Annotated in this window: 105 protein-coding genes, 1 tRNA gene and 6 pseudogenes (2 of these 112 only partly in view); 56 read left to right on the top strand and 56 right to left on the bottom strand. The window is 63.7% G+C overall.

Features of this window, described 5'->3' with window-relative positions; all coding sequences use genetic code 11:
• Positions 1-27 carry the 5' end (the start) of an urease accessory protein UreD gene (locus HB777_28215; GenBank protein ID QND67433.1) on the bottom strand. Its footprint begins 819 nt before the window's first position, so only the first 27 of its 846 coding nucleotides appear in the window; its start codon is at positions 25-27; the stop codon falls past the left edge of the window.
• A 216-nt stretch (positions 28-243) separates the two neighbouring features.
• Between HB777_28215 and HB777_28210 the strand changes: the two genes are divergently transcribed.
• The 3 genes from HB777_28210 to HB777_28200 all read left to right on the top strand — a co-directional run bounded on the left by HB777_28210 (position 244) and on the right by HB777_28200 (position 2,626).
• Positions 244-498, top strand: a complete 255-nt coding sequence (locus HB777_28210) for an acyl carrier protein (GenBank protein QND67432.1) — start codon at positions 244-246, stop codon at positions 496-498.
• 5 nt (positions 499-503) lie between these two features.
• Entirely contained in the window at positions 504-1,712 is a 1,209-nt protein-coding gene (locus HB777_28205; protein ID QND67431.1) for a beta-ketoacyl-[acyl-carrier-protein] synthase family protein, read from the top strand.
• A 209-nt stretch (positions 1,713-1,921) separates the two neighbouring features.
• The gene (locus tag HB777_28200; GenBank protein QND67430.1) at positions 1,922-2,626 is read left to right on the top strand and encodes a glutathione S-transferase; all 705 of its coding nucleotides are present in this window, start codon (positions 1,922-1,924) and stop codon (positions 2,624-2,626) included.
• A gap of 28 nt (positions 2,627-2,654) precedes the next feature.
• Here HB777_28200 and HB777_28195 read toward each other — a convergent pair whose 3' ends face one another.
• The 4 genes and pseudogenes from HB777_28195 to HB777_28180 form a co-directional block, all read right to left on the bottom strand.
• Entirely contained in the window at positions 2,655-3,002 is a 348-nt protein-coding gene (locus HB777_28195; GenBank protein ID QND67429.1) for a hypothetical protein, read from the bottom strand.
• A gap of 85 nt (positions 3,003-3,087) precedes the next feature.
• A complete protein-coding gene (locus tag HB777_28190) occupies positions 3,088-3,708 on the bottom strand; it encodes a nucleoside triphosphate hydrolase (GenBank protein QND67428.1) in 621 nt (206 codons plus the stop codon).
• A 320-nt stretch (positions 3,709-4,028) separates the two neighbouring features.
• Positions 4,029-5,129 carry a hypothetical protein gene (locus HB777_28185; protein QND67427.1) on the bottom strand — a complete coding sequence of 367 codons (1,101 nt, stop codon included), beginning with the start codon at positions 5,127-5,129 and terminating at the stop codon, positions 4,029-4,031.
• Positions 5,130-5,566: 437 nt separating this feature from the next.
• A pseudogene (locus HB777_28180) lies at positions 5,567-7,382 on the bottom strand (methyl-accepting chemotaxis protein).
• 357 nt (positions 7,383-7,739) lie between these two features.
• Between HB777_28180 and HB777_28175 the strand changes: the two are divergent.
• Positions 7,740-8,627, top strand: coding sequence for a D-alanyl-D-alanine carboxypeptidase (locus HB777_28175; protein ID QND67426.1), 888 nt, complete (start codon positions 7,740-7,742; stop codon positions 8,625-8,627).
• Positions 8,628-8,767: 140 nt separating this feature from the next.
• Here HB777_28175 and HB777_28170 read toward each other — a convergent pair.
• A pseudogene (locus HB777_28170) lies at positions 8,768-9,337 on the bottom strand (restriction endonuclease).
• A gap of 270 nt (positions 9,338-9,607) precedes the next feature.
• Here HB777_28170 and HB777_28165 point away from each other — a divergent pair.
• Positions 9,608-9,684 (top strand) — tRNA-Arg (locus HB777_28165).
• Positions 9,685-9,687: 3 nt separating this feature from the next.
• Here HB777_28165 and HB777_28160 read toward each other — a convergent pair.
• Positions 9,688-10,791 (bottom strand): substrate-binding domain-containing protein, encoded by a 1,104-nt coding sequence (locus tag HB777_28160; protein QND67425.1) that lies wholly within the window; start codon positions 10,789-10,791, stop codon positions 9,688-9,690.
• Between the two features lie 601 nt (positions 10,792-11,392).
• Here HB777_28160 and HB777_28155 point away from each other — a divergent pair.
• The 6 genes from HB777_28155 (at position 11,393) to HB777_28130 (ending at position 17,402) form a co-directional block, all read left to right on the top strand.
• Complete coding sequence (locus HB777_28155) at positions 11,393-12,355, top strand: substrate-binding domain-containing protein (protein ID QND67424.1); 963 nt, start codon at positions 11,393-11,395, stop codon at positions 12,353-12,355.
• Positions 12,356-12,470: 115 nt separating this feature from the next.
• On the top strand, positions 12,471-14,009 hold the full coding sequence (locus HB777_28150; GenBank protein QND68931.1) for a sugar ABC transporter ATP-binding protein: 1,539 nt from the start codon (positions 12,471-12,473) through the stop codon (positions 14,007-14,009).
• 60 nt (positions 14,010-14,069) lie between these two features.
• Positions 14,070-15,065, top strand: coding sequence for an ABC transporter permease (locus HB777_28145; protein ID QND67423.1), 996 nt, complete (start codon positions 14,070-14,072; stop codon positions 15,063-15,065).
• Positions 15,066-15,149: 84 nt separating this feature from the next.
• Positions 15,150-15,929 (top strand): SDR family oxidoreductase, encoded by a 780-nt coding sequence (locus HB777_28140; GenBank protein QND67422.1) that lies wholly within the window; start codon positions 15,150-15,152, stop codon positions 15,927-15,929.
• Between the two features lie 8 nt (positions 15,930-15,937).
• Positions 15,938-16,522 carry an SDR family oxidoreductase gene (locus HB777_28135; protein QND67421.1) on the top strand — a complete coding sequence of 195 codons (585 nt, stop codon included), beginning with the start codon at positions 15,938-15,940 and terminating at the stop codon, positions 16,520-16,522.
• Entirely contained in the window at positions 16,506-17,402 is an 897-nt protein-coding gene (locus tag HB777_28130) for an aldose 1-epimerase (protein QND67420.1), read from the top strand. The genes HB777_28135 and HB777_28130 overlap by 17 nt, the downstream gene beginning before the upstream one ends.
• Here the strand turns inward: HB777_28130 and HB777_28125 are convergent.
• The 4 genes from HB777_28125 to HB777_28110 form a co-directional block, all read right to left on the bottom strand.
• Entirely contained in the window at positions 17,394-18,155 is a 762-nt protein-coding gene (locus tag HB777_28125) for an SDR family oxidoreductase (protein ID QND67419.1), read from the bottom strand. The genes HB777_28130 and HB777_28125 overlap by 9 nt on opposite strands.
• Complete coding sequence (locus HB777_28120) at positions 18,152-19,714, bottom strand: sugar ABC transporter ATP-binding protein (protein ID QND67418.1); 1,563 nt, start codon at positions 19,712-19,714, stop codon at positions 18,152-18,154. Before HB777_28120 ends, HB777_28125 begins: the two co-directional genes overlap by 4 nt.
• A 53-nt stretch (positions 19,715-19,767) precedes the next feature.
• Positions 19,768-20,742, bottom strand: a complete 975-nt coding sequence (locus HB777_28115; protein ID QND67417.1) for a sugar ABC transporter substrate-binding protein — start codon at positions 20,740-20,742, stop codon at positions 19,768-19,770.
• Positions 20,743-20,803: 61 nt separating this feature from the next.
• Entirely contained in the window at positions 20,804-21,814 is a 1,011-nt protein-coding gene (locus tag HB777_28110) for an ABC transporter permease (GenBank protein ID QND67416.1), read from the bottom strand.
• A gap of 239 nt (positions 21,815-22,053) precedes the next feature.
• On the opposite strand from HB777_28110, the gene HB777_28105 reads away from it, so the two are divergent.
• Positions 22,054-23,085 (top strand): substrate-binding domain-containing protein, encoded by a 1,032-nt coding sequence (locus tag HB777_28105; protein ID QND67415.1) that lies wholly within the window; start codon positions 22,054-22,056, stop codon positions 23,083-23,085.
• Positions 23,086-23,302: 217 nt separating this feature from the next.
• Here HB777_28105 and HB777_28100 read toward each other — a convergent pair whose 3' ends face one another.
• The 4 genes from HB777_28100 to HB777_28085 are packed head-to-tail and all read right to left on the bottom strand — an operon-like array spanning position 23,303 to position 27,127.
• Positions 23,303-24,484: a mandelate racemase/muconate lactonizing enzyme family protein gene (locus tag HB777_28100; protein ID QND67414.1), complete on the bottom strand. Its 1,182-nt coding sequence runs from the start codon at positions 24,482-24,484 to the stop codon at positions 23,303-23,305.
• Between the two features lie 9 nt (positions 24,485-24,493).
• Entirely contained in the window at positions 24,494-25,483 is a 990-nt protein-coding gene (locus HB777_28095) for a transketolase family protein (GenBank protein ID QND67413.1), read from the bottom strand.
• The gene (locus HB777_28090; GenBank protein QND67412.1) at positions 25,480-26,328 is read right to left on the bottom strand and encodes a transketolase; all 849 of its coding nucleotides are present in this window, start codon (positions 26,326-26,328) and stop codon (positions 25,480-25,482) included. The genes HB777_28095 and HB777_28090 overlap by 4 nt, the downstream gene beginning before the upstream one ends.
• Positions 26,329-26,332: 4 nt before the next feature.
• Entirely contained in the window at positions 26,333-27,127 is a 795-nt protein-coding gene (locus tag HB777_28085; GenBank protein QND67411.1) for an SDR family oxidoreductase, read from the bottom strand.
• Positions 27,128-27,245: 118 nt separating this feature from the next.
• Here HB777_28085 and HB777_28080 point away from each other — a divergent pair, with 118 nt between their 5' ends.
• From HB777_28080 to HB777_28030, 11 genes are all read left to right on the top strand, one after another.
• Positions 27,246-28,466: a mandelate racemase/muconate lactonizing enzyme family protein gene (locus HB777_28080; GenBank protein ID QND67410.1), complete on the top strand. Its 1,221-nt coding sequence runs from the start codon at positions 27,246-27,248 to the stop codon at positions 28,464-28,466.
• 130 nt (positions 28,467-28,596) lie between these two features.
• Positions 28,597-30,996 (top strand): dehydrogenase, encoded by a 2,400-nt coding sequence (locus tag HB777_28075; protein ID QND67409.1) that lies wholly within the window; start codon positions 28,597-28,599, stop codon positions 30,994-30,996.
• Positions 30,997-31,029: 33 nt separating this feature from the next.
• Positions 31,030-32,040 (top strand): C-terminal binding protein, encoded by a 1,011-nt coding sequence (locus HB777_28070; protein ID QND67408.1) that lies wholly within the window; start codon positions 31,030-31,032, stop codon positions 32,038-32,040.
• A complete protein-coding gene (locus tag HB777_28065; GenBank protein QND67407.1) occupies positions 32,037-32,753 on the top strand; it encodes a hypothetical protein in 717 nt (238 codons plus the stop codon). The genes HB777_28070 and HB777_28065 overlap by 4 nt, the downstream gene beginning before the upstream one ends.
• A gap of 82 nt (positions 32,754-32,835) precedes the next feature.
• Positions 32,836-33,606, top strand: coding sequence for a GntR family transcriptional regulator (locus tag HB777_28060; protein ID QND67406.1), 771 nt, complete (start codon positions 32,836-32,838; stop codon positions 33,604-33,606).
• Positions 33,607-33,938: 332 nt separating this feature from the next.
• Positions 33,939-35,003, top strand: coding sequence for a substrate-binding domain-containing protein (locus tag HB777_28055; GenBank protein QND67405.1), 1,065 nt, complete (start codon positions 33,939-33,941; stop codon positions 35,001-35,003).
• Positions 35,004-35,169: 166 nt separating this feature from the next.
• Complete coding sequence (locus HB777_28050; protein QND67404.1) at positions 35,170-36,237, top strand: substrate-binding domain-containing protein; 1,068 nt, start codon at positions 35,170-35,172, stop codon at positions 36,235-36,237.
• 295 nt (positions 36,238-36,532) lie between these two features.
• Complete coding sequence (locus HB777_28045) at positions 36,533-38,035, top strand: sugar ABC transporter ATP-binding protein (GenBank protein QND67403.1); 1,503 nt, start codon at positions 36,533-36,535, stop codon at positions 38,033-38,035.
• A gap of 3 nt (positions 38,036-38,038) precedes the next feature.
• A complete protein-coding gene (locus tag HB777_28040; protein ID QND67402.1) occupies positions 38,039-39,070 on the top strand; it encodes an ABC transporter permease in 1,032 nt (343 codons plus the stop codon).
• The gene (locus HB777_28035) at positions 39,067-40,035 is read left to right on the top strand and encodes an ABC transporter permease (GenBank protein QND67401.1); all 969 of its coding nucleotides are present in this window, start codon (positions 39,067-39,069) and stop codon (positions 40,033-40,035) included. The genes HB777_28040 and HB777_28035 overlap by 4 nt, the downstream gene beginning before the upstream one ends.
• Positions 40,036-40,037: 2 nt before the next feature.
• The gene (locus HB777_28030; protein QND67400.1) at positions 40,038-40,919 is read left to right on the top strand and encodes an SMP-30/gluconolactonase/LRE family protein; all 882 of its coding nucleotides are present in this window, start codon (positions 40,038-40,040) and stop codon (positions 40,917-40,919) included.
• A gap of 14 nt (positions 40,920-40,933) precedes the next feature.
• On the opposite strand, the gene HB777_28025 is transcribed toward HB777_28030, so the two are convergent.
• The 13 genes and pseudogenes from HB777_28025 to HB777_27965 all read right to left on the bottom strand — a co-directional run bounded on the left by HB777_28025 (position 40,934) and on the right by HB777_27965 (position 54,218).
• Positions 40,934-41,626, bottom strand: a complete 693-nt coding sequence (locus HB777_28025; protein ID QND67399.1) for an amino acid ABC transporter permease — start codon at positions 41,624-41,626, stop codon at positions 40,934-40,936.
• Complete coding sequence (locus HB777_28020; GenBank protein QND67398.1) at positions 41,623-42,288, bottom strand: amino acid ABC transporter permease; 666 nt, start codon at positions 42,286-42,288, stop codon at positions 41,623-41,625. The genes HB777_28025 and HB777_28020 overlap by 4 nt, the downstream gene beginning before the upstream one ends.
• A gap of 68 nt (positions 42,289-42,356) precedes the next feature.
• A complete protein-coding gene (locus HB777_28015) occupies positions 42,357-43,166 on the bottom strand; it encodes a transporter substrate-binding domain-containing protein (GenBank protein QND67397.1) in 810 nt (269 codons plus the stop codon).
• Between the two features lie 246 nt (positions 43,167-43,412).
• The gene (locus HB777_28010) at positions 43,413-44,222 is read right to left on the bottom strand and encodes a transporter substrate-binding domain-containing protein (GenBank protein ID QND67396.1); all 810 of its coding nucleotides are present in this window, start codon (positions 44,220-44,222) and stop codon (positions 43,413-43,415) included.
• A gap of 433 nt (positions 44,223-44,655) precedes the next feature.
• Entirely contained in the window at positions 44,656-45,285 is a 630-nt protein-coding gene (gene phnN, locus HB777_28005; protein QND67395.1) for a phosphonate metabolism protein/1,5-bisphosphokinase (PRPP-forming) PhnN, read from the bottom strand.
• Positions 45,282-46,421, bottom strand: a complete 1,140-nt coding sequence (locus tag HB777_28000; protein ID QND67394.1) for an alpha-D-ribose 1-methylphosphonate 5-triphosphate diphosphatase — start codon at positions 46,419-46,421, stop codon at positions 45,282-45,284. Before HB777_28000 ends, phnN begins: the two co-directional genes overlap by 4 nt.
• 47 nt (positions 46,422-46,468) lie before the next feature.
• The gene (locus HB777_27995; GenBank protein ID QND67393.1) at positions 46,469-47,176 is read right to left on the bottom strand and encodes a DUF1045 domain-containing protein; all 708 of its coding nucleotides are present in this window, start codon (positions 47,174-47,176) and stop codon (positions 46,469-46,471) included.
• Between the two features lie 152 nt (positions 47,177-47,328).
• The gene (gene iolB / locus HB777_27990) at positions 47,329-48,141 is read right to left on the bottom strand and encodes a 5-deoxy-glucuronate isomerase (GenBank protein ID QND67392.1); all 813 of its coding nucleotides are present in this window, start codon (positions 48,139-48,141) and stop codon (positions 47,329-47,331) included.
• Positions 48,142-48,477: 336 nt separating this feature from the next.
• A complete protein-coding gene (locus HB777_27985) occupies positions 48,478-48,696 on the bottom strand; it encodes a DUF3329 domain-containing protein (protein QND67391.1) in 219 nt (72 codons plus the stop codon).
• Between the two features lie 55 nt (positions 48,697-48,751).
• On the bottom strand, positions 48,752-49,669 hold the full coding sequence (gene iolE, locus HB777_27980; GenBank protein ID QND67390.1) for a myo-inosose-2 dehydratase: 918 nt from the start codon (positions 49,667-49,669) through the stop codon (positions 48,752-48,754).
• A gap of 143 nt (positions 49,670-49,812) precedes the next feature.
• The gene (gene iolD / locus HB777_27975; protein ID QND67389.1) at positions 49,813-51,663 is read right to left on the bottom strand and encodes a 3D-(3,5/4)-trihydroxycyclohexane-1,2-dione acylhydrolase (decyclizing); all 1,851 of its coding nucleotides are present in this window, start codon (positions 51,661-51,663) and stop codon (positions 49,813-49,815) included.
• A gap of 33 nt (positions 51,664-51,696) precedes the next feature.
• Positions 51,697-53,631: a 5-dehydro-2-deoxygluconokinase gene (iolC, locus tag HB777_27970; GenBank protein QND67388.1), complete on the bottom strand. Its 1,935-nt coding sequence runs from the start codon at positions 53,629-53,631 to the stop codon at positions 51,697-51,699.
• Between the two features lie 257 nt (positions 53,632-53,888).
• Positions 53,889-54,218: pseudogene (locus HB777_27965) on the bottom strand (IS5 family transposase).
• A gap of 322 nt (positions 54,219-54,540) precedes the next feature.
• Between HB777_27965 and HB777_27960 the strand changes: the two are divergent.
• Together HB777_27960 and HB777_27955 are read left to right on the top strand one after the other, a co-directional pair.
• Positions 54,541-55,005 carry a DUF1348 family protein gene (locus HB777_27960; GenBank protein QND67387.1) on the top strand — a complete coding sequence of 155 codons (465 nt, stop codon included), beginning with the start codon at positions 54,541-54,543 and terminating at the stop codon, positions 55,003-55,005.
• A gap of 2 nt (positions 55,006-55,007) precedes the next feature.
• Positions 55,008-55,631, top strand: coding sequence for a TetR/AcrR family transcriptional regulator (locus HB777_27955; GenBank protein ID QND67386.1), 624 nt, complete (start codon positions 55,008-55,010; stop codon positions 55,629-55,631).
• Positions 55,632-55,770: 139 nt separating this feature from the next.
• On the opposite strand, the gene HB777_27950 is transcribed toward HB777_27955, so the two are convergent.
• Entirely contained in the window at positions 55,771-56,616 is an 846-nt protein-coding gene (locus HB777_27950) for a MurR/RpiR family transcriptional regulator (GenBank protein ID QND68930.1), read from the bottom strand.
• A gap of 156 nt (positions 56,617-56,772) precedes the next feature.
• Here HB777_27950 and HB777_27945 point away from each other — a divergent pair, with 156 nt between their 5' ends.
• Positions 56,773-57,882: a Gfo/Idh/MocA family oxidoreductase gene (locus HB777_27945; GenBank protein QND67385.1), complete on the top strand. Its 1,110-nt coding sequence runs from the start codon at positions 56,773-56,775 to the stop codon at positions 57,880-57,882.
• A 26-nt stretch (positions 57,883-57,908) separates the two neighbouring features.
• Here the strand turns inward: HB777_27945 and HB777_27940 are convergent, their stop codons facing one another.
• Positions 57,909-59,408, bottom strand: a complete 1,500-nt coding sequence (locus HB777_27940) for a PLP-dependent aminotransferase family protein (GenBank protein QND67384.1) — start codon at positions 59,406-59,408, stop codon at positions 57,909-57,911.
• Positions 59,409-59,539: 131 nt separating this feature from the next.
• On the opposite strand from HB777_27940, the gene HB777_27935 reads away from it, so the two are divergent.
• A complete protein-coding gene (locus HB777_27935) occupies positions 59,540-60,721 on the top strand; it encodes an MFS transporter (protein ID QND67383.1) in 1,182 nt (393 codons plus the stop codon).
• 42 nt (positions 60,722-60,763) lie between these two features.
• Here HB777_27935 and HB777_27930 read toward each other — a convergent pair whose 3' ends face one another.
• On the bottom strand, positions 60,764-61,462 hold the full coding sequence (locus HB777_27930; protein QND67382.1) for a YafY family transcriptional regulator: 699 nt from the start codon (positions 61,460-61,462) through the stop codon (positions 60,764-60,766).
• A gap of 129 nt (positions 61,463-61,591) precedes the next feature.
• Here HB777_27930 and HB777_27925 point away from each other — a divergent pair, with 129 nt between their 5' ends.
• Positions 61,592-62,227 (top strand): LysE family translocator, encoded by a 636-nt coding sequence (locus HB777_27925; protein QND67381.1) that lies wholly within the window; start codon positions 61,592-61,594, stop codon positions 62,225-62,227.
• 197 nt (positions 62,228-62,424) lie between these two features.
• Here HB777_27925 and HB777_27920 read toward each other — a convergent pair whose 3' ends face one another.
• The 9 genes from HB777_27920 to HB777_27880 all read right to left on the bottom strand — a co-directional run bounded on the left by HB777_27920 (position 62,425) and on the right by HB777_27880 (position 71,067).
• The gene (locus HB777_27920) at positions 62,425-63,516 is read right to left on the bottom strand and encodes a 3-deoxy-7-phosphoheptulonate synthase (GenBank protein ID QND67380.1); all 1,092 of its coding nucleotides are present in this window, start codon (positions 63,514-63,516) and stop codon (positions 62,425-62,427) included.
• 218 nt (positions 63,517-63,734) lie between these two features.
• The gene (locus tag HB777_27915) at positions 63,735-64,157 is read right to left on the bottom strand and encodes a type II toxin-antitoxin system VapC family toxin (GenBank protein ID QND67379.1); all 423 of its coding nucleotides are present in this window, start codon (positions 64,155-64,157) and stop codon (positions 63,735-63,737) included.
• Entirely contained in the window at positions 64,154-64,411 is a 258-nt protein-coding gene (locus HB777_27910) for a type II toxin-antitoxin system Phd/YefM family antitoxin (protein QND67378.1), read from the bottom strand. The genes HB777_27915 and HB777_27910 overlap by 4 nt, the downstream gene beginning before the upstream one ends.
• Before the next feature lie 199 nt (positions 64,412-64,610).
• On the bottom strand, positions 64,611-65,405 hold the full coding sequence (locus HB777_27905) for an SDR family oxidoreductase (GenBank protein ID QND67377.1): 795 nt from the start codon (positions 65,403-65,405) through the stop codon (positions 64,611-64,613).
• Positions 65,406-65,436: 31 nt separating this feature from the next.
• Positions 65,437-66,432 carry an inositol 2-dehydrogenase gene (gene iolG / locus HB777_27900; protein ID QND67376.1) on the bottom strand — a complete coding sequence of 332 codons (996 nt, stop codon included), beginning with the start codon at positions 66,430-66,432 and terminating at the stop codon, positions 65,437-65,439.
• Positions 66,433-66,554: 122 nt separating this feature from the next.
• Entirely contained in the window at positions 66,555-67,322 is a 768-nt protein-coding gene (locus HB777_27895; protein ID QND67375.1) for a sugar ABC transporter ATP-binding protein, read from the bottom strand.
• Between the two features lie 2 nt (positions 67,323-67,324).
• Complete coding sequence (locus HB777_27890; protein ID QND67374.1) at positions 67,325-68,401, bottom strand: ABC transporter permease; 1,077 nt, start codon at positions 68,399-68,401, stop codon at positions 67,325-67,327.
• 112 nt (positions 68,402-68,513) lie between these two features.
• Complete coding sequence (locus tag HB777_27885; GenBank protein ID QND67373.1) at positions 68,514-69,455, bottom strand: sugar ABC transporter substrate-binding protein; 942 nt, start codon at positions 69,453-69,455, stop codon at positions 68,514-68,516.
• Between the two features lie 580 nt (positions 69,456-70,035).
• Positions 70,036-71,067, bottom strand: a complete 1,032-nt coding sequence (locus HB777_27880) for a LacI family DNA-binding transcriptional regulator (GenBank protein QND67372.1) — start codon at positions 71,065-71,067, stop codon at positions 70,036-70,038.
• A gap of 169 nt (positions 71,068-71,236) precedes the next feature.
• On the opposite strand from HB777_27880, the gene HB777_27875 reads away from it, so the two are divergent.
• From HB777_27875 to HB777_27865, 3 genes are read left to right on the top strand one after another with little or no spacing between them, the layout of a single operon-like run.
• Positions 71,237-72,328, top strand: a complete 1,092-nt coding sequence (locus HB777_27875) for a fatty acid desaturase family protein (GenBank protein QND67371.1) — start codon at positions 71,237-71,239, stop codon at positions 72,326-72,328.
• A gap of 35 nt (positions 72,329-72,363) precedes the next feature.
• On the top strand, positions 72,364-72,678 hold the full coding sequence (locus HB777_27870) for a Rieske 2Fe-2S domain-containing protein (protein ID QND67370.1): 315 nt from the start codon (positions 72,364-72,366) through the stop codon (positions 72,676-72,678).
• A complete protein-coding gene (locus HB777_27865) occupies positions 72,675-73,913 on the top strand; it encodes an FAD-dependent oxidoreductase (protein ID QND67369.1) in 1,239 nt (412 codons plus the stop codon). Before HB777_27870 ends, HB777_27865 begins: the two co-directional genes overlap by 4 nt.
• 137 nt (positions 73,914-74,050) lie before the next feature.
• On the opposite strand, the gene HB777_27860 is transcribed toward HB777_27865, so the two are convergent.
• Positions 74,051-75,010 carry a DUF1402 family protein gene (locus HB777_27860; GenBank protein QND67368.1) on the bottom strand — a complete coding sequence of 320 codons (960 nt, stop codon included), beginning with the start codon at positions 75,008-75,010 and terminating at the stop codon, positions 74,051-74,053.
• Between the two features lie 192 nt (positions 75,011-75,202).
• Positions 75,203-76,480 carry an oxidoreductase gene (locus HB777_27855; GenBank protein QND67367.1) on the bottom strand — a complete coding sequence of 426 codons (1,278 nt, stop codon included), beginning with the start codon at positions 76,478-76,480 and terminating at the stop codon, positions 75,203-75,205.
• A gap of 66 nt (positions 76,481-76,546) precedes the next feature.
• On the opposite strand from HB777_27855, the gene HB777_27850 reads away from it, so the two are divergent.
• Complete coding sequence (locus tag HB777_27850; GenBank protein QND67366.1) at positions 76,547-77,131, top strand: TetR family transcriptional regulator; 585 nt, start codon at positions 76,547-76,549, stop codon at positions 77,129-77,131.
• Between the two features lie 61 nt (positions 77,132-77,192).
• Here the strand turns inward: HB777_27850 and hslU are convergent, their stop codons facing one another.
• The 6 genes and pseudogenes from hslU to hslV all read right to left on the bottom strand — a co-directional run bounded on the left by hslU (position 77,193) and on the right by hslV (position 81,230).
• The gene (hslU, locus tag HB777_27845) at positions 77,193-78,506 is read right to left on the bottom strand and encodes an ATP-dependent protease ATPase subunit HslU (GenBank protein QND67365.1); all 1,314 of its coding nucleotides are present in this window, start codon (positions 78,504-78,506) and stop codon (positions 77,193-77,195) included.
• A gap of 4 nt (positions 78,507-78,510) precedes the next feature.
• Positions 78,511-79,110: a DUF2585 domain-containing protein gene (locus tag HB777_27840; GenBank protein QND67364.1), complete on the bottom strand. Its 600-nt coding sequence runs from the start codon at positions 79,108-79,110 to the stop codon at positions 78,511-78,513.
• Between the two features lie 49 nt (positions 79,111-79,159).
• On the bottom strand, positions 79,160-79,645 hold the full coding sequence (locus HB777_27835; protein ID QND67363.1) for a hypothetical protein: 486 nt from the start codon (positions 79,643-79,645) through the stop codon (positions 79,160-79,162).
• Positions 79,624-80,178 (bottom strand): hypothetical protein, encoded by a 555-nt coding sequence (locus HB777_27830; protein ID QND67362.1) that lies wholly within the window; start codon positions 80,176-80,178, stop codon positions 79,624-79,626. Before HB777_27830 ends, HB777_27835 begins: the two co-directional genes overlap by 22 nt.
• Positions 80,175-80,690: an acetyltransferase gene (locus HB777_27825; protein QND67361.1), complete on the bottom strand. Its 516-nt coding sequence runs from the start codon at positions 80,688-80,690 to the stop codon at positions 80,175-80,177. Before HB777_27825 ends, HB777_27830 begins: the two co-directional genes overlap by 4 nt.
• Positions 80,680-81,230, bottom strand: a pseudogene (gene hslV, locus HB777_27820) (ATP-dependent protease subunit HslV). The gene HB777_27825 and the pseudogene hslV overlap by 11 nt, the downstream one beginning before the upstream one ends.
• A gap of 243 nt (positions 81,231-81,473) precedes the next feature.
• Between hslV and hisB the strand changes: the two are divergent.
• From hisB to HB777_27775, 9 genes are all read left to right on the top strand, one after another.
• Positions 81,474-82,073, top strand: coding sequence for an imidazoleglycerol-phosphate dehydratase HisB (gene hisB / locus HB777_27815; protein ID QND67360.1), 600 nt, complete (start codon positions 81,474-81,476; stop codon positions 82,071-82,073).
• A 4-nt stretch (positions 82,074-82,077) separates the two neighbouring features.
• A complete protein-coding gene (locus HB777_27810; protein ID QND67359.1) occupies positions 82,078-82,554 on the top strand; it encodes a DUF2628 domain-containing protein in 477 nt (158 codons plus the stop codon).
• Position 82,555: 1 nt separating this feature from the next.
• Positions 82,556-83,206 (top strand): imidazole glycerol phosphate synthase subunit HisH, encoded by a 651-nt coding sequence (gene hisH, locus HB777_27805; GenBank protein ID QND67358.1) that lies wholly within the window; start codon positions 82,556-82,558, stop codon positions 83,204-83,206.
• A 65-nt stretch (positions 83,207-83,271) separates the two neighbouring features.
• On the top strand, positions 83,272-83,562 hold the full coding sequence (locus HB777_27800; GenBank protein QND67357.1) for a DUF1330 domain-containing protein: 291 nt from the start codon (positions 83,272-83,274) through the stop codon (positions 83,560-83,562).
• Between the two features lie 4 nt (positions 83,563-83,566).
• Positions 83,567-84,316 (top strand): 1-(5-phosphoribosyl)-5-[(5-phosphoribosylamino)methylideneamino]imidazole-4-carboxamide isomerase, encoded by a 750-nt coding sequence (gene hisA, locus HB777_27795; protein ID QND67356.1) that lies wholly within the window; start codon positions 83,567-83,569, stop codon positions 84,314-84,316.
• Positions 84,313-85,149: an arginase family protein gene (locus HB777_27790; GenBank protein ID QND67355.1), complete on the top strand. Its 837-nt coding sequence runs from the start codon at positions 84,313-84,315 to the stop codon at positions 85,147-85,149. The genes hisA and HB777_27790 overlap by 4 nt, the downstream gene beginning before the upstream one ends.
• The gene (gene hisF, locus HB777_27785; protein ID QND67354.1) at positions 85,146-85,940 is read left to right on the top strand and encodes an imidazole glycerol phosphate synthase subunit HisF; all 795 of its coding nucleotides are present in this window, start codon (positions 85,146-85,148) and stop codon (positions 85,938-85,940) included. Before HB777_27790 ends, hisF begins: the two co-directional genes overlap by 4 nt.
• Before the next feature lie 33 nt (positions 85,941-85,973).
• Positions 85,974-86,297 (top strand): phosphoribosyl-ATP diphosphatase, encoded by a 324-nt coding sequence (locus HB777_27780; protein ID QND67353.1) that lies wholly within the window; start codon positions 85,974-85,976, stop codon positions 86,295-86,297.
• A 23-nt stretch (positions 86,298-86,320) separates the two neighbouring features.
• Positions 86,321-87,280, top strand: coding sequence for a type I pantothenate kinase (locus HB777_27775; protein QND67352.1), 960 nt, complete (start codon positions 86,321-86,323; stop codon positions 87,278-87,280).
• Here HB777_27775 and HB777_27770 read toward each other — a convergent pair.
• The 4 genes from HB777_27770 to HB777_27755 all read right to left on the bottom strand — a co-directional run bounded on the left by HB777_27770 (position 87,267) and on the right by HB777_27755 (position 90,783).
• The gene (locus HB777_27770) at positions 87,267-87,896 is read right to left on the bottom strand and encodes an alpha-ketoglutarate-dependent dioxygenase AlkB (GenBank protein QND67351.1); all 630 of its coding nucleotides are present in this window, start codon (positions 87,894-87,896) and stop codon (positions 87,267-87,269) included. The genes HB777_27775 and HB777_27770 overlap by 14 nt on opposite strands.
• 191 nt (positions 87,897-88,087) lie before the next feature.
• Positions 88,088-88,561 (bottom strand): peptidoglycan-binding protein LysM, encoded by a 474-nt coding sequence (gene lysM, locus HB777_27765; protein QND67350.1) that lies wholly within the window; start codon positions 88,559-88,561, stop codon positions 88,088-88,090.
• Between the two features lie 88 nt (positions 88,562-88,649).
• The gene (gene arfB, locus HB777_27760) at positions 88,650-89,087 is read right to left on the bottom strand and encodes an aminoacyl-tRNA hydrolase (GenBank protein QND67349.1); all 438 of its coding nucleotides are present in this window, start codon (positions 89,085-89,087) and stop codon (positions 88,650-88,652) included.
• An 85-nt stretch (positions 89,088-89,172) separates the two neighbouring features.
• Complete coding sequence (locus HB777_27755; protein ID QND67348.1) at positions 89,173-90,783, bottom strand: phosphoenolpyruvate carboxykinase; 1,611 nt, start codon at positions 90,781-90,783, stop codon at positions 89,173-89,175.
• A 343-nt stretch (positions 90,784-91,126) separates the two neighbouring features.
• Between HB777_27755 and HB777_27750 the strand changes: the two genes are divergently transcribed.
• The 15 genes and pseudogenes from HB777_27750 to HB777_27680 all read left to right on the top strand — a co-directional run bounded on the left by HB777_27750 (position 91,127) and on the right by HB777_27680 (position 109,826).
• Entirely contained in the window at positions 91,127-91,828 is a 702-nt protein-coding gene (locus tag HB777_27750) for a response regulator transcription factor (GenBank protein QND67347.1), read from the top strand.
• Positions 91,829-91,849: 21 nt separating this feature from the next.
• Positions 91,850-93,634 (top strand): HAMP domain-containing protein, encoded by a 1,785-nt coding sequence (locus HB777_27745; GenBank protein QND67346.1) that lies wholly within the window; start codon positions 91,850-91,852, stop codon positions 93,632-93,634.
• Positions 93,635-93,723: 89 nt separating this feature from the next.
• On the top strand, positions 93,724-94,185 hold the full coding sequence (locus HB777_27740) for an HPr kinase/phosphorylase (protein ID QND67345.1): 462 nt from the start codon (positions 93,724-93,726) through the stop codon (positions 94,183-94,185).
• Between the two features lie 164 nt (positions 94,186-94,349).
• Entirely contained in the window at positions 94,350-94,751 is a 402-nt protein-coding gene (locus tag HB777_27735) for a PTS sugar transporter subunit IIA (protein QND67344.1), read from the top strand.
• On the top strand, positions 94,748-95,059 hold the full coding sequence (locus tag HB777_27730; GenBank protein ID QND67343.1) for an HPr family phosphocarrier protein: 312 nt from the start codon (positions 94,748-94,750) through the stop codon (positions 95,057-95,059). The genes HB777_27735 and HB777_27730 overlap by 4 nt, the downstream gene beginning before the upstream one ends.
• 180 nt (positions 95,060-95,239) lie before the next feature.
• On the top strand, positions 95,240-96,640 hold the full coding sequence (locus HB777_27725) for an adenosylhomocysteinase (GenBank protein ID QND67342.1): 1,401 nt from the start codon (positions 95,240-95,242) through the stop codon (positions 96,638-96,640).
• A 199-nt stretch (positions 96,641-96,839) separates the two neighbouring features.
• A complete protein-coding gene (locus tag HB777_27720) occupies positions 96,840-99,395 on the top strand; it encodes a PAS domain-containing protein (protein QND67341.1) in 2,556 nt (851 codons plus the stop codon).
• 8 nt (positions 99,396-99,403) lie between these two features.
• Positions 99,404-100,914, top strand: a pseudogene (gene tsaE / locus HB777_27715) (tRNA (adenosine(37)-N6)-threonylcarbamoyltransferase complex ATPase subunit type 1 TsaE).
• Positions 100,911-101,640 (top strand): annotated as a pseudogene (locus tag HB777_27710) (nucleotidyltransferase family protein). Before tsaE ends, HB777_27710 begins: the two co-directional pseudogenes overlap by 4 nt.
• Positions 101,637-104,771 carry a double-strand break repair protein AddB gene (addB, locus tag HB777_27705; protein QND67340.1) on the top strand — a complete coding sequence of 1,045 codons (3,135 nt, stop codon included), beginning with the start codon at positions 101,637-101,639 and terminating at the stop codon, positions 104,769-104,771. The pseudogene HB777_27710 and the gene addB overlap by 4 nt, the downstream one beginning before the upstream one ends.
• Positions 104,768-108,286 carry a double-strand break repair helicase AddA gene (addA, locus tag HB777_27700; GenBank protein ID QND67339.1) on the top strand — a complete coding sequence of 1,173 codons (3,519 nt, stop codon included), beginning with the start codon at positions 104,768-104,770 and terminating at the stop codon, positions 108,284-108,286. Before addB ends, addA begins: the two co-directional genes overlap by 4 nt.
• Before the next feature lie 76 nt (positions 108,287-108,362).
• A complete protein-coding gene (gene trxA / locus HB777_27695; GenBank protein QND67338.1) occupies positions 108,363-108,686 on the top strand; it encodes a thioredoxin in 324 nt (107 codons plus the stop codon).
• 128 nt (positions 108,687-108,814) lie between these two features.
• Positions 108,815-109,096 (top strand): cupin, encoded by a 282-nt coding sequence (locus tag HB777_27690; protein ID QND67337.1) that lies wholly within the window; start codon positions 108,815-108,817, stop codon positions 109,094-109,096.
• 71 nt (positions 109,097-109,167) lie between these two features.
• Positions 109,168-109,416 (top strand): plasmid stabilization protein, encoded by a 249-nt coding sequence (locus tag HB777_27685; protein QND67336.1) that lies wholly within the window; start codon positions 109,168-109,170, stop codon positions 109,414-109,416.
• Positions 109,413-109,826, top strand: coding sequence for a type II toxin-antitoxin system VapC family toxin (locus tag HB777_27680; protein QND67335.1), 414 nt, complete (start codon positions 109,413-109,415; stop codon positions 109,824-109,826). The genes HB777_27685 and HB777_27680 overlap by 4 nt, the downstream gene beginning before the upstream one ends.
• Before the next feature lie 95 nt (positions 109,827-109,921).
• Here the strand turns inward: HB777_27680 and HB777_27675 are convergent, their stop codons facing one another.
• The 4 genes from HB777_27675 to HB777_27660 all read right to left on the bottom strand — a co-directional run.
• Positions 109,922-110,341 carry a VOC family protein gene (locus HB777_27675; protein QND67334.1) on the bottom strand — a complete coding sequence of 140 codons (420 nt, stop codon included), beginning with the start codon at positions 110,339-110,341 and terminating at the stop codon, positions 109,922-109,924.
• Between the two features lie 28 nt (positions 110,342-110,369).
• Positions 110,370-111,695, bottom strand: coding sequence for a bifunctional folylpolyglutamate synthase/dihydrofolate synthase (locus HB777_27670; protein ID QND67333.1), 1,326 nt, complete (start codon positions 111,693-111,695; stop codon positions 110,370-110,372).
• A 124-nt stretch (positions 111,696-111,819) separates the two neighbouring features.
• Positions 111,820-112,746 carry an acetyl-CoA carboxylase carboxyltransferase subunit beta gene (locus HB777_27665; protein ID QND67332.1) on the bottom strand — a complete coding sequence of 309 codons (927 nt, stop codon included), beginning with the start codon at positions 112,744-112,746 and terminating at the stop codon, positions 111,820-111,822.
• Between the two features lie 48 nt (positions 112,747-112,794).
• Positions 112,795-113,311 carry the 3' portion of a tryptophan synthase subunit alpha gene (locus tag HB777_27660; GenBank protein QND67331.1) on the bottom strand. It continues 323 nt past the right edge of the window, so 517 of the gene's 840 nt are visible here — the last part of the coding sequence; its start codon lies off the right edge, out of view — the gene reads right to left on this strand; the stop codon is at positions 112,795-112,797.

Raw genomic sequence — 113,311 nt, 5'->3', positions numbered from 1 at the left:
TTCGCCTCTATGTTCGCTTGTATCCATGCCTGCACGTTAAGCACTCCGGCGGCTTTGTCGACATGGAGTTGGATATAGCTTGTTGCTTGACAACGTTTCGGTTTCTATAGAGGGAACCACCTTGGTACGGTCATGCAGCGCTTGGCGGGGGTATAAAACGACGACGGCGGCTTGATACCAGGAGAAAAAAGGGGCGCTGCTCAGTTGGCGTCGGGAAACGTGACATAGTGGGGAAGAAACCGAATGGCCGACCAGCTGGCAACGGATATCATCGCGAAGATCAAGGCTCATGCCGAGCCGGGCGGCGAAGAAATCACCACCACCACCGAATTGACCTCGCTTGGTATCCATTCGCTCGAGCTGACGGAGATCATCTTCGACCTTGAGGAAGAGTATGGCATCGAGATCGAGATGAACACGGTCGACGCCTGGAGCAATCTGAAGAATGTCGGCGATATGGTCGAAGCTGTCCGCGCGCTGATCGCGAAAAAAGCCTGACCTGAATGCGGCAGCGCGTCGTCATCACCGGCATGGGCGGTATTTGCGGGCTCGGCACCAGCGCGCCTGCGATCTGGAACGAGATGCGCGCCGGCCGCTCGGCCATCGGCCAGATCACAAGTCCGCAGCTGCATGACCTGAAGGTCAAGGTCGGCTGCGAAATCAAGACGCTTCCCGATCACGGCATCGACCGCAAGCAGACCGTGTCGATGGACCGCTTCAGCCTGCTGGCGACGATCGCGGCCCGGGAAGCCATGCAGCAGTCCGGCCTGGTTTCGAACGAGGCCACCACCTATCGGATGGGCACCATCGTCGGTGTCGGCGTCTGCGGCTGGGAGGCGATCGAGGAAAGCTATCGGGCCATCCTGATCGAAGGCAAGAATCGCGCCGGCATCTTCACCGTGCCGAAGGTGATGCCAAGTGCGGCCTCCGGCCATGTCAGCATGAATCTCGGCCTGCGCGGGCCGGTCTTCGGCGTCACCTCGGCCTGTTCGTCGTCCAACCACGCCATCGCCTCGGCTGTCGACCAGATCAGGCTCGGCCGCGCCGACGTGATGGTCGCCGGCGGCACCGATGCGCCGCTGGTCTGGGGCATCCTGAAGGGCTGGGAAGCATTGCGCGTGCTGGCGCCCGACACCTGCCGGCCATTTTCGGCCGATCGCCAGGGCCTGTCGCTCGGCGAGGGCGCCGGCATGGCGGTGCTGGAAACCTACGAGCATGCCATGGCGCGTGGCGCCACCATCCTTGCCGAGATTGCCGGCGCCGGCCTCTCCGCCGATGCGTCCGACATCGTCGCGCCGACCATCGACGGACCAACGGCCGCCATGCGTGCCTGCCTGGCCGACGCCGGGTTCAATCCCGAGGACGTCGACTATCTCAATGCCCACGGCACCGGCACCAAGGCCAATGACCAGATCGAGACGGCGGCGATCAAGCGCGTCTTCGGCGACCACGCCTACAAGCTGTCGGTGTCGTCGACCAAGTCGATGCATGCCCATTGCCTCGGCGCATCGGGTGCGCTGGAGATGATCGCCTGCGTGAATGCGATCCGCGAAGGCATCGTGCCGCCGACGGCCAATTTTCGCGAGGCCGACCCGGATTGCGACCTCGACGTCACACCGAACGTGGCACGCGAGCGCAAGGTGCGCACCGCCATCAGCAACGGCTTCGCGTTCGGCGGCACCAATGCGGTTCTGGCCTTCAAGGCCGTCTGATTCCTGATCTGCCCGGGCGGTTACACCTGCCCGGGGCGGTTACACCTGCCCAGGGCGATGTCGAGCGTCCCGCACGACCCGTTCTATTGACTGTCCGTGCATGGCGAAACTGTCGCCGCCATATTGATCAGGATCGGCCGCGCGCCTAGTTCTTGATGGACCCGCCAAAACCGCGCCGCTCGGCGCGAATCCCCATTCAGGAGTTTTCCATGGCTGACCTGTCCGCCTTTCCGATTGCAACACGCTGGCCAGCCAGGCATCCGGACCAGATCCAGCTTTATTCGGCGACAACGCCGAACGGCGTGAAGATATCGATTGCCCTGGAAGAGCTTGGCCTGCCTTACGAGCCGCATCTGGTCAACATCGGCAAGAACGAAAGCTGGACGCCGGAATTCCTGTCGCTCAATCCCAACGGCAAGATACCGGCAATCATCGATCCGAACGGTCCCGATGGCAAACCGATCGGCCTGTTCGAATCCGGCGCCATCCTGCTCTACCTCGCTGAAAAGACCGGCCTGCTCATGCCCGTGGACGCCGCGCGCCGCTACGAGACCATCCAGTGGGTGTTCTTCCAGATGGCGTCGGTCGGACCGATGTTCGGCCAGGTCGGCTTCTTCCACAAATTCGCCGGCCGCGAGATAGCCGACAAGCGCCCGCTGGAGCGCTATCGCGATGAGTCGCGGCGGCTGATCGGCGTGCTGGACGGCCGGCTGAAGGGCCGCAAATGGATCATGGGCAATGACTACACCATCGCCGATATCTCGCTGCTCGGCTGGGTGCGCAACCTGATCGGCTTCTACGAAGCACGCGAACTCGTCGGCTTCGACGATTTCGCCAATGTGGGAACATGGCTGGAACGCGGTCTGGCGCGGCCGGCGGTGCAGAAGGGCCTGACCATACCCGCCAAGCCCTGACACAAACCAGCGAAATCCTTTGAGAAGGCTACTTTGCCTTCGCCTTGGCTTTCGAACCGCCCTTGCCAGCCATGGAGGCTGCAAACGATGCAGTGCCCCTGGCGGCGAGGACGACCGCGCCCGCAGCCACATTGGCCGCAGCCTTGACCGTGCGCATGGCGCTGCCCGAGATCGAGGCGTCAGCGCTCGCCGGCTTTTTGGGCTTTGCGGCTTTCGGCGCAGCTTTTGCCGCTGTCGGCACCACTTTCTTCGGCGCCGCCTTGCCGAAGGCCGGCTTGGCGTCCTTCGAACGTGCAGCGATTGCCGGGCCGGCGCCTGCCTTGGATTGGGTTGCCTTGCCCTTGGCGGGCGCGGGCTTTCTTGCCTTGGTTGCCATCGGACGGAATCCCTGTTTGGCAGAATTGCCTTGTCGGCGATAACGGCCTGAATGTCTTAAGGTTCCCCTTGCGCAATCCGTAGAATCAAGCGGAATCGCCGATCACCAGATCGGCAGCCCGGCGGCGAGCAATAACGCGGTCAATGTTGGGCATGTCGTTGGAGGCGATCCAGGCGCGCGCATCCGCATCGGAGCGGCCGTGCCCGTGCCAGCGCTCCAGCAAGCGGCGCTCGAGCTCGTTGCGCGGCACGTCGACGAAGATCGAGAAATCGAACAGCGGCGCCAGCCGCGACCATGGCTCCTCGTCGAGCAGCAGGTAATTGCCCTCGACCAGGATGAATTTGGTCTCCGTGGCGACGATCGAGGCGGCGGCGCGCGACAGTTCCATGCTGCGGTCGAAGACCGGGATGGCGATGTCGGGTTCGCCGGCTCGGATACGCTTCAGCAGGGTTTCAAAGCCGGCAAAGTCGAAGGTTTCCGGCGCTCCCTTGCGCGCGCGCAGGCCGCGCCGCTCGAGCACGACGTCGTCATAGTGAAAGCCATCCATAGGCACGACTTCCGAGGCGCCTTCGGGCAGCAGGTCATGCAGGGCCGCCGACAGCGTCGACTTGCCCGCCCCCGGCGGCCCGGCAATGGCGACGATGAAGCGACTTGCCTTGCCGGCGCGCTTGAAGATGGTGGCGGCGAGATGGGCGATTTCGGACATGAGAGCCTCTCTGGCCTGGATGATAGGCACGATAATTTCCACCGCATCTTGTCGGCAGTTGGTGGAAATTTCAAACCGGGATTTGCACGATTGGAAGGGTCAATTGCCGAAGTCGGCGCCGCCCCTCATCGCCCTGCCGGGCACTTCTCCCCGTATAGTGACGGGGAGAAGGGGCTGGCCGCAACGACGGCGTCCTTCTTGCGCTGGTGATTGGCGAAATCATCGATGAGAGCGCCCCTCTCCCCGTCACTATACGGGGAGAGGATGCCGGAAGGCAGGTGAGGGGCAGCGCCAACTTTGATGGAAACCTTGAAGCTCGTTCAGCCAGCCGCAGGCCGACCGATGCGCAGGAAATCGCTGTCGAAGGGAACTTCCCAGGACAAGCCGCCTGCTGCCATCCGCATGCGGCCATCCGCCGTCGTGACCGCCTGTGGTGGCTCGCCGCCGGACAGCGGCATGGCGCCGATGACATGGCGAAAGGAAACGCTTTGGCCTTCGCCAAGCGCAAAGGCGGTTGCCACCCCTTCGCGCTTCAGCCAGTTGTCGCCGATCGAGGCGGCATGGCCGACGGCAGCGCGGCCGTCCTCGATGCCGAGCACGCCCAGGTGGCGGCCGCTCCACGGGGCGTAGTCGCGCCCGCCATTGCTGAGCCACAGCATGGTGATCGGCAGCTCGGCCGGGTTCTTCAGCACCAGCACCAGATCCTCTTCGGCCTGACGCGCAAGCGCGGTCCAACCCGGCCCACCATGATCGGCCTCGACCAGGGTGATGAAATCCTCGCGGCGGTCGTCCATGCGGTATTCCGTGAGATCGAGCGTACCGCCCCCAGTGGCGGGAAAATGGCCGAGATCGGCGGACCGCGCCGGATAGGCCAGCATGAAGCGGCCGCGGGCGGGATCGGGCTCCAGCGGATCGTCCAGCGTCGCGGCAAACCGCTTGGGCGAAAAGGCCAGCCTGCCGCCGCCCGTCATCGCCGTCATCGGATGATGCGCGACCGAGATCGCGCCATGGCCGCCTGAAAACACATGCTCCTGGTAGAGGAAGGGATGGTCGTCGCGCAGCGTCAGGATCTTGTCGACGCTCGCGCCCATCACCTTGTGCCGCAAGCGGTAGACCGCGCGCCAGCCATCCTCTGTCGCGGCACTCTCGACCACGTCCCAGCCGCTGTTGGCCGGCCAGCCATGCAGCGGCGCCTCCTCCACATCGCTGCGCGAAAACGGCGCGCAGAGAAAATCGCCGGACAGGCGAACCGTGCCTTCCGGCAAATTGTCCGGCAGCGTCTCGTTCGCATCGACCCAGGGCGCACGATGCAGCGGCTTCAGCTGGCGCCCACCGCCCTCGACGACCATGTCGGCGATGTGGCCGACCGTGAGGTCGAGCGAAACCGAAATGCTTCTGGCCTTGATCGTATGGATGGTCATCGCGCACCTGTTGATTCTGGTGGTGCGAACAAACCTGCTCCGTGAAGGTTGCGCAAGCATCGCGATCGGCATTTTGCATCAGGGTGAGGGGAATACAGCGTGGAGAGGCCAACTGTTGATTGTCAGCGCCGCCCCTCATCCGCCTGCCGGCACCTTCTCCCCGTATAGAGACGGGGAGAAGGGAACTGGTCGCGACGCCGGCCCTTTTCTGCAACGCTGGTGATTGGCGAAACCATTGACGACAGCGCCCCTCTCCCCGTCACTATACGGGGAGAGGATGCCGGCAGGCAGGTGAGGGGCAGCGCCAACGCTGGGCGAGGCAAATCTCGACCCGAAGCCAATCGCCATGGCTGGTGTCGGCCCCCACCCCGTCGAACGGTCTCCGCTTCGCTGCGACCGCTCGCCGACCCTCCCCACAAGGGGGAGGGTAAGCGCCTCTACTGCCGCTTGTATTCCCGCACCGGCGATTTTGTCCCGTCGGTGTAGGTGACCTGCACCGACATCGATTTCACGCTGTCGGCGATCTTGAAATAGCCCTTGGCGTCGTAGGGGATGGCGTAGGGGTCTTTCTTGTCGCAGGGCGGTATCTCCAGCGACTTGTCGAGCGCCGCACCGTTCAGGCTGTAATGCGCCTCCTTGATGGCGCAGCGGTAGGACAGCATCTGGGTGAAATAGACCAGGCCGTGATTGCCGCCGGAATCGAAGGCGATCCACGAGGTCCAGAACTGGTCGAGGATCTGCTTGTCGCCTTGCTGGAGCGCCGTATCGGGATCGAAGCGGATGTCGAACGGGCCGGTCTCGCGGCCCCTGATGTCGAGATATTTGATCGCGATGGTCCCGGCCTGCGTGCTGTCGGGCAATTCGAAGCTCGGATTGGCCATCGGCTTGCCGGTGGTCTGGTCGTTCATGGCCAGGAAACCGGTGTCGGTGAACGGGCCGCTGTCGCCCATGCGCCAGGAGATGGCGGTCGCCGGCTCCGGCAGCGAGATGGTCATCGACCAGCCCTGGTTCGAGCGCATCGGCGTCAGCGAAGGCACGAAGCGGGCGGGGTCGAGCACGTCGCCAAGGGCTGCCAGCCGGCTGCGGCTGCGGTCCAGCCAGTCTGCGAGCTGCGTCTGGTCGACGAAATATTTGAGCAGCCCGCCATCCTTTTCATAGGATACGAATTTGGTCAGCGCCTTGGCCTCGTTGCGCTTGTCGGCCAGCGTCTGGGCGCCGAGCCGGTCCTCCGAAAATTCCTGCGCCAATAGGAAATAGGCCGGCGCGAAGTCCGCATTGGCGGTGATGAAGGCGTTGAGCTTGTCGAGCCGCTGGGCGTCGTCGAACTGCAGGATATGCACCAGCTTGATCGACAGCGCCTTGCCCTTGTCGGCAAGCGCGCCGAACACTTCGCGGGCGCCGGCCTTGCCGTCCTGCACCCGAAGCAGCGTGGCAAAGCGCGTATAGGGGTCGATGGCGTCGACATCGAAACCGGCAAAGGCGAGATAGGAGCGCCGCGCATTGAGCATGTCGCCGGACAGCTCGTAGACGCGGGCATTGTGGTAGAACTCGTCCGGCCGCTTCGGCTCGGCGATCGCCCCGCCCTGTGCCGCCAAGGCGGCAAAGCCCTTGGCGATGGTGTCGATCGAGGCGGCGATCTGTTCGGTTGTCGCCTGCAGCTTTTCGGTCTGGGCCTGCTGCTGCGCCCTGGCCGGCGGCCAGCGTCTCGGTCTGTTTCTTCACCTCTTCGGTGGTCTTTTGCACTTCCGCCGTCTGCTGCGTCTGCTGCTGCTGGGCGTTAGCGATCTCATCGGTCTTCTTCGCCACCGTGTCGGTCGTCTGCTTGACCGCCTCGACCGTCTTCTGCGTCTCGGTAACGGTCTGCTCGATCTTGGCCACCTTGGCCGAGACGATGCCCATCGACTGCTGCAGCCCGGCGATGGCCGGCACCAGGCTGGCGATCACCCCGTTCTGCGCGTTGGTCTGCTGCTGCAGGCCATAGACGCCGCCGGCGACCGCGGCAGCACTTGTGGCGAAGATCAAGGCAGGCAGCGCCTTGGCCGCCAGCACCAGCCTGAGCACGATGGCAATGGCGATGATGGCCGCAGCCACCGCGGCGACCAGCGCGATATAGGCGGCGAACGGCGCCAGCGGATTGAGCACGTCGCCAACGGCGCCGCTGATGAAAGCGACGCTGCCGGCCCATTTGCCGGTGCGGCTGAGCGATGCCTTGATAAGCGAGGGCGCTGCGCCCCCGGCCCCGATATTTGTCATGCCAAGCCCCCAAGCCCTCAGATACCACGCCCCTTCCCACGGGAAACGCGGCCTTGGCAAGGAAAGACAGGGAAAACGGGCGTTTTCGGGGCGGCCGGCAAGCTTGGGTTCCTCGCCCCCACGCAGTGGGGGAGAGGTGGCAGCGAAGCGGCCGGAGAGGGGGCCTTCGTAGGGCGCAGCCCCTCTCCGTCTCGGCTTCGCCGAGCCACCTCTCCCCACTTCGTGGGGCGAGGAACCAAGTCCTGCAAGGGTCTCGACAATCCTGGGACTGTCAGCCATTAACCAAATGGACGCATCAATCGCGTTACGTTAGCTTCGCCTCATCTCAGCAACAGCTTGACCCGAACAGACTTGCCCTTGTCCAACCTGCGTCCCCTTCCGCTCATCCAGAGAGTTTTTGCGGCACTCGGCCTGCTGGTGCTGCTGGCCGGCTGCGCCACGACGCCGCCCGACAGCGTGCTGGCCGTGCCGGCGCCGGCGCAGAAATATGCCGCTATCGTCGTCGACGCCAAGACTGGCAAGCAGCTGTTCGAAGTCAGCTCGACGGCGCAGCGCTACCCGGCCTCGCTGACCAAGATGATGACGCTCTATCTGCTGTTCGAGGCGCTGGAGTCCGGCCGCGTCACCAAGGAGACGCAGATCCCGGTGTCGGACCACGCCGCCTCGCAGCCGCCGACCAAGATGCGCTTCCGGCGCGGCGAGAGCATCGACGTCGATTCGGCGATCCGCGCCATCGTCGTCAAATCGGCCAACGACGTGGCGGTGGCGGTCGGCGAGTATCTCGGCGGCTCGGAGGAGCAGTTCGCCGCCATGATGACATCCAAGGCGCGCCAGCTCGGCATGACCAGCACCACCTTCCGCAACGCGTCCGGCCTGCCCGACGACGACCAGCACACCACGGCGCGCGACATGGCGGTGCTCGGCATGGCGCTGCATCAGCGCTTTCCCCAGCAGTTCCACTATTTCTCCGAAAGCGACTTCATGTTCCGCGGCAGGCTGGTGCGCGGCCACAACGACATGCTCGGCCGCGTGCGCGGCGTCGACGGCATCAAGACCGGCTACATCAGGGCGTCGGGCTTCAACATCGTCACCTCCTACAACGCCGATGGCCGCAACCTGATCGTCGTGGTGATGGGCGCCGACAGCGCCCGCCAGCGCAACGACCACGTCGAAGCGCTGATCCAGCGGAGTTTGTCGCCGACGACGGATGGCGCCAAGACAAGGTTGATGTTCGCCGAGCAGTAGTGGCCGCCGCGCGATTTGCGCCGGGGCACCCGGCTGCCAGGGCAATTGCTTCAGGTTTCGAACTCGCACCATCTCCCTTTTCGGGCGTTGATGCCGCCCCTCACCTGCCTGCCGGCATCCTCTCCCCGTATAGTGACGGGGAGCAGCACGCGGTCGCTGCCCTTGGCGATCGCCTCAATCGCTGCGTTGACGGCGTTTACCTGATAATAACGCGGGGCTTTGCCGCTGCCGTCGTCGAAATAATCTTGAAGCACGATCTGTTCCGCTTCCGGATCGAGGCTCTTCCAGGTGCGATAGCGCGCCCAAAGGTCAACTGGTGACGGGAAGTCATCGAGGCCGAGGCTTGCTTCCTTGGTGTCGCTCTGGCCGGTGCGGTCGTGAAAGACGAAACCGTCGCCATTCGAGGAGAATACGAAGGGGATGTCCAGCGTCGCGGCATAGTCGAGGCCCTGCTGGATACCATCGCCGACGCTGTGTTTGTTGTCCTTCGCTTCGATCAACGCGATCGGTATATTCGGCTTGTAGTAGAGAACGAAGTCGGCCTTTTTTGCTTGACCGCGAGTCACCATCTTCCCGCGCACGATAATCCGGCCTTTGGTAAAATAGACTTCCTCCCGAACCTGTAACATCTCATCCCATCCGGCACGCTTGACGGCAGGTAAGATGAATTTGGTGCAGATGTCGCGTTCGGTGAGGCTTCGTTTGTCCATCAATTGATGTCCCCCACCTTTGGCTCTATGAGGTAAGCTCACTCCAATCAAGAGTGAGGTTGGACACAAGGGCCGATTAGTTCCTTGACTACCGTTCTGGGTGAATGCCCACGCCGGCTGATTCGACGAGCCCGACAGGATTCCAAGGCTTCGACCTCTACCTGAGGAGGCAAGCGCTATTCCATTTGCCCGTTGAAGCCCGCGCCGGCTTCCGCTAAGAAGCCGTGACTTGCCGGTTCACCGGCTGGTTCGTTTCCCGGATTCCGGGAAGCACCCGTAGCTCAGCTGGATAGAGCGCTGCCCTCCGAAGGCAGAGGTCACAGGTTCGAATCCTGTCGGGTGCGCCAGTTCTAAACTGCCACCACCCTCACACTCTCCCGCTCCACCAGCGGGCACTCCAGCTTCGTGATCGGATACCGCCCCCGTCCAGGCGGCGCCGGCGCCTCCAGCTGTTCGATCGCCCATTGGCCCATCGCCATGTGCGGCAGGATCGAGGTCGTCAGCGGCGGGAACAGATGCCGGGCGATTTCCTCGTCGTCGTAGCCGACGACGGAAATGTCTTGCGGGATGTGCAGGCCGGCTTCCTTCAGCGCTTCGTAGCAGCCGATCGCGGTGCGGTCGTTCTGGCAGAAGATGGCGGTCGGGCGGTCTTTCAGCGCCAAGAGCTTGACCGTTGCGGCATAGCCGGCGCTGGCCGACCAGTCGCCCTCGACCACCAGTTCGGGATCGAACGGGATGTCGGCGGTGGCGAGCGCGCGGCGGTAGCCTTTCAGCCGGTCTTGTGCGGCCTGCATCCACGGCTCACCGGTGATGGTGGCGATGCGGCGGTGGCCGTGGCTGATCAGATGGCGGGTCGAGCTCTGGCCGCCGGCGATCTCGCTCGGCACCACGGCCGGGAAGGCGTAATCCGCCGTGTAGCAGTTGAGCAGGATCACCGGGATGTCGAGGCCGTAAAGGTAATCGGGCGCTGATATCTCGCGGGTGAAGATGGTCATGTAGATCAGCGCCGAAATGCCCCGCTTGGTGAGCGCGGCGATGGCGCGTGGCTCCATGACGGAATCGCCCAGCGTCTGCGCCACCAGAAGCACGTTGCCGGCATTCCACGAGGCCTGGCGCGCGCCCTCGATGGCGACCACGGCTTCGGGGCTGGTGGCGAGTTGGTCGACGGCAAAGCCGATCACCCCATCCAGGCCTTCGAAGGCGGGCAGCGGCGGGTGAAGTGCCGAGAAGGCGGGCGGCGCATAGCCAAGGGTCCGCGCGGCCTCGATCACCCGGTCGCGGGTCTGCTGCGACAGCCTTATGCCGGGCGAATTGTTGAGCACGAAGGAAACGGTCGCCTGCGAGCAGCCGGCGGCCCTGGCGATATCGGTCATGGTGACGCGACCCCTGGCGCTCTTCGCCGGCGCCTTGCGGCGCTTCACCGTGTCGATGGCCGGATCCGTCGTCTCGCTCATGTCACTCCCCAATCCCCGACCTGTCTAGCGGCGACCTGTCAGGCCGGCAAGGTGGCGTGACGCCGTCTGGTTATCGTGATCGTCACGGACATTTATATCTATTAGCATCTTCAACGTCCATTCGCCATGCGACTCTATATAGCCCGGAACTCAAACACCATAAGGCACAGGCTTTGGTGCAGGCGAGGCGGCGGCTTGCCGGGCAGTCACGCCGCGAAACCGCAATCATGGCTAGGGATATCAGTTCGAAACTAATACTGTTTACTAATACAAAAATGCGCTGTACCGTCAATCCGTCGCGTCCGGCCAGTGGGTCCGGGAGCGGCGGGAGTGTACGCAAATGGCCCGATAGCGAGCGGATACTACCTCCGCGAGCTTTGTCTCGGATATGTGATATGTCAGACAAATCGGACTATTTACGAATGAAGGATGAGTCTCTAAGGTCCATGATCGTGGCTGGACCGGCGCCATTCTTTCGGTGCCGGAAACCCCTTTGAGGAGGAGGGCGTCCAAGCTGCAAACGGCAAAATCAGGTCAGTGCCAAAATCAGGTCAGTGCAAGATCGGTCAGTCTGACGACTGAACCAAATGGGAGGTTGAACATGAAATCCTTGATACGAAATGCATCCGTAGCCGCGACCGCGCTGCTGCTTGGCCTGTCGGCCACGGCAATCGCGCGCGCCGACGACAAGCCGACGCTGGCCTTCGTCGTCAACGGCGCTTCCGATTTCTGGAAGGCCGCCGAAGCCGGCGTCAAGAAGGCGCAGGGCGAACTGCCGGACTACAATCTCGAGCTCAAATACCCCGAGCAGTCCTCGGTCGCCATCCAGCAGCGGCTGATGGACGATCTGGTGACGGCCGGCGTGAAGGGCATCATGGTCTCGGCGGTCGATCCGAAGACCTCGACCGATGGCCTCAACAAGATCGCTTCGGAAACGGCGCTGTTCACCACCGATAGCGACGCGCCGCAGACCAAGCGCGTCGCCTATATCGGCTCGTCCAACGTCGATGCCGGCAAGCAGGCGGCCGAGATCGCCAAGAAGGCGATGCCCAATGGCGGCAAATGCCTCGGCTTCGTCGGCCTGCTCGGCGCCGACAATGCCAAGGAGCGCATCCAGGGCATGAAGGACGGCCTGGCCGGTACCAAGATCGAGCTGATCGACGTGCGCGGCGACGACATCGACCAGGCGCGCGCCAAGAAGAATGTCGAGGACGCGCTGGTCGCCAGCCCCGACGTCACCTGCATGGTCGGCTTCTATTCCTACAACACGCCGCGCATCTATGAAGCACTGCGCGATGCCGGCAAGCTCGGCTCGATCACCGTCGTCGGCTTCGATGACGATCCGATCACGCTGGGCGGCGTCAAGGAAGGCACCGTTGCCGCCACCGTCGTGCAGCAGCCCTTCGAATGGGCCTATCAGGGCATGAAGCTGATGGCTGCCTATCTCAAGGGCGACAAGTCGGGCATCCCGGAAGGCGGCTTGATCATCATCCCGACCAAGATCATCGGCAAGGATGATGTCGACGCCTATGCCGCCAATTTGAAGGCGATGTCTGGAAACTAAGACTTGAAGCAGTTCAGCCGGCTCAACGTCGCTTGGGCCGGCTGCTCGCATTGACGAACCGCGTGCGGACCGTCAGTCTGCCAAAAGGTCGGCCCGCCAATCGCTGTCAGGCATGATGAACTATTCCGACACATCCATCGCAGCAACCACCCCGTTTCTCAACCTCGAGAACGTGCGCAAGACCTATCCGGGCGTCGTCGCGCTCGACGGCTTCTCCATGGAGGTCAGGCCGGGCGAGGTCATCGGTCTCGTCGGCGAAAACGGCGCCGGCAAATCGACCTTGATGAAGATCCTCGGCGGCGTCACCACGCCCGACAGCGGCACGATCACCGTCGACGGCGCCGCCCACAAGGGGCTGACCGTTGAAGGCAGCCTGGGGTCGGGCATCGCCTTCGTCCACCAGGAACTCAATCTGTTCGACAATCTCGATGTCGCCGCCAACATCTTCTTTGGCCGCGAGCCGTTGCGCGCCGGGCCGCTCAAGCTCGTCGACCGCGCCAAACTGCGCACCATGGTGGCGCCGCTGCTGAAGCGCGTCGGCGCCAATTTTTCAGCCGACACGCAGGTCGCGACCCTGTCGCTGGCGCAACAGCAGATGGTCGAGATCGCCAAGGCGCTGTCGATCGAGGCGCGGCTGGTCATCCTCGACGAGCCGACATCGAGCCTGCCGCTTGCCGAAACCGACAAATTGCTCGACGTCATCAAGGCGCTGAAGGCCGACGGCATCAGCGTCATCTTCATTTCGCACCGCCTGCATGAGGTCGAGCGCGTCGCCGACCGCGTCGTCGTGCTGCGCGACGGCATGCTGGCCGGCACGCTGCAAAAGCGCGACATCGGCCACGACCAGATGGTCAAGCTGATGATCGGCCGCATGCTGAAGGAGCGCGAAAAGGCCTCCGAGGCGGCGCGGGCACCGGGCGCCGTCGCCCTTTCGGCCAAAGCCATCCGCACCCCGGCCTATCCCGGCCGGCCGGTCGATCTCGACGTCAGGCGCGGCGAAATCCTCGGCCTCGCCGGCCTCGTCGGCTCCGGCCGCACCGAGCTGGCGCGGGTGTTCTTCGGCATCGATTCAAGCCTTGGCGGCGGGCTCGAACTCGACGGCAAGCCGCTTGCGCTGGGCTCGGCGGCCGACGCCGTCGCGCATGGCATCTTCCTGGTGCCGGAAGACCGCAAGCTGACCGGCATCCTGCTCGACCTGTCGATCGCCCAGAATATTTCGCTGCCCAATCTGCCGGCGCATGCGCGCCGCTCCCTGGTGTCGGCCAGTGCCGAGACCGCCACCGCCGAGAAGCAGAAGAGCAATCTCGGCATCAAGGCGCCGTCGGTGCAGACGCGCACCGGCACGCTGTCGGGCGGCAACCAGCAGAAGGTCGTGCTCGGCAAATGGCTGGCCATGAATCCGAAAGTGATGATCCTCGACGAGCCGACGCGCGGCATCGACATCGGCGCCAAGGCGGAAATCTATGGCCTGATGCGCGCATTGGCCGATGCCGGCGTCGCCGTGCTGATGATCTCCAGCGACATGGAAGAGGTGATCGGCGTGTCAGACCGCATCGCCGTCATGCATGAGGGCCAGATCTCGGGCATTCTCGACAAGGACGGGTTCAGCCAGGAAAACGTGCTGCTGCTGGCGGTGGGCAAGCAGCCGAAATAGTTTTTTGTTTTTGCCGCAGGTCTCGCGGAACCTGCCCGGGCAGGCATTGGGGAGAAGACGATGAGCAAGAAAGATCTCGGCCTGCTGATCCTGATCCTGGTGGTCGGCGCCATCGTGGCGATCATCAATCCGCGCTTCCTGTTGCCGATCAACCTCGCCAACACCTCGAACCTGATCGGCCTGTTCGGCATCCTGTCGATCGGCCAGGCCTTCGTCATCATCACCGGCGGTATCGAACTGTCGGTCGGCTCGGTGGTCGCGCTGCTGGGAACGCTGTTCATCGACTTCATCGCCGTGCGCGAGGTGGCGTGGCCGCTGGCCTTCGTGCTGATCCTCGTGCTCGGCGCCATCATCGGCCTTGTGCATGGCTGGTTGATAACTAGGCTCAAGCTGCAGCCTTTCGTCGTCACTTTGTGCGGCCTGTTGATCTATCGCGGCGTCGCCCGCTTCTACACCGCCGACGGCACCGCAGGCTTCGCCTTCGGCCAGAATTTTCCCGACCTCGAATTCCTCACCGCCGGGCGCTCCTATGGCGTGCCCAACAGCTTCATCGCGCTGATCGTCATTTCCATCGTCATGTGGGTGGTGCTGCACCGCTCGGTGTTCGGCCGCTATCTCTACGCCATCGGCAAGAACGAGGAGGCGGCGAAATATTCGGGCATCCGCACCGGCCGCGTCGTCATGGCCGCCTATGTCATCTGCGGCGTGCTGACGGCGCTGTCGGCGATCTATTTCGCCATGTACACGCGCTCGATCTCACCGGCCAGCCACGGCCAGTTCTACGAACTCTACGCCATTGCCGCCGCCGTGCTCGGCGGCTTCTCGCTGCGCGGCGGCGAGGGCTCGCTGATCGGCGTCATCCTCGGCACGGTGCTGCTGCAGGAGCTGCAGAACCTCGTCAATCTGCTCGGCATCCCGTCCTCGCTCAACTTCGCGGTGATGGGCGGCGTCATCCTCATCGGCGTGCTGGTCGACCAGCAATGGGGCGTGTTCCGGGCACGGCGGCTGATGGTCGACGCCACCCGCAAAAGCGCCGCCGGCGCGGCCGCGGAATAACCGCCGGCCGCGACACGACTGCTTGTCCGCGCAATGAGATTATTATAATAGCATAACCCGAACTTGGTCGGGGGCGGACGAGACATGCGCTGCGATTTGCGAGGCAAGGTAGCGCTGGTCACCGGAGCCGCGGGCGCGATCGGCAGTTCCATTGCCAAACGCCTGTCCGACAATGGCGCCGCGGTCGTTGTCGCCGATATCAACAGCGAAGGTGCGAGCCAGGTCGCGGCCGGTTTGAGCGATGCGATCGCTTGCACCGTCGACATCCGCGATGCCGCCTCGGTCGACAGCGCGATCGCCACCATCATGGATCGCTTTGGCCGGCTCGACATCCTCATCAACAATGCCGGCGTCAACACACTGGCGCATCGCGTCACATTAGACGAATTCCCGGCCGAGGAATGGGACCGCATCACCGGCATCGATCTCGACGGTCTCTACATCATGAGCCGCGCGGCGTTGGCGCCGATGCTCGCCGCGGGCAAGGGCGGGCGCATCGTCAACATCGCCTCGGTCGTCGGGCTTGCCGCCATGCGGCTGCAAAGCCCGTTCGTCGCCGCCAAGGCCGGCATCATCCATCTGACGCGGTCGATGGCGATCGAACTGGGCGCCAAGGGCATCCTGACCAACGCGATCGCACCGGGCTCGGTGATGACGGCGCTGACGGCAAAGCTGTTTTACGGCGATGACGGCAAGTTTGCCGGCCGCACGCAGGAATTCCTCGCCCATGTCCCGCTCGGCCGTCCGGCCCAGCCCGAGGAAATCGCGGAAACCGTGCTGTTCCTGGCCTCGCCGGCCGCCAGCTACATCAACGGCCAGGTGCTGGCCGTCGATGGCGGCTGGACGGCGGGGTACATGATGTGAGTGAAGCCATGGAAATCGATCTCGATGGCGCAGCGATTGCCCTTGATGGTGACAGCAACCTGATCGCCGAGGCAGCTTTTGCCGCGTTGCAGGCCAATGGCGGCCGGCTGGTCGAAGGCTCGCATGCGCGGGAAGCCGATATCCTGCTGATGTCCTGTCCGCTTCGGCCGGGAACGGCAGCGGGAGATCCGCGATCGCTCTACGCCGATGCGCGCAAGGCCGCCGTGACCATGACCGAGCGCGGTAGCGGCCGCATCGTCTTCCTGCTGTCGGCCACAGCCGGCATGCCGATGCGCCGCCACCCGCGCTTTTCCATGGAGAACGCCTCGATCCTCGCCGGCATGCGCACGCTGGCCATGGAGTTCGGCCCGAAGGTGCTGGTCAATGCCGTTGGCGTCGGCGCGGTCGAGGATGAAACCATGGTGTCCGGCGACAAGGCGATGCTCAGCCACACCCCTGTCGGCCGCGCCGGCGGCATCGAGGAAGCGGTTGCAGCCGTGCTGTTCTTCTGCGATCCCCTGAACACCTACACGACGGGCCAGATGCTTTGTGTCGACGGTGGATGGATGGCAGGCTATGGGCGCAATTTCTGAGCCGTTGACGCTCAAGGCCGGAGCGCTCGAGGTCGGGGTGGTGCCGCAAATTGGCGGCAGTGTGAGCGCGCTGCGCTGGCGCGGCATCGATCTCATGCGCCGGCTTTCAGACCGGGATCGCGCCGCCGGCAATGTGCTTGGCGTCGCCATGTTCCCGATGACGCCCTATGCCAATCGCATCACTCGGAACGCTTTCGACTTCGCATCGAAACGCTGGCAGGTCCTGCCCAACAATCCACCGGAAAAATTCAACGTGCATGGCAGCGGCTGGCAGCACGGCTGGGCTGTCATGGACGCAGGAGCCGCCAGCGCGACGCTGTCGCTGGACATCGCCGCCGGTGCGGAGCCTTATTCCTACCGCGCGAGGCAGGCTTTCACGGTTACCGGCGAGGGTCTGAGCGTGACCATGACGCTGACCAACACCGGGCCGGTTTCCCTGCCGTTCGGTTTTGGCCTGCATCCCTGGTTCGATCGCGATCCTGATGTGACGCTGCAGTTCAAGGCCCGGCGCTTCTATCTCGAAGAACCCGACGGCATTTCCGGCGATCCGGTCACGCTGCCATCCGAGCTCGACTTCGCCGAGGACCGGCCTTTGCCGAACGGCTGGCGCAACAATGACTATGGCGGCTGGAGCGGCGAAGCGACGATCCGCTTTCCGTCGCGCGGCGCTGGGTTGCGGATCAAGGCCGATCCCGTCTTCAAGCATCTGATGCTTTATGCCGATCCCGCAAAACCGTATTTCTGCGTCGAGCCGCAGACCAATGCCTCGGGCGCTTTCAACCGGGGGAGATGGGATGATCCGGACGAGGGCGTGATCGTGCTCGCCTCCGACGAAAGCGCCGCCGGCACCGTCTCGTTCATGCCTTTTGAATTAGAGTAGCCGCGCCAAAAGTCCGCCATCCACTTGCATGGCGCTGCCGGTGACGAAGGACGCGGCGTCGGAGATCAGGAAGCCTATTGCCGTGGCGATCTCGGAGGGGTTGGCGATGCGGGCGATCCGGTTGGGCTCGAAGGACAGGCCCAGCGCTTCCGCGCCACCCGCCGCCTCCAGCCCGTCCAGCGTCATTCTTGTGGCGACGGAGCCGACCAGCACGGCATTGACGCGGATGCGGTCGACGGCATAGTCCAGCGCCATCTGCCGCGACAGGCCGACCACCGCCGCCTTGGTCGCGGCATAGGCCGGCACGCCGGGCACCGTGGCGTCGGCATGCACCGAGGCGATGTTGACGATCGAGCCGCCGCCGGCCGCGCGCAGCAGCGGCAGGGTCGCGCGGCAGACCCGGAAGATGGCCGTCAAATTGACGGCGATGGTCCTGTCCCAGTCCTCGTCGGAAAGTTCTTCGAGCCGCTTGCCGGTCGGATAGATGCCGGCGCAGTTGACGACCGCGTCGAGCCCGCCGAAGACCTCGGTCGCCGCCGTCACGGCCGCTTGCACCTCGACTTCGCGGGTGAGATCGCACTCGCGGAAGATCAGATCGCTCTCGCCATGGCGGCGGGCAAGCGCCTCTCCCTCCTCACCGTCCAGCCCGGCGCCGAACACCCTCGCACCCTGCGCGACAAGGTACTCTGCTGTAGCCCGACCGATGCCGGTCGCCGTCCCCGTGACGAAAACGCGTTTGCCGGCAAAGCTCATGACGAAACCTGTGAAGCCATCGCGTGGCGTTGCGCCTGTGCTGCCGTCACCGAACGCAGCACGCGATCCTCGCCGCCCTCGCCACGGCTGAATTCGTCGACGATGCGGCCATCGGCGACGACGAGGCACCGATCGCAAAGGCCGATCAGCTCCTCAAGCTCGGAGGCGACGATCAACAAGCCCACGCCCTTCTCGGCCAGCTCGACGACAAGCCGGTAGATCTCGTGCCGGGTCGCCGCGTCGACGCCCTTGGTCGGTTCGTCGAGCAGCAGCACTTTCGGCGCTCGCATCAGCACGCGGGCAAACAGCAGTTTCTGCTGGTTGCCGCCCGACAGATGGGTGACCGCGGCCTGCGGCGACGATGCCTTGACGTTGAGCGCGCGCATGGCGCCCAGGATCGAACTGCGCTCCAGCCCGCCGCGCACCATGCCGTGCCGCGACAGGGGCGCGAGGTTGCCGATGGTGATGTTGGCGCCGACAGGGAGATTGAACAGCAAGCCGTCGCGCTTGCGGTCCTCGGTCAGCAGCGCGATGCCGGCGGCACGGGCGTCGCCCGGCGATCTGATCGAGGCGGATTCACCGGCCACACGGATTTCACCTTCGGCCGGAACGCGGCCATAGATGCCGTGCAGGATCTCGCTGCGGCCGGAGCCGAGCAGGCCTGCCAGCCCGACGATCTCGCCGGCGGCCACGGAGAGGTTGATGTCCCTGGCGCCATGAATGGCGCCGCTGTGGCCCGCGACCGTGAGCCGACGAACCTCCAGCGCGGTCGGCGCGCCGGCGGGCGCCGCATGCTCCGGAAACAGCCGCTGCAGCCTTTGGCCCGACATCGAGAAGATGAAGGTCTCGGCGTCAAAGTCCTCTCGCGCGATCCGCACCGCCACTTGCCCATCACGCAAAACGGTGGCGCGGTCGCAGATGGCCAGCACTTCAGGCAGGCGATGGGTGATGTAGATCATCGCCACGCCTTGCGCTTTGAGGCGCCGCAGCACGCTGAACAGCGCGTCGACTTCAGTGCCGGAGAGCGAGGCGGTCGGCTCGTCCAGCATTAGCACGCGTGGTTTCAGCACGATGGCACGCGCAATCATCACCAGATGCCGCTGCGCCGAAGTCAGCGACGCGACATAGGCCCTCGGATTGATGTCGATGCCAAGCTCGGCAAAGATTTCGTCGGCCCTCTGTTGGAGCTTGCGCTGATGCACCAGCATGCCGCGGCCCAGGCCGGTGCGGCCGGCAAAGACGTTCTCGGCGACCGAGAGCTGTTCGAGCACTTCGATTTCCTGCGGCACATAGCCGACGCCGTTCGACCGCGCATCGGCGGGCGAGGCGAAACTGACGGCCCGGCCGTCGAGCTCGATGGTGCCGGTGTAGGAGCCGGCCGGATGCACGCCGTTGAGGATCTTGACCAGGGTGGACTTGCCGGCGCCGTTCTGGCCAAGCAGAGCGTGAATTTCGCCTGGAATGACATCGAAATCGACGCCGCGCAGCGCCTGCACGCCGCCGAAATTCTTGGCGATGCCGGCGGCCGAAAACAGTGGCTCTTGCGTGGTGTTCGACACGGCGATCCTCTCGGGATGCCGGGTCCGCACGGCGCGGACCCGGCGTCAGGCGTTTACTGGCCGGCGCTGTCCAGCATCTTGTAGTAGGGGTCGAGGTCGGCTGATGTGATCACCTTGGCCGGCAACGGATTGCTGTAGGGCACGGTCTTGCCCTGGGCGAGATCGCCGAGCAGCTCGGCAACCTTGGCGCTCTCTTCGTAGAGCGGCTGCGCGACGATGCCGTAGGCGGCGCCCGACTTCACCAGGTCGAGGTTCTGCCGGATGTAATCCATGCCGATGATGACGACGTCGCGTCCGGCCTTGCGCGCCGCACCCGACCAGGTCTGGATGCTGTTGCCGGTGGTGCCGAAGGCGGCGGTGACGTCCGGATTGCCTTGCAGGATCGCCACGGCCTTGGCCTCGGCCGCTGACGGCTCAAAACCTTCCATCTGCGTGTCGAGCACCTTGATATCAGGATACTTCGCCGCGATTGTCTTGCGGAAGGCATCCGACATGGCGTTTTCGGTGTCGTTGGAGGCGCCCTGCGTCAACGCCACGGTGCCCTTGCCGCCCAGCTTGTCGCCGATGGCGATTGCCGCGTTGGCGCCGACATCGGCGATGTCTTCGCCGGTCGCTGCCTTGAGGCCAGTGACCGTGCCTTCCGGCGGCAGGACATGCCAGGTGACAATCGGGAAGCCTTCCTTGGCAAGCTTGGTGATGTAGGAATAGATCGCCGGATCCACGCCGTAGACTCCAATGGCGTCGTATTTGGTGCGGGCAAGGGCCGCCTCGGCCAATGGCAATGTCGCCGGAATATCCCAGTTGGTGGCGCTCGGATCGCCGACGACCTCGCAGGTGTAACCGAGCTCCTTGCACTTGTTGAGGAAGCCCGCCTGCATCAGCCGGTGCACCGGGTGATCCTTCATCGCCTGCACCCACAGCAGATGGATGTCGGCCGCCTGTGCAAGGCTCGCCGAGCCCAGCGACGTCGCAACCACCGCCGCCGCCAGCGCGGTGCGGATCAGGCCGTTCTTCAGTTTGCTTCTCATGTCATAACCTCCCTTGGTTTGCCGGAATTTTGCCGGCGCAATATCCACGCTCGCGGTTTGCTCAGGCACCGGCGATGAAGTAGCGGCGGCGCAATATGTCGAGGCCGACGGCCATGACCATGATCACGCCGACCGCGATCTGCTGCCAGTTGGAGTTGACGCCGATGACGACGAGGCCGCTCTGCACCACTTTCAGCATCAGGATGCCGACGACGCCGCCGGCAACCGTGCCGGCACCGCCGAACAGGCTGACGCCGCCGACCACGACGCCGGCAATGACGGTCAGCTCCCAGCCGCTGCCGATCGAGGTGCCGCCGCTGCCGAGATCGGCCATAACGAACATGCCGGCGATCGCCGAAAGCGCACCAACCACGATGAAGGCGCCGATCTTGTAGGCGTTGGTGTCGATGCCGACGAGATGCGCCACTTCCTTGTTGCCGCCGGTCGCGTACATGTTGCGCCCGAGCACGGTGCGCCGCAGGACGAAGTCGGCGACGACGGCGGCTATGATGAAGAAGGCAAAGCTCCAGCCGAGCCCGAAGGCGAGATCGGTGCCGCCGATCGTATTGATCGTCTGTGGCAGCGGGTAGACCGGATAGCCGCCGGTCACCACCTGGATCAGGCCCTGGCCGATGAACAGCATGCCGAGCGTCTGGATGAAGGCGGGGATGCCGAGCCTGACGACAATCAGCCCGTTGACGAGGCCGATCAGCGCACCGACGCCGATGCCTCCGAGTATGGCGATCGAGACCGGCAAGGCGGCCGCGGTCATCAGCTTGGCGGCGACCACGGCGGACAGTCCGGCCACCGAGCCGACGGACAGGTCGAACTCGCCGGCGACCAGCAGGATGGTCTGGCCGATGGCGATGATGCCGACAAACGACACGACGTTGAGAATGGCGCGGATGTTTCGTTCGGACAGGAAAGCCGGCTCGAGCAGCCAGAAGAAGACGATCAGCAGGGCCATGGCGGCCAGCACGCCGACTTCGCCCACGGCAATGAAGCCGATCAGCCGCCGCCGGAACGATTGCGCATCCTGGGGCGGCGAGCCCACCTCAGCCGCACTGTTCATCCTGACCTCCCTGGCGGCGCCGGTTGCCAGCTCTTGCGGCCGGCTCCAAGCGCCCACGCCAATCCTGGCGCACTCCTCGGTCCCATTAAGATTATAATATTATAACTTGTCAACGATGAAAATTCGCATCTCGGGGACAGCTTGGCGCATCGCTGGAAAGCGCCCCTCGCAACCGCTATGAATGGCTGATGTCGCGTGATCCGCAGGAAGTGCCGGATCGCGCCTCTTGGAGCACGGTGATGACCGATAGACCGCCGGCGGGCGAGAAGAAGCCGCAGCGCCTTGGCGTCCGCGAGATCGCCAAGCGCGTCGGCGTCGCGCCGATGACGGTGTCGCGCGCGCTCTCCAATCCCGACATGGTCTCGCCGGAGACGCGCGCCAAGGTGCTCGAGGCCATCGAGCAGGCCGGCTTCGTGCCGAACCGGCTGGCGTCGAGCATGCGCGGCAATGGCCGCATGATCGGCACCGTGGTGCCGCCGCTGATCAATTCGGGCATCGCCGAACAGGTGCAAGGCATGTCCGACGAGTGCCATGAGAGCGGCTATTCGATGCTCCTGGTGCAGGGCGAATTCACACAGGAAGCCGAAGAGAAATCGATCCGCAATCTGCTCGGCTGGCGCCCGGTCGGCATGATCCTGCAAAGCTTCGTGCAAAGCGAGGTCGCCCGCGCGCTTCTCAAGAGCAGCGGCGCGCCGGTGGTCGAGATATCCGAGATCAAGGGCCGCAAGCCGATCGACATGGTGGTCGGCGTCTCCAATTTCGAGACCGCCTATGCCATGACCATGCATCTGGCGGCCAAGGGCTACAAGCGCATCGGCTTCGTCTCGACGCCGATCCATGGCAATGACCGCCTGCAGCAGCGCCGCACCGGCTATCACGCCGCACTCACCGAACTCGGCATCAGGAACCATGACGACATGGAGGTCGAGGTGCCGATCACCGCCCAAGGCGGCGCCGAAGCGCTGGTGACGTTGACCTCCCGCCACAAGGACATCGACGCCATCTTCTTTTCCAGCGATACGCTGGCCGTCGGCGCCGTGCAGGAATGCCACCGGCGCCGCTGGGCGGTGCCGGGCAGGATCGCCATTGCCGGCTATGGCGACATGGATCTGGCGGCACAGCTTTATCCGCCGCTGACCACGGTGAAGGTCAACCGCTACGAGATGGGCCGGCGCGCGGTGCGGCAATTGCTGGCAAGGCTCGGCGGCAACACCAAGGTGCCGACCATCACCAGCCTCGGCTTCGAGATCGTCGACCGCGAGAGCGCGTGACTGTCTCCGCTGAAGCTCCCCTAGCGTCGTCATCCTAGGGCGGAGCAGCCGCGAAGCGGCGTCGCGGAGACCCTAGGATCCATGCCGCGACCGATACCGAATAGCGCAGCGGAACAGAATTCTGCACCGTTGCGGCGCTCGGATGTCACGGCATGGATCCTCGGGTCTGCGCCGCGTCGCTACGCTCCTTGCTTCGCCCGTGGATGACGAAGCAAGTTTAGGAGCCCCGCTTCCCCGTCTCTTCACGCCGCCCGAGCCGCTTCTCCCAGCCTTCGGCATGGACGTTGAGATAGGCGTGCGGATCGTAGGGGTGCTCCTTGATCGCATCGATGTTGAGATCGATGCCGAGCCCCGGCGCGTCCGGCAGCGACAGATGGCCATTGTCCGGATTGACGGTCGGGTGCCAGGTGACGAGGTCGCGCGTCCACGGGTCGTTGAAGGCGTCGAAATGCTCCTGGATGAGGAAATTCGGCACCGCCGCCGCCAGCTGCAGGCAGACCGCCGTCGCCACCGGCCCGCCGCTCTGGTGCGGCGCGATGTGGCTGCCGTGGGCGAGTGCGAGGTTGGCCACCTGCATCGACGGCGTGATGCCGCCGAGCGACATCGGCTCGGGCTGGAAGATGTTGACGCCGCCGCCGGCGGCCAACGTGTAGAACTGACCGACCGTGTCGTACATCTCGCCGGTCGCCACCGGGATCGGCGAGCGATGCGCGACTTCGTGCACCGTCTCCTGGCGGTCGCGTGAGGTCGGCTCCTCCCACCAGTAGATGTCGAGATCGGCGAATTTCTGCGCCGCCTGAAGTGCGGCGATCTCGGTGAAGCGCGCATGCACGTCGATCAGGATCAGCGTGTCCTTCGGCAGCCTGTCGCGCAAGGTCCGGCAGATGGCGTAGGACAGCTCCAGCTCCCCGCGCGCGATAAAACCTTGCGCGGTGCCGAACGGATCGAGCTTGAACGCCTTGAACCCTTTGGCCAGCACTGCCTTGGCGGCCTCGAGGAAGGCTTCCGGCGTACGCTCGGTGCGGTACCAGCCATTGGCATAGCTGAGCACGCTGTCGCGCACCTGGCCGCCCAGCAATTGGTGGATCGGCACGCCGAGGCTCTTGCCCAGTATGTCCCAGCAGGCGACCTCGACCGCCGCGATCACCGTGCGGTGGATATGGCCGCCGTCGAGCGAGACGCTGTCCAGCATGCGTTTGGCCAGCGCGTTGATGCGCCGCGGATCCTGGCCGATGGCCAGATGCTTGAGTTCATGCACGCCGGCTTCGGTGGTCTTGATGAAGCCGTTCAGCGTGCCCTCGCCGATGCCGTGAATGCCGCTGTCGGTATGCACTTTGACGAACAGCCAGTTCTTCCAGCCGGCGCCGACGGCAAAGGTCTCGATCTCGGTGATCTTCATGCGAAAATCCTAGCCCAGCGCGGCAATCGTTGCGATGACAGCCTCGGTGGTCAGGCCGTATTTCGCTTGCAAGGTCGGCACCGCGCCGCATTCGATGTAGCGGTCCGGCAGGCCGATGCGCGTCACTGTCTTCAAAAGGCCGGCATCGAACAAGCTCTCGACGACCAGGCTGGCCAGCCCACCGACCACGACATGGTTTTCCGCGGTGACGATATGGCTGACGCTGGCCGCGAACTCAGCCACCGCCTCTGCGTCGAACGGCTTTATGGTCGGCACATGCAGCACACCAGCGGAGATGCCTTGCTTGTGCAAAGCCTCCGCCGCGTCCAACGCCCGCTCGGTCATGAAGCCGGTCGAGATGATGCCGACATCCGATCCTTCGCGAAGCCGTCGCGCCTTGCCGATTTCGAAGCGATAGCCGGGCTCGAACACGACAGGCACGCTGCCGCGCAGCAGCCTGATATAGACCGGCCCGCGATGCTCGGCGATGGCTGTCGTCGCAGCCTCGATCTCGGTCGCGTCGCAGGGATCGATGATGGTGAGACCGGGGATCATGCGCATCAGCGCCAGATCCTCGATTGCCTGATGCGTGCCGCCATAGCCGGTCGTCAGGCCGGGCAGGCCAGCGACGATCTTGACGTTGAGGTTGGAGTGGGCAAGCGCGATGGCAACGAAATCATAGGCGCGCCGTGTCGCGAACACGCCGTAGGTGGTGGCGAACGGCACCTTGCCGGTGCGCGCCAGCCCGGCGGCGACGGCAACGAGGTTTTGCTCGGCCATGCCGACATTGAAGAAGCGGTCCGGGAAGGCGTCGCGGAACGGCAATATGTCGGTGTACTTGCCGAGGTCGGCGGTCAGCCCGACAATGTCTGGATGGCTGTGGCCAAGCCTTGCCAGCGCCCGGCCGAACGGCGCCTCCACGCTCCGACGGCCGCCGCCAAGCGCTTCGTCCTGGCCCATGGCCAGCGTGCGTCCGGCCTCCATTGCCGCGCCGCTCATGGCTGTGCCCCCGCGCTTTTCTCAAACTCGGCGATGATGCCGTCCCATTGCGCCACGTCGATGCGGAAGAAGTGCGATTTCTCAGAGGTTTCGATGCGCGGTACGCCCTTGCCCGGCAGTGTGCGCAGCACGATCGCCTTCGGCTTGCCGTTGCGCTGACGTGCGCCAGCCAGCGCGCCGACCACCGCTGTCATGTCGTTGCCGTCGATCTCGAATGTTTCCCAGCCGAAGGCGCGCCATTTGTCGGCCACCGGCTCCATGTCGAGCACGACAGGTCCGTCGGCCTGGATGCCGTTGCAGTCGATCAGCGCCACCAGCCCGTCGAGCTTGAAATGGCTGGCCGACATCGCCGCTTCCCAAGTCGAGCCCTCTTGCATCTCGCCATCGGAAAGCTCGACGAAGACGCGCGCGTCGGAGCGGTCGATACGCAAGCCCAGCGCCTGGCCGACGCCTTGCCCCATGCCATGGCCGAGCGAGCCGCCGATCATCTCGACGCCGGGCGTGGTGTCGAGCGTCGACATCTCAAGCCGGCTGCTGTCGGCGCCGTAGGTGACAAGTTCCTCGACCGGAATGATGCCGGCCTCGGCAAGTGCGGCCCAAAGCGCGATGGAATAGTGCCCGGTCGACAGCAGGAAGCGGTCGCGATCGGGCCACGCTGGATTGTGAGGGTCATAGCGCAGTTCGTGGAAATACAGCGCGGCCAGCGCATCGGCGATACCGAGACCCTGGCCGATATAGCCCTGGCCCTGGCCGCGCGCCATGGTCAGCATGTGGCGGCGCAGCCGCCTTGCCTTGCGTTCGAGCGCGCCGATATCGGCGCTGCCGGGAGGGGAGTTTCGCAACATTGGATCAGTCCTTGTCGAGCCCGCCCGACATATTGAGCCGCTCGGCGGTCATGTATTTTGGCGCGTCGAGGCATAGCCAGACGACCGCCTCGGCCACTTCGGAAATCTCGGCGCGGCGGCCGAGCGGAATGCGGCGGGTGCGCTCGTCGAGAAAGGCCTGCAGATCGTTGCGGCCGTTGGCGCGGGCGAGATCGGCCTCCGTCGAGCGCTGCATCTCGGTGTCCATCATGCCCGGCGCCAGGCTGTTGACCAGCACGCCATAGGGCGCCAGCGCCACCGCGGCGGCCCGGGTGATGGAATCGACGCCGGCCTTGCTGGCGGTGTAGGCGGTGTAGTCCGGCAGCGCCATGCGCGAGCCCGGCGAGGTGATGTTGACGATGCGCCCCGAACGCTGCTCGCGCATCACCCGGCCCGCCGCCTTGCAGGCCATGGCAAGCGCGGTGACATTGAGCGCCAGCGTGCGCGTCCACGCTTTGAAGGTGGCATCGAGGAACGGCTCGATCACGCCATAGCCGGCATTGTTGACCAGGATGTCGATGCCACCCCAGCGCGCGACCACTTTTTCCACCGCCGCTTCCGGCGCGCCCTCCAGCGTGAAATCGCCTGCTATGATTTCGGTTTCCGCACCGGTTACCTTGATCTGTCGGGCAGTGTCGGCCAGTCCTTCGCCATTGATGTCGGTAACCGCGACGACACAGCCGCGCCGGGCTAACTGGATCGCCACCTCGCGGCCGAGCCCGCCGGCGGCACCGGTGACCAATGCTCGTTTTGGCGTAGTGTTTTGATTTTCGGCAGGCAAGCGAACACCCTCCCGGTGGCCATCTTGACGAAATTGATACCGGTACCATAAATGGCTGTCAACGGCGATGTGCTATTGTCCCATCGACCGTGCGGTCGGTTGGAATGGAGAGAAAAAGATGAAAGTCGTTGCGCTCGAAACGCTGCAGCTGGCCGAGTTCCCGTTCCTGTTCTGGCTGCGCGTCCACACCGATGCCGGCTTCATCGGCACGGGCGAGACTTTTTGGGCCCCGGGGCCGGTCGCCTCCTACATCCACGACAATGTCGCGGCCTATCTCCTCGGCAAGGATCCGCGCGACATCGAGCTGCACGACCGCACGCTGGGCAGTGTCTATGTCGGCGCGCGCGATTCCGGCGCCGAGGTGCGCGGCAATTCCGCCGTCAACATCGCGCTGTGGGACATCTATGGCCAGGCGCTCGGCGAGCCTGTCTGGCGGCTGCTTGGCGGGCGCACGCACAAGACCGTGCCCATCTACAACACTTGCGCCGGCTACAAACATGTCCGTGCCACCAAAAAGAATGCCCTGTTCGAGCGTGGCGAGGACTGGTCGCTCAAGGCAGGCGATTCCAACGAAGGCCCGTATGAAGACCTGCTCGCCTGGCGCTACAATGCCGGCGACCTCGCCAGGAGTCTGAAATCCGAAGGCATTGGCGCCATGAAGATATGGCCGTTCGACATCGCCGCCGAGGCGTCGAACGGCACCCGCATTTCGTTGGCAGACCTCGACAAGGCGCTGGAGCCGTTCCAGAAGATTCGCGATGCCGTCGGCCGCGACATGGAGATCATGGTCGAGTTGCACGGCCTATGGACCTTGCCGCCGGTGCTGCGCATCGCCGAGGCGTTGAAGCCCTATGACGTGGCCTGGCTGGAAGAGCCGATCCGCTACAACGAGCTCGACGCCATGGCCGAACTTGCCCGCCACACCTCCATACCCGTCGCCGCCAGCGAGCGGCTGGCCTCGCGGCAGATGTTCAAGCAGTTGATCGACAAGCGTGCGGCTAGCGTGATCATGATCGACCTCGCCTGGTGCGGCGGCCTCTCGGAAGCGCGCAAGATCGCCAACATGGCCGAAGCCAGCGAACTGCCGGTGACCCTGCACGACTGCACCGGGCCGATTGTCTATGCCGCCAGTTGCGCGCTGTCGGCAACCTTGCCGAACGTCAATTACCAGGAAGCAGTGCGCGCCTATTTCACCGGCTGGTACACCGAGATCGTCGCCGACATTCCGCCGGTCAGCGATGGCCATGTCGCGCCGCTCGAAGGGCCGGGGCTTGGCCTGAGCCTGCGGCCGGAGCTGTTCCAGCGGCCCGACGCGACGGTGCGCATCACGAAAATCTAGCCGTTATCAGGCTCTTTTCGGAGCCAGTAGACATTATGCTATTATAATCTATGATGAGCCGAAGCGGGCGATCCACAAGCTCGCCGCCGGCGCTGTGCCGACCGGCGCAGACGGGTTCAGGGAGGCTTTGGTGGCAATTTCCGCGGCGCGCGCACGCGAGCATTCCAGGGGTGCGCCAAACCTCCCCGACCGGAAGGTCCTGCTCGATCTGTTCGAACGCATGGTACTGTTGCGCCGCTTCGAAAGCATCGCCCAGATCGCCTGCCGCAAGGGCGAGACGCCCGGCTTCCTGCATCTCTATATCGGCGAGGAGGCGACCGGCGTCGGCGTCTGCGCGCATCTGCGCCCGACCGACTGGGTCACCTCGACCCATCGCGGCCATGGCCACGCGCTGGCCAAGGGGGCCAACCCCGGCCGGGTGATGGCCGAGCTGTTCGGCAAGGCCGACGGCATTTGCGGCGGCCGCGGTGGCACCATGCATCTCTACGACCGCTCGGTCGGCCTGTTCGGCACCAATGGCATCGTCGCCGCAGGCATCGGCCATGCCGTCGGCATCGGCATGAGCGCCCGCCAGCAAGGACGCGACGACATCGGCGTCGCCTTCTTCGGCGACGGCGCCGCCAACCATGGCGGCTTCCACGAGGCGCTCAACTTCGCCGCCGTGCAGCGGGCGCCAGCGGTCTTCGTCTGCGAGAACAATCTCTACGCCACGGCGACGCCGCTCAACTCCGTAACCCTCAATCCCGAGATCGCCACCAAGGCCGCCTCCTACGGCATGCCTGGCGTGGCGGTCGACGGCAACGATGTCTTCGCCGTCTGGCTGGCGATGAAGGAAGCCACCGAACGTGCCCGTGCCGGCAAGGGCCCGACGCTGATCGAGGCCAAGACCTATCGCACCGTCGGCCACCATGAGGGTGATCCGGTCATCGGCACCTACCGGACGCAGGAAGAACTCGACTCCTGGATCAAGCGCGATCCGATCGACATGTTCCGCAAGAAGCTGGTCGAGGAGTATGGCGTCGCCGATGCGGAAGCGCTGGCGGCCATCGAAAACCGTATCGAGAAGGTCGTCGAGGAAGCGCTGGCCTTCGCCCGCAACTCGCCCGAGCCCGATCCGGCGACCGTGCGCCTGCATGTCTTTGCCGATCCGATCAACCCGCCCGCCGCCTTGGCTTGGCGCGCCGTCGGCGAGACGCGCACGCAAGGCTGGCTGGAGGCGGTGCGCGACGGCATCGCCGAGGAGATGCGCGCCGATCCGGCGATCCTCTATTTCGGCGAGGGCACCGGCGAACGCGGCGGCAGCTTCGCCCACACAAAGAACCTGTGGCAGGAGTTCGGCGCCGAGCGGATGGTCGACACGCCGATTTCCGAGCAGGGCTTTACCGCGGCCGCCGTCGGCGCCTCGGCCACCGGCGCCCGCACCGTCTCGGACCTGATGTTCGCCGACTTCGCCTTCGAGACCGCCGGGCAGATCTTTTTACAGGCGGCGAAGCTGCGCTACATGACCAGCGGCCTGATGAGCGCGCCGATGGTGGTGCGCGTCGGCGCCGGCGCGCTGCGCAGTTCCGGCCCGCATCACAGCGGCATCTATCATCCGGTCTTCGCCCATATGCCGGGCCTCATCGTTTGCGTGCCCTCGACCCCGGCCGACGCGAAAGGCCTGATGAAGACGGCGCTGAGGGCCGGCGACCCGGTCATCATGCTCGAACCCAAGGCGCTGTTCGCCTCCAAGGGCGAGGTGCCGGTCGGTGAACACTATGTGCCCTTCGGCGTCGCGCGCATCGCGCGGGCCGGCACCGACATCACCATCGTCGCCGCCGGGCAAATGGTGCAGCGCGCGCTGGAGGCTGCGCAGGCACTTGCCACTGAGGGCATCGAGGCCGAAATCATCGACCCGCGCACCATCATGCCACTCGACATCGACACCATCGTCGCCAGCGTGCGCAAAACCCATCGCCTGCTCATCGTCGATGAAGCCTGGGCGATGTGCGGGCTTGGCGGGGAGATCGCGCAGGCCATCAACGAACTCGCCTTCGACGAACTCGACGCACCGCCGGGAAGGCTGCACACCGCGCCGACCTCGCATCCCTTCGCGCCGGTGCTGGAGCGCGCCATGCTGGTCGATACGGCGCGCATCGTCCAGGGCGTGCGCGACGTCATCGCGGGCAAGCCGCCGGTGCCGGATCACTGGTACACGGTCGGCCTGAAAAGTGCTGCGCCGGCTAAGCCTGCGCTCGTTCCGGCCAAGGTGGCGCAGGCCGCACCGCCGACCCAGGCGTCTGCCGCCGCCAGCGACGACGAGCCGATAACGATGCCGTTCGGCGACCTCACCGTTAGCGAGGGCACCGTCGTCAAATGGCTGAAGGCGGTCGGCGATGCGGTCAAGGAGGGCGAACTGATCGCCGAGATCGAAACCGACAAGGCCGTGGTCGAGATCGAGGCGCCAATCAGCGGCACGCTTGCCGCGATCGACCAGCCGATCGGCGCCGTCGTGCCGATGGGCGGCCGCATCGGCGGTATCAAGAAATAATCATTTGTTCCCGATGAAATCCGAAGGGCAAGCATGAAGATCCTGTGCGCCAACTGGCAAGCCGCCGACGAAGCCGAACTCGAGCGCGAGCACTATCCCGACATCGAACTCATCCTCGCCCGGTCGACCAACGACAAGGCAGCCGTGCTCGATCCAGCTGTCTGCGAGACGGTCGATGCCGTCATCAACTATTCGCCCACCCACAATGTCGCGGCTGCCCCGACTGCCTTTCCGAAGGCGCGGATCGCGGTGCGTTCCGGCGTCGGCTTCGACAACATCGACACGGCGGGCTGGGGCGCGCGCAAGATTCCGGCCTGCAACGTGCCGGACTACGGCACAACGGAAGTCGCCGATCACGCCATTGGCCTGATGCTGGCGCTGACGCGCGGCACCTCCGCCTACGGCGCGGAGCTTTCCGGCAACGGCGCCGATGGCTGGCATTTCTCCAAGGCGCCGCTGGTGCGCCGGCACAAGGGCGCCATTTTCGGCATCGTCGGGCTTGGCCGCATCGGGCTGGCCACGGCGCGTCGCGCCGCCGCCTTCGACATGAAGGTGGTGTTCTACGATCCGCATCTTCTGTCCGGCGTCGACCTGTCGACCGGCTACGAGCGGGTCCATTCGCTGGCCGAACTGATGGCACGGGCGGATGTGGTCAGCGTCCACGCCCCGTTGAGCGAGGAAACCCGCAAGCTGCTTGGCGCGGCCGCCTTCGCCGCCGCCAAGCCCGGGCTTGTGCTGATCAACACGGCGCGCGGCTCGATCGTCGATCTCGACGCACTGGAAGCCGCCATGCGCAAGGGCACGGTCATCGGAGCTGGACTGGACGTACTGCCGAACGAACCTGGCGATCTCGACCATCCGCTTCTGGCCGCCTGGCGTGCCCGCGAGCCGTGGATTGCCAACCGGCTGATCGTCACCCCGCACGCGGCCTTCTACAGCCCGGCCTCGATGCGTGATCTCAGGCTGAAATCGATCGAGGTGGTGCATGCCTATCTCGCCGAAGGCCGGCTCACCAACTGCGTCAATTCAGAGTATCTCAAATGAACATCGCGGTGGCGCAGACACCGCGGCTGGCTGCTTCGCCCTATGCACGCCGCCTGGCGCGCGAGCGCGCTCTTCCGCTTGAAACCCTTCGCGGCAGCGGACCGGATGGCCGCATCCTGGCCGCCGACGTGCTGGGCTTCGTTCCGGCCGCGGCGCCTGTAAATCCGCCTGATATCGTCGCCCCTTCCGTTGCTGCTCCCCGCATTGCCGCCTTTGCGGCGTCGGTCGCGCTGACCGCTCTGCAAGACCTGCTGGCCGCGCTGGAGAGCACGGGGAGAGCGTTCGACCTCGACGACGTGCTGCTGCGCGCGGCGGGTCGTGTGTTTGGTGAGATCCCGGATGCCGCCAAGGCCGGCGACACTTCGGTGGCCCTGGAACTGCCGGGCCGGCAAGTGATGTTTGCGACAGTTCCTGAGATGTCCCTAACATCGCTGCACGCAACGCGGCTTGCAGCCCTGGCCGACAATCGCGACGACGCGGATATGCCGGCGCTGCTGTCCATCCGCCTGCCGCCGGCGAGCGATATCCGGCCGCTGATGTTGCCGCTGTTGCCGGGCCGCGCCATGCGTCTGGCTGTCTCCGTCAGCAGCGCAGGCGACCATGCCGAATGTCTGCTGATCACGGATGCGGCAAGCATTGACGAGGCGATCGCCGCAGCGTGGCTCGCCGCCCTGAAATCGGCGATCGAACACCCGCTCCGGCTCTTCGTCTAGGACGGTTGATGGTCATCAGCCTTGTCTAGCCTCGAGGCGAGGAAGCTATTATAAAAGCTTCGACACAGGCGCGACGAGGCTCATGGATAACTCCGTTCCCACCATAGACAGTCTTCCCCGGCGCACGCTCGGCCGCTCGAACGGGCCGCTGTATCGCCAGCTCGCCGACATATTGCGCGAGCCGATCGGCAACGGCACCTTCCCCGTCGGCGGCGAACTGCCGAAGGAAGCGACCATCGCCGAGCACTTTGGTGTCAGCCTGATCACCGTGCGCCAAGCCTTGCGTGATCTCGAGGCCGACGGGCTGATCCGAAAACGGTCGGCGAAACCGGCGGTGGTCACGGCGCGCAATCCGTCTGTCAATCTGAGCTGGAAATTCAAGAATTTTGCCGACATGGCGGCCTTCACCAAGGACGCGCAGCTGACGGTGAAATCCTACCGCAAGGAGGTTTCCCCCGTGCTGCAGCGCCATTTTGGCATGGCCAAGGACGAGGTGGGCTACTGCCTGCGCGGCATCCTGTCGGTGGGCGAGCAGAAGAAGGCGCAGATCACCAGCTATTTCCCGCCTGCTGTCGGCGCCAAGCTGAAGCGCGACGATTTTTCCGACGTGCTGATCTTTCGCTCGGTGCAACGGCATCTCGGCCTGCGGCTGGACGTTGCGCATGTCACGGTCCGCGCCGAGATCGCCGACGAGGCCATCGCCGAAGACCTTGGCGTCGCTCTCGGCAGTGCGGTCCTGAGTGTGGAGATGCTCTATCAGTCGGCCGACCAGCAGAGCATCGAGTTCACCATTGCCCGTCATCCGGCCGATCTCTTCAGCATCAGCTACGACGCGCCGAACGACCTGGCCTGAACCCGGTCGGGGGGGCCGGTCGATCGGCCTGATCGGCAGGCCGATCAGGAGGATTGTCCACGCGGATTTCCCTGTCGTGCCCATGGACAGCTTTATAAAATTATAATAGCATCATAGCTAGGATGAAGGCCGCGCCGAAAACCACGATCGAACGTGGATGCGCGACCCCGTTCGATGTCGAGCATTCGCCTGGCGCATGTCCGAAAGTGCGCAGCGGTTCCGGGGTAACGGCATGCACGAAACAAAGTCTGTTCATAAGGGGGTGTGCCTGGAAGGCACATGATAGGCGGCGGCGTTCGCGCGGCCGGCAACAAACACGGGAGGAGCAAATCATGAAAGCAGGCGCATTTTTCGCCGGCCTTGCGGTGATCGCGACGACGTTGCTGTCGATCGATGCCGTGCCGGCCAACGCACAGGACAAGAAGCCCTACACCATCTATCTCTCCAACAATTTCGTCGGCAATGACTGGCGCCAGCAGATGCTGCGCAGCGCCGACATCGCGGTCAAGAAACCGCCGCTCGCCGGCCGCGTCGACCTCAAGGTCGAAGTGGTCGAGACCACGGTCCAGGCGCAGATCAATTCCCTCAACAACATCATTCGCAACAAGCCCGACGCCATCATCATCGATGCCGGCTCCGGCGAAGCGCTCAACCCGACGATCCAGAAGGCTTGCGATGCCGGCATTCTGATCATCGCCTTCGATCAGATCGTCAGCGCGCCCTGCGCTTACACGATGGAGTCCGACTGGGGCCGGGCGCCGCGCGTGGAGGCCGAATGGCTGGTCAAGAAACTCGGCGGCAAGGGCAAGATCCTCGTCGACCGCGGGCTTGCCGGCGCTCCCATCTCCGCTCAGCTGCAGGGCGGGTTCGAGGAAGTCATCAAGAAATACCCAGGCATTGAAGTGGTCGGCTATTTCAACGGCGACTATGCGCTGGGACCGGAACAGGCCGGCGTCGCCAGCCTGCTGGCCGCCCACCCGCAGGTCGACGCCATCTTCGTCCAGGGCTACGGCGCCGGAGCGATCAAGGCGCTGCAGGATGCCGGCCGTCCGATCGTTCCGATAACCGGCAGTCCCTTCAACCTGACGACGACGACCTGTGCCCAGACGCAAGGCGCCCAGTGCATTCTGGCGCCCAACCCTGCCTACCTGTCGGCCGAGGCCCTGAAGCTGGCGGTCGAGATCCTCGACGGCAAGAAGCCGGCCGAGAAGAAGATCCTGCTGCGCAATGCCTTCCTCACCACCGATCCGGTCCCGTCGGAATTGTATCCCGACGCGGCCATGCAGAAGATCGAGGTCGGCAAGAACGCCTTTCCGGACATGGCTCCGGGCCTGTTCCTTCCGGTCAGCCCGGACTGGGTTGAAATCACCCCTGCCGAGGCCGCCGGCGCGAAATGAGCGACGTCTGCCAATCGGCGGCGAAATGGTCGCCTCGAAGCTCCCCATCGCGCCTTAGCTTAAATTGACAAGGCGTTTTGGTACCGGTATCAATTTATAGGCAGCACCCACCAAGATGGCGAAGTCCGTCGCTGGCTGATGCAGGAAACACGAAGGAGGAGAGACCATGAAACTGAAGACAGTTTGCATCGGAATGGCAGCTCTTGCCATGTCTGCAGTCGCCATCGGCACGGCGCCGAGCCGTGCCGAGGACAAGAAGCCCTACACCATCTACCTCTCGAACAATTTCGTCGGCAATGACTGGCGCCAGCAGATGGAGCGCGTCGCCACCGTTTCGGTCAACAAGGGACCGCTGAAGGGCCGCGTCGACCTCAAGATCGAGAATGTCGAGAACACCGTTCAGGCGCAGATCAACTCGCTCAACAACATCATCCGCCAGAAGCCGGACGCCATCCTGGTCGATGCCGGCTCGGATTCGGCCTTGAATCCGACCATCAAGAAGGCCTGCGACGCCGGCATCGTCGTCATCAGCTTCGATCAGGTGGTGACCGAGCCCTGCGCCTATGCCGTCGCCTCCGACTGGGACCGCATCCCCTCCGTCATGGCCGAGTGGATGGCCGTACAGCTTGGCGGCAAGGGCAACATCATCCTCGACCGCGGCCTTGCCGGCGCGCCGATCTCGGCCCAATTGCAGCAGGGCTATGAGAAGGTGTTGGCCAAATATCCCGACATCAAGGTGGTCGGCTACTACAACGGCAATTACGCGCTTGGACCGGAGCAATCTGGCGTCGCGGCACTGCTTGCGGCCAATCCGCAGATCGACGGCATCATGACGCAAGGCTACGGTTCGGGCGCCATCCAGGCGTTGAAAGATGCCGGCCGGCCGATCGTCCCGGTCGTCGGCTTCTCCTACAATGTAGCCGCCCTTACCTGCGCGCAGACTAAAGGCGCCAAGTGCATCCTCGGCTCGAACCCGGCCTATCTCTCATCGGAAGCGATCAAGCTGGCGGTTGATATTCTCGACACCGGCAAGAAGCCGGCCGAACGCTCGATCTCGGTCAAGGGCGACTTCGTCACCACCGATCCCTTCGAGTCCAAGCTTTATCCGGGCACCAAGATGATCAAGATCGCGGTCGGCGAGAATGCCTTCCCCGACCAGGCGCCCGGCCTGACGCTGCCGATCACGCCCGACTGGGTCGAGATCACCGCTGCGGAAGCCGCCGGTACAAAGTAGATCTGTGGTAAACCAGGGCAATGGGTTTGGATAAATTGCTACACACCGGGCGTTGGCGCTGCCCCTCATTGCCCTGCCGGGCATTTCTCCTCGTATAGTGACGGGGAGAAAGACGCCTTCATGGATGGTTTCGCCAATTACCAGCGTTGCAGGAAAAGCGATGAGGTTGCGACCGTCTCCCTTCTCCCCGTCACTATACGGGGAGAAGGTGCCGGCAGGCGGATGAGGGGCAGCGCCAATGTCGGCAATTGGTCTGACGCGATTGCCCTTTGATGTAAAAGACCGAAAGCAGCCCATGGACCTCGTCACCGTCAAAGGCCTGTCCAAACGCTATGGCGGCATCGTCGCCCTGAGCGAGGCGACATTCAGTGCCCGCGCCGGCGAGGTACACGCGCTGCTCGGCGAGAATGGCGCCGGAAAGAGCACCTTCATCCAGATACTGTCCGGCGCGGTGCGGCATGATGGCGGCTCGATCCTGGTCGACGGCCAGGATTATCGTCCCGCCAATCCGGATGCTGCCCAGGCGCGCGGCATCGCGGCTGTCTTCCAGGAACTGTCGCTGATCCCCGACCTCAGCGTCGAGCAGAACATCTGGTTCCGCCATGAGCCAAGGACGTTTCTGCGCACCGTCAATCGCGCGGAGATGCGCCGCAAGACGCTGGCGCTGCTCGACAAGTACAAGTTCCCGGCGCTGCGCCCCGAGCAGGAATTGCGCCGGCTGACACTGGCCGAACGGCAGATCGTCGAGATCGCCAAGGGCCTGGCCAAGGATCCGCGCATCCTGATCCTCGATGAGGCGACCTCGGCGCTGCCCGCGAGGGAGGCGGAGTGGCTGCTGAAACTCACCCGGCAACTGGCCGCCGAGGGCAGGCTGGTCATCTTCATCTCGCACCGCATGGCCGAGGTGCGCGCCATCGCCGACCGGCTGACCATCTTCCGCAATGGCAGCACCATTGCCGTACATGAAGCCAATGCGGTGTCCGACAACGAGATCGTCACCCAGATGATCGGCAGGCATCTCGACCGGCTCTATCCCGAACGGATTGCCACCGCGACCGATCGCATCGCGCTCAGCGTCAAGGGTTTTTCCAGCGGCAGCCGGCTCTCCGGCGTCGATTTTGCGCTGCGCGAAGGCGAGGTGCTCGGCGTCGGCGGCCTGCAAGGCCACGGCCAGCGCGAACTGTTCCAGTCGCTGTTCGGCGCCAGCAAGGCGAGCGGCACCGTCGAACTGTGGGGCAAGCCGGCTTCGATCGGCAATCCACGCCAGGCGCTGACCGGCAAGGACGGCATCGCGCTGGTGCCCGAGGACCGGCGCGGGCAGGGCCTGCTTCTGACCAAGAGCGTGCGCGAGAACCTGACCCTGTCGGTCATCAAGCGCTTTACCGAAAACGGCTTGCTGAGCCGGCAAAAGGAAGCGGCGCTTGTCAAGGAGATGGTCGACTTCCTGCGCATCAAGGCCGGCACGCCGGAGCAGCTTGCCGGCACGCTGTCGGGCGGTAACCAGCAGAAGGTGATCTTCGGCAAGATGCTGCTCACGCAAGCGCGTGTGTTGCTGCTCTACGACCCGACACGCGGCGTCGATGTCGGCACCAAGGGCGAGATCTTCCAGCTGATGCGCGATCTCGCGGCCAAGGGCTATGCGATCCTGTTCCATTCGAGTGACATGCCGGAACTCGTCCATGTTGCCGACCGTGTGCTGGTGATGCGCAATGGCGATATCGCAGCCACGCTGGAGGGTGACCGTATCTCGGAAGCAAGCATCTTGCGCGCCGCCATGCTTGAAAGCGAAGCGGCCTGAGGCATGGTGATGTCAGTCGCAGAGAGACCTGTTGAGATGGCGCAAAGGCCAGCCGAAATGAAACCCGCCAGGCCCGACATCGATTGGCGCGGCCGCGCGCTAGACCGCGCGCCATTCCTGGTCGCCTGCCTGATGCTGGCCTTGATCGTTGCCGTCTATGGCAGCCTGCAATCCGGCGTCTTTTCGCTGGACGAGATCAACCTCGACACGGCGGCGGCGATGACGCTGATGCTGGCGGCAACCGGCCAGACCATCGTGCTGGTGCGTGGCGGCATCGACCTGTCGATCGGCGGCATGATCAGCCTCGGCACGGTGATCGCTGCAACGCGCTTCACCGACGATCCGTCGACCGTCGCTCTGTGGGCGCTCGTCATCCTGGCCCTCGGCTTCCTGATCGGCGCGTTCAATGGCCTGCTGATCTCGCTGCTCAAGCTGCAGCCCTTCCTGGTCACGCTCGCCACCTGGTCGATCCTCAACGGCGTCGCCATGATCATCCTGCCGACCGATGGCGGCAGCGTTCCCGGCTGGTGGGTCAGCTTCGGTTATGCACAGCTGTTCGGCCTGACCAGCCCGGTCTGGATGCTGCTGGCGCTGCTGCTGTTCTGGTGGTGGTTCCGGGCGACGCGCGTCGGCGTCACCATCCAGGCGACAGGCTCCAACGAAAAGTCGGCCTTCCTGTCGGGCGTCTCGATCACCCGGGTCAATGTCATCACCTATGGTCTCTCAGGCCTGTTCGCGGCGGGGGCGGCACTCTATCTGACGACGCAGACCGGCGCCGGCTCGCCGACCATCGGCAAGGACTACATCCTGCCTTCGGTGGCGGCGGCGGTCATCGGCGGTGTCAGTCTGTTCGGCGGCCGCGGACATCTGGCCGGCACGCTGATCGGCGCCTTCGTGCTGACCCTCATCGGCAATCTGGTCTTCGTCCTGCATGTGTCGAGCTACTGGCAGCCGGTCGCTTCCGGCGTCATCCTGCTGCTCTCGGTTCTGGCGAGTTCTGTCGCTGAAAAGGCCGCAAGGAACCGTGTCCAATGAGCGCCTTCCTCGCCCGCAACCGGCTCATCTTGCTCGCCTATGCCGGCATGATCGTGCTGCTGCTGGTCACGGCCTTGTTTTCGCCGGGCTTCCTGTCGGTCTCCAACATGCGCTCCACCGTCGTGCTGGCAGCGTTCGTCGGCATCGTCGCGCTCGGCCAGACCTTCGTCATCATCGGCGGCGGCATCGACCTGTCGGTGCCATGGGTGCTCAATTCAGCGGCCATCGTCATGGCGCTTTTGTGCGGCGGCCAGGACCTGCCGCTGGTCTGGGTCATGCCGCTGCTGCTTGCCGGGGGCGCCTTCATCGGCCTGATCAATGGCGTCGGCGTCGCCCAGTTCGGCGTGCCGCCGATCATCATGACGCTGGCCACCAACGTCATCCTGCAAGGGCTGATCCTGGTGCTGACCGGCGGCTCGCCGACGCCCTCGGCGCCGGCCTTGATCCAGTTCCTCTCGGTAGGGCGCATCGGCGGTTTCCCGGTGATCGCGCTGATCTGGCTGGCGCTGACGCTGGTGGCGACGCTGCTGCTCTCCAAGGCGGCGTTCGGCCGCCATCTCTATGCGCTCGGCACCAGCGCCACGGTCGCCGAATTCTCCGGCGTGCCGACGGCGCGCACCACGATCCTGACCTATGTCATATCGGGCCTCACCGCCGCCTTCGCCGGCATGCTTCTGACCGGCTATTCCGGCCAGGCCTATCTCGGCATGGGCGACGCCTATCTGTTCACCTCGATCGCGGCGGTCGCCATAGGCGGCGCCTCGATCCTCGGCGGCAGCGGCCATTATCTCGGCACCGTCGCCGGCGCCATGGTGCTCACCATCCTCACAGGACTGCTGCCGGCGCTGAACCTGTCGAGCGGCGCACTGCTCATAGTCTATGGCGCGGTGATCCTGCTCACCGTGTCGATCGGCAGCGAGACCTTCGCCGGCCTCGGCGGCAGGTTGCGCAGAAGAGAGGGCTGACCGTGGTCGAAATTTCTTGTGTCGTCGATGCTGGGGCCGAGCTCGGCGAAGGCACGCTTTGGGATGCCAAGGCCGGCGTGCTCTGGTGGATCGACATCTGGAAAAAGCTGATCCATCGCTACGATCCCGCGACCGGCAAGGACGATGTCTTCGAGACGCCGGAATATCTCGGCTGCCTCGGTCTGCGCGAGAAGGGCGGCCTGGTGCTGACGATGACCGACGGGTTCCATTTCTTCGATCCGGCGACCGGCACATTCGAAGCGATCGTCGATCCGGAAGCGCATATGCCGAAGACCCGTTTCAACGACGGCAAGCCGGACCGCCAGGGCCGGTTCTGGTCGGGCACCATGTTCGAGGTGCCGGGGCAGCCGATCGAATTCATCGGCGCTCTCTACCGGCTCGATCCCGACCTGTCGGTGCATAGAATGATCGACGGCATCGGCTGCTCCAACGGTCTGGCCTGGAGCCCGGATTCGAAGGTGATGTACTTCTCCGACAGCCATGCCGGCGCGGTCTGGGCCTATGATTTCGATGCCGCCACCGGCGATGTCGAAAACCGCCGCACCTTCATCGACATGACGGTGACCGGCGGTCTCGCCGATGGCGCGACCGTCGATGCCGAGGGCTGCTACTGGGTGACCATTCCGGTCACTAGCAAGGTCTGCCGCTACGATCCCGATGGCCGTCTGATGCAGACCGTGCTGCTGCCGACCGACCTGCCGACCTGCTGCGAATTCGGCGGCAAGGACCTCGACATCCTCTATGTCACGTCGGCGGTGCTTCGGCGCCCTGCCAGCCACTTCGTCGGACAGAAGAATCCGGGCGGATTGTTTGCGCTCGATGTCGGCGTCAAGGGCCTGACCTTGCCGGCGTTCAAGGGCTGACCTAAACAGCCGACCTAAACAGCCGACATGACCAGCGGTGTCTCGACCTTGCGGATTGTTCCGGCAGCGAAACGACGCTCGAGATAGCCGGCATAGAGCGACAGCGGCCAGCACAGAGCGAAGTAGATCAGCGACACGGTGCCGAACACCATCACCGGCTGGAAGGTCACCGTGTTTACCTGCGTGGCGGCGCGGGCAAGTTCGGTCAGCCCGATCAGCGAGGCGATCGACGTCGTCTTGACGATCTGCACCATGAAGCCGACGGTCGGTGGCAGCATCAGCCGCACCGCCTGCGGGATGATCACCAGCCGCAGCGTTCGCGTGAAGCGGAAACCGAGCGCCGTCGCCGCTTCCCACTGCCCCTTCGGGATCGCCTCGATGGCGCCGCGAAAAATCTCACCGAAGAAGGCGCCGCCATTGAGCGAGAAGGTCACGGCCGCTGCCACCCACGGGTCCGGCCGGTAGCCGAGGAACGAAGAACCGTAATAGGCCATGAACAGCTGGATCAGGATCGGCGTGCCCATGAAGAACTGGATGTAGCCGGCGGCCAGCCAGCGCAGCGGCCGCGCCGGCGCCACCCGGATCGCCGCCACCACCAGACCGATCAGGCCGCCGCCGGCAAAGGCGATCAGCGCCAGCAGGATCGTCCAGCGCGTCGCCAGCAGCAGGAACATCAATTCGTTGGGGCCGAAGTCGCGCAGGCTCATTGCTTCCACCTGAACATGAGCTTGCCGATGCCGGCGAAGAGCAGGCTGGCGGCCTGCACCAGCGCGAAATAGATGATGGCGATGATGATGTAGACCTCGAAGCTGCGGAAGGTCTGCATGACGAGGTTGTTGGCGACCGCCGTCAGCTCCTCGGCCGCAATGGCGCCTACGATCGACGTGCCCATGATCTGGAGGATGAACTGCGCCGACAGCGACGGGTAGACGGCGCGCGCCGCCGGCACCAGGATGACATGGCGGATGATGCGGTAGCGGCCGAGGCCGAGCGACTTGGCCGCCTCGACCTGTCCTTCCGGGATCGACTCGATGCCGGCGCGCAGGATCTCGGTGGCGTAGGCGCCGAGATGGATCGAGAGTGCTACGACGGCCGCAATGTTGCTCGACAGCTTGAAGCCGAACAGCGGCAGCGAGAAGAACACGAAATAGAGCTGGATCAAGAGCGGCGTGTTGCGGATCAGCTCGACATAGCAGGCGATCGGCCACGACAGGAGGCGCGGACCGAAGCTGCGGCCGACAGCGCCGAGCACGCCGATGGCGGTGCCGAACAGGATCGACAGCGCAGCCAGCTGGATGCTCTTCGCCAGGCCGCGCAGCAGCAGGTCGAGATGGATGAGGATCGGGCCGAATTGCAGGGCGGTTTGCATGGGCATCCCGTCACGAGGTCAGGCAAGCGGGGCCGATGCTATGGCGGCCCCGCCACGGAACAAAGCGATCAGAAAACCGGCAGCGCCGGCAGCGGCTGGTTGCGGTATTTCATCGACAGCGCATCGAGCGTGCCGTCGGTCTTTAGCGCAAACAGCCAGGTGTTGATCCACAGGTGCAGATTGTCGTTGCCCTTGGCGACGCCAATGCCGAAATAATAGGTCTTCAGCGGATATTTCTGTTCGAACGCGTCGCCGTTCTGGGCTTTCTTCAGGTAGATCTCGCCATAGTCGCCGCCACCCATGGCATCGATCTGGCCGGAGATCATGGCCTGCATCAGCGCCGGCTGGTCGTCGAAACGCAGGATCTCGATGCCTGGATTGGCCGCTGCCGCAGCGGTCAGCAACCCGTCCGGGGCGGTGCCGCGCGTCAGCCCCACCTTCTTGCCGACCAGGTCGGCATTACCTTTGATCTGCATGCTCTTCGGCGCGATGACCACCGCCGACTGGCCGGCATAGGGGATCGAAAAGTCGATCTGGATGGCGCGCTCCGGCGTGATCGAAAAGATCGAGATGACCGCATCGACCTGCTTGGTCAGCAGCGCCGGGATTCGACCCGGCGAGGTGACGGTGACGAATTCAACCGGCACGCCGAGCGCTTCGCCCATCTTGTTGGCAACCTCGATGTCGAAGCCGGCCGGCTTCAAACTGGCATCGAGAAAAGCGTAGGGCGGCGTGGTGGTGTCGATGGCGACGACCAGCTTGCCGCGCGAGATGATCTCGTCGACCGTTTGCGCCGAAGCGATCGACGGCTTGAGTGCCGACAGCGCCAGCACAATGCCGGCCAGCAAGGCGCCGGCCCCTCTCAGGAAATTCCGCATGTTTTCCTCCCCATGCATTTTTCTGCACGCCTCTCCCATCCGCATCGTTGGCGTGAGGCGCGAACCACCCGACGATGCCCGGCAAGACCTCAGGTCGTGCCTGTTGGGCTCCTCCCAATAAGATTATAATATTATAATCTTTAGAGGTTGTCTAGGTGCTTCGCCAAGGGGCGAGCCAGTTGGACCGATGCACCGGCTTTGTCGGTGGAGCGGGGCCGGCAGGGCCCCGCCTTCATGGAGGAATGCTCAGAACACCGGCAGCGTCGGCAGCGGCTGGTTGCGATACTTCATCGACAGCGCGTCCAGCGTGCCGTCGGTCTTCATGGCGAACAGCCAAGTGTTGACCCATTGCCGCAGATTGTCGTTGCCCTTGGCGACGCCAATGCCGAAGTAGAAGGTCTTGAGGATGTATTTCTGTTCGAACGCATCGCCGTTCTGCGCCTTCTTCAGATAGATTTCGCCATAATCGCCGCCGCCCATGGCATCGATCTGGCCTGACACCATGGCCTGCAGCAGCGAGGAATAGTCGTCGAAGCGCAGGATCTCGATGCCCGGATTGGCTTCGGCGGCCTTGGTCAGCAGGCCGTCCTCGCCGGTGCCGCGCGTCAGGCCGACCTTCTTGCCGACGAGGTCGGCAACGCCCTTGATAGCGGTGCTCTTCGGCGCGATCACGACCGCCGATTGTCCGGCATAGGGGATCGAATAGTCGATCTGGATGGCGCGCGCCGGCGTGATCGAGAAGATCGAGATCACCGCATCGACCTGCTTGGTCAGCAGCGCCGGGATGCGGCCGGGCGAGGTGACGGTGACGAATTCGACCGGCACGCCGAGCGCTTCGCCCATCTTGTTGGCGACCTCGATGTCGAAGCCGGTCGGCTTCAGATTGGCGTCGAGAAATCCATAGGGCGGCGTCGTGGTGTCCACGGCGACGACCAGCTTGCCGCGCGAGATGATCTCGTCGACCGTCTGCGCCGAAGCGATCGACGGCTTGAGCGCCGACAGCGCCAGCACAATGCCGGCCAGCAAGGCGCCAGCCCCTCTCAGGAAAGTCCGCATGTTTTTCCTCCCATGCATTTTTGGGCGCCTCGTGTCGGCATCGCTCGTGCGGGGCGCGGGCCGCGCGACGACGTAAAACGGGGTCGGTGTTTCGCTCGCTGGCTTCCCCTTGCAAAACCGGGGTGCAGCGCTCCTCCACGACTTATAATGGTATGCTATTATAATATATAAAGCCTGTCCATGAGTGCTACTCAAGGCTCGCTTGCGCTGACGGACAGAATGGTCTTGGCGAAAACGTCCATCGCTTCGTCATCCACGGGCGGAGCAAGGCGCGTAGCGACGCGGCGCAGACCCAAGGAGCTGCGCCGCGCAGGGATGACGACGTTGGGGAGGCTTCGGCCAATCGCGAATGTTCGTGATGGCCCACCGAAATGAACGACGAGATGCTGGCTGCCAATAGGCCCCAGCCCGCCAAATCACCCGTGCAGCGCTGCTAGATCAGGCCCGACATGTCGGAAAAGGCCATCGCCTTGCGCAGCACCTCGGCGAAGCGTTCGCCGGCCGCCTCGCGCGGGCCGCTGTTGTCGATCGAGGTGACGCCGGGGCCGGACAGGTTCATAGTGGCGCTGCGCGCCAGCCTCGCCAGGACTTCGCCGCGTGACTCGCGGCCGCGCATTGCCAGCCGCTCGGCCAGCACCTCCGGCGAGGCGGTGATCTCGACGATGGCCAGGTTGGCATAGCGTTCGCGCAAGGAGGGGATGATCGCGCGCGACACATTGGCGACAGCAACACGGCCATTGGCGACAGACCAGTCGACATCGGCCGGGATGCCATAACGCAAGCCGTGCGCCTCCCACGAGATGGCGAAGGCGCCATCGGCTTCGGCTTCGACAAAGGCGGCATCGGCAAGCGTGTCGTGGTCCTCGCTGGCGGCATCGCTCGGCCGCGTGATGACGCGGCGGACAAACTCCAGCCGCGTCTCTTCCGCAAAGCGGGTGCGGGCGTAGCCGATCACCGTGTCCTTGCCGGCGCCACTCGGTCCAACCACGGCGACGAAGACGCCATCGCGGATCGGAAACGTCTCGGCGGACAATTCCCGCTCGATCAGTGCCGACACCATCATGCCACCCGGCGTCCCTGCCGCCAGACGGTGCGCACGACCGGAACATGGTCGTCGACGCGCACGCGCACCAGATCGGCGCGGCGGCCCTGTTCGATGACGCCGCGGTCGGTCAGGCCAATCGCTTCGGCCGGGTTCTTCGAGACCATGGCGACAGCCTGCGGCAGGGAAATGCCGTCGACGACATCGCCGAGGAAGAAGGCCGACTGGATCAGGCTGAAGGGAATGTAGTCGGACGACAGGATGTCGAGCAGCCCGTCGCTGGCCAGTGTGCGGGCCGAGACGTTGCCCGAATGCGAGGCGCCGCGCATGACGTTGGGCGCACCCATCAGCACGCCGAGCCCGGCCTCTTTCGAGGCTCTGGCGGCTTCCTCCGTGGTCGGGAATTCGGCGACGCGCACGCCCTGCTCGATCGCCTCGCCGACATGGCCAATGGTGGCGTCGTCATGGCTGGCCAGCACGATGCCGCGCTCATGGCAGGCGGCGGCGATGTGGACACGGTTCGGTCCCGAATTCACGGCCGATTCCCCCATCCGCTTTTCGCAGAACAGCTTGAAGTCACGGTCGGTCAGCTTCAGTTTGCGCTGGTAGTAATAGGCATAGGTTTCGAGGTTGACGAACTGGCGCTGGCCTGGCGCGTGGTCCATCAGCGATGCCAGCTTGACCCGTTCGTCGCCATCGAAATTGGCGAAAGCCCTGAGGCAGTCCGGTGCCGAAACCTCGCAGCGCAGATGGATGAAATGGTCGGCGCGCAGACGATCCTGCTGGACACTGTCCTCGATCGCATCGGCCAGCTTGCGGATGTCGGCTGATGTCAGGTCGGCATCTTCGTCCATGCCGACGCGCAAGGCGTCGAGCACGGTGGTGATGCCGGCGGTTGCCACCTGCGCGTCATGGGCGAGTACGGCGGCGATCGGGTTCCAGCGCACCTTGGGCCGCGGCGCGTAGTGGCCTTCGAGGTGGTCCGTATGGAGTTCGACCAACCCGGGAATGATGTAGTCGCCGCCCATATCCTCGCCGCTGCGGCTGGAGCCGGCTTCGATGCCTGCGATAAAGCCGTCGCGCAGCACCAGCGAACCCTCGACGATCTCGTCGGCAAGCACGATGCGGGCGTTGTGGAGAACAGTTTCGGCGGTCATTTCAGGCAGTCCTTGCTTATTCCGGCTGGGGTTGTTCCGGCAGGGTGTCAGGCGGTTTTTCTGGCGGAACGGCGCCCGAGCGCGTGATGCGAGAGCACCATGAAAGGTGCGCCCGGTTCGGTTTCGACAAACAACGTCAGCGCATCCACCAGCACCTTCTGTCGCAGAATGTCCGCGAACAGACTTTCGATTGCTGCGCGCAAACGAGGGCTTTCGTGTGACCCCGCCCGGCCGGACAGCGTCATGTGGAAGCGAAAGGTTTCGAAGACATAGGGGTAGCCCCATTGGCAGAGGTTGCGGAACTCGGCCGGCTTCAGCGAATCCGGGCTGCGCCGCTCGATTTCCGCCTCGGTCAACGGCGCGCGGAACCGGTCGAAGCCGAGCACCACGTCATCGGCGAAGCGATTGAGCGCTGGCAGCGGTCCTTCCGGCACCAGTGCGAAGAAGCCGTCGATCTGGCTGACGACGAGGCGCGGGATGGTCACCACCGGCGTCGCCTCGGCAAAATGGTCGAGTGCGGCGCGCAACGAGGCTTCGGTTTCGTTGGCAGCCAGGCGGAAAGGGGCTTTCAGCGTCGCATGAAAGCCGTAGCGCCGCGCCGAAGCGGTGTGGAAGGCGACCTCCGCCACCGACAGGTCGGCCACCGCCTCGACCGGCCTTGTCGCGGCGCCGAACGGGTCGCGGCCGAGCCAGTTGGCGGCGATCCGCGCCAGCGGTTCGTCCTGCCGGGGGGTGAAATAGATGGCGTAGCGCATAGGTAGTCCTCGTCAGTCCCGCTGCCATAGGTGATTTCCATGACGGATTGACGAAGCTTTGAAGGGTTTTCGAAGGCAAATCGACCCAGAAGGTCTTTAGCCGACGATTTTTCCATGTTGGACCAATAGCTTTTGCCGGAGCGGCTGATGGGTCAGGCCTTCATCAGCCACTCGTGCTCGGGTGCATTGTGGAATTTCCACGTCCGCTTCGGTCCGGCCATCACGTTGAGATAGTAGAGGTCGTAGCCGTGGCAGGCGGCGCAGGGGTGATAGCCCCTGGGCACCAGCACGACATCGCCGTCCTCGATCGCCATCGCCTCATCCAGCGCGCGATGGCCGCTCTTGTCGGCATCGGTGTAGACGCGCTGGAAGGCAAAGCCCTGCGGTGGGTTGAGGCGGTGGTAGTAGGTTTCCTCAAGATACGATTCAGCCGGCAGATTGTCCTGGTCGTGCTTGTGCGGCGGATAGCTCGACGTGTGGCCGCCGGGCGTGATGACCTCGACCACAAGCAGCGAGTCGGCCGGTTTGCCCTCCGGCAATATGTTGGTGACATAGCGCGTGTTGGTGCCCTTGCCGCGCACTTCCTGGCCGAGATCGTCCGGTCCGATGACGCGAACCGGCAAGCCGCCGCCAAGGCCCGGCGCCGAGCAGACCGCGAGTTCCAGCTCGGTATCCGCGGTCACCGACCAGTCCGATCCCTCTGGGATGTAGACCGACCAGGGCTTGCCCTCGAAGGGCGACATGCGCTCGCCGAGCAGGCCGAGGTCCTTGCCGCCGGCTGACGCCTTGCCCTTGCCGGTGACGAACACCAGGCAGACTTCGCGGTCGTCCGTCTTGCCCGAGGTGCTTTCGCCCGGCTTCAGCCGATGCAGGTCGAAACCGACATAGGTCCAGCCGGCATTTTTCGGCGTCACATGAGCGACGCGGCCATGGCCCTTGTTGGCCTTCACCAGCAGCTTCGACATTGTGTCTCTCCTATTCCATTGGCTTGACGGGCTTACAGGCCTGTGAAGCCAAGCCGTTTGTTTGAAAGGACCATCGCAACTCTTCGAGTTTGGCCGGTGCCTTCCAACTTCGTCATCCTAGGGCGTAGCAGGAGCGAAGCTCCGTCGCGAAGACCCTAGGATCCATGCCATAACCTCAGTCCAAGAGCGCAGCGGAACGGAATTCCGCACCGTCATACCACCTTCAAAGTCATGGCATGGATCCTAGGGTCTGCGCCGCGTCGCTGCGCTCCTTGCTCCGCCCTAGGATGACGAAGTGAGAAACACTGCAAGCTAATCGCCAACGCATGCGATCAGTTACTCCTTCGGTTCGGGCTCGGCCGCCGCCTTGCTCTCGTCGATCGGCTTGTACAGATAAAAAAACTGCCAGACGGCGTAGCCGGCGAAGCCCAGCGCGATCATGCCCCAGAACGGCGTGCCGGTGGCGAACTCGATGATCGACCAGATGACGCAGACCGCGACGACGGCGACACGCCGCCACAAAGGCCGGAAGAAGGGGTGCTCGGAATCTTTCATCGGGCCAATCTACAGCAATCGGCTTCGCCTGGAACCCATCGCATCAGGCATAGCCCTAGGCATTGGGGAAGCCTTGCGTCTCGACCGTGTATCCAGCCGCCGTCATGACGCGCATCAATTCCTTGTAGCCAACCTGAGCCATCCTGAGCGGCGGGTTCTTCTTCGGATCCTGCTCGGCTTCGACCACGAACCAGCCCTCATAGCCATGGTCCGCGAACCGCTGCACGATGGCGCCGAAATCAAGCGAACCATCGCCCGGCACCGTGAAAGCGCCCAGCGCCACGGCGTCGAGGAAGGACTGTTTCGTGCGGTCGAGCTTCTCGATCACGCCCATGCGCACGTCCTTCACATGCACATGGCTGATGCGGGTGTGATGGTTGTCGATGGCGCGCAGAACGTCGCCGCCGGCGAATGCCAGATGGCCGGCATCGAGCAGCAGCGGAATGCCGGCCCCGGAATAGCGCATGAAGGCATCGAGTTCCGGCTCGGTTTCGACCACCGCCGCCATGTGATGGTGATAGGAAAGCGGCATGCCTTGCTCGGCGCACCATTCGCCAAACTCGGTCAGGCGCTTCGCATAGGCCTTCATCTCGTCGTCCGACAGCTTCGGCTTGGTGGCCAGCGGCTTCGAACGGTCGCCCTGGATCGAGCGGCCGACCTCGCCATAGACGATGCAAGGCGCGTTCACGGCCTTGAACAGGTCGATCATCGGCTGGATGCGATCCTTGTTGTCGGCCATCTCCCCATCGACCAGTGTGCCGGAGAACCAGCCGCCGCACAGCGTCACGTCGGCTGCCTTCAGGATCGGCAGCATGACATCGGGATCATTGGGAAAACGCCGGCCCATCTCCATGCCGGTGAAACCGGCCGAGCGCGACTGGCGCAAACACTCTTCCAGCGACACGTCATCGCTGAGTTCCGCAAGATCGTCGTTCCACCACGCTATGGGGGACATACCCAGTTTGGCTTTCAAGTCGTCGCTCCGGTTTCTTGTTTACCCTCCCCCTGTGGGGAGGGTCGCTGCGAAGCAGCGGGGTGGGGGGCGGCGCCAGACCCCCACCCGGACCTTCGGTCCGACCTCCCCACAAGGGGGAGGTAGGGGCGACGGCGCCTATATCAATCGCCGACGGTCTGCATCTGCCGCTTTTCGTCATACGCCTTGCGCGCCGCGTTGACCTGCGGCCGTGCCGACACTTCCGGCACCGCCACATCCCACCAGTGGCCGCCGGCATCGGTGGAAATCAGCGGGTCGGTGTCGATGACCAGCACCGTGGTGCGGGTATTCTTCTTGGCCTGTGCCAGCGCGTTTTCCAGCCCGGCGATCGACGGCACTTTCTCGGCAATCGCGCCCATGCTCGCCGCATGCGCGGCAAAGTCGATGTCGGGCAGCACCTCGTGGCGCGAGTCCTTCAGGAGATTGTTGAAGTTGGCGCCGCCGGTCGCCATCTGCAGCCGGTTGATGCAGCCATAGCCACGGTTGTCGAGCAGCACGATGGTGAGCTTGAGGCCGAGCATCACCGAGGTGGCGATCTCTGAATTCATCATCAGATAGGAGCCGTCGCCGATCATGACGACGATCTCCTCGCCGGGCTTCGCCATCTTGGCGCCGAGCCCGCCGGCAATCTCGTAGCCCATGGTCGAGAAGCCATATTCGCCATGGTACGATCCGGGCGCACCCGCCTGCCAAAGCTTGTGCAATTCGCCCGGCAGGCCGCCGGAGGCATTCAGCAGCGTTACTCCAGCGCCCATGGCGCGTTGCACGGCGCCGATCACTTGAGCATCGGAGGGGTAGGTGGCATTGGTCGACGCCGTCACTTTCGCTGCCTCTGCCTGCCAGGCCTTTTTGCCGGTGGCTGCATTGTCGGTCCAGGCGGAAGGTGCCTTCCAGCCCTTCAACGCCGCACCCAGTTCTGCCAGCCCTTCGGCCGCGTCAGTGACCAGCGGCAGCGCGCGGTGCTTGCCGGCGTCGAAGGGCTGCACGTTGAGCCCGATGATGGTCTTGCCGGAATTCTTGAACAGCGCCCATGAGCCGGTGGTGAAATCCTGCAGGCGCGTGCCGATGGCCAGCACGACATCGGCTTCTTCCGCCAGCCGGTTGGCGGCCGAAGTGCCGGTGACGCCCACCGCCGCCATGTTGAGCGGATGATCGTCCGGCAGCGAGGATTTGCCGCCTTGCGTCTCGCAGACCGGAATGCCGGCGCCCTCGGCGAACTTCGCCAGTTCGTCGGAGGCCTGCGAATAAAGGACGCCGCCGCCGGCGATCACCAGCGGTTTTTTCGCGCCCTTGAGCGCAGTGACCGCGGCCGCCAATTCCTGGCGATCCGGACGCGGCCGGCGCTGATGCCAGACGCGCTCCGCGAAAAAACTCTCGGGGTAGTCGTAGGCCTCGGCCTGGACATCCTGGCAAAGCGACAGCGTCACTGGCCCGCATTCGGCCGGATCGGTCAGCACAGCCATGGCGCGGCTGAGCGCGGGAATAATCTGCTCCGGCCGGGTGATGCGGTCGAAATAGCGCGACACCGGACGGAAGCAGTCATTGACCGTCGCCGTGCCGTCGGAGAAATCCTCGGCCTGCTGCAGCACCGGATCGGGGATGCGGTTGGCGAAGACATCGCCGGGCAGAAACAGGACGGGCAACCTGTTTACATGGGCGAGCGCCGCCGCCGTCACCATGTTGAGCGCGCCGGGGCCGATCGAAGAGGTCGCGGCCATGAAACGGCGGCGGAAATTGGCCTTGGCGTAGGCAATCGCCGCATGCGCCATCGCCTGTTCATTGTGGGCGCGGAAGGTCGGCAATTCGTCACGCACCTGGTAGAGCGCCTCGCCGATGCCCGCGACATTGCCGTGACCGAAGATCGCCCAGACGCCGCCGAAGATCGGGACTTTGCTGCCGTCGATCTCGGTCATCTGGCGCGACAGGAAGCGGGTCAGCGCCTGCGCCATCGTCAGGCGGATTGTCTTGCTCATGGTGTTTTCCTCCGCAGTCCTTGTGCCGGCTTCTTATGCCGCCTTGCGGCCGCGCGCGGCAAGCCACGCTTCGGTCAGCTGTTCGAAGCGCTGCGCCATGTCGGCGATCGCCTCGTCATCAGACATCTTGCCGGCCAGCCATTGTTCGGCCGCATGGACGAAGATGGTGCGGCCGACGGCAAAGCCCTTGACGATAGGCGCCTTGGCGGTGGCGGCGAAAGCCGCTTCCAGCTCGTCCTGCGGCGCCTCCAGGCCAAGCAGCACGACGCCGCGGCACCACGGATCGTGCTTCAGGATGACGGCTTCGATCTTGGCCCAGGCGCCAGCCGACGCCTGCGGCTCGAGCTTCCACCAGTCCGGCTTGATGCCGAGCGCATAGAGTTCCTCCAGCGCGCGCGGGATCGTCGTTTCGTCGAGCTTGCCATGCTTGCCGGCAATGATCTCGACGAGAAGTTCCCTGCCCACTTTCCGCGCGGCCTCGAACAGCGCGCGCAGCTTCTGCTGCTGTTCTTCCTTGAGCGCCGCCGGATCGTCGGGATGGTAGAAGCACAGGCACTTGATGCAGTGATCGACCGGCCATTCGGTGAGCTGCGAACCGATGTCCTGCGAAAATTCGAAACGCAGCGGCCGCGAGCCCGGCAATTCGACCGGCCGGCCTAGCCAGGCGAAGGAATGCCTAGCGAATTCGAACATCGCCTCGCGGCCATGTTTCTCGTCGATCAGCATGCCATAGCCGTCGCGGCCGTTGGCGACCTTCGCAGCCGCCTTGACCGCCAGCACCTTGAAATCATGGATGCGGGCCGGATCGGCACCGGCCTTTGCCGCCACATCCTCGAGCTGCACGCGGTGGTCGCAGGCGAGCGCCATCAGCGAGGGAATGTCGCGGCGGCGGGTCGTTGCCCAATGGATATGGTTGATCGCCTCGTCCTTGCGCAGCGCCAGATGCTTGCTGCCGTTCTTGAGGAAGAACTGCAGCTCCTCGAAGGTCGGATATTCCGGCGCGCAGAGCAGCCGCGACACGGCGAAGGCGCCGCAGGCATTGGCCCAGGTCGCGGCCGTCGCATGGTCTTCGCCACCCAGCCAGCCGCGCAGGAAGCCGGACATGAACGCGTCGCCGGCGCCGAGCACATTGTAGATCTCGATCGGAAACCCCTTGCCGACGACACCGTCCTCGAGATCGTCGCTGATCGGTCCGTCATAGACGATGCAGCCCATGGCGCCGCGCTTGAGCACAATGGTGGCGGACGACAGTGAGCGGATCGTCTTCAAGGCGCTCAGGCAGTCATCGGCGCCCGACGCGATCATGATCTCTTCCTCGGTGCCGACGATGAGGTCGCAATCAGGCAGCACCGTCTTCAGCTGGGCCGAGACCCGGTCAGATTTGACATAGCGCTCGAACCCTTCGGCATGGCCGGCCAGACCCCACAGATTGGGCCGATAGTCGATGTCGAACACCACCTTGCCGCCCTTGGCCTTCATGACGCGGATCGCCTTGCGCTGCGCGGCATCGCTGTTGGGCCTAGAAAAATGCGTGCCGGTGACGACGATCGAGCGGGCCGAGGCAATGAAGGCCTCATCGATGTCTTCCGGCGCCAGCGCCATGTCGGCGCAGTCCGAGCGATAGAAGATCATCGGCGAAACGCCTTCGTCCTCGACCGACAGCAGCACCAGCGCGGTCAGCCGCTCCTTGTCGGTTTTCAGCCCGTCGACATTGACGCCTTCACGCCTCAGCTGCTCGCGGATGAAGCGCCCCATCTGCTCATCGCCGACGCGGGTGAGCAGCGCCGAGCGCAGGCCGAGCCTGGCCGTGCCGACCGAGATGTTGGCCGGGCAGCCGCCGACCGACTTGGCGAAGGAAGTGATATCCTCCAACCGCGAGCCGATCTGCTGGCCGTAAAGGTCGACGGAAGCGCGACCGATGGTGATGACGTCGAGCGGCGCCTGTTTCGCGTCCACGGCTTCGCTCATTGGAACCTCCCGTCGGCCTTGTTGTCTTGGGGTACACGCGCGAGCGGCAGCGTGGCGCCGGGAATATGAAATAATAATTCCAATCCATAGTCAATATGGAATGAGCGTTCCTTCGCCGGAAAGTCATCGGACCGAAGGCTGGTGGGGACTTTTCCGCTGCTCCTCGACCTGCAGCGTCCGCATCCGAAAATCAGAAGTGCATGGTCGCGTCCAAGTCCACCTCAATCGGCCAGTTTCCTGTGCTTGGTGAGTCCCCCTTTAGCGCCCGCAGCCTGCGAGTGGCCGCGAACCGTGGTGCTGTCGAGCATGTGCTGCCAATCATCCGTCAGTTCCAGTTCGATGAGGGTCTCAAGAAGGGCTTCCCAAACGCCCTGTTCGGCCCAGCGGCGAAAGCGCACATAGACCGAATTCCACTTTCCGTAGCGCTCATGCATGTCGCGCCAAGGGCAGCCGACCCGAAGAACATGCAGCATACCGTTCAGATATTGCCGATTATCGTGCGAGGGCCGAGACTTCCTCCCACGTTCGGTGGGGAAAAGCCCCTCGATGATCCGCCATTCCATATCCGTCAGATCGCCACGAGCCAAGACCGCCTCCTAAAAGGCAGCTTTGAATCACGCTTCCGCTGATTTGGAAATCCACTTGGTCAACAGGGCCTAGGCCGAGATTAACTCCCTCTTCAAGGCAATGCGCTGACGCGTACGGCCTCCCTCGCGATCACACCAGAATGAGAACGCTCCGGCCTGGTCGGCAGCCGCCAGCAACGAGGTTACCACGCGCCGGTCCAAATCGATCTCAAACAGCCAGATGGAAATGCCACTTGACAACGATAGAATCATACACGATTGTACCGATCGGTAAAGTAGATACCAATCGGTACAAATACCTCGGCTAAACAAGGAACTGAAGATGTCACGTCCCCCACTCCCACCTTTCACCCGCGAAACCGCAATCGAAAAGGTTCGGTTGGCTGAAGACGGCTGGAACACTCGAGACGCGGCCAAAGTCGCTCTGGCCTATACGCTCGACACCCGCTGGCGGAACCGCGTTGAATTCGCGAGAAATCGCGAAGAAGCTCAGGCATTTCTGACACGTAAGTGGAATAAGGAGCACGAATACCGCCTCATCAAGGAGCTTTGGGCTTTCACCGGTAACCGCATCGCGGTACGCTACGCGTATGAATATCGCGACGATGGCGGCCGCTGGTACCGCGCTTATGGTAACGAGAACTGGGAATTCGCAGACGACGGTCTGATGATGCACAGGCACGCGAGCATCAATGAAATGCCGATCGCTGAAAACGATCGTTTGTTCAACTGGCCTCTTGGCCGTCGGCCGGATGATCACGCCAGCCTCAGCGATCTGGGCCTTTAATCATGGCCCGCATGGTCGCTGAGAGATCCGACGCCATAGCCCCGTTGGCCGAAGTTTTCCGCGAACATGGCTATGAAGGCGCAAGCCTTGCCTTGATCGGCAAGGCTACCGGTCTCGGCAAGGGCAGCCTCTACCACTTCTTCCCGAACGGAAAGGAAGAGATGGTGCGAGCTGTTCTCGGCGACATCAGCCAATGGTTCGAGGATGCCGTATATTCCCCGTTGCGTAACGAGAGCGATGTTAGTGGCGCCATCGGTGCAATGCTCGACTCGACGGACCAATATTTCAGGTCAGGCAGGCGCGTGTGCCTCGTCGGTGCTTTGGCGGTCGCCAATACGCGTGACCTCTTCTCGCAAGCTATCCGAGGTTATTTCGTAGCTTGGGTGGACGCATTGCAGTCAGCACTTATTCGACAGGGCCGTGACGCTGATCAATCACGCATCCTCGCGGAAGAGGCCGTTCTTGCTATTCAAGGAGCAATTGTTCTTTCTCGGGCAATGGACGATCCGGCCGTTTTTCAACGTGCTATCGACCAACTCCGGGGACGATTGGTTATCGAAAACGAAACCTCTAAAAACAAAGGCACAATCGACGATTCACCGCAAAATGAAGGTCGGCTTGCCTGAGATCACCGGAGATATCAACACAGCGCCGGAGCAGCGGGATTTCGGGCACTCTCGCCACTCCATGAGCGGTCAAAGGCCAGCGGCAGCAGTCTCCGCAAACCGTCCGCAGGGAGACGGGACAGAACTTTGTCAACAGAGCCTAGATCTTGCGCTTGCGACCCGTATCGCGTCGCTTCTCGCCGACGCCCACTGTCAGCGCCATGGCCAGCGCCATCGTTGCCGACAGCGAACGGAAGCCGGCGAAATCCGCCTCGGCAACCTCGAACCAGACCTTGGCGAACTGGGCGAGCGGCGAAAACGAGCTGTCGGTGATGGCGACGATCGGCACGCCCTGTTCCGAAATGCTGCGCGCTTCCTCGATGGTGGCAGGCGCATAGGGCGAGAAGGAGATGGCGATGACGGCATCCGCCGGTGTGGCGAAACCGATCATCTCGGCGTTCAGGCCGGCCGCCGATTCGATCAGCTGGTTGCGGATCTTGAGCTTGCCCAGCGCGTAGGCGATGTAGGACGCCACCGGATAGGAGCGGCGCTTGGCCAGCACATAGATGGTCTCGGCCTTGGCCAGCAGGGAGATCGCGTCTTCCAGATGCGCTTCGTCCAGCGTGCGCGAGATATCATTGAGCGAGGTGCTGGCGGCGGCGACGAAGCCGTCGAAGATCGCCCGGTGCCCGGCGCCGCCCTCGGCCTTGGCGCGCAGCGCCTGCAGCCTTTCATCATAGGATGAGTTTCGCTCGCGTAGCCGCTCGCGAAACACCTGCTGCAGGCTGGTGAACCCGTCGAAGCCAAGCTGCTGGGCAAAGCGGATCAAGGTCGACGGCTGCACGCCGGCCGAAGCGGCGATGCTGGCGGCGGTGCCGAAGGCGATATCGTCGGGATTGTCGAGCGCATAGGCAGCGATCTGGGCAATGCGCTTCGGCAGGCTTTCGCGCCGATCGAGGATCGTTGCGCGCAGCGTCTCGAAGTCGCGAGGTACCCGTTCGTCCATCGTCGGTCTGTCCAAGCTCATGCGTGAAGCGTCCCTCTGTGCCTCATCATAGCCAGCCTGCGCAAGAACGCCATAAAAAATGAGGCAGACATTCCATTCCAAGAGAAAATGGACTAATTCATCCATCTGATACTTCAGGCAGTGGAGAAACGGAAAATGGTCGGCGTCGGTCTCATCGGCACGGGTTTCATGGGCAAGTGTCACGCCATCGCATGGAGTGCCGTCGGCGCTGTCTTTCCGGACGTCGCCAAGCCACGGCTTGTCCATCTCGGCGAGGTCAATGAGGAGCTTGCCCGACGCAAGGCAGGCGAGTTCGGCTTCGCCAAGGCGTCCGGCGACTGGCGCGCCGTCGTCAACGACCCTGACGTCGATATCGTCTCGCTGACCACACCCAACCAGTTCCACCCGGAAATGGCCATCGCCATTCTGGAAGCCGGCAAGCATCTGTGGTGCGAGAAGCCGATGGCGCCAAGCTTTGCCGAGGCTGAAGCCATGGCGGCAGCGGCGAAAAAGTCCGGCAAGGTCGCGGCGCTCGGCTACAACTACATCCAGAGTCCGGCCATCCGTCACATCGGCGCGCTGCTCGACGAGAAGATCATCGGCGAGGTCAACCATCTGCGCATCGAGATGGACGAGGATTTCATGGCCGACCCGGAGGCGTTGTTCTTCTGGAAGCACGAAGCCGCTTCCGGCTATGGCGCGCTCGACGATTTCGCCGTGCACCCGCTGTCGCTGGTGTCCGCCCTGTTCGGCCGCGTCGCCAGCGTCATCTGCGACATGGCCAAACCCTATGCCGACCGCAAGCTGGCCAGCGGCGGCCGTCGCGCAGTTGAGACCTACGATATCGCGAGCGTCTTGATGCATCTGGAAAACGGCATTGCCGGAACGCTGCTGGTCAACCGCTCGGCCTGGGGCCGCAAGGGCCGCATCGCCATCCAGATATTCGGCTCGAAAGGGTCGATCCTGTTCGACCAGGAGCGGATGAACGAAATCCAGCTCTATCTCACATCAGACCGCCCGACCGAACAGGGCTACCGCACCATCCTGGTGGCGCCGCACCACAAGCCCTATGACCTCTTCGTGCCGGCGCCGGGCCATGGCCTCGGCTTCAACGATCTCAAGATCATCGAATGCCACGAATTGCTGACGCGGCTTGCCGGCAAGCCGGCGCGGCTCATCGAGTTTGCCGAAGGGCTGGAGATCGAGCGCACCGTGCACGCCATGGCGCGCTCCTTCGAGGAAAAGCGCTGGGTGGATGTGCGGTAGGCGATCAAACCGGAAGGCAGTTGTCGCTATCCATGCCCGACATGTCCCTGCAGGACGGCCAGGGCTAACCGCCTGACACCAGGCGCTGCATCCTCGCTATGCAGGGCGGAGAAGCCAAGAAGAAGACCGTGGCTGACATCAGGAGCAAGATGCATCGAAGAGATAGGCAGCACGGTGACACCGGATCGGCGAGCTGCCTGCGCGATTGAGACATCATCGAAGCCCAGTGGCAATCGGGTGAGGAGATGGACGCCTTGCATGGGCACTTCAATCGCGATTCCCGGCCGATCGATAAACTGTTCGCGCAACAGCGACACCAACATGTCGCGCGACGCACGGTATGTTTCCCTCAGCCGCCTGAGGTGGCTGGAAAAATGCCCCTCGCCCAGGAAGTCGGCGACCACCAACTGGTGGAATGGGGCAGGGAAGCGGTCGAGCAGCACGCGCATCGCGCGGATGGCCGGCACGAGCTCCGTCGGGACCACCAAATAGCCCAGCCGAAGACCGGGCAGCAGCGCCTTGCTGAACGTGCCGAGATAGATGACCCTGTCGTGCTCGTCGACACCTTGCAGCGCGGCCAACGGGCGATCGTCGTAGCGAAACTCGCTGTCATAATCGTCCTCGAGAATCCACGCACCCTTCGCCGCCGCCCAATCGATCAAGGCCAGGCGGCGCGCCATCGAAAGCACCGTGCCTGTTGGATATTGATGTGACGGCGTCACATAGACGGCCCTGACGGTTTCCGTGCGTCCGGCCAGCACATCCACATTCATCCCATGCGGATCGACCGGGATGGGAATGAGTCTGGCGCCGCCGGCCGTAAAGGCCAGCCGTGCCGGCGGGTAGCCCGGCTCTTCGATCGCAACATTGTCTCCCCTGTCGATCAGGGTGCGAATGGCAAGATCGATCGCCTGCTGCGAGCCGGAGGTGATGAAGACGCGGTCCGGTTCGCAGCGAACGCCCCGCGCCGCCGCGAGATACGTCACCACCTCGCTGCGCAGCCGTTCCTCTCCTTGCGGATCCCGGTAATGATCGCAGAGCGCGTCAAGATGGCGATGGCCTATGCGCTTGAGAATGGCGCGCGTCCTGTCGTCCGGTTCGGCCCGGCCGGTGGCGAAAGGGACCTGGGGTTGCGGATCGAGCAACGCATTGCCGATGACCGAGCGCGCTGCCGACGAGATGTCGCTTTTCGCGGCTGCACGTGCGGGAGTGGTTCGGCGCGCGCGCTCCGACCGTCCCGGCACGTCAGCCGAAACAAAGGTGCCGGATCCGTGCTGGCCAACGACATAGCTCTCGCTCAACAGCGTGTCATAGGCTTCGACCACGACACCGCGTGATACGCCCCAAAGCCCGGCTGCCGCCCGTGTCGAGGGCAGGCGGGCGCCCGCTTGCATTCTGCCGGAGACAATTGCGTCGCGCAGGGCGAAATAGAGCTGCCGGCCAATCGACGCCTGCGATGCGCGGTCGATGGCGATGTCAACCAGATGTGTGGCGCCTTCGTGCCGGCGCGATGCCTTTTCGACCATGGCGCTCCCCTCAAGTGGTCTCCAGGATCAACTCCAAGAGGACCTGTAAATCAATCAAAATCTGAAGGATGAGTGTACCACATTGTCCTTGGAAATGCAGGACGCTTTTGACAGGAAAGGTGCGGGCTCCCATGCGCACATTGCACGCCTATTTGCTCTTCGTTGCCACCTTGCTCACATCGATGGGTTACGGCGCCACCTTCCTGCTCACCGAGCATTTTCGAGCGCTCGGCGGCAGCGAGATCGAAACCGGCACGACGCTTGGTGGCGCCATGCTGGGCACGCTTGTCGGCGTTCCCCTCGTCGGCTGGTTTGCCTGGCGCCTCGGCGCCGGCCGTATGGCGGGACTTGGTGCGATGCTGGTTGCCTGTGGCTATCTCGGCCTGGCGTCGCTATCGACGCTGACGCCGTTGATCGGCGTCGCCGGCTTCTTCATCGGCCTTGGCTGGGGCATTTTCTTCCTCGCCGCGCCGATGGCGCTTTCGATGCGCGTGGCCGATCAGGATCGCGGTTTCTGGTTCACGCGTTATGGTGCGTTCCAGATGGGCGGGATTGGGCTGAGCCCGATCATGGCGAGCGCGCTGATCAGCGAGGTCGGGCTCACGACCGGGCAGGCCTTTGGCGCCGTCACTTTGATTTGCCTGCTGGCCGCATTGCTCTTGGCCGTGTTCGAAACCATCGCGGTACGGCCGGTCGCGGCAGCGATCAAGGCAGCAGGCAACGCCTGGGTGCGGGCCCTGCCGGCGTTGCTGCGCACACGCGCGATCTACCCCATACTGATGGTCGGGCTTGGCGCCTGTGTGTTCAGCGGACTGCTGACCTTTCAGACGTCGCTGGTCCGCGGCACCGGACTTCAGGCCAGCACCTTCTTTGCCGTCTATGCAATCACCGTTGTCGCGTCGCGGTTTTTGCTTGCGCCGGTGATTGGCCGTGCCAGGGGCGACCATGTTGCGGTTATCCTGCTGGCGGTCATGATCGCCGGCGTCATTGTCGCCTTTGGTCTCGCCTATGGCGTGGTGGTCCAGATCGCCAGTGCGATCCTGCTGGGCGTTGGCTACGGCCTGGTCTATTCGGTCATCCAGACACAAGCGGTGAACGATGCTCCAGCAGAACACCGCAATGCCGCGCTGACTTGGTTCGTCGTCGCCTATTTCCTGGGTGTCTTCGGTTTCCCGATGCTCGGCGGATGGCTGATCGTCAATGTCGGGACCAGTGGGTTCCTGGTTGCGATCCTTTTGTTTGCAATGGCCGAAATCGGATTGGCGCTGCTGCGCGGACAACGCCTTGCCGCCGAAGGCATCCAGGCGACATGACCAAGGCCTGTTGCAAACCGGCGGCCCCTTCGCGGAGCCGTCTCAACCACCGGCAGCGACGTTCGCTTCCCAGCCGTTGACCCAGACCTGCCGCAACCGGTCGCCTTCGCCCTTGAAGCGCAACCCCGTCGCCTGGCAATCCTCGATCCGGTCGCTGCGGAAATTGCGGATCGCCTGGCGCAGCTCGCACCAGGCGACGATGTTGGCGGTTTCGGCGTAATAGATCAGGGCGATCGGCCGGACGAGCCGCTCGGAGGCGCGGCCCATTTCGTCGCGATAGGAGAGGTCGAGCTTCTCCTCGTCGCGGATGGCGCGCCGCACCAGCGCCAGGTCGATCGCACCGGTCGAAGGCGCGGCGAATCCCCATGCATGCAGCGCATTGGCGTCGAACGCCTGGCGCAAGGGCGGCGGCACCGCGCCGGCGATCTTGGCGCTGACGCGCTTGGCCGCCTGCTTGAGCTCGCTGTCGCCGGTGCGCTCCAGCAACGCCAGCGACAGGACGATCGCCTCCATCTCCTCGATCGAAAACATCAGCGGCGGCAGGTCGAAGCCGGGGCGCAGGATGTAGCCGATGCCGCGCCCGCCTTCGATCGGCACGCGCATCGCCTGCAGCGCTGCGATATCGCGATAGATCGAGCGCACCGTCACTTCCAGCCGCTCGGCAATCGTCGCCGCCGTCACCGGCTGCCGCGCCAGCCGCACGATCTGGATGATCTCGAACAGGCGTGACGCCTTGCGCATTTTTCACTCAGGCTTCCGATCGCAACTGACACACCATCGTCAGTTGGGTTGGCCTATAGGAGCGCCTATCGACTTGAGAATCAACATATTCCGCTGCGGCCTGGCCGGGCGAGGCGACAGGCAACTGACATGGACTACGCGGCAAACCTCTGGCTTTTCTTTATCCTGCTGTTCGGCATCATCGCTGTTCCGGGCATGGACATGCTCTTCGTGCTTGCCAATGCGCTGACCGGCGGACGCGACCGAGGCCTTGCCGCGACCGGCGGCATCATGGTCGGCGGCATGGTGCACACGCTGAACGGCGCGATCGGCGTCGGCCTGCTGATGCATTTCGTGCCGATCCTGTTCAAGCCGCTGCTGATTGCCGGCGCCGCCTACATGGCCTTCATCGGCATCACGCTGATGCGCAGCTCCATCACCGTCGGTCATGGCGGGCCGGCCGGCAGCCGCTCGGCATGGAAGGCGTTTCGGCAGGGTTTTGTGACTTGCCTGATCAATCCGAAGGCCTACCTCTTCGTGCTTGCCGTCTATCCGCAGTTTCTGAAGCCGGACTACGGTCCGATCTGGATGCAGGCGACAGTCATGGGATTGATGACCGTCCTGACCCAGGCCGCGATCTATGGCGGGCTCGCGATCACTGCCGGCCGCAGCCGCAATCTATTGGTGGCAAATCCGCGCGCGACGGCGATTGCCGGTCGGGCAGCCGGGCTGCTGCTCTTTGCCGTCTCGGTGTTTACAGCTTGGGAAGGGTTAAGGGCGGCGTAGATGGCACTCCCCTCCCCCTCCCCCTCTCCGTCTCGGCTTCGCCGAGCCACCTCTCCCCCACTTTGTGGGGGCGAGGAACCCAGGGTTTCCAAGGCTGCGTCATCGGCGGCTAGCGTTTCCTCGCCCCCATGAAATGGGGGAGAGGTGGCCGCGCAGCGGCCGGAGAGGGGGCTGGCGCTGCCATGTACGATTTGCCCTCAAGCGGCTCCCTGCCGGCTGTCGATCATCGCGCGACGCACCGAGCGGCGCCACTCGACGGCCCCGGCCAGGCCGTGCAGAACGGTCTCGGTGGTTGCCCAGTCGATGCAGCCATCGGTGATGCTCTGACCATAGACGAGCGGCTTGCCTGGCACCACATCCTGCCGGCCGGCGACGAGGTTGCTCTCGATCATGACGCCGATGATGCGCTCGTCGCCCGCCGCGACCTGCCCGGCGACATCGGCCGCCACCTTGGGCTGATTCTCGGGCTTCTTGGCTGAGTTGGCGTGGCTGACATCGATCATCAGCCTGGGCGCAACGCCGATGCGGGCGAGTTCCACAGAGGCGGCTTCGACGCTCGCGGCGTCATAGTTGGGTTGAACGCCGCCGCGCAGGATGACGTGGCAGTCCTCATTGCCTGTCGTCGTCGCGATGCCGCTGCGCCCGCCCTTGGTCACCGCCATGAAATGATGCGGCTGGGCGGCGGATTTCACCGCCTCGGCGGCGATCCGCAGATTGCCGTCGGTGCCGTTCTTGAAGCCGACCGGGCAGGAGAGACCCGACGCCAGCTCGCGGTGGATCTGGCTCTCCGTCGTGCGCGCGCCGATCGCGCCCCAGGCGACGAGGTCGGCGATGTATTGCGGCGTGGTCATGTCGAGGAATTCGGTTGCCGCCGGCAGGCCGAGATTGTTGACGGCCGACAGCACGTTGCGCGCCATCCTCAGCCCCTTGTCGATGTTGAAGCTGCCATCGAGGTCGGGATCGTTGATCAGGCCCTTCCAGCCGACCGTCGTGCGCGGCTTTTCGAAATAGACCCGCATCACGACCTCCAGCCGGTCCGACAGGCTCTCGCGCAGCGCCGCCAGACGGCTGGCATAGTCGACGGCGGCGACCGGATCGTGGATCGAACACGGGCCGACGATGACCAGCAGCCGATCGTCGGTGCCGTTCAAGATGGCATGGGTTGCGTTGCGTGACGCGCAGACGGTGCGCGTCGCCGTCAAGGTGCGCGGGATTTCCCGCATCACCTCGTCCGGTGTGCTCAGTTCTCGGATTTCCTTGACCCGGAGGTCGTCTGTGGTCGTCAACACGGCTTTCTGCTCCTGTTTGGGAAACCTGCCGGCTGAAAACAAAAAAGCCGCCAGGTATGGCGGCTGTTCGGATCTTGTTGCTGCAATCTTCAGATCGAGCGCAATCCTCCCGCCGCCAGCGAGCTCCTAAAGTACCAATATTTGGCGGTCAGGTTGATCATGAGGCTCATATAGTCGAAGCGGAGGCGTTTGTCACCTGTCTGATGAGGCTACCGACGTCATGCAGTCCAGGGATCGAAGAGTTCAATTCCAAAGCCTTCGAAATCCTTCGTATTGCGCGTTGCCAGGGTGAGCTCCTGCGCAATCGCCGTGGCTGCGATCAGGCCGTCCATCGACGACAGACCGCGACCGCGGCGCTTCGCAAATCCCATCAGGTCGCCCCACGCCAAGGCAACTGGTTCGTCCACCGGAAGAACCCTCTGCTCGAAGCGCTGCGGCAGGTCCCGAGCGAGCCATTCGGCCAGTGCCTCACGTTTCCGGCCCTCATCCATGAGGGCAACGCCGCGCCGGATCTCGGCGATCGATACGACGCTGATGAATGAGCGGTCTTCATCAAGCCCGTCCAGCCAGTCCAGAACGCGTGCGTCCGGCGCCGGTCGTGTCACTTCGGACAGGACATTCGTATCGAGCAGAAGCCTCACAGCGGCAGATCACGCGGTTCGTCGCGATGACGCTCAAGGTTGATATCGGCGCCGCGCAGCGGCGACTCCAGTAGGAACTCCGCAAGCGTACCCTTGCGCGCGGTCTTGCGCTGCCATTCCTCGGCCGAGACGACAACCACGCTTGGTTTGCCGTTTCTGGTGATCGTCTGCGGCGAAGACTGCGCGCGCTCGATAACCTCTGAGAGCCGGGCTTTTGCCCCGGCGACCGTCCAATTGGTATTCGCAGGCTGCATTGCGACCTCCATGACCACTCTGACCATCTTGACTATATGGGAATGGCAATGCGGCTGCAACAGGGAGGGGGCTGACCGATGGTAGCCAGGTCGAAGCCTCCGCGCCTTCGTCATCCTCGGGTCTGCGCCGCGTCGCTGCGCTCCTTGCTCCGCCCGTGGATGACGAAGTGATGGGCGTTTCCGCTAGGCTTGCCTGCTGCTACTCCGGAGACGACCCCGCAATGCTCTGGTCATAGTCGACCAGTGACCCGGTCATGACGCCCGACTGCGGGCTGACCATGTAGCTGATCAGCCGCGCAAGCTGGTCCGGCTTCACCAACTGGCCCATCGGCTGCGCGGCTTCGGCCTTTGCCAGCCAGTCGTCAGGCGCATCGTGCCATTTCTTCTGCACGATGTCCTCACCCTCGGTGTCCATCCAGCCGGGCAGCACCGCGTTGCAGCGGATGCGGTTGTAGCGATAGGCATTGGCGACGTTCTTGGTCAGCGTCATCAGCGCGCCCTTGCTGGTCGAATAGGGCGTCAGGAACGACTGGCCGGTATGCGCCGACATCGACAGCACGTTGACGATCGAGCCGGGGGCTTTTTTCTCGAGCAGATGCGCCACCACGCCCTGCATCAGGAAAAACGGCCCACGCACATTGGTGTCGAAGATGGTGTCGAAGAGCTCTTCGCTGGTTTCGACCAGCGAGCCGCGCGCCGATGTCGCGGCGGCATTGACCAGGGCGTTGATGGTGCCGAAATGCGAGATCGCGGTGGCGACCGCGCGCTTGCAGTCCGCCACTTTTGACACATCGGCGCTGATGAAGATCGCGTCGACGCCGGACTTCTTGAGGGAGGCGACAGCCTTGTCGCCCTTCTCCTGCGAGCGGCCGATGAGCGCCAGTGCCTGGCAGCCTTCGTCGGCCAGTGCCTCGGCGACGGCAAAGCCGATGCCTTGCGCGCCGCCGGTAACGATGGCGCGCGTTTTTGAATTGCGATCGGCGGATGCGCTCATCGCTCTGCTCCTGTGCCTTGGACCCGAATTCTTACTTGTCGAGGCGGACGGTCTTGCCTGTCGTCGCAGACTTCAGCGCCGCATCCGCCAGCTTCAGTGCCACGAGGCCGTCGGCGCCGCTCGGTGCAGCCTTCTTGCCCGACGTTGCCGCTGCGATGAAGGCAGCGATCTCGTTGGCATAGGCGTCGAGATAGCGGGTCATGAAGAAGTCGTGCAGCGGCGGGCGCGTGTAGCCCTTCTCGTTGGCCAGCTCGATCGACACCGGGCGCTGGTTCTCGGCCGCGACCATGCCCTTCGAGCCATGCACCTCGATGCGCTGGTCGTAACCATAGGTGGCGCGGCGCGAATTGGAGATGACGGCCTGCTTGCCGGAAGCGGTCTCGAGGATGACGCTGACCGAGTCGAAATCGCCGGCCGCGCCGATCTTCTTGTCGACCAGCACCGAAGCATGGGCGCTGACCGCCACGACCTCTTCGCCGAGCAGGAAGCGCGCCATGTCGAAATCATGGATGGTCATGTCGCGAAAAATGCCGCCCGAGCGCTTGATGTAGTCGATCGGCGGCGCACCCGGATCACGGGACGTGATGGTGACCATCTCGACGGTGCCGATGGCGCCATCATCGATCGCCTTGCGCACGGCGGCGAAATGCGGGTCGAAGCGGCGGTTGAAGCCGACCATCAGCGTCGCCTTGGTCTTCTCGACCACGGCCAGGCATTTCTCGACGCGCTTGACGTTGAGGTCGATCGGCTTCTCGCAGAAGATCGCCTTGCCGGCCTTGGCGAAACGCTCGATCAAATCGGCATGGGTGTCAGTCGGCGTGCAGATGACGACGGCGTCGATATCCGCCGATTTTTCGATGGCATCGATGGTGCGCACCTCGGCGCCATAGGCCGACGCCAGTTCCTTTGCCGCCTTCTCGAACGCATCGGCGACGGCAACCAGTTTGGCCTGCGGGTTGGAGCCGACGGCGCGGGCATGGACCTTGCCGATGCGGCCGGCACCGAGGAGAGCGAAGCGAACAGTCATTGGTATTTCCTCTAGGGGGATGGGTTAGAGAGAGAATTGTGTCCCCACCTTCCTGTCGGGGAAAGGTGGCAAGGTATTTTTCCAGCGCGCGAGATTGTCCCTAAACCGGGTGACCGCCCTGTTTAGGCCGCGAGTTCCGCCTCGCCGGTCTTGGCGCCGGTGATGTAGGAGACGATATCGTTTCCGTCGGTGTTCTCCTTGCGCAGATTGGCGACGATGCGGCCGCGCCGGAACACGACGATACGATCGCAGAGGTCGAACACCTGGCGCATATTGTGGCTGATCAGGATCAGCGGCTCGCCATTGTCCTTCAACGTGCGGACGATGTTTTCGACCTGCGCGGTCTCCTGCACGCCGAGTGCTGCCGTCGGCTCGTCCATGATGATCAGCTTGGAGGCGAAGGTCGCGGTCCGGGCGATCGCCACGCACTGGCGCTGGCCGCCCGACATGTGGCGGATGGTGTTGGATAGATTGGGGATCTTAACCGCAGTGCGGACCAATGCGGCTTCCGTCGCCTTGCGCATGTATTTGCGGTCGAGGATCGAGAACGGTCCGAGATTGAACAGCACCTTTTCGCGGCCGAGGAACAGGTTCGAGGGCACGTCGAGATCGTCGGCGAGCGCCAGGTTCTGGAACACGGTTTCGATGCCGGCCGTGCGGGCCTCGATCGGCCCGGCAAAATTCACTTCCTTGCCGTCGAACCAGATCTGGCCGCTGGTGCGTTGCTCGACGGCGGTGATCTGGCGCACGAAGGTCGACTTGCCGGCGCCGTTGTCGCCCATGATGGCGACATGCTCGCCTTTGCGCAGCTCGAAATTGGCGCCTTCCAGCGCATGCACGCCGCCATAGCGCTTGGTCAGGTTTTCGGTCTTCAGGACGATGTCTGACATGGTCAAGCCCTCATTGCCCGCAGGCGTTGGCGCCACTGGTCGAGAACCACCGCACCGACGATGATCACGCCCTTGACCATCTCCTGGTAGTAGGCGTCGAGGCGCAGGAAGGTGAAGCCGGAGATGATGACACCGAAGATCAGCGAGCCGATCACCGTGCCGATGATCGAGCCGCGGCCGCCTGACAGCGAGACGCCGCCGATGACCGCCATGGCAATGGCGTCGAGTTCGTACATCACGCCCATGCCGGACTGCGCGGTGAGGTTCTTGGAGCTCAGCACCACGGCGGCGAGTGCTGCAAGCACACCGGCGATGACGTAGACCAGGATCTTGTGGTTGGCGATCTTGATGCCGGACATGCGCGCGGCGTCCTCGTTGGAGCCGATCGCATAACAATGCTTGCCGTATCGTGTGTAGGTCATGATCAGCTGGAACAGCACGGCCAACGACAGGAAGATGATGACGGGCATCAGGCCTTTGCCGATGGCCGCGAAACCCTCGGTGGGAAACGAGATCGGCTGGCCCTTGGACCACCATTTGGCGATGCCGCGTGCGGTGACCATCATGCCGAGCGTGGCGATGAACGGCGGAATGCGCGTGTAGGCAATCAAGGCGCCGTTGACCAGGCCGGCAAACAGACCGCAGCCGATCGCCACCAGCACCGGCACGATGACAGGCAGGTCGGTCCAGCCCTGGGCTAGGAACATTGCCTTGGGATTGGGATTGCCGTTGACCGTCGCCACCTGGGCAAAGCTCATGGCGATCATGGCGGTCGCGCCGACGATTGAACCCGAGGACAGGTCGATGCCGCCGGTGATGATCACTTGCGTCACGCCGATGGCGATGATGCCGACGATCGACACCTGCAGGATGATGATCTGCAGGCGGGCTTCGTTGAAGATCGCGCTGACGTCGCTGCGGGTGTTGAACAGGAAGCTGTCGCCGAGAAAGATCCGGCCGATCAGTTCGAAGGCGATGACCAGGATGACAAGCGCCAGGAAAACGTTGAGTTCGGCAGGCCATGAGCGCTTCTTCGCGTCATAGCCGACTCCGCCGACGCCATGAGATGTCTGTGCCACGTATTCTGTCCTCCGTCAGCCGCGGTCGCCCTCGCGCCGTGCCGGCGCTGAGGGAGAGGGGAGCGGCGCTGTCTTGCTTGGGAGCGCCGCTCCGTATCGAGCCGTTCGCCGCTCAGTTCTTCTTCAGGAACTTGTCGATGTTGGCCGGCGTCACCAGCTGGAAGGGGACGTAGACCTTGTGTTCGACCTTCTCGCCCTTGGCCAGCTTCAATGCTGCATCCAGTGCACCCGCGCCCTGGCCGGCCGCGTCCTGGAACACGGTTGCGTCGAGGTCGCCCGCCTGCATGGCGGCAAGTGCGTCCTGGGTGGCGTCGACGCCGCCGACGACAACCGACTTCATGTCGATGTTGGCGGCCTTCATCGCCTGGATGGCGCCGATGGCGCTTTCATCATTGTTGGCGATGACGCCGTCGAACTTCTTGCCGGTCGACAGCCAGTTGGTCATCAGGTTCTGCGCCTCGTCGCGGTTCCAGTTCGAGGTCTGCTTGTCGATGATCTTGATGAAGCTGCAATCCGGCGTCGCGATCACCTCTTCGATATCCTTGGTGCGCTGCACGGCGGCCTGGTTGGAAAGCTCGCCCATGATCACATAGACATTGGCTTCCTTCTTGCCGGCTTCCGTGAACAGGCGGCAGACTTCCTTGGTCTCGAGCGTACCGGAATCGGCCTCGTTCGAAGCGACGAAGGCCTGGTTGTCAGGCAGCGTGTCGACGTTGACCGGCTCGCGGTTGACATAGACCAGCGGGATCTTGGCGGCGGCCGCGGCATCCGACATCGCCTGGGTGGCCGAGGTGTCGACCGGGTTGACGATGATCGCGTCGACGCCCGAAGCGGCGAAGTTCTTGATCTGGTCAAGCTGCTTGGCAACGTCGTTCTGCGCGTCCTCGACCTGCAGCTCGACACCGCTCATGCCCTTGGCCTGCTCGATCATGCCGTTGCGCAGCACGGTCAGGAAGTTGTCGTCGAATTTGGCCATCGACACGCCAACCTTGGCGGCAAAAGCGGATGAACTCATCAGCGCCGCGAAAGCGACGCCCAAAATCAGTTTCTTCATTGTCTCTCTCCTCCACATGCTGGTGTCCGGTTGCACCGATCTATCCGGAATCCCCGATCTCCCCGGGGAATCTCTCCCTGATATCGTTTCTGTTCCGGGTGGTGCCTTGCCGTTTGCTGGAACGCCAAGCCCTCTGTTTGAACCAGATGTTCCGGAACGAAAGAACCAAAATGTACAGTTGGTGAAATATTTATTCCATTTTGCCGTGAGGCGTCAAGGAGATTCCAAAACCGGATGCGCGATTTTCGGATGACGGGTGGTCGATGCCGAGGCAATAAGCGGATCGGCGCCTAAGCCGCTGGCGGGCAGTCGCGACCATCCGCGATTTGCGACGGTCACCCCGACTTCGTCATCCTAGGGTGGAGCAGTCGCGAAGCGACGTCGCGGAAACCCTAGGATCCATGCCGCGACGGTCGCCAAGTGCATAGCGGCTCAGAATGAGGTTCGCTCCAGCCTAAGCCAGTTTTTCACCGTAGCATCGCACAGACGGCACGGCATGGATCCTCGGGTCTGCGCTGCGTCGCTACGCTCCTTGCTCCGCCCGTGGATGACGAAGTCGAGGATGTTTGGGCCAACCTCCCTAAATATTCTCAGGCAGATAGATGTCGAACGGCAGGAAGGTCTGGCCGGGCGCGTTCGCCGCACCCGTCTCGATGGCGTGCGCCATCAGGTCGACCAGTTCACGGCACAGGGCGGCCAACGGCGTCGAGATCACCATCGTCAGGATGCCATCCGCCAGGGCGGAACGCGATGTCGCGTTGATCTCGTTGCAGATGACCGCGGGCACCTCGGCCGGCTTTGCCTGCCTGAGCGCCGCGACAGCGCCTTCCATGCCGCCGCCGGCGACATAGCAGCCAACGAGATCAGGGTGACGGCTGAGGAGATCGAGCAGCGTGTCCTGGGTAATCTGGTTGGCTTCCAGATTGACCAATGTCTCGAGCAAGGTGAATTCCGGCGCCTGCTCGCGAAAGAAGGAGCGAAAGCCGATCTCGCGCAGTTCGTGGCCGTGGAAGCGATGGCTGCCGACGAAAAGCGCAACCTTGCCCGGCCGTTTCGCCGCCTTCGAGATCATCCAGGCCGCACTGCGGCCGACCTTGCGGTTGTCGAGGCCGACATAGCCTTCGCGGATGCCGGCGGCGAAGTCGGACAGCAGGGAAAACACCGGCAGCCCTTTCGCCTTCATCTCCTCGACGGCGACCGTCAGTGTCGGGTGATCCGGCCCGACTAGGGCCACGGCCCTGCATTTGGCCGCCAGCCTGCGCGCGCGCTCGACGATTTCATCAGGAGCCAGAGAGTCGGCGAAATCGATCATGGCGACGCCGCGAAAGCGCGGCGACCGCGACACGGCGAGTTCAAGCTCGCGGGCGAACTCGCTGTAGAAGACATAATTGCCCTTGAGCAGCAGAAAGCCGAGCCGGTACTCGGGCAATTCATGGCGCATCCGCTGCTTGATCAGGCCGGCCGCGTGGTAGCCGATCTCGGTCGCCGCCTCGTAGACGCGGCGCGCCGTTTCCTCGCGCACCGGCAGGCGGCTGTTGAGCACGCGATCGACCGTGGCGACACTGACACCGGAGATGCGCGCTAGGTCCGATATGGTCGGCCGTTTTGCCATGCTTGCCTCGCTGGGATCGTCCGAGCCTTTCTACATCATCCTGATAGGAAATGATAGAAACTATCTTTGTGATGTTGAGTCTATCATCGGTCGGCGCTATTTTCAGGCTCGAAGCCAATGAGTGGCTGGCATTGGCTATGGCCAGAGCCGTTTGCCGTGGGAGGCAATCATGACCGCAGCACCGTCCCGGCGTGACTACAGCCTGATCGGCCGCGACGCCAAGCTCGCCGTCGAGACCGGCCTGTCGGCGGCCGAATGGTATCACACCGAGATTCCGCGCAAGCAGATGAAGGAGCTGATGCAGCGCTCCGACGGGCCGGCGATCCGCGATACGGCGATCTGGTTCGCCGCGCTGATCGTCAGCGGCGCCGGCGGCGCCTGGTTCTGGGGCACATGGTGGTGCGTGCCGTTCTTCTTCGTCTATGGCGTTCTCTACGGCTCCTCCACCGATTCACGCTGGCACGAATGCGGTCACGGCACCGCCTTCCGCACGCAATGGATGAACGATGCGGTCTATCAGATCGCCTGCTTCATGATCATGCGCAATCCGGTGACCTGGCGCTGGAGCCACACGCGTCACCACACCGACACCATCATCGTCGGCCGCGATCCGGAAATCTCGGTCATGCGGCCGCCGGATCTGCTGCGCGTCATTCTTGCCTTCGTCGGTGTAACAGACGCCTGGCATGCGATGTCAGACATGCTGCGCAACGCCGCCGGCAACATCAGCGCGGCGGAAAAGACCTTCATTCCCGAACAGGAGCAGCCAAAGGCGATCCGCGTCGCCCGCATCTGGACGGCGATCTACGCCGCCACCATCGCGCTCGCGCTCTATTCCGGTTCGTTCCTGCCCCTGATGCTGGTCGGCCTGCCCAGGCTCTACGGCGCCTGGCATCACGTCATGGTCGGGCTGCTGCAGCATGGCGGTCTGGCCGACAATGTCACCGACCATAGGCTGAACAGCCGCACCGTCTACATGAACCCGATCAGCCGCTTCATCTACTGGAACATGAACTACCATGTGGAGCATCATATGTTCCCGATGGTGCCCTATCACGCGCTACCGAAGCTACATGCGCTGATCAAGCACGATCTGCCGGCGCCGACACCGTCGATCCTGGCCGGCTACCGCGAGATGATCCCGGCCTTCCTGCGCCAGCTGCGCAACGAGGACTATTTCCTCAAGCGCGAACTGCCGCCGACCGCCAGGCCGTATCGCGAGGAATTCCACGACGACGCCGTCGCCGCCGCGGCGGAATGATCGCGCTTGTACCCGATTTCCAAGGGAGGACTTGAATGAACGACTGGGTCGAGGCCTGTGCCACCGGCGACATCGACGAGGAGGATGTGATGCGCTTCGACCATGGCGGCCGCACCTTCGCCATCTATCGCAGCCCCGACGATGAGTTCTTCGCCACCGACGGCCTGTGCACGCATGAAAAGGTGCATCTGGCCGACGGGCTGGTGATGGACGACATCATTGAATGCCCCAAGCACAATGGCCGCTTCAACTACAAGACGGGTGACGCCCGCGGCGCGCCGGTCTGCGTCAACCTGAAAACCTATCCGGTCAAGGTTGATGCTGGCAAAGTCCTGATCCAGATCGGATGACTGACATGGCGCGGGGAATGGTCATCATCGGCGCCGGCGAATGCGGTGGGCGCGCAGCATTGGCTCTGCGCGAGCTGGCCTACGACGGCCCGGTGACGCTGGTCGGCGATGAGCCGCATCCGCCTTATGAGCGCCCGCCACTGTCCAAGGACGCGATGGTCAGCGAAGCGCCTGAAATCAAGGCGATCGCCAGCGAGGCAATTCTGGCCGAGAAATCGATCCGGCATATCCATTCCGTCCAGGCCGTGGCGATCGATCGCGCGGCGCATGCGGTCCGCCTGTCGGACGGTTCGGTCCTGCCCTACGACAAGCTCCTGCTGGCCACCGGTTCGACGCCGCGCAAATTGCCGATGCCGGGGCTGGGTCCGCGCTGCGTCTATCTCAGAACCTTCACTGACGCGCTCGCCATTCGCGCGCATCTCACCGCCGGCAACCGTATCGCCATCATCGGCGGCGGCTTCATTGGCCTCGAACTCGCTGCCGCCGCCCGCAAACTGGGCGCGTCTGTCACCGTCATCGAGGCGCAGCCCCGCATCCTGATGCGCGGCGTGCCGGCCGAGATCGCAGAAATCATCCATGAAGCCCACGTCGCCGAGGGCGTGAAAATCCTGTGCGGTGACGGCATCGTGTCCATCGCCGACGATGGCAAGCAGGTGCGCATAGCGCTTGCCGGCGGACAGGAGCTATCAGCCGACCTCGCCGTCATCGGCATCGGCGCCGTGCCGGTGACCGGGCTTGCCGCCGAAGCCGGCCTGACGATCGACAACGGCATTGCTGTCGATGCCGAGCTGCGCAGCAGCGATCCCGACATATTTGCTGCCGGCGATTGCTGCTCGTTTCCGCTCGCCGTCTATGGCGGCCGCCGCGTGCGGCTGGAAGCCTGGCGCAACGCCCAGGAGCAAGGCGCGCTGGCAGCCAGGAACATGCTTGATACCGGCGAGGCGCATGCAGCGGTGCCGTGGTTCTGGTCGGATCAATATGGTCTGAGCCTGCAGATCGCAGGCCTCTCCGACGAAGGCCGCAGCACCGTGCGCCGCGATCTCGGCGATGGCGCCTTCATCCTCTTCCATTTGGCTGAAGACGGCAGGCTGGTGGCGGCCAGCGGCATCGGCCCCGGCAATGCGGTCGCCCGCGACATCAGGCTGGCCGAAATGCTGATCGGCAAACGGGCGAAGCCGGCGCCGGAAGCGCTGGGATCGCAGGCCATCAAGCTGAAGTCGCTGCTGGCGGCTTGAGTGACAAGGAGTTGGCCTTACCCTCCCCCTTGTGGGGAGGGTCGCTGCGAAGCAGCGGGGTGGGGGTGCGGCACCGGACCCCCACCCGGACCTCCGGTCCGACCTCCCCACAAGGGGGAGGTAGAGGGCCATACCCCCTAAAACAGCGCCTTCAACTCCGACAATTTATCATTCACCAGCCAGCCGTAATAATTTTCCTCGGGCAGTTTTTCCGGCTCACCAGCGGCGCGGCGCCTGTCGTTTTCCGCCTTCAGCGCATCGGCGCGCTGCTCCGGATTGCCGACATTGTAGAGCGTGGCGGTCAGCCCCGGATTGCCCGAAATGTCGAAGCCGGCAATGCTCTTGTAGGCGTCGATCGATTTCCGGATCGTCGCCGCGACGTAAGGCAGCGTCAGGTCGGGATCCATGATGGTCTTGTAGACCGAGTTGGGATCGCCGACGTCGAGCTTCGGCAGGCCGGAAACCTTGTGTACGAGATCGCTCATCTGCAAGGCGGTCAGCGGATTGAGCTGGCCGAGGCCGAAGGTCTGCCCGGCATAATAGGGCTGGAAGAAAGTGGCGCCGAAGCGGTCGTCGGGAAAGCTTGTCCCGCCAACGCTCTTGCCGCGAAACGAATGGTTCCAGACCTGCTCGCGGCATTCCCACAGATCGTAGCTGTCGGACATCCCGGCGCATTTCTTGAATTCCGGCCGCTGCACGAAATCCGTGATGTCCTCGCCGTCATAGGCGAAGGACAGCTTGCTGGAGAGATAGGAGATTGCCTTGACGTAGTAGGTCTGCAGCCGGTCATAGGCGTCGACATTGTAGGTGTGCTCGCCGACGATGGCGCCGACGATGTGCAGGGGATCGATGCCGTAGGTGGCTGCTGCCTTCTTGATCTTGCCGCGCAATTCGGCGTCGTTCTGCAGCAAGGCGTAAACCTTGCGGTACTTCGCCTGGAAGGTGGTGTTGGTCGCCTGCGTGCGCCGGCTGGAGGCGCCGGGAATGTCGGGCTGCACGGCATTGCGGTTTCCCGGCGGCACCAATGTCGCCGCCTCGGCCGCGAACAGCGTCGCCACCAGCGTCAAGCCGAGAATGATCAGGATCAGTTTTTTCATACGCCGCCGCCTGCAAATCTTGCGGGCAAACTAGGGTAGTGCTCTGGGTTGAGTCGAGAGCGCCCCTTCACCCGGCAAGACGAAAGGTGGCCAGATGGTACCATCTGGCCACACATGATTTTATCGCCGAACGTGTTGCCTGGACCAGCGCCCGGTCTGGGTCGAGACGCATAAACGTCGCGGCGGGCCGGATTATCGCCATTTCGCCGCACGGTCGACGATGGGCTGTTGATTCCAGGCATATTCCGGCAGCCGCCAGTCGCCGCCCCGGTCTTCCTTCGAAAGCCGGGCGATCAGATCCGGAATTCGCAGGCCGCAGGCCAATGCTGCAACAGCATGAAAAGCGTCAACGCCCAACTGCGTTCTGGGCATGCCCAATCGCAGGAGGCGTGGCTTGACCGCTTTTTGAATTTCATTAGCGAACGGCCGCAGCAACTTGTCGTAACTTGCAAGCGCCTCCGGCAGGTTTTGAGAATTCCGATTGATCTCACCGGCAAGGACATACGCTCCCACCAGGCCGCCAGAGACCCCCATGCCGCTAAAGGGAGATGCACAATGCGCGGCATCGCCGACCAGGGCCACTCGCCCCTTGGACCATGTATCCGTACGCACCTGCACCACTTCCTGGGAGTAAAAACTCTCAGTCACCGCCATGCCTTCGAGAAACCGTTGGGTCTGCCATCCTGCGTTTTGAAACCGGTTCGTCCAAAACTGCTTTTGGCGCTCGATCGACTGTTTGTGAATGGCGGATGCCTCTTTGGAATCGTCCCTGAGCACAAAGTAGACCTGGGTTTCCGTTGGGTTGTGGCTCCTGCGCATGATCATTCTGCCGCCGGGTGCAATGTAGGTGTCACGAATGTTGCTGTCGGATGGAAGGCGCGGAATGAACCAGTACGCCATGTGCATCCCCAGCCGCAGGTAGGGATCAGGAGAAGCGGTCGGCAGAATGGCTTTACGAATGCGCGACCCTTGCCCATCCGCGCCGACCAGGAGGTCAAACGCGTCGGAAGAGCCGTCGGAGAAATGGGCAATGACCTGTCTCTCATCCTGTTCGAAACGCTCGACGGTCTTGCCAAAGACGTAGGCGACGGCGTCCTTCGTTGCATCGAAGAGAATGCGCACGAGGTCCCCGCGCATGATCTCGTATTCGGATGTCAGGGACTGACGGCCTCGGCCTGAAGTGTTGGCCATGATCGTCGCTACGGCCTTGCCTTTGGCGTTTACAAAGGAGACTCCGGCCTCATCGACAAGCCTGCTCCTGACAACGTCAAGCAGTTCCATTCGCTTGACGGCATCGATGCCTTGGCCGCGAAGGTCGACTTGCGCACCGGTGGCCCGGAGAACCGGAAAACGTTCGACAACGACGACCCGGTGACCGCTTCGGGCAAGCCAATAGGCCAGGGCCGGCCCGGCAATGCCGCCGCCACAGATGAGGATTTTGAGGGAGGAAGTTCCCGATCCAATTGTCATGTGCAATCCTTAATCTATCACTGATAGGTTGGTTGCAACCTTCCCTATCAGTGATAGATTGTCAAGATGACAAAACTGAACCGTGAAATCGTGATTGCCGAAGCACTGGAACTGCTCGACGAGGTTGGCCTGGATGCCATCAGCACCAGGCAACTGGCGAAGCGGCTGCGTGTCGAGCAGCCGTCGCTGTACTGGCATTTCCGAAAAAAGGAGGAACTGCTGGCGGCCATGGCAGAAACCGCCATGGCGTCCCATGCGACCGCTCGGCTTCCGATGCCATCCGATAATTGGCATGACTGGTTCGCCGACAACACGCGCAGCTTCCGGCGAACGCTGCTGATGCGCCGCGACGGCGCACGACTCCACGCCGGAACCCGCCCGGGCGCGGCAGACATCGACCGAATTACACACAAGATTGCGTTTCTGGTCGCGTCCGGGGTGCCTGAGCAGGACGCCAAGATGGCGATGCTTGCCGCCAGCCGCTTCACGGTCGGCAGCGTGCTAGAGGAACAGGCCGAGGCCAGTCTCGCCGCCAATACGAACCGCACCGTCGACGTCCCGCAGATGGATCATGCGGCGGCGTTCGAGGCGGGGCTGACGCTTATTCTGGATGGCTTGGCGGCACGTACGAGGCGCCAACAACGTCCATGAATTGCTCGATCCTCGCCTTGGCCGTTTTTGAGTCAACAGCCTTGTCCGCCGCCGCCTTTTCTCAAAGGATGAACCGCGACAGGTCGGTATTCCTGGAGAGGTCGCCGACATGCTTTTCCACATAGGCGGCATCGATCGTGACTGCCGTGCCGTTGCGGTCGGGCGCGTCATAGGAGATCTCGTCCAGCACCCGCTCCATCACCGTCTGCAGCCGCCGGGCACCGATGTTCTCGACGCTGGCGTTGAGGTCGACGGCGATGCCGGCCAGCGAATCGATGGCGTCGTCGGTGAAGGTCAGGTCGACGCCTTCGGTCTTCATCAAAGCGATATACTGCTTGATCAGGCTGGCTTCTGTCTCGGTCAGGATGCGGACGAAATCGTCCTTCTCCAGCGCCCGCAGCTCGACGCGGATCGGCAGGCGGCCCTGCAATTCCGGCAACAGGTCTGACGGCTTCGAGACGTGGAACGCACCCGACGCGATGAACAATATGTGGTCGGTCTTCAGCGGTCCGTATTTGGTCGCCACCGTGGTGCCTTCGATCAGCGGCAGCAGGTCGCGCTGCACGCCTTCGCGAGAAACGCCGGCGCCCATGCCGCCTTCACGCGACGCGATCTTGTCGATCTCGTCGAGGAAGACGATGCCGTCATTCTCCGTCGCATCGAGCGCCCGGCGCACCACCTCGTCCTGGTCGAGCAGCTTGTCGGACTCGTCGTTGACCAGCAGGTCGTAGGATTCCTTCACCGTCGTCTTGCGCGTCTTGGTCTTCTTGCCGCCCATCGCCTTCGACAGCATGTCGTTGATGTTGAGCACGCCGATATTGGCGCCCGGCATGCCGGGGATCTCGAAACCGGGCATGCCGCCCGTGCCGGTGTCGGCGACCTCGACCTCGATTTCCTTGTCGTCGAGTTCGCCGTCGCGCAATTTCTTGCGGAACGAGTCGCGGGTGGCCGGGCTCGCCGTCTTGCCGACCAGCGCTTCCAGCACCCGTTCCTCGGCGTTGATGTGGGCGCGCGCCTTGACGTCCTCGCGCATCTTCTCGCGCACCAGGCCGATAGCGATCTCGACAAGGTCGCGGATGATCTGCTCGACATCGCGGCCGACATAGCCGACTTCGGTGAACTTGGTCGCCTCGACCTTGACGAAGGGCGCACCGGCGAGCCGCGCCAGGCGGCGCGAGATCTCGGTCTTGCCGACGCCGGTCGGGCCGATCATCAGGATGTTCTTCGGCATCACCTCTTCGCGCATCTGGCCTTCCAGCTGCTGGCGGCGCCAGCGGTTGCGCAAGGCGATGGCCACGGCGCGCTTGGCGTCCTTCTGGCCGATGATGAAGCGGTCGAGTTCCGAAACGATTTCGCGGGGAGAAAATGTCGTCATGTCACTAAATTCCACTTTGCCACTGCTTGATGGCCTCGAACGGATGCAGCAGCATGATCACGTTGAGTGTCAGATTGTCCCGGATGAGATAGCCAGTACCAAGTTCGAAGAGGATGGCGAGGCTGACGATCACCCATATAGGTAGCCTTCGCGCCATCACAAATCCCAGCACCATGGCCAGTGTGTCGGAGACCGAATTGATGATGCTGTCGCCGTAATAATCGAGCGAGATGGTGCCGGCGCGGTAGCGGTCGATGATGAACGGGCTGTTCTCGAGCAGTTCCCAGCCGCCCTCGATGAGGACGGCGAATGCCAGCCTCAAGCCGATCGGCGAGCGCGGGAACAGGAATCGCGCCAGGGCATAGAACAGGAAGCCGTGGATGATGTGCGAGAACGTGTACCAGTCCGAAATGTGCTGGGAATTCTCCGAACTCTGCACGACTCCATGCCAGAGTTTGACATAGCCGCAGGTGCAGATCGGCGTTCGGCCCATGCCGTAGAGTGCCCCCGCCTGGAAGATGATCAGGGCAAGGACGAGCAGAAGCCCCATCCGCCAGCTGTCCTCGTAGGCCGAATAGCTTTTGTCGTCGCCCGATGCATTCATGCCCTATTGCCCCTCTTCCGCGTCGCAGTCTCGACCATCACAAAGCCCGTCACGCCTTCAGCGGCGGTAGCCGGCGGATCACGGCCGCCGGCAAGGTCGGTTTAACGACAATCCGCCGGATACGCTGCCAGCCAGCCCCGAACAGAATAATCAGCGCGCCAACAACGACCAGGATCAAGGCAAAAGGCGGGATGCCCGTCGAATCGGAGGCGGAATTCACCAGATAATAGATGCCCAGCGAACCGAAGTAAGCCAATGTAGGAACCAGAAGCGAACGGCGGTCTATGGCAAGCGCGACATAGAGGAAGCCAAGGATCAGAATCGTCAGCATGATGGTTGCGTTGGCATTCGGCGCGATGTGTCCGAATACGACGTTCTGGCCGGTTGCCATGATAAAGAGCGGATGCACCAGCATGGGCGCCGAGACGACATGCAGCCAGAAAGCGCAGTCGGACCAGATCTTGCGTCGATCCCTATCGTAAATGTCAAAAGCTACACCCGTTGCGAACACGATCAGGCCGCAGACCAGCGGCATGTAAAGTGCCGCGCGGAGCAATTCGGGAACATCTTCAAGGCGCGGCGGCGCAATCGGAACAGATATCCGGCCCGGGACGCCGTCTGGCGCAACGCCAATAGCTGCCAGATAGTCTCCGGCTTGCGTATGCCGAAGCTGGCCTCCACTTGCAGCGCCAGAGCGGCCAGAATGGCGGCCATGAAAATCAGGGCAAGCACGGACGACGATAATTTCATCCGGTGCTGACGCGTGACAATTTCGGCGAGCCCCCAGGCGAAAACCGCGAGGATGCCGGCGATCCAGAATGTCTGGCCTGGAAGCAAGGTGGTGAGGACAAAGAAGAAGCCGGCGCTGAGCAGAACGGTTCCCACGGTGACGAACAGATCGTTGCCGCCGCCGACCAGCCGCAGGTTTTCCTCGTCACCCTCGTCATCGGCGCGCCTGGTCTCGGGGGCGAGAGCGGTGCCGCGCTCCATGGCCTCCAGCTGATCGCGCAGGGTCTGCGAGATCAAACCTTTCGCGATTGCCTTGTCGAGTGTTTCGGCGCTGATCAACAGGCCTCCTGCGGTGCTTCGCACGCCATCATCAGGGCTGGCCCGTATTCCGTTGTTCTGGTGTCAAAGGCAACAAAGCCGGCCTTTTCATAGGCGCGAATGGCGCGTCCGTTGTCTGGATGCGGGTCGATGATGACGCGCGGCACACCCTCCTCGAACAGCTGTTCGACGAACTGGTGCACGATCGCGGAGCCATGGCCGAGCCCGATCAGCTCCGGCCGGCCGATCGACAGGTCGATGCCCAGCGTGCCGAACGGCTGGTCGGCATAGGGATGGTCGTCTTCCAGATGCGGATCGTAGCTTTGCAGATAGGCGATCGGCTTGCCGTCGAGCTCGACGATCAGCGGCTCGACGGAAATGCTGTCGATGTGCTCGCGAATCCCGGCGATTTCCGTCTCGGGATCGTCCCACCACTCGGCAACATGCGGCTCGGCCAGCCAGCCGGCGATCATCGGCAGGTCTTTCTCGGTCACCGGCCGAAAATCGTAGAGCATAGCTTGCTCAGGCGGCATCGAGCGTTTCGATGACGAAACTGTTGTTGGTGTAGACGCAGATATCGGAGGCGATCTGCATTGCCTTGCGGGCGATCTCCTCGGCGTCCTTGTCGGTGTCCATCAGCGCGCGCGCCGCCGCCAGCGCGTAATTGCCGCCCGAACCGATGGCCATGACGCCAAATTCGGGTTCGAGCACGTCGCCGGTGCCGGTCAGCGCCAGCGAGACCGACTTGTCGGCAACCAGCATCATCGCTTCCAGCCGGCGCAGGTAGCGGTCGGTGCGCCAGTCCTTGGCGAGCTCGACGCAGGCGCGTGTCAGCTGGTCGGGATATTGTTCGAGCTTAGCCTCGAGTCGCTCCAGCAGCGTGAAGGCGTCGGCGGTGGCGCCGGCGAAACCGGCGATCACATTGCCGCCCTTGCCGATGCGGCGCACCTTTTGGCGTTGCCCTTCATGATGGTCTGGCCAAGGCTGACCTGGCCGTCGCCGGCGATCACCACCTTGTTGCCCTTGCGCACCGTCACGATGGTCGTGGCGTGCATGGTCAGTTCATTGGACATTTCCCGGCTCCGAGCAGCGCTATCCCAAAAAGGCGATTGGCGCGGTACGAGTAACTTTGATCGGCCATATGTATGCATGGGGCCGGTGATTGCAAATCGCCTCTCTGGCAAGGCCGATACCGCTGTCAGAGGCAACTGGCAATCGCCGGACCATGCTGCTAGAAGGCTTTCGTTTTCAAGCCCGCGAGCGCTTGAAGCCTCTGAGCCGGTCACGATGTGAACCTCTGGGACAAGGATAGAGTGATGCCGCCCCGTTCCGCCGAAGCAAGCCGCAAGACCAAGGAAACCGACATCTCCGTGTCGGTCCATGTCGACGGCTCCGGCAAGTCGGACATCGCCACGGGGGTCGGTTTCTTCGACCATATGCTGGACCAGCTGTCGCGCCATTCGCTGATCGACATGACGGTCAGGGCCAAGGGCGACCTGCACATCGATGACCACCACACGGTCGAGGACACCGGCATCGCGCTCGGCCAGGCGCTGGCCAAGGCACTCGGCGAGCGGCGCGGCATCATGCGCTATGCCTCGATCGACCTTGCCATGGACGAGACTCTGACGCGCGCGGCGATCGACGTGTCTGGGCGTCCGTTCCTGGTCTGGAACGTCTCTTTCTCGTCGCCGAAGATCGGCACGTTCGACACCGAACTGGTGCGCGAGTTCTTCCAGGCGCTGGCACAGAATGCCGGCATCACGCTGCATGTCACCAATCACTATGGCGCCAACAACCACCATATCGCCGAGACCTGCTTCAAGGCGGTGGCGCGTGCGCTGCGCGCGGCTCTCGAACGCGATCCGCGCCAGCCGGACGCGGTTCCTTCCACCAAGGGATCGTTGAAGGGGTAAGGTCATGGCCATCTATGTCGTGATGGAACCGCCCGGCCGCAGCGGGAAGGTCGATGCAACGGCCTTGGTCCGCGATGGCTTCACCTGGCTCGGTTTCCTGGTGCCGCCACTGTGGTTCGCCTGGCATCGGCTGTGGATCGAAGCAGCGCTTGCCTTCGTCGTCATGGGCCTACTCTCGATGCTTGGCCAGAAGCTCGGCCTTGGACTGGCCGGCTCGCTGCTGTCGCTGCTGGTTTCGCTCTATGTCGGCCTGGAAGGCCAGGGGCTGCGCATCGCAGCACTTCGCCGGCGCGGCTGGCACGAATGGGGCGCGGTTCAGGCCGGCAGGCTTGACGATGCCGATATACGCTATGCGCTGGAGGCGGAAGCGCTTGCCGATGAGGCTGCGCCGACGCAGCGCATCGTCCCTGACGCTGCCTTGGCGCGGCCCGCGCAGATGGGCATGGCGCTAGGGCTGACCCACATCCCGGGAAGAAGCTGACATGCGGGTTGCGATCATCGACTACGGCTCAGGCAATCTGCGCTCGGCCACCAAGGCTTTCGAACGCGCCGCGCGTGAAGCCGGCATATCGGCTGATATCGACCTGACATCGGATGCCGAACGGGTGCGCACGGCCGACCGCATCGTGCTGCCCGGCGTCGGCGCCTATGCCGACTGCGCGGCCGGCTTGCATGCTGTCGATGGCATGTGGGAAGCGGTCGAGGAGGTGGCCATCTCCAAGGGCCGGCCGTTCCTGGGCATCTGCGTCGGCATGCAGCTGATGTCTGAGCGCGGCCTGGAAAAGACCATTACCAAAGGCTTCGGCTGGATATCAGGCGACGTCAAGGAGATCACGCCGGCCGATCCGGCGCTGAAAATCCCGCAGATCGGCTGGAACACGATCGAGCTCAAGCGCCAGCATCCGCTGTTTGCCGGCATTCCGACCGGCGCAAGCGGGCTGCACGCCTATTTCGTCCATTCCTACCATCTTGATGCGCGCAAGGCGGACGAAGTCCTGGCGGTTGCCGACTATGGCGGTCCGGTGACGGCGACCGTCGCCCGCGACAATCTCGTCGGCACGCAGTTCCATCCGGAAAAGAGCCAGGCTCTGGGCCTGGCTCTGATCACCAATTTCCTGCGCTGGAGGCCCTAGAGCATGATCCCGAAAAGTGGCCCCCGGTTTTCGGAAGAGATCATGCTTAAGCAAAGGGATAAATCATGAGCAAGAAGGGTTACTGGATGGCGATGATCGATGTTCGCGATCCCGAAATTTACAAACAGTACATCGAGGCGAATGCCGTCGCCTTTGCCAAATACGGTGCGAAATTCCCCGTGCGCGCCGGGCGCTATGAGAATCCCGAAGGACCAACCGGCAATCGTCATGTCCTGGTGGAGTTCGAATCCTACGACAAGGCGGTGGAATGCTATCATTCGCCGGAATATCAGCATGCCTCGAAATTCCGGCTTGCCGCCTCATCAGGCCATTTCGTCATCGTTGAAGGCGCCTGAACGTATGATCCTTTTCCCCGCCATCGACCTCAAGGACGGCCAATGCGTGCGCCTCAAGCACGGCGACATGGCCACCGCCACCATCTACAATGACGACCCGGCGGCCCAAGCCAAAGCCTTCGAGCAACAGGGCTTCGAATGGCTGCATGTCGTCGACCTCAACGGCGCCTTCCAGGGCCAGAGCGTCAACAGCGCGGCGGTCGGCGCCATCCTCAAGGCGACGAAAAACCCGGTCCAGCTCGGCGGCGGCATCCGCACGCTGGCGCAGATCGAGGACTGGCTCGATCGCGGGCTGGCCCGCGTCATCCTCGGCACGGTGGCGGTGCGCGATCCCGATCTGGTCAAGCAGGCCTGCAGGGCATTCCCCGGCAAGGTGGCCGTCGGCATCGACGCCAAGGGTGGCAAGGTGGCCGTCGAGGGCTGGGCCGAGGCGTCGAGCCTCGGCGTCATCGAACTGGCGAAGAAATTCGAGGGCGCCGGCGTCGCCGCCATCATCTACACCGATATCGACCGCGACGGCGTTTTGACCGGCATCAACTGGGACGCCACCATCGATCTTGCCGACGCCGTGTCGATCCCCGTCATCGCTTCCGGCGGTCTCGCCTCGATCGCCGACATCGTGCGCATGACCATGCCTGATGCGCAAAAGCTCGAAGGCGCGATTTCGGGCCGCGCGCTCTACGATGGCCGCATCGATCCGGCGGAGGCCCTGGCGATCCTGCAAGGCCGGCCAGCGGCGGAGACGCGACCGTGAAAATCTCCATCATCCTGGCCTCCTATGACAGCGGCCACTATCATGGCGGCATGGGCCAGGGCCCGGACGCTCTGATATCAGGCGGCCTCGTCGACGCCCTGACCATGGCTGGCCATGACGTTGCGGTGGAAGACATCGGCAAGGTTGGAGACATCCAGGAGCGCGAGATCGCCACCGGCTTTGCCGTCTGCAATGCGGTTGCGGCCGAGGTTCGCCTTGCTCGTGACGCCGGTCGGTTTCCAATCGTCCTTGCCGGAAATTGCCTGACCAGTGCAGGTGCTGTCGCCGGCGAAGCCGCCGATGCGATCATCTGGGCCGACCAGCATGGCGACCTCAACACGCCCGAGACATCCATCTACGGCTTTCTCGACGGCATGGCGCTGGCGACAGTGCTCGGCCTGTGTTGGCGTCCGATGGCATCAGCCATTCCCGGCTTCAAGCCGATCGATCCGTCGCGCTGCGTGCTCGTCAACGCCCGAGATCTCGATGCGGCTGAAAAACAGCTTCTCGAGACATTGCCGATCGTCCGGACGGAATGCTCCGGGGTAGCCCAGGCGACCGAAAGACTGAAGGTCGCCGGCGCCAAGCGCGTGCACATGCATCTCGATCTAGACGTGCACGATCCCCAGGACTTGCAGGCCAACCGCTACGTCACATCAGGTGGGCCGAGCCCGGAACAGTTGCGCGACGCGGCTTGCGCCATGGCGCTTGCGGTGCCGGTCGTCGGCATCACCGTCTCCGCCTATGATCCGGCTTTCGACGGGCAGTCCGATGTTCCGCCGCTGGTCGGCCAGTTGCTCAACGATCTCATCGCCACGATAGAGGGAAGGTGATGCTGAAAGCCCGTGTCATCCCCTGCCTAGACGTCAAGAACGGTCGCGTCGTCAAGGGCGTCAACTTCGTCGATCTCATCGACGCCGGCGATCCGGTCGAGGCGGCCAAGGCCTATGATGCGGCCGGTGCCGACGAGCTCTGCTTCCTCGACATCACCGCTTCGTCCGACAATCGCGAGACCATCTTCGACGTCATCGCCCGCACCGCCGAGCAATGCTTCATGCCGCTGACCGTCGGCGGCGGCGTGCGCCAGGTCGCCGATATCAGGAAGCTGCTGCTGGCCGGTGCCGACAAGGTGTCGATCAACACGGCGGCGGTGAAGAATCCGGATTTCGTCGCGGAAGCCGCCGACAAGTTCGGCAACCAGTGCATCGTCGTCGCCATCGACGCCAAGAAAGTGTCTGGCGCCGGCGAGGCCGATCGCTGGGAAATCTTCACCCATGGCGGGCGTGAGAAGACCGGCATCGACGCGGTCGAATTCGCGCGCCAGATGGTCGATCGCGGCGCCGGCGAGATCCTGCTGACGTCGATGGATCGTGATGGCACCAAGGCCGGCTACGACATCGCGCTGACCCGCGCGATTGCAGATGCGGTGCGCGCGCCGGTGATCGCTTCCGGCGGTGTCGGCACGCTCGACCACATGGTCGAAGGCATTCGCGATGGCCACGCCGGCGCGGTGCTGGCGGCGTCGATCTTCCACTTCGGCACCTACACGATAGCGCAAGCCAAGGCGCATATGGCCGCCGCGGGGCTGCCGATGCGGCTGGACTCCTCAGGCGATCGGCCCTAGAGGCTTCCGGCTAAGAAAAAGGCTCTAGGCGCCATGGCTGAATTTTCGCTCTCCGACCTGGAGACAATCATCGGGGAACGCGCGCATTCCGGCGACCCGGACTCGTGGACGGCGAAACTGTTCGCGCGCGGCATCGACAAGGCGGCGCAGAAGCTCGGCGAAGAGGCGGTCGAGACGGTGATTGCCGCCGTCAAGGGCGACAAACCGGCCCTCGTTTCGGAAAGTGCCGATCTTATATATCATTGGCTCGTCGTTCTCGGCCTCTCCGGGGTTCCGTTGAGCGATGTGCTTAGGGAACTCGAAGGCCGCACCGGGCGTTCGGGCATCGCCGAGAAGGCGTCACGGCCCAAGGGCTGACCGCGAGGAGGGCGGGTATCTCGATGGATCAGCTCGCGCCAACCGAGAAATATTCCCCCTTTCGTTTCTTCTCAGCCGAGCAATGGTCGCAATTCCGCGCCGACACGCCGCTGACGCTGAGCGCGGATGAATTCCGCCGCCTGCGTTCGCTCAACGATCCGGTCGACCTCGAAGAGGTCAAGCGCATCTATCTGTCGCTGTCGCGGCTTTTGTCCGCGCATGTCGAAGCGAGCCAGCTGCTGTTTCGGCAACGCCAGGCCTTCTTCAACGCGGTGGACATCGTCAAGACGCCTTTCATCATCGGCATTGCCGGTTCCGTCGCGGTCGGTAAATCGACCACGGCGCGCGTGCTGAAGGAACTGCTGGCGCGCTGGCCGTCGAGCCCTAAGGTCGATCTCATCACCACCGACGGTTTCCTGCTGCCCAACGAGGTCCTGCGCCGCGAGAACCTGATGGAGCGCAAGGGCTTTCCCGACAGCTATGATGTCGGCGCGCTGCTGCGTTTCCTCTCGGGCATCAAGTCGGCGCTGCCCAATGTCCGCGCGCCGGTCTATTCGCACCTGACCTATGACGTCATTCCCGGCGAGTTCGTCACCATCGACCGGCCCGACATCCTGATCTTCGAAGGCATCAATGTCCTGCAGCCCGGCAAGCTGCCGCAGGACGGCAAGATCGTGCCCTTCCTGTCGGACTTCTTCGACTTCGCCATCTATATCGATGCCGACGAGAAGCTGATCCACGAATGGTACATTTCCCGCTTCATGCGGCTGCGCGAGACCGCTTTCCGCAATCCGGACTCCTTCTTTCACCGCTACTCGCAGCTCTCGGAGGATTCGGCCCGCGCCATCGCCGAAGGCCTGTGGACCAACATCAACCTGAAGAATCTGCGCGAGAACATCCTGCCGACACGGGCCCGCGCCGACTTGATCCTGCGCAAGGGTGCCGATCATCTGATCGAGGAAGTGGCGCTCAGGAAGCTGTGACGGCTGGCTTCGTCACCCGTCGCAGCGTCAGATTGATCCGTCCGCCATTTTTCAGCAGCGCCGAGGTCGAGGGGTAGATTCGATCGACGCCGTGGAAGCACAGGCGGCCCTCGCCGCCGAGCACCACGACGTCGCCGCTTTTCAGTCGAAACGACCGGGTCGCCCCCTCACGCGTCGTCTGGCCGACCCTGAACAGGCAATCGTCGCCCAATGAGACGGAAACCACCGGCGCCGAAAAGTCGGCCTCGTCGCGGTCCTGATGCAGGCCCATTTTTGCGTCCGGCGTGTAGAAATTGATCAGGCACGCTTCCGGCGGATTGGGGTAGCCCGAGACCTGCCGCCACAGCTCGAGCAACGCCTCCGGGATTGGTGGCCACGGCGCTCCGGTCGCCGGGTGCGTCGGCTGGTAGCGATAGCCCTGTTCCTTGTCGGTGACCCAGCCGAGCGGGCCGCAATTGGTCATGCGCACGCTCATCTCCTTGCCCGTGCGCGGCATGGCCGGCACGAACAGCGGCGCCTGCTGCACAATGCTTCTCACCTCTTCGACCAGCGCTTCCTGCACGCTGCGTGACAGGTAGGCCGGCATGTGGCGGACGCCTTTGGGCAGGACGAGCATGAGATTGGTCGCTTGATCCGTTCGTCAAAAGCCAAGCATGCCATCGCCAAATGAAAACGGCGACCCGAAAGCCGCCGTTCCACCGCTTTGTTTGACACAATTACCAAGGGAAAGCGCTATGCGCTTTTCCCGGGAAAACCGTCTTCACACTTTTCCTGGAATTGCTCTTGGCAAATTGGCAATCACCCCGATCAGGCGAGATCTGGAATGCGCAGCACCTGGCCCGGATAGATCTTGTCGGGATGGGTCAGCATCGGCTTGTTGGCCTCGAAGATGGCCGTGTTCTTCGTGCCCTTGCCCTTGCCGTAGCTCTTCTCGGCGATCTTCCAGAGATTGTCGCCCTTCTGGACTGTGTAGAAGGTTGGCTCCTTGGCCGGGGCAGCGGCCGCGCCGGCCTCAGGCGCGACCTGCAACTCGTCCGCCTGCACCTTGGAGACGCCGAGCGTGTTGCCGACGGCGATGACCGCCTTTTCGAAGATCGACTGGTCCTTGACCACGCCCTTCAGCACCGCCGTGTCGCCCTTGACGACGACCTCGACGCCATCAGTGCCGAGCTTGTGCGAATCGAGTTCCTTCTTGAGTGTGTCGGCCGTCGGTGCGGCTTCTTCGTCACCGCCGATGCCCAGTTTCTTGCCGACGCTCTTGACGAAATCGAACATGCCCATCTTTGGTCTCCCTTGCTGTGGCAAGGTGGAACCTTGCATCTGCGATGCGAAATGGGAAGCCGTTTTGTGCGCGTGATTGGTGTGGTGCTTAATCGTTCTCCACCCGGCCGCGCAGTTTCTTGATCGTGCCGCGTCCGGCCTTGCTCTTCAGCCGCCGCTCCACCGCGCCTTTCGACGGCCGCGTCTTCTTACGCGGCGGCGGCGGCGGTTCGGCGGCCTTGGCGACCAGTGCCGTAAGCCGTGCCCGGGCGTCCGCCCGGTTCTGTTCCTGGGTGCGGAAGCGGCCGGCCTCGATGACGATGACACCGTCCTTGGTGGCGCGCTGGCCGGCAAGCTTGATCGTCCGCTCGCGCACGCGCTCGGACAGACCCGCTGCGTTGGCCGCGTCGAAGCGCAGTTGCACCGCTGTCGCCACCTTGTTGACGTTCTGGCCGCCGGGACCCGACGAGCGGATGAAATCCTCGTGCAAGTCGCCCGGGTAGATCACCGCGTCGCCTGATATGATAATGTTGTCGTCGCTCGCCATGCCGCAGTCATGGCGCGGCGGATCGAAAAAGAAAAGGCCCGATCGAAACCGGGCCTTTCAACGACAGCCGAGCCCGATGGCGCGATTACTCCGCCGCTTCCTGCATGCGCGGCGCGGCACCCAGCACCACGGCGTCGACATGGCTTTCGAACTTCTCGAAGTTGACGGCGAACATGCCGACCAGCCTTGCCGCCTGCCGGTCATATCCGGCCTTGTCGGCCCAGGTCGAGCGCGGGTCGAGAATGGCGCTGTCGACGCCTCGAACCGCCACCGGCACCTCGAAACCGAAATGGGCATCGGTGCGGAACTCGGCCGTCTTCAGCGAGCCGTCAAGCGCGGCCGCAAGCAAGGCCCGCGTCGCCTTGATCGGCATGCGCTTGCCGGTGCCGTAGGCGCCGCCGGTCCAGCCGGTGTTGACCAGCCAGCAATCGGCATCGTGGCGGGCAATCAGTTCGCGCAGCAGATTGCCGTATTCCGATGGATGGCGCGGCATGAACGGCGCGCCGAAACAGGTCGAAAACGTCGCTTCGGGCTCGGTCACGCCCTTTTCGGTTCCGGCCACCTTGGCGGTGTAGCCGGAGAGGAAATGATACATCGCCTGCGCCGGGGTCAGTCGCGCGATCGGCGGCATCACGCCGAAGGCATCGGCGGTCAGCATGATGATGTTCTTCGGATGATTGGCGCGTCCCGTCTTGCTGGCGTTGGGGATGAAATCCAGCGGGTAGGCGCAGCGTGTGTTTTCGGTCAGCCTTCCGTCGTTGAAATCCGGCACGCCATCAGCGTCGAGCACGACATTTTCCAGCACGGTGCCGAAGCGCTGAGTGGTGGCAAAGATTTCCGGCTCGGCTTCCGCCGACAGCTTGATCGTCTTGGCGTAGCAGCCGCCTTCGAAATTGAAGATGCCGTGCGGTCCCCAGCCATGCTCGTCGTCGCCGATCAGCGTGCGCGAGGGATCGGCCGACAGTGTCGTCTTGCCGGTGCCCGACAGGCCGAAGAAGATGGCGGCGTCGCCAGCCGCACCCTCATTGGCCGAGCAATGCATCGGCATCACACCTTTCGCCGGCAACAGATAGTTGAGCATGGTGAACACCGACTTCTTCATCTCGCCGGCATAGGAGGTGCCGCCGATCAGCACGATCTTGCGCGAAAGATCCACGGCGATCACCGTTTCGGTGCGGCTGCCGTGGCGTACCGGATCGGCGCGGAAGGACGGCAGGTCGATGATCGTCATGTCAGGCACGAAATGCCCGAGCTCGGCGGCATCCGGACGGATGAGCAGATTGCGGATGAACAGCGAGTGCCAGGCAAATTCGGTGATCACCCTGGTGGGCAGCTTCAGCTCCGCATCGGCGCCGCCGACCAGATCCTGGACGTAAAGATCCTTGTCGGCGGCATGCGCGCGGAAATCGGCAAGCAGCGTGTCGAACTGGGCCGGCGAGATCGCCTTGTTGTTGTCCCACCAGATATGCGGTTCTGTGGCGCTATCGCGGACGACGAACTTGTCCTTGGGCGAGCGGCCGGTGTGCTGGCCGGTCTCAGCGACCAGCGCGCCATGTGCGGTCAACCGGGCTTCGCCGCGCCGGATCGATTCCTCATAAAGAGCAGCCGCACCGAAATTATAACGCACCACGCCGGTGGTTTTCAGGCCGATATGATCGATCGCGCAGGCGGAATTGCGTTTGCCGACTTCCGACATGGGTGTCCCTTCTTGGATTTGCCGCATCTTTGCCGGTACGTTTCCGGCATGCCCGCACCGCAGGCTGAGATGGTCAGAACCAGAAAAGCCAAATGATATCAAATCATTAATCGATTTAAATATTTTGAAAGTTGTTTAAATCGTTTATATGTGCAAAAAGTTTCGCGGTTGCCCAAAGGATTGGCGATGTTCGTTCGTCCAATCCATATCGAGGTAGGATTGTGGCCGCCGGCATGCCGCGCGTGACAGCGGACAAGGCCTATGCCACATTTTGTACCTAATTTGTCCTGCAAAAGCCCCTTCTCTACGAAAGAAGGGACAGCTCATGAGGGAGCCGCTTGAAATGGCAACAATCGCGCTTGTCGATGACGACCGCAACATTCTGACATCGGTGTCGATCGCCCTCGAATCCGAGGGGTATCGCGTCGAGACCTACACGGATGGTGCGTCAGCGCTGGAAGGACTGGCGGCCCGCCCGCCGAATCTTGCCATCCTCGACATCAAGATGCCGCGCATGGACGGCATGGAACTGCTGCGCCGGATGCGCCAGAAGTCCGACCTTCCGGTGATCTTCCTGACCTCCAAGGACGACGAGATCGACGAATTGTTCGGCCTCAAGATGGGCGCCGACGACTTCATCCGCAAACCGTTCTCGCAGCGTCTGCTGGTCGAGCGGGTGCGCGCCGTGCTGCGCCGCGCCAGTGCCCGCGAGGCCGCGGCCAAGACACCCAGCCAGCAGGCTCGCTCGCTCGAGCGTGGCCAGCTCGTCATGGACCAGGAGCGCCACACCTGCACCTGGAAGGGCGAGCCGGTGACGCTCACCGTCACCGAATTCCTGATCCTGCATTCGCTGGCACAGCGTCCCGGTGTCGTAAAAAGCCGTGATGCGCTGATGGATTCGGCTTATGATGAACAGGTCTATGTCGACGACCGCACCATCGACAGCCACATCAAGCGGCTGCGCAAGAAGTTCAAGGCCGTCGACGACGACTTCGAGATGATCGAAACCCTTTACGGAGTCGGATACCGGTTCCGCGAAGCGTAAGTCAGCAGGGCCTGCTATTCGATGGCAGTTGAGGCACAACGAACAAGACCGGCGGGCGCCTCGAGGCGGCCGTCGCGGATCATGCCGTCCTTCGTGTCGAAGATAACGGTGCCGATGCGTCGCTTCCTCGGCCATCATATCTTTTCCAGCCTGACGCGGCGTATCCTCTTCCTCAACCTTGCCGGCCTTGCCGTCCTGGTGACCGGCATCCTCTATCTCAACACCTTCCGCGACGGGCTGATCGACGCCCGCGTCGAAAGCCTGATGACCCAGGGCGAGATCATCGCCGGTGCCATCGCCGCGTCGGCGACGGTGGAGACGGATTCGATCAGCATCGACCCGGAAAAGCTGCTCGAGCTGCAGGCCGGGGAAAGCCTGGGACCGGGCTCCGACCAGCTCGACAATCTCGATTTCCCGATCAACCCGGAGCGCGTCGCGCCGGTGCTGAGAAGGCTGATCTCGCCGACCCGCACGCGTGCCCGCATCTATGACCGCGACGCCAATCTGCTGCTCGATTCGCGCCATCTCTATTCGCGCGGCCAGATCCTGCGCTACGACCTGCCGCCGGTCGACGAGGAAGAGCCCGATCTGGTCGAGCGCATCCAGAAATTCGTCTTCGATTTCTTCCGTAACACCGAGCTGCCGGTCTATCACGAGCAGCCGGGCGGCAATGGCGCCACTTTCCCGGAAGTGGTCAAGGCGCTTACCGGCAGCCCGTCGACCATCGTGCGCATCTCCGAACAGGGCGAGCAGATCGTTTCGGTGGCGGTGCCGATCCAGCGTTTCCGCGCCGTGCTCGGCGTGCTGATGCTGTCGACCGAAGGCGGCGACATCGACAAGATCGTCGCCGCCGAACGCAAGGCGATCCTGCGCGTCTTCGGCATCGCGGCGCTGGTCACCGCCATCCTGTCGATGCTGCTCGCCTCCACCATCGCCAATCCGCTGCGCCGGCTGTCGGCGGCTGCGGTGCGGGTGCGGCGCGGCGTCAAGAGCCGTGAGGAAATCCCCGACTTTTCCGACCGCCAGGACGAGATCGGCAATCTGTCGATCGCCATACGCGACATGACCAACGCGCTCTACGCGCGCATCGAGGCGATAGAAAGCTTCGCGGCCGACGTGTCGCATGAATTGAAGAACCCGCTGACATCGCTGCGCAGCGCGGTGGAAACCCTGCCGCTGGCCAAGAACGACGATTCGCGCGGCCGGCTGATGGACATCATCCAGCACGATGTCAGGCGGCTGGACCGGCTCATCACCGATATTTCCGACGCTTCACGCCTTGATGCGGAACTCGCGCGCGAGGATGCCGGGACGGTCGATCTGAAGAAATTCATCACCGATCTGGTCGCCGTTTCGCGTGAAGCCACGCGCAACAAGAAGGCGGTCGAGATCGAGTTCAAGGTCGCCAAACTGCCGCAGGGCGTCAAAGGCTATGTTGTCGTCGGCCATGATCTGCGCATCGGCCAGGTCATCACCAATTTGATCGAGAACGCCCGTTCCTTCGTTCCCGAGGACCATGGCCACATCAGCCTGTCGCTGGCGCGCGCCGGCAAGTTCAACATCGTCACCATCGACGACAATGGTCCAGGCATCCGCGCCGACAACATCGACCGCATCTTCGAACGCTTCTACACCGACCGGCCGGCCGGCGAGGCGTTTGGGCAGAATTCGGGCCTTGGCCTGTCGATATCCAGGCAGATCGTCGAGGCTCATGGCGGCACGTTGACCGCCGAGAACATCCCCGGCACCAAACCCGGCGAGATCAAGGGCGCGCGCTTTGTCGTGACGCTGCCGGCCGAAGCATGATCCCGAAAAGTGGGAACCGGTTTTCTCAGACGAACGGTTCCGTTCGTCCAGAGATCACGCTTCATCCAAAAACATGATCGGGCAAGATCATGCATGATCCAGTTGCGCAGCCTGAAAACATTCACGGAACCGCGATCCTGATCGGCGAGCGCGGTGTCCTTATCACCGGGCCGTCCGGCGCCGGCAAGACGACGCTGGCGCTGACACTCCTGGACCATTGCCGCGCGCGCGGGCTGTTCTCGCGGCTGATCGGTGACGACAGGCTGCTTGCCGCGGCCCGCGCCGGGCGACTGGTCTGCCGCGTGCCGGCGACCATCGCCGGTCTCGCCGAAGTGCCTGGGTTCATGCCGCGCCCGCTGCCGTTCGAGCCGGGCGGAGTGATCGACCTGCATGTGAGGCTGGTGCCAAAGGCAGAGATGGCCCGTTTCCAGGAGGAAATCAGCGAGCCGGTCGCAGGCTGCCCAGTGCCGCGTATCGACCTTGCCGAGCGGAACGCCGCTACGGCCTTGCCCGCCGTGATGGCGCGGCTGTCCATCGCGCCTTTTCTATGATCCGCCCCGGCTTTTTTGCTGCAATGCGTCAAAATGGCATGGGCCTGCGCAATTTTGGGCTTGTCAACGGGCCGCGCGTCGACAAGATAGCGCTCCCGCCGCCTGGAATGGCCGGCGAGCATAAAATGCGCCTGTGAAGCGGCGATGACGGGAGCCACCAAAGAATGATCGGACTCGTGCTTGTAACGCACGGTCAACTGGCCGCCGAGTTCCGACATGCCGTGGAACATGTCGTCGGGCCACAAGACAATTTCGAAACCGTGGCGATCGGCGCCGACGACGATATGGAGCAGCGTCGCCGCGACATCGTCGACGCGGTTGCCCGTGTCGACACCGGGACGGGCGTCATCGTGCTGACCGACATGTTCGGCGGCACGCCCTCCAATCTTGCCATTTCGGTGATGGAATCCGGCCGCACCGAGGTGATCGCCGGCATGAACCTGCCGATGCTGATCAAGCTCTCCTCGATCCGCAAGGGCGACAATATGGCCGCCGCGCTCGACGAGGCCCAGGCGGCCGGCCGCAAATACATCAACGTCGCCAGCCAGCTCCTGAGCAGCAAATGAACGCGCTGTCCCCGGAAAAAGATCATACCGCCAAGGATCCGATCACCAGGGACTTTCCCATCATCAACCAGCGCGGCCTGCACGCGCGCGCTTCGGCGAAATTCGTTCAGCTGGCCAGCGGCTTCGACGCCTCGGTGCATGTCGAGAAGGATGGCGTCAAGGTCGGCGGCACGTCGATCATGGGCCTGATGATGCTGGCGGCAAGCCCCGGCTACTCGATCCGCGTCACCGCCAGCGGGCCGGAGGCCCTGCAGGTCATCGACGCCCTGGAGCAGCTGGTGGCATCCCGCTTCGGCGAGGAATGCTGATCGGCTACACCGCCAATGCATGTCCAAGAGACATGCAGGGATAAAGATTTCTTTATATCCCATTGTCGTCTTCGCGCCGATCTGCTAGTCAGGCCGCCTATTCGCGCCCTTTGACGCGCCGACCGGCGCGGGCGCATCCGCAACCAATTCGCAGCACAACATTCGCATCGGAGCACTGCCATGACGGGTAGCAAGGACTATGTGGTCGCCGACATCTCGCTTGCCGGCTGGGGCCGCAAGGAACTCGATATCGCCGAAACCGAAATGCCGGGCCTGATGGCCTGCCGTGAGGAGTTCGGTTCCAAGAAGCCGCTCAAGGGCGCGCGCATCACCGGCTCGCTGCACATGACCATCCAGACAGCGGTGCTGATCGAGACGCTGAAGGCGCTCGGCGCCGATATCCGCTGGGCCTCCTGCAACATCTTCTCGACCCAGGATCACGCGGCCGCGGCCATCGCCGAAGCCGGCATCCCGGTGTTCGCCGTCAAGGGCGAGTCGCTCGAGGAGTATTGGGACTACACCGACAAGATCTTCCAGTGGGCCGATGGCGGCCTCTCCAACATGATCCTCGATGACGGTGGCGACGCCACCATGTACATCCTGATCGGCGCCCGCGCCGAGGCCGGCGAGGACGTGCTGTCCAACCCGCAGAGCGAGGAAGAGGAATACTTCTACGCCCAGGTCAAGAAGCGCCTGAAGGCTTCGCCTGGCTTCTTCACCAAGCAGAAGGCGGCGATCCGCGGCGTCACCGAAGAGACGACCACCGGCGTCAACCGGCTCTACCAGCTGCAGAAGAAGGGCCTGCTGCCCTTCCCCGCCATCAACGTCAACGACTCGGTCACCAAGTCGAAGTTCGACAACAAATATGGCTGCAAGGAATCGCTGGTCGACGGCATCCGCCGTGGCACCGACACGATGATGGCCGGCAAGGTCGCGGTCGTCTGCGGCTATGGCGACGTCGGCAAGGGCTCGTCGGCCTCGCTCAAGGGCGCCGGCGCCCGCGTCAAGGTCACCGAGGTCGATCCGATCTGCGCCCTGCAGGCGGCGATGGACGGCTTTGAAGTCGTCACGCTGGAAGATGCGGCACCCACCGCCGACATCGTCATCACCACCACCGGCAACAAGGATGTCGTCACCCTCGACCACATGCGTTCGATGAAGGACATGGTGATCGTCGGCAACATCGGCCACTTCGACAACGAGATCCAGGTGGCGTCGCTGCGCAACCTGAAATGGACCAACGTCAAGCCGCAGGTCGACATGATCACCTTCCCGGACGGCAAGCGGATGATCCTCTTGTCGGAAGGCCGGCTGCTCAATCTCGGCAACGCCACCGGCCACCCGAGCTTCGTCATGTCGGCATCCTTCACCAACCAGGTGCTGGCCCAGATCGAGCTGTACACCAAGCCCGGCCAGTACGAGAATCAGGTCTATGTCCTGCCCAAGCATCTCGACGAAAAGGTCGCGCGCCTGCATCTCGACAAGCTCGGCGCCCGCCTGACCGAATTGTCCGGTGAGCAGGCCGCTTATATCGGCGTCACGCCGCAGGGCCCGTTCAAGCCGGAACACTACCGCTATTAACCAAAGCTAAAATTACTACCAGATATTGAGGCCGGGCGATTGACTTTTCGCCCGGCTTTATTTTTGCGCGCAATCGCCTTCACGGCGATTCGGCGAGGGGTTATTGTCAGGTGATTCGCGACGCTTCCATCCCGAGAGGGGCCCAAGAGAGGTGCGCATCAGGGCGGTCTTGCATTCAGGCGGCGGAGAGGACCAAGACATGCCGGGGCAACACCCGCACAGAGCGGGACGGGCCGTTTCCGGCGGCCATGACGATTCGGGGATCACCGGCTCCGCTTTGCAAAGCGGAAGCCTGTCATGGCGCGCCCGCGCGTCGATCTTCCTTGCCAGCTCCGCGCTGGCCGGCCCCTTGGCTGGTGCTGCCGCGCATGCCGAAACCGCTGCTGCCGCCGTCGCAGGATTGTCGGTGAGCGCCGTCGAAGTCATGCAGCTTGCCGTGTTTGTCGGCGTGACGGGTGCCGCACTTCTGTCGGCCATCGTTCTCATCCGCGAAAGGGCCCGCACCTCGACCGAGAATGTCGAACTCAGGAGCCGCCTCGCCGACATCAACGCGGCGCTCCGCCGCTCGGAGGCGCTGCTCAATCTGCGCGACCAGCGCGTGGTTGTCTGGGCCGCGGAAAACAAGAAGCCCGAACTCATCGGCACGTTGCCCGTCGAAAGCGGCGCTCCGGAGGACCGGGCCGCTTTCCTCGCTTTCGGCCGCTGGCTGCTGCCGCGTTCGGCGGCAGCGCTTGAACATGCCGTTGCGGGATTGCGCGAAAAGGCGAAGCCCTTCGACCTCGTCATCGAATCGCAGGCCGGCGCGCCGCTCGAAGTGCATGGCCGCAAGAGCGCGGCACATGTGCTGGTGCGTTTCGTCTCGCTCTCGGAGACGCAGCGCAGCCAGGCCAGGCTGAAGATCGAGAACCAGCGGCTGGCCGCCGACCATGACACGATGATCGGCCTGCTCGACGCGCTGAACATGCCGGCATGGCTTCGCAGTGAGGATGGGCGGCTGAAGTGGGTCAACCGGGCCTATGCCCATGGGGTCGAAGCCGAAAATGCCGAAGCCGCGGTTCGGGAGGCAAAAGAGTTCCTCGGCGGCCAGGCACGCGATGCAATCGCCGCCCAGCACAAGACGCATCCGGTTTTCGAGCAGTCGCTTTCCACCGTGATCGAAGGTGACCGCCGTGTGTTTGCGGTGACCGATTTCGCCGGCAGCGATGGCTCGGCCGGCCTTGCTTGCGACACCAGCGCCATCGAGGCGGTTCGCGGCGAATACGAACGGACCGTCAGGAGCCACGCCGACACGCTCGACCAGCTCAACACGGCGGTCGCCATTTTCGACACCGACGAGAAGCTGCGGTTCTTCAACCAGGCCTTTCAGAAACTATGGGGTCTCGACGCAGGCTTCCTGCACAGCGCTCCCGACAATGCGCTGCTGCTCGACCGGCTGCGCAGCGAGGGCAAGATCGCCGAGCAACCTGAATGGCGCCGCTGGAAGGAAGGCCTGCTCGGCGCCTATCGCGCCGTCGAATCGCAGGAACATTGGTGGCATCTGCCGGACGGCAAGACCATCCGCGTCGTCGCCAACCCGCAGCCCAAGGGCGGCGTCACCTGGGTGTTCGAGAACCTGACCGAGAAGATGGACCTCGAGAGCCGTTACCATACCGCGGTGCGGGTCCAGGGCGAGACGCTCGACAATCTTGCCGAAGGCGTGGCGGTGTTCGGCTCCGATGGCAAGCTCCGGCTGTCGAACCCGGCTTTTGCCAAACTCTGGGGGTTGGGCACCGAGGCCGCCAAGCCCAATGTCCACGTTTCCACGATCCGCGACCTTTGCGACCGGCAAGCGGCGGACAGCCCTTGGCCCGGCTTTGTTGCCGCCATCACTGGCTTCGACGACGAGCGCCGCGACCGCCACGGCCAGACCGAGCTCAACAATGGCAATGTGCTGAGCTACGCCATCATCCCGTTACCCAACGGGCAAGTGATGATGACCTTCGTCGACGTCACCGACAGCGTCAATGTCGAACGGGCGCTGAAGGACAAGAACGAGGCGCTGCAGAAATCCGATCAGCTCAAGAACGAATTCGTCCAGCACGTCTCCTACGAATTGCGCTCGCCGCTGACCAACATCATCGGCTTCACCGAATTGCTGTCGCAGCCCACGACCGGTCCGCTGTCGCAGAAGCAGCGCGAATATGTCGAGCATGTCAGCTCGTCCTCCTCGGTCCTGCTCACCATCGTCAACGACATCCTCGACCTGGCGACGGTGGACGCCGGCATCATGCAGCTCGACATTTCCGAGGTGCAGGTCGATCGCACCATCGCGGCCGCGGCCGAACTGGTGGCCGACCGGCTGGAAGAGCATTCGATCAGGCTCGAGGTCGACGCCGCTGCCGCACCGAAGACGTTTCACGGCGACGAGATCCGCGTCCGCCAGATCCTCTACAATCTGCTCAGCAACGCCGCCAACTACGCGCCGGAAGCCAGCACCATCCGGCTCTCTTGCCGCCATCTGGCGGACGGGGTGGAATTCTCGGTTCATGACGACGGCCCCGGCATGCCGCCCGACGTGCTCGATTCGGTGTTCCGCCGCTTCGAGCCGCGCGCCAATGGCGGCCGCCGGCGCGGCGCCGGTCTCGGCCTGTCGATCGTCAAGAGCTTTGTCGAGCTGCATGGCGGCAGCGTTCGCATCGAAACCGGCAAGGACAAGGGCACCACCGTCATCTGCACCTTTCCCGACATGCCGGGCATCCGCGCCGCGGCCGAGTAGCGCGCTCGATGACGGGATTGGTGCTGGAGCGTTCACTCGCCGACGAGACACAGACAGCACGGCTGGGCGAAGATCTGGCGCTGTCGCTGCGCCCGGGTGATGTGCTGGCCCTCAAGGGCGATCTCGGCGCCGGCAAGTCGACGCTGGCACGGGCCTTGATCAGGGCCTTGGCCGACGATGCCGGCCTCGATGTTCCGAGCCCTACCTTCACACTGGTGCAGAGCTACGACACCCGCATTCCGGTCCATCATTTCGATCTCTACCGCCTGTCCTCGGCGGCCGAGCTCGATGAGCTTGGCTTCGATGAAGCCCTGGCGCAAGGCGCCGCTTTGGTCGAATGGCCGGAACGGGCGCAGGCTTATCTGCCGAAAACCACGGTCCTGATCGAACTCGTCCAGCATGGCGACGGCCGGTTGGCCAGATTGTCGGGGCAGGGCGCTGCCTTCGATCGGGCGGCACGGTCACTGGCCATGCGTGACTTTCTCGAAGATGCAGGCTGGGGGAAGCGCAGCGCCGCCATTTCATCGGCGATGCTTCGGCCCGCTCCTATGAGATCGTTTCGCTGCCGGACCAGAAGCCGCAAGTGTTGATGAACTCGCCACGGCTGGTGCTCGGCCCGCCGGTTCGCGACGGCAGGCCCTATGCCGAGATCGCGCACACCGCCCAGTCGGTCTCCGCCTTCGTCGCCATCGACCGCGCCTTGAAAGCTGGCGGCGTCAGCGTTCCGGAAATCCATGCCGAGGACCAGGAGCAGGGCTTCCTGTTGCTCGAACATCTTGGTTCGGATGGGTTCCTCGGCAGCGATGGCCAGCCGCTGGCCGAGCGCTACGCGGCGGCGGCAGAGCTGCTGGCCATGATGCATGGCAGAACCTGGCCGCAGCGCCTGGAAACAGGGCAAGGCGGCTTCCACGATGTGCCGCCTTTCGACCGCGACGCCATGATGATCGAAGCCGAGCTGCTGGTCGACTGGTACGTGCCGGCGATATCGGGCAGCCCGGCAAGCGACAGCTTGCGCGCCGGTTACCACAAGCAATGGAACGCGCTCCTCGATCGGCTGCAAGGCCGCGAGTACACGCTGATGCTGCGCGACTTCCATTCGCCCAACATCATCTGGCGCGGCGATCGCGCCGGCCACGATCGATTGGGCATCGTCGATTTCCAGGATGCGCTGATCGGCCCGTCCGCCTATGACGTCGCCTCGCTCGCGATGGACGCTCGCGTGACGATGTCGCCCGAGATCGAGAGAAAGACGCTCGATGCCTATGTCGCCGCGCGCCACGCAGCCGGTGCTTTCGACGAAGCAAGCTTCCTGGAATCCTACGCCATCATGGCGGCGCAGCGGAACTCCAAGATCCTCGGCATCTTCGTCCGCCTCGAAAAACGCGACGGCAAACCCTATTATCTAAAACACCTGCCGCGCATTCGCGACTATCTGCGCCGGGCCTTGTCTCATCCGGCGTTGGCAAGCCTGCGCGAGTTCTACGACGCCAACGGTTTGCTGGAGGAGCGAGCGCTGTGACAGCAAGACCGGACACGGCAATCGTACTCGCAGCCGGGCTCGGCAAACGCATGCGGCCGATCACCGACACCATTCCCAAGCCGCTGGTCCAGATCGCCGGCAAGACGTTGCTCGACTGGAGCCTGGACAGCCTGGCCGCCGCCGGTGTCGCCAAGGCCGTGGTCAACGTCCATTATTTTCCCGAACAGATCGTCGCCCATGTCGCTGCCCGCCGCGCGCCACGGATCGTCATTTCCGATGAGAGCGAACAATTGCTCGATTCCGCCGGCGGCATCGTCAAGGCGTTGCCGGAATTGGGCGAGCAACCCTTCTACATCCTCAACGCCGACACTTTCTGGATCGACGACGGTCCCCTCAATCTCGGCCGCCTCGCCCTTGCATGGGACGCGGCGAAAATGGATATTCTGCTGATGCTGGCGGATCTCCATCAGGCGACCGGACACTGCGGCAGCACCGATTTCCTGGTGGCGCCGGATGGCGGCTTGCGGCGCTCAAAGGGGGGATACGGCGGGCCTGATCTATGCCGGGGCAGCGATCGTCCATCCGCGCCTGTTCAAGGGTGCACCGGCCGGGCCGCACTCGCTCAACGCCTATTTCGATAGGGCCATTGCCGCAGGGCGGCTGTTCGGCATGCCGATGCATGGCCACTGGATCACCGTCGGCACGCCCGATGCCATTGCGCTCGCGGAAGCCGCGGTCGCCGGCGCGCTGACCGAGTCGCAATGAGCGGCTCAAGCCGCGTTTTCTCAATTCCCCCCGGAGCGCCGTTTCTGCCGACGCTTGCCGAGGCGCTGCTTGCCGGCCGCCTCGTTCCGGGCTTTCGCTTCGACGGCGACCCGCTCGCTTTGGCCGATGTCACCATCTATGTGCCGACGCGCCGTGCTGCGCGCGCTCTGCGGGGTGTCTTCGTCGACAGCCTGGCGGCGCGCGGCGGCGGCGGGTCGGCGATCCTGCCGGTCGTCCGGCCGCTCGGCGAGTTCGATGAGGATGAGGCCGCGTTCGAGACCGAGGTATCGGCGGCCATCGATCTCGCGCCGCCGATCGCGGCGATCGAACGCCTGTTGCTGCTGACGCCGCTGGTGCGCGCCTGGAAACGCCGGCTCCCGGCACATGTCGCCGCCCTTTTTGCTGAGGAGATCGTCATCCCGGCCTCCACCGCCGACGCGATCTGGCTGGCGCGCGATCTCGCCCGGCTGATGGACGAGATCGAAACGGAAGGCACGGACTGGGCCAAGCTCACCGGTCTGGTGACCGGCAACCTTGCCGGCTGGTGGCAGGTGACGCTCGAATTCCTGGGTATCGTCACCGACGCCTGGCCGAAATTCCTTGAAGAGAGCGACCGCTCCAATCCCGCCGCGCATCGCAGCGCGCTGATCCGCGCCGAGGCGGCGCGGCTGCAGCGCAATCCGCCCGCCGGGCCGGTCATCGCCGCGGGCTCGACCGGCTCGATCCCTGCCACGGCCGAACTGCTTGCCGCGATCGCGCGGTTGCCCGGCGGCGCCATCGTGCTGCCCGGCCTCGACCGGACGCTGGACGAAGCGTCGTTCCAGGCAATCGCCGCGCCCGGGGCACGTCCGGCCGTGCTCGGCCACCCGCAATATGGCCTCGCCAGGCTGATCGGCAAGATCGGCGTGCTGCGCGGCGATGTTGAGGAGATCGGCGCCGGCGAACCGCAACTGGCGCTTCGCGCCGCCCTTGTCGGCGAAGCACTACGGCCGGCCGAAACCACCGAACTCTGGGCCGAGACACGTGCCGGTTTCCTGGCATCCGACATTGCCGACGCCTTCGCCGAGGTGACCTTGCTCGAAGCTGCCAGTGAACGCGATGAAGCCGTTGCCATCGCCGTCGCGCTCAAGCGCGCGGTCGAGCAACCCGGCCAAAGGGCGGCTCTCGTCACCGGCGACCGCGCACTGGCGCGGCGCGTCTCGATCGAGCTCCAGCGCTTCGGCGTCGTCGCCGACGACTCCGGTGGCACGCCGCTCGCCAACACCCCGGCGGCCAGCCTGCTTAGCCTGGCGCTCGAAGCGGTGTTCCGGCCAGGCGATCCGGTTGGCCTGCTGTCGCTGCTCAAGCATCCGCTGCTTGGCCTCGGTCTCGAACGGGCTGATATGCGCCACGCGGCGGAACTGGTCGAACTGGTGGCGCTGCGCGGCGGCACAGGCCGCCCCGACATCGTTTCGCTGCCGGAACTGTTCGAGGCCCGCCTCACCGGTCTCGGCAGCGGCAGCCGGCCGCCCTTCTGGTTTTCCCGGTTGAGCATGCGCTCCATCGAAAACGCGCGGAATTCGCTAGAACGTCTCAAGCAAGCGCTGGCGCCGCTCGCGGCTTTCCGTGGCCAGGCGGACGCCGACCTTGCCGCGCTGGTCGGGGCCAGCGTCGTCGCGTTCGAAAATCTCGGCCGCACGGCGGATGGCGGCCTTGGCGAACTCTATGCCGGTGACGCCGGGGAAAAGCTTGCCGAATTGCTGCGCGGACTGGTCGCGGCTTCGGCGCCCTTGTCGTTCGCGGCGAGCGAGTGGCCCGACGTCATGGCGGCGCTGATCGCGGCCGAAACGGTCAAGCCGGGGCAAGGTACCGACCGGAACATCGCCATCTGGGGCGCGCTGGAAGCGCGGTTGCAGACGGTCGATACGCTGGTCATCGGGGGGCTCAACGAGGGCGTATGGCCACGCAAGCCCGAGAGCGACCGCTTCATGTCGCGGCTGATGAAGACCGGCATCGACCTCGAGCCGCCCGAGCGGCGTATCGGCCTTGCCGCGCATGATTTCCAGATGGCGATGGGCGCCAGGAAGGTGGTGCTGGCCCGCTCGGCACGCGCCGGCGACGCCCCCGCCGTGCCGTCACGCTGGCTGCAGCGGCTGCTCACCTTCATCGGCAACGACCACGCGGCGGCGCTGCGCCGGCGCGGCGACGAATTGCTCGCCTGGGCACGTGCGCTGGATACCGGGCCAAGACAGGATTTCGCGCCGCGACCGCAGCCGAAACCGCCGCTGTCCGTCCGGCCGAGCCATTTCTCGGTCACCGAGATCGAGACCCTGCGCCGGGATCCCTACGCCGTCTATGCCAGACGGATCCTTGGTCTGATGCCGCTCGATCCGGTTATTCGCGATCCCGGAGCCGCCGAGCGCGGCACGCTGTTTCACGCCATCCTGCACCTGTTTTCGGCACGTATCGCCGATCCACGTGCACTCGATGCGCTTGCCGGCCTTATCGCCGCTGGTCGCGCCTGTTTTGCCGAAGCTTCACTTCCGACCGATGTCGAGGCGGTGTGGTGGCCGCGTTTCGAAAAACTCGCCGCCAACATCATCGAGTGGGAGCGCACGCGCGCCGACGCGGTGATCCGCCGGCATGCCGAGGAGCGCGCCGGCAAGACCGTCGTCGGCCAATCCGGCGTGACGCTGTCCGGCTACGCCGACCGGGTCGACCTGCTGGCCGGCGGCATGGCCGACATACTGGATTACAAGACGGGCTCCTCGCCGTCCAAGGCGCAGGCGCACACGCTGCTGGCGCCGCAACTGGCGCTGGAGGGTGCGCTGCTCAGGCGTGGCGCCTTCAAGGATCTGGGCGCGCGGGAACCGTCGCAGCTGGCTTTTGTGCGCTTGAAGCCGAATGGCGAGGTGTTCGAGGAATCCATCCTCGAACACAACCGCCAGCCGCGAACCGCGACCGATCTTGCCGAAGAGGCCTGGGCGCGGCTGGAAAAGCTTCTGATCCACTATGCCGACCCGGCGACCGGATATCTGTCGCGCGCGCTGCCGTTTCGCGAAGGCGAGACCGATGGCGACTACGACCATCTCGCCCGCGTGCTCGAATGGTCGGCGGGCGGCGATGCCGGTGACGAGGGAGGGGAGGCATGAAGAAAGCCTATCCCATACCCAGCGACACCGCGACCAGCCAGGCCCGCGCCGCCGATCCCGGCAATTCCGCCTGGGTGTCGGCGAACGCTGGCTCCGGCAAGACCCATGTGCTGGCCCAGCGCGTCATCCGGCTGCTGCTGCGTGGCACCGATCCGTCGAAGATACTGTGCCTGACCTATACGCGCGCCGCTGCCGCCAATATGTCGAACCGGGTTTTTTCGACACTGTCGGAATGGACTACGCTCGGTGACGCGGATCTGGCGTCGAAGGTCGAGGCGCTGGAAGGCCGCCGGCCCGATCTCGAGACCATGCGCCGGGCGCGACGCCTTTTTGCCGAGGCGCTGGAAACACCCGGCGGGCTGAAGATCCAGACCATCCACGCCTTCTGCGAATCGGTGCTGCACCAGTTCCCGCTGGAAGCCAACATCCCGGCCCATTTCGAGATGCTCGACGGCCAGATGGAGGCGTCGCTGTTTGCCGCCGCGCGCCGCGACATGATCTCCGGCACAGCCGCCGGCGACGCGGATCTGGCCGAGGCCTTTGCCGCCATTCTCGACCGTGGCGGCGAAGCCGGGCTCGATGCCTTGCTGGGCGAGATCGTGCGCAAGCGCGACGGCCTGCGCCATTTCATCGACGCCGCCGGACGTGACGGCACGCGTTTCCAGGCCTTGTTCGATGAGTTCGATTTTCGCCCCGGCCAGACCGCCGAAGGCATAGCGGCTTCGGTGTGGCCGTTGCCGGGCTTCCTGCCCGACTATTTTGCCGGCTTCGCCCAGGCCGCAGAAGCCGCTGACGCCAGATCGGTGCTGAACAATATCCTGCCCTATGCGCGCCAGGCTTTTGCCGAGGGCGACCCCATTCGCCGCTTGCAACTGCTGGCGAGAGCCTTCCTCAAGACCGATGGCGATGCCTATGACCCGGCAAAGGCCTTCAAGAAGGCCCTGGTCGACCGACTGCCGGATCTGGCGGAGCGCTATCTCTCGGCGACCAAAGCCATCATCGAAACAGTTGACCGGCTGGCCCTGTTTCGGATGCTGGAAGGCACGCGCGCCGCACTGACCGTCGCCGACTGGCTGATCGCCCGTTACGAAGTGCTGAAGCGCAGCCGCGGCTTTCTCGACTTCAACGACCTGATCACCCGCACCGTCAACCTTCTGGCGCGGCCCGATGCCGGCCCCTGGGTGCAATACAAGCTCGACCAGGGCATCGATCACATCCTGCTCGACGAGGCGCAGGACACCAGCCCCGATCAATGGGAAGTGGTGAAACGCCTGGCGGAAGAATTCTTTGCCGGCTTTGGCGCCCGAGACAGGGTCCATCGCACGGTCTTCGCCGTCGGTGACGAGAAGCAGTCGATCTATTCGTTCCAGGGCGCCGCCCCGGACTCCTTCGCTGACAGCCGGCTTCTGTTTGCGGGTCGAGTGCGCGACGCCGAGGCGTCCTTCGCCGACCTCAAGCTGACCTGGTCGTTCCGCTCGACCGACGATGTTCTGACCGCGGTCGACCGCGTCTTCGCCGACGCAAGCGTGCGGCGCGGCATCAGCCATGATCCCGATCCGCTGCGCCACCAGGCGATTCGCACCGACGCACCGGGCTATGTCGAGGTGTGGCCCTCGGTCGGCGCCGATGTCGTCGATGAGCCCGACGACTGGACGCAAGCCATCGACCATGCGCATGCGCCGGCGGTGCGCGTGGCTGAGAATGTCGCCGCCACCATTGCAGGCTGGATCGGCAGTGGCGAGATCATAGAAGGCCGTGGCAAGCGGCTGCGGCCGGGCGACGTGCTGGTGCTGGTGCGCAAGCGCGATCGCTTCGTCCATGCGCTCACCCGTGCCTTGAAACGCCGCGACATTCCCGTTGCCGGCGCTGACCGGTTGAGCCTGCCCGGACACATCGCCGTCAAGGACCTGATCGCGCTCGGTCATTTGCTCATCCAGCCGCAGGACGATTTGTCGCTCGCCGCGGTGCTGCGCAGTCCGATCTTCGATCTGCCGGAAGAGACGCTCTTCACGCTTGCAGCGGAGAGGCCGGCCGGGTTGTCGTTGATCGCATCGCTGCGCGCCCACGCCGGCGACAGTGAGCGACTGGCGGCGGCCGTCGCCCGGCTCGATAGCTGGACGAATGAGGCCGCGTTCAAGCCGGTGTTCGAGTTCTATGCCGCCCTGCTGGCGCGTGATGGCGTGCGCCGCAAGATGATCGCGCGGCTCGGGCCCGAAGCCGGCGACATTCTCGACGAGTTCCTCAGTTTCTGCCTTGCCGAAGAGCGAACCGGCCTGCCGGGACTGGAAGCTTTCCTGTCGACGCTGGAAAACGCCGGTCCCGAGATCAAGCGCGAGATGGACCAGACCCGCGACGAGGTCCGGGTCATGACCGTGCACGCCGCCAAGGGCCTCGAAGCGCCGGTCGTGTTCCTGGTCGATGGCGGTTCCGCCCCGTTCAGCGACCAGCATCTGCCGCGCCTGATGCCCTTCGACGGCTCCGGCGCAAACTGGGACGGCAAGGGCTATCTCTGGCGCTCGGCCAGCGATGTCGCCAACGGCTTTTCCAAAGCTGCGGCAGCGCGGGCACGAGAACTCGCCGATGACGAATACCGAAGGCTGCTTTATGTCGGCATGACCCGTGCTGAGGACCGGTTGATCGTCTGCGGCTATCACGGCAAGCGGGCGCCGAACGCCGGCACCTGGCACTCGATCGTAAGCCGTGCGCTGCTCGGCGCTCCGGAGAGCGAACAACGTCCGCATCCCGCCGGCGGTGAGCCGGTGCATCGTTTCCATGTGACGAAGCTGCCGCCCGTCGCGCCAAGTTCCGCTGAGCAGGTACGGCAGGCCGACGCTTTCGGGCCCTTGCCGGCGACCCTGTTCCGGCCCCTGCCGCCTTTCGAGGATTTGCCGCGTCCGCTGTCGCCATCCGGCGCCTCGGCGCTGATCGACGAGGGCAAGGAAGCCGTGGTCGACAAGGCGTCGCCGGTGCTGGACGCCGATGCCGAGCCTGGTTTTGCGGTGCTGCGCGGGCTTGCCCTGCACAAGCTGCTGCAGATGTTGCCCGGAATTGCAGAGCCCGAACGCGCGGGCGCGGCCAAGCGCTATCTCTTGCGAACGGGCGCGGGCTGGCCTGCGTTAGAGCGCGAAAAGGCCCTGGTGTCGGTCACGTCAATCCTTGCTGATCCCGGCTTCGGTCAGCTGTTTGCGCCATCGTCGCGTGCCGAGGTCGCAATCATGGGCAGCCTGGAGGTCAAGGGCAAGAAGCGCTCGATTTCCGGCAAGATCGACCGGCTGGCGGTGACATCGGACAGTGTGTCGATCGTCGACTACAAGACCAACCGGCCGGCGCCCGCCACCCTCGCCGAGGTGCCGCCGGCCTACCTGCTCCAGCTCGCCCTCTATCGCTCCTTGTTGCAACCGCTCTATCCCGGCCGCTCGGTCAAGGCGGCCTTGCTGTTCACCGAGGCGCCGCGGCTGATCGAACTGCCGGCCAGTGCCATGGACGACGCACTTGCTCGACTCACGCGAGCGTGACACAACACCTGCTTGAAGAAGGGCGCGATCACCACCACATTTGGTGGGACAAAAACTTTCAAAAGGATTTTTCCATATGGCAACCGTGAAGGTCGACAAGAGCAACTTCCAGGCTGACGTGCTTGACGCCAACGTACCGGTCGTCGTCGATTTCTGGGCGGAATGGTGCGGTCCCTGCAAGATGATCGCGCCGGCGCTCGAAGACATCGCCACCGAACTCGGCGCCAAGGTGAAGATCGCCAAGCTCAACATCGACGAGAATCCGGAGCTTGCCGCCCAGTTCGGCGTGCGCTCGATCCCGACGCTGATGATCTTCAAGGGCGGCGAAATGGCCGACATCAAGATCGGCGCCGCGCCGAAGACCGCGCTGTCGCACTGGATCAACGGCAACCTCGCCTGATCCATCTGAAATTCCCGATATCAAGCCCGGCCTCGCGCCGGGCTTTTTGTTGGCGTCATCGGTAACAGGCACTGGCTCTCGCGTCTGGGCACTCCATGTCATCTGCTTGAGCGAGACAGGAGAACCCCATGACCGGATCCGCCAAGGCCACAGTCTTCATCGACAATGAGCGTGTCATCGTCACCGAGTACCGCTTCGCACCGGGCGAAAACACCGGCTGGCACCGCCACGGCCACGACTATGTCGTCGTGCCGCTGATGGACGGCAAGGTAAAGCTGTTGACCAAGGACGGCGAATCCTTCGCCGAAATGAAGAAGGGCGCGCCCTATTTCCGCAAGGAGGGCGTCGAGCACGACGTCATCAACGCCAATGAAGGCGAATACGCATTCATCGAGATCGAACTGAAGTGATGGCGTGCCATCACGTGCCATCTTGATGGCACGTCCCAATGAGGCTATATCTTTCTCAAAGAGATTTTGAAATGGCCGAGCCCCAGCTTTCCGTCCGCAGCGCAAAAGCACGTGATCTTGCTCATCGGCTCGCTCGTCGCGAAAACCGCTCAATAGCTGATATCGTCGAACGCGCGCTTGAATCCTATGAGATTCGGGAGGCCGGACGAGAACCGGCATCCGCCTTCTACTCTCGCCTGACGGCAAGCAGTAGCGCGGACATTGATCTGGAAGAAATCATCCGGGAAAGCCGCAAGGTCCATACAGGGCCGGAGCTTTGATTTTCGTCGACACCAATGTGATTTCGGAGACCCTTAGAAAGGCGCCTGACGCTGCTGTCATGGCTTGGCTGGTCCGCAACGATGCCGAACTGGCGCTTCCCACGGTGGCGATTGCCGAAATCGCTTTCGGCATCCAGAAGATACGACCTGATGAGCGTGCCGATCGCCTGGAGCAAGGACTCTCTCAGTGGCGCCATCGCTTTGCCGACCGTATTTTTGGGCTGACGGAGGAGGCGGCTCTGGCTTATGGCGAGATTATGGGAACCGCGACGCGTCAGGGCCGGGGCATGTCGGCACCCGATGGCATGATTGCAGCGATAGTACGCGTGAATGGCGGTCGGCTGGCAACACGTAATCTCAACGACTTCGACCCGGCCAACCTTGAGCTGATCTCGCCTTGGGATTTCTAGAGCAGTTCACCGTTTCACGGAAACGGCGAACTGCGCCATCTCTTTTCTGACGCAATTCCCAAGGACCGCTCATACTTTTCCTGGAATTGCTCCGGTCACCAGTCGGCGATACGATCGCCGCCGATGAATTGCGCACTTTTTTCGGTATACTCGAACAACTCGATCTTCACGTCGTTGGGATCGCGTACCCAGGCCTGAAACGTGTCGTCGCAGGCGAGTTTCTTTGACGTGACGTCTATCCCCTTCGACTTGATATGGGCGATCGCGGCGTCAATGTTCTCCACTTCGAGGCAGAGATGGTTGATCTGGTTCAGGTCGCGGTAGCGAGCTCCGTCCTTCTGGAACACCTCGACATGGCTGCGCCCGCCGCAATTGAGGTAGAACCCGAAAATCTTGCCGTCGCGCAGGAAATTGAACTGCGTATCCAGGCCAAGGACGTCGCGATAGAAGCTTCGCGTTGCCTCCAGGTCATGTGCGAAGATGCAGACGTGGGCGAGCTGCTTGACCTTGATCATGACGGGTTCCTCGCAGAAAAATCCGACCTCAGCTCGGCGGCGTGCCGTTCTCGGCCAGGACCGCGCCGGCCAGGTACAATGAACCGCCGATCAGGATGCGCGGCGCCGGGCCATCCCATGTGTCGCGCAGCAGCATCAGCGCGCTGGCGACGGAACTAACCGGCTCGGCCGTCAGTCCCGCTTCCGTCGCCCGGACCGCCAGTTCGTCGTTCGGCACGCCGGCCTCGCTCAGGCTCACCGGCACCGTGTAGACATGGCGGGCGAGGCCTTTGAAGGCACGGAAATAGCCGCTCTGGTCCTTGGTGTTGATCATGCCGGAGATGAGGAAGAGCGGCCGCGGGTTCTTTTCTTCCTGCTCGGCCAGCGCTTCGGCAATCACCACACCGGCGCCCGGATTGTGGCCGCCGTCGAGCCAGATGTCGGCGCCCTTCGGCGCCAGTTCGGCCAGCCGGCCCTGCGCCAGCTTCTGCATGCGGCCGGGCCAGGCTACGTTGATCATCGCCTTTTCGGCGGCGCGATGGCTGATTTCGAAACCGGCCGCCTTGACCGCGGCGATCGCCGCCGCCGCATTGGCGAACTGGTGGCGTCCGGGCAGCCGGGGCGGCGGCAGGTCCATCAAGCCGTCTTCGTCCTGGTAGACCATGCGGCCGTTTTCCTCGAAGGCGAGGAAATCCTGGCCGTAGACGAAGGTCGGGCACTCCAGCCGTTCGGCGGTTTCGATCAGCACCTGCAGTGCCGTCTCGCTTTCCTGTGCACCGATGACCACCGGGCAGCCGCGCTTGATGATGCCGGCCTTTTCGGCGGCGATCAGTTCGACACGGTCGCCAAGATAGGCCTCGTGGTCGAGCGACACCGGCATGATCACCGATACGGCTGGCTCCTTGACGACATTGGTCGCGTCGAAGCGGCCGCCGAGCCCGACCTCGATGATGGCGGCGTCGGCCTGGTGTTCGGAAAACAAGAGGAAGGTGACCGCGGTGAGGATCTCGAAGACGGTGATCGTCTCGCCTTCATTGGCTCTGGCGACGCGCGCGATGGCGTCGGCGAAAACCCTGTCCTCGACCAGCCTGCCGCCGCCATCGGCGGCCAGCCGGTAGCGCTCGTGCCAGTTGACCAGATGCGGCGAGGTGTGGACATGGACGCGGTAGTCCGCCGCCTCGAGCAGGGCGCGCGAAAAGGCAGCGCACGAACCCTTGCCGTTGGTGCCGGCAATGTGGATCACCGGCGGCAGCCGATCCTGCGGATTATCAAGCCGCTCCAAGAGCCGCGAAATGCGATCGAGCGAAAGGTCGAAGCCTTTCGGGTGAAGCGCCATCAGGGCTTCGATTTCGCGGTCGGCGGCAAGCGTTGTCATGGCGCAATCCTGGCGCATGACCCCGAAAAACCAGAATCGGTTTCACAAAGGGCCATGCCAATTCAAAAAGCTACAGCGCGCCGGGGACAAGGCGCAATCGCTGTTCGCGGCGCTTCTTGTCGCGTCAGGCCTGCGGACGTGCCTCGGCCGGAATTGTTGCCGGCGGCAGGACTTCCGGCTCCAGCGGCTTTTGCTCCTCCGGCAGCTTGAGCAGCATCTTCAGCAGCCGCGCGATGGTTTCGCGCAGTTCCAGCCGCGACACCACCATGTCGACCATGCCGTGCTCCATCAGATATTCGGAGCGCTGGAAGCCGTCGGGCAGTTTTTCCCGGATGGTCTGTTCGATGACGCGCGGTCCGGCAAAGCCGATAAGCGCGCCGGGCTCGGCTATGTGCACGTCGCCCAGCATGGCGTAGGAGGCGGTGACGCCGCCGGTGGTCGGGTTGGTCAAAACGACGATGTAGGGAAGGCCGGCTTCCTTCAGCCGGTCGACGCCGACCGTGGTCCTCGGCAATTGCATGAGGGACAAAATACCTTCCTGCATGCGGGCGCCGCCGGAGGCGGCAAACAGGATCAGCGGCCGCTTGCGCTGCAGAGCAGCCTCAAAGCCGTGCACGATGGCGTCGCCGGCGGCCATGCCGAGCGAACCGCCCATGAAGGCAAAATCCTGCACCGTGACCACAACCGGCAGGCCTTCGACGGTCCCCAGCGCATTGATGATCGCGTCTTCGAGGCCGGTCTTGGCCTTGGCGTCCTTCAGCCGGTCGACATAGCGCTTCTCGTCGCGGAATTTCAGCGGATCCTGCATGACCTTGGGGTTGTCCAGGGTCTCGTATTTGCCGTCGTCGAAGAAGAATCTCAGCCGCTCCTTGGCCGAGATCTTCATGTGATGGCCGGAAGAAGGGATGACGAACTGGTTGGATTCCAGATCCTTGTGGAACACCATTTCGCCGGTCTCCGGATCCTTGATCCAGAGATTCTCGGGCATGTCGGTGCGCCGGCCGAGCATCGAATTGATCTTCGGGCGAACGTAATTGGTGATCCAGTTCATCGCTTCGGCTCCTGTCCTGACGAAGATTTGGCTAAAGACGTAGGGAAACTATTCGGCAGCAGCAAGGCGGGCCGAGCGCACACCTTGCGCAAGTCCGCTGACCAGCGTGGCGACGGCTTCGGCCGGGTCGGCGGTCTTCTCGCCCTTCGGTCCCAGCACATTGGCCACCGCATTGACGATCGCGGTGCCGACGACGACGCCGTCGGCATTGGCGCCGATCACCCGTGCCTGCTCGGCGGTCTTGACGCCGAAGCCGACGCAGACCGGCAGGTCGGTATGGCCCTTGATGCGCTTGACCGCCGCAGCCACCTTGCCGGTGTCGGCAAGCGCCGAGCCGGTGATGCCGGTCATCGACACGTAATAGACGAAGCCCGACGTGTTCTGCAGCACCTTGGGCAGGCGCTTGTCGTCGGTGGTCGGCGTTGCCAGCCGGATGAAATTGATGCCGGCCTTGAGCGCCGGAATGCAGAGTTCCTCGTCCATCTCCGGCGGCAGGTCGACGACGATCAATCCATCGATGCCGCTGGCGATCGCATCCTTGAGGAAGCGGTCGACGCCATAGATG

Origin of the sequence: Mesorhizobium loti, from assembly GCA_014189435.1 — a bacterium.
Classification (GTDB): Bacteria; Pseudomonadota; Alphaproteobacteria; order Rhizobiales; family Rhizobiaceae; genus Mesorhizobium; species Mesorhizobium loti_G.
The sequence above is the reverse complement of the archived record's forward strand: the minus strand, read 5'-3'. Positions and strand labels throughout refer to the sequence as shown.

What these genes read in the sequence shown, in the direction of transcription:
- HB777_28210 (QND67432.1), top strand. Translation starts at nt 244, where the DNA reads ATGGCCGACCAGCTGGCAACGGATATCATCGCGAAGATCAAGGCTCAT.
- HB777_28205 (QND67431.1), top strand. Translation starts at nt 504, where the DNA reads ATGCGGCAGCGCGTCGTCATCACCGGCATGGGCGGTATTTGCGGGCTC.
- HB777_28200 (QND67430.1), top strand. Translation starts at nt 1,922, where the DNA reads ATGGCTGACCTGTCCGCCTTTCCGATTGCAACACGCTGGCCAGCCAGG.
- HB777_28195 (QND67429.1), bottom strand. Translation starts at nt 3,002, where the DNA reads ATGGCAACCAAGGCAAGAAAGCCCGCGCCCGCCAAGGGCAAGGCAACC.
- HB777_28190 (QND67428.1), bottom strand. Translation starts at nt 3,708, where the DNA reads ATGTCCGAAATCGCCCATCTCGCCGCCACCATCTTCAAGCGCGCCGGC.
- HB777_28185 (QND67427.1), bottom strand. Translation starts at nt 5,129, where the DNA reads ATGACCATCCATACGATCAAGGCCAGAAGCATTTCGGTTTCGCTCGAC.
- HB777_28160 (QND67425.1), bottom strand. Translation starts at nt 10,791, where the DNA reads ATGAGCGAGACGACGGATCCGGCCATCGACACGGTGAAGCGCCGCAAG.
- HB777_28155 (QND67424.1), top strand. Translation starts at nt 11,393, where the DNA reads ATGAAATCCTTGATACGAAATGCATCCGTAGCCGCGACCGCGCTGCTG.
- HB777_28150 (QND68931.1), top strand. Translation starts at nt 12,471, where the DNA reads ATGAACTATTCCGACACATCCATCGCAGCAACCACCCCGTTTCTCAAC.
- HB777_28145 (QND67423.1), top strand. Translation starts at nt 14,070, where the DNA reads ATGAGCAAGAAAGATCTCGGCCTGCTGATCCTGATCCTGGTGGTCGGC.
- HB777_28140 (QND67422.1), top strand. Translation starts at nt 15,150, where the DNA reads ATGCGCTGCGATTTGCGAGGCAAGGTAGCGCTGGTCACCGGAGCCGCG.
- HB777_28135 (QND67421.1), top strand. Translation starts at nt 15,938, where the DNA reads ATGGAAATCGATCTCGATGGCGCAGCGATTGCCCTTGATGGTGACAGC.
- HB777_28130 (QND67420.1), top strand. Translation starts at nt 16,506, where the DNA reads ATGGGCGCAATTTCTGAGCCGTTGACGCTCAAGGCCGGAGCGCTCGAG.
- HB777_28125 (QND67419.1), bottom strand. Translation starts at nt 18,155, where the DNA reads ATGAGCTTTGCCGGCAAACGCGTTTTCGTCACGGGGACGGCGACCGGC.
- HB777_28115 (QND67417.1), bottom strand. Translation starts at nt 20,742, where the DNA reads ATGAGAAGCAAACTGAAGAACGGCCTGATCCGCACCGCGCTGGCGGCG.
- HB777_28110 (QND67416.1), bottom strand. Translation starts at nt 21,814, where the DNA reads ATGAACAGTGCGGCTGAGGTGGGCTCGCCGCCCCAGGATGCGCAATCG.
- HB777_28105 (QND67415.1), top strand. Translation starts at nt 22,054, where the DNA reads ATGACCGATAGACCGCCGGCGGGCGAGAAGAAGCCGCAGCGCCTTGGC.
- HB777_28100 (QND67414.1), bottom strand. Translation starts at nt 24,484, where the DNA reads ATGAAGATCACCGAGATCGAGACCTTTGCCGTCGGCGCCGGCTGGAAG.
- HB777_28095 (QND67413.1), bottom strand. Translation starts at nt 25,483, where the DNA reads ATGAGCGGCGCGGCAATGGAGGCCGGACGCACGCTGGCCATGGGCCAG.
- HB777_28090 (QND67412.1), bottom strand. Translation starts at nt 26,328, where the DNA reads ATGTTGCGAAACTCCCCTCCCGGCAGCGCCGATATCGGCGCGCTCGAA.
- HB777_28080 (QND67410.1), top strand. Translation starts at nt 27,246, where the DNA reads ATGAAAGTCGTTGCGCTCGAAACGCTGCAGCTGGCCGAGTTCCCGTTC.
- HB777_28070 (QND67408.1), top strand. Translation starts at nt 31,030, where the DNA reads ATGAAGATCCTGTGCGCCAACTGGCAAGCCGCCGACGAAGCCGAACTC.
- HB777_28065 (QND67407.1), top strand. Translation starts at nt 32,037, where the DNA reads ATGAACATCGCGGTGGCGCAGACACCGCGGCTGGCTGCTTCGCCCTAT.
- HB777_28060 (QND67406.1), top strand. Translation starts at nt 32,836, where the DNA reads ATGGATAACTCCGTTCCCACCATAGACAGTCTTCCCCGGCGCACGCTC.
- HB777_28055 (QND67405.1), top strand. Translation starts at nt 33,939, where the DNA reads ATGAAAGCAGGCGCATTTTTCGCCGGCCTTGCGGTGATCGCGACGACG.
- HB777_28050 (QND67404.1), top strand. Translation starts at nt 35,170, where the DNA reads ATGAAACTGAAGACAGTTTGCATCGGAATGGCAGCTCTTGCCATGTCT.
- HB777_28045 (QND67403.1), top strand. Translation starts at nt 36,533, where the DNA reads ATGGACCTCGTCACCGTCAAAGGCCTGTCCAAACGCTATGGCGGCATC.
- HB777_28040 (QND67402.1), top strand. Translation starts at nt 38,039, where the DNA reads ATGGTGATGTCAGTCGCAGAGAGACCTGTTGAGATGGCGCAAAGGCCA.
- HB777_28035 (QND67401.1), top strand. Translation starts at nt 39,067, where the DNA reads ATGAGCGCCTTCCTCGCCCGCAACCGGCTCATCTTGCTCGCCTATGCC.
- HB777_28025 (QND67399.1), bottom strand. Translation starts at nt 41,626, where the DNA reads ATGAGCCTGCGCGACTTCGGCCCCAACGAATTGATGTTCCTGCTGCTG.
- HB777_28020 (QND67398.1), bottom strand. Translation starts at nt 42,288, where the DNA reads ATGCAAACCGCCCTGCAATTCGGCCCGATCCTCATCCATCTCGACCTG.
- HB777_28015 (QND67397.1), bottom strand. Translation starts at nt 43,166, where the DNA reads ATGCGGAATTTCCTGAGAGGGGCCGGCGCCTTGCTGGCCGGCATTGTG.
- HB777_28010 (QND67396.1), bottom strand. Translation starts at nt 44,222, where the DNA reads ATGCGGACTTTCCTGAGAGGGGCTGGCGCCTTGCTGGCCGGCATTGTG.
- phnN (QND67395.1), bottom strand. Translation starts at nt 45,285, where the DNA reads ATGATGGTGTCGGCACTGATCGAGCGGGAATTGTCCGCCGAGACGTTT.
- HB777_28000 (QND67394.1), bottom strand. Translation starts at nt 46,421, where the DNA reads ATGACCGCCGAAACTGTTCTCCACAACGCCCGCATCGTGCTTGCCGAC.
- HB777_27995 (QND67393.1), bottom strand. Translation starts at nt 47,176, where the DNA reads ATGCGCTACGCCATCTATTTCACCCCCCGGCAGGACGAACCGCTGGCG.
- iolB (QND67392.1), bottom strand. Translation starts at nt 48,141, where the DNA reads ATGTCGAAGCTGCTGGTGAAGGCCAACAAGGGCCATGGCCGCGTCGCT.
- HB777_27985 (QND67391.1), bottom strand. Translation starts at nt 48,696, where the DNA reads ATGAAAGATTCCGAGCACCCCTTCTTCCGGCCTTTGTGGCGGCGTGTC.
- iolD (QND67389.1), bottom strand. Translation starts at nt 51,663, where the DNA reads ATGAGCAAGACAATCCGCCTGACGATGGCGCAGGCGCTGACCCGCTTC.
- iolC (QND67388.1), bottom strand. Translation starts at nt 53,631, where the DNA reads ATGAGCGAAGCCGTGGACGCGAAACAGGCGCCGCTCGACGTCATCACC.
- HB777_27960 (QND67387.1), top strand. Translation starts at nt 54,541, where the DNA reads ATGTCACGTCCCCCACTCCCACCTTTCACCCGCGAAACCGCAATCGAA.
- HB777_27955 (QND67386.1), top strand. Translation starts at nt 55,008, where the DNA reads ATGGCCCGCATGGTCGCTGAGAGATCCGACGCCATAGCCCCGTTGGCC.
- HB777_27950 (QND68930.1), bottom strand. Translation starts at nt 56,616, where the DNA reads ATGGACGAACGGGTACCTCGCGACTTCGAGACGCTGCGCGCAACGATC.
- HB777_27945 (QND67385.1), top strand. Translation starts at nt 56,773, where the DNA reads ATGGTCGGCGTCGGTCTCATCGGCACGGGTTTCATGGGCAAGTGTCAC.
- HB777_27940 (QND67384.1), bottom strand. Translation starts at nt 59,408, where the DNA reads ATGGTCGAAAAGGCATCGCGCCGGCACGAAGGCGCCACACATCTGGTT.
- HB777_27935 (QND67383.1), top strand. Translation starts at nt 59,540, where the DNA reads ATGCGCACATTGCACGCCTATTTGCTCTTCGTTGCCACCTTGCTCACA.
- HB777_27930 (QND67382.1), bottom strand. Translation starts at nt 61,462, where the DNA reads ATGCGCAAGGCGTCACGCCTGTTCGAGATCATCCAGATCGTGCGGCTG.
- HB777_27925 (QND67381.1), top strand. Translation starts at nt 61,592, where the DNA reads ATGGACTACGCGGCAAACCTCTGGCTTTTCTTTATCCTGCTGTTCGGC.
- HB777_27910 (QND67378.1), bottom strand. Translation starts at nt 64,411, where the DNA reads ATGCAGCCTGCGAATACCAATTGGACGGTCGCCGGGGCAAAAGCCCGG.
- HB777_27905 (QND67377.1), bottom strand. Translation starts at nt 65,405, where the DNA reads ATGAGCGCATCCGCCGATCGCAATTCAAAAACGCGCGCCATCGTTACC.
- iolG (QND67376.1), bottom strand. Translation starts at nt 66,432, where the DNA reads ATGACTGTTCGCTTCGCTCTCCTCGGTGCCGGCCGCATCGGCAAGGTC.
- HB777_27895 (QND67375.1), bottom strand. Translation starts at nt 67,322, where the DNA reads ATGTCAGACATCGTCCTGAAGACCGAAAACCTGACCAAGCGCTATGGC.
- HB777_27885 (QND67373.1), bottom strand. Translation starts at nt 69,455, where the DNA reads ATGAAGAAACTGATTTTGGGCGTCGCTTTCGCGGCGCTGATGAGTTCA.
- HB777_27880 (QND67372.1), bottom strand. Translation starts at nt 71,067, where the DNA reads ATGGCAAAACGGCCGACCATATCGGACCTAGCGCGCATCTCCGGTGTC.
- HB777_27875 (QND67371.1), top strand. Translation starts at nt 71,237, where the DNA reads ATGACCGCAGCACCGTCCCGGCGTGACTACAGCCTGATCGGCCGCGAC.
- HB777_27870 (QND67370.1), top strand. Translation starts at nt 72,364, where the DNA reads ATGAACGACTGGGTCGAGGCCTGTGCCACCGGCGACATCGACGAGGAG.
- HB777_27865 (QND67369.1), top strand. Translation starts at nt 72,675, where the DNA reads ATGACTGACATGGCGCGGGGAATGGTCATCATCGGCGCCGGCGAATGC.
- HB777_27860 (QND67368.1), bottom strand. Translation starts at nt 75,010, where the DNA reads ATGAAAAAACTGATCCTGATCATTCTCGGCTTGACGCTGGTGGCGACG.
- HB777_27855 (QND67367.1), bottom strand. Translation starts at nt 76,480, where the DNA reads ATGACAATTGGATCGGGAACTTCCTCCCTCAAAATCCTCATCTGTGGC.
- HB777_27850 (QND67366.1), top strand. Translation starts at nt 76,547, where the DNA reads ATGACAAAACTGAACCGTGAAATCGTGATTGCCGAAGCACTGGAACTG.
- hslU (QND67365.1), bottom strand. Translation starts at nt 78,506, where the DNA reads ATGACGACATTTTCTCCCCGCGAAATCGTTTCGGAACTCGACCGCTTC.
- HB777_27840 (QND67364.1), bottom strand. Translation starts at nt 79,110, where the DNA reads ATGAATGCATCGGGCGACGACAAAAGCTATTCGGCCTACGAGGACAGC.
- HB777_27835 (QND67363.1), bottom strand. Translation starts at nt 79,645, where the DNA reads ATGCCGCTGGTCTGCGGCCTGATCGTGTTCGCAACGGGTGTAGCTTTT.
- HB777_27825 (QND67361.1), bottom strand. Translation starts at nt 80,690, where the DNA reads ATGCCGCCTGAGCAAGCTATGCTCTACGATTTTCGGCCGGTGACCGAG.
- hisB (QND67360.1), top strand. Translation starts at nt 81,474, where the DNA reads ATGCCGCCCCGTTCCGCCGAAGCAAGCCGCAAGACCAAGGAAACCGAC.
- HB777_27810 (QND67359.1), top strand. Translation starts at nt 82,078, where the DNA reads ATGGCCATCTATGTCGTGATGGAACCGCCCGGCCGCAGCGGGAAGGTC.
- hisH (QND67358.1), top strand. Translation starts at nt 82,556, where the DNA reads ATGCGGGTTGCGATCATCGACTACGGCTCAGGCAATCTGCGCTCGGCC.
- HB777_27800 (QND67357.1), top strand. Translation starts at nt 83,272, where the DNA reads ATGAGCAAGAAGGGTTACTGGATGGCGATGATCGATGTTCGCGATCCC.
- hisA (QND67356.1), top strand. Translation starts at nt 83,567, where the DNA reads ATGATCCTTTTCCCCGCCATCGACCTCAAGGACGGCCAATGCGTGCGC.
- HB777_27780 (QND67353.1), top strand. Translation starts at nt 85,974, where the DNA reads ATGGCTGAATTTTCGCTCTCCGACCTGGAGACAATCATCGGGGAACGC.
- HB777_27775 (QND67352.1), top strand. Translation starts at nt 86,321, where the DNA reads ATGGATCAGCTCGCGCCAACCGAGAAATATTCCCCCTTTCGTTTCTTC.
- HB777_27770 (QND67351.1), bottom strand. Translation starts at nt 87,896, where the DNA reads ATGCTCGTCCTGCCCAAAGGCGTCCGCCACATGCCGGCCTACCTGTCA.
- lysM (QND67350.1), bottom strand. Translation starts at nt 88,561, where the DNA reads ATGGGCATGTTCGATTTCGTCAAGAGCGTCGGCAAGAAACTGGGCATC.
- arfB (QND67349.1), bottom strand. Translation starts at nt 89,087, where the DNA reads ATGGCGAGCGACGACAACATTATCATATCAGGCGACGCGGTGATCTAC.
- HB777_27755 (QND67348.1), bottom strand. Translation starts at nt 90,783, where the DNA reads ATGTCGGAAGTCGGCAAACGCAATTCCGCCTGCGCGATCGATCATATC.
- HB777_27750 (QND67347.1), top strand. Translation starts at nt 91,127, where the DNA reads ATGGCAACAATCGCGCTTGTCGATGACGACCGCAACATTCTGACATCG.
- HB777_27745 (QND67346.1), top strand. Translation starts at nt 91,850, where the DNA reads ATGGCAGTTGAGGCACAACGAACAAGACCGGCGGGCGCCTCGAGGCGG.
- HB777_27740 (QND67345.1), top strand. Translation starts at nt 93,724, where the DNA reads ATGCATGATCCAGTTGCGCAGCCTGAAAACATTCACGGAACCGCGATC.
- HB777_27735 (QND67344.1), top strand. Translation starts at nt 94,350, where the DNA reads ATGATCGGACTCGTGCTTGTAACGCACGGTCAACTGGCCGCCGAGTTC.
- HB777_27730 (QND67343.1), top strand. Translation starts at nt 94,748, where the DNA reads ATGAACGCGCTGTCCCCGGAAAAAGATCATACCGCCAAGGATCCGATC.
- HB777_27725 (QND67342.1), top strand. Translation starts at nt 95,240, where the DNA reads ATGACGGGTAGCAAGGACTATGTGGTCGCCGACATCTCGCTTGCCGGC.
- HB777_27720 (QND67341.1), top strand. Translation starts at nt 96,840, where the DNA reads ATGCCGGGGCAACACCCGCACAGAGCGGGACGGGCCGTTTCCGGCGGC.
- addB (QND67340.1), top strand. Translation starts at nt 101,637, where the DNA reads ATGAGCGGCTCAAGCCGCGTTTTCTCAATTCCCCCCGGAGCGCCGTTT.
- addA (QND67339.1), top strand. Translation starts at nt 104,768, where the DNA reads ATGAAGAAAGCCTATCCCATACCCAGCGACACCGCGACCAGCCAGGCC.
- trxA (QND67338.1), top strand. Translation starts at nt 108,363, where the DNA reads ATGGCAACCGTGAAGGTCGACAAGAGCAACTTCCAGGCTGACGTGCTT.
- HB777_27690 (QND67337.1), top strand. Translation starts at nt 108,815, where the DNA reads ATGACCGGATCCGCCAAGGCCACAGTCTTCATCGACAATGAGCGTGTC.
- HB777_27685 (QND67336.1), top strand. Translation starts at nt 109,168, where the DNA reads ATGGCCGAGCCCCAGCTTTCCGTCCGCAGCGCAAAAGCACGTGATCTT.
- HB777_27675 (QND67334.1), bottom strand. Translation starts at nt 110,341, where the DNA reads ATGATCAAGGTCAAGCAGCTCGCCCACGTCTGCATCTTCGCACATGAC.
- HB777_27670 (QND67333.1), bottom strand. Translation starts at nt 111,695, where the DNA reads ATGACAACGCTTGCCGCCGACCGCGAAATCGAAGCCCTGATGGCGCTT.
- HB777_27665 (QND67332.1), bottom strand. Translation starts at nt 112,746, where the DNA reads ATGAACTGGATCACCAATTACGTTCGCCCGAAGATCAATTCGATGCTC.